The organism is Halopseudomonas pelagia (assembly GCF_009497895.1).
GTDB classification, from domain to species: Bacteria; Pseudomonadota; Gammaproteobacteria; order Pseudomonadales; family Pseudomonadaceae; genus Halopseudomonas; species Halopseudomonas pelagia_A.
The window spans coordinates 686,715-800,655 of the sequence record NZ_CP033116.1 but is presented as its reverse complement, the minus strand read 5'-3'; the positions used below and the strand labels follow the sequence as shown (position 1 = coordinate 800,655).

The 113,941-nt window shown below is 57.3% G+C and carries 116 protein-coding genes, 6 tRNA genes and 3 rRNA genes (2 of these 125 only partly in view); 39 read left to right on the top strand and 86 right to left on the bottom strand.

The annotated features are described in order from the left end of the window. The 7 genes from ribBA to EAO82_RS03795 form a co-directional block, all read right to left on the bottom strand. A protein-coding gene (ribBA, locus tag EAO82_RS03825) for a bifunctional 3,4-dihydroxy-2-butanone-4-phosphate synthase/GTP cyclohydrolase II (protein ID WP_096347343.1) crosses the window boundary here: on the bottom strand, positions 1-835 show its 5' portion. It extends 260 nt beyond the left edge of the window; only the first 835 of its 1,095 coding nucleotides appear in the window; its start codon is at positions 833-835; its stop codon lies beyond the left edge, outside the window. A gap of 22 nt (positions 836-857) precedes the next feature. Next, the gene (locus EAO82_RS03820) at positions 858-1,526 is read right to left on the bottom strand and encodes a riboflavin synthase (protein ID WP_096347342.1); all 669 of its coding nucleotides are present in this window, start codon (positions 1,524-1,526) and stop codon (positions 858-860) included. Between the two features lie 31 nt (positions 1,527-1,557). Further along, entirely contained in the window at positions 1,558-2,814 is a 1,257-nt protein-coding gene (nhaD, locus tag EAO82_RS03815) for a sodium:proton antiporter NhaD (protein WP_096347341.1), read from the bottom strand. Positions 2,815-2,826: 12 nt separating this feature from the next. After that, on the bottom strand, positions 2,827-3,960 hold the full coding sequence (gene ribD, locus EAO82_RS03810) for a bifunctional diaminohydroxyphosphoribosylaminopyrimidine deaminase/5-amino-6-(5-phosphoribosylamino)uracil reductase RibD (RefSeq protein WP_096347340.1): 1,134 nt from the start codon (positions 3,958-3,960) through the stop codon (positions 2,827-2,829). Beyond that, the gene (nrdR, locus tag EAO82_RS03805) at positions 3,953-4,426 is read right to left on the bottom strand and encodes a transcriptional regulator NrdR (RefSeq protein ID WP_096347339.1); all 474 of its coding nucleotides are present in this window, start codon (positions 4,424-4,426) and stop codon (positions 3,953-3,955) included. The genes ribD and nrdR overlap by 8 nt, the downstream gene beginning before the upstream one ends. 120 nt (positions 4,427-4,546) lie before the next feature. Then, on the bottom strand, positions 4,547-6,040 hold the full coding sequence (locus EAO82_RS03800; protein WP_096347338.1) for an AMP-binding protein: 1,494 nt from the start codon (positions 6,038-6,040) through the stop codon (positions 4,547-4,549). Continuing rightward, complete coding sequence (locus EAO82_RS03795) at positions 6,037-7,026, bottom strand: NAD(P)H-dependent flavin oxidoreductase (RefSeq protein ID WP_096347337.1); 990 nt, start codon at positions 7,024-7,026, stop codon at positions 6,037-6,039. Before EAO82_RS03795 ends, EAO82_RS03800 begins: the two co-directional genes overlap by 4 nt. 130 nt (positions 7,027-7,156) lie before the next feature. On the opposite strand from EAO82_RS03795, the gene EAO82_RS03790 reads away from it, so the two are divergent. The 7 genes from EAO82_RS03790 to EAO82_RS03760 all read left to right on the top strand — a co-directional run bounded on the left by EAO82_RS03790 (position 7,157) and on the right by EAO82_RS03760 (position 13,091). Further along, complete coding sequence (locus EAO82_RS03790) at positions 7,157-8,062, top strand: LysR family transcriptional regulator (RefSeq protein ID WP_096347336.1); 906 nt, start codon at positions 7,157-7,159, stop codon at positions 8,060-8,062. Between the two features lie 62 nt (positions 8,063-8,124). Beyond that, positions 8,125-8,778, top strand: coding sequence for a class I SAM-dependent methyltransferase (locus tag EAO82_RS03785; protein WP_174958695.1), 654 nt, complete (start codon positions 8,125-8,127; stop codon positions 8,776-8,778). 117 nt (positions 8,779-8,895) lie between these two features. Further along, a complete protein-coding gene (gene trxA / locus EAO82_RS03780; protein ID WP_096347334.1) occupies positions 8,896-9,786 on the top strand; it encodes a thioredoxin in 891 nt (296 codons plus the stop codon). A gap of 115 nt (positions 9,787-9,901) precedes the next feature. Continuing rightward, a complete protein-coding gene (locus EAO82_RS03775; protein WP_096347333.1) occupies positions 9,902-10,486 on the top strand; it encodes a DUF2796 domain-containing protein in 585 nt (194 codons plus the stop codon). A gap of 96 nt (positions 10,487-10,582) precedes the next feature. After that, complete coding sequence (locus EAO82_RS03770; protein WP_096347332.1) at positions 10,583-11,296, top strand: ATP-binding cassette domain-containing protein; 714 nt, start codon at positions 10,583-10,585, stop codon at positions 11,294-11,296. Next, complete coding sequence (locus EAO82_RS03765; protein WP_096347331.1) at positions 11,296-12,558, top strand: ABC transporter permease; 1,263 nt, start codon at positions 11,296-11,298, stop codon at positions 12,556-12,558. The genes EAO82_RS03770 and EAO82_RS03765 overlap by 1 nt, the downstream gene beginning before the upstream one ends. Before the next feature lie 11 nt (positions 12,559-12,569). Further along, positions 12,570-13,091: a DUF3299 domain-containing protein gene (locus EAO82_RS03760; protein ID WP_410402944.1), complete on the top strand. Its 522-nt coding sequence runs from the start codon at positions 12,570-12,572 to the stop codon at positions 13,089-13,091. A 33-nt stretch (positions 13,092-13,124) separates the two neighbouring features. Here EAO82_RS03760 and EAO82_RS03755 read toward each other — a convergent pair whose 3' ends face one another. Genes EAO82_RS03755 through EAO82_RS03730 form a run of 6 tightly spaced genes read right to left on the bottom strand, consistent with a single transcriptional unit; the run spans position 13,125 to position 17,938 of the window. After that, positions 13,125-14,204 carry a tetratricopeptide repeat protein gene (locus tag EAO82_RS03755; protein WP_096347330.1) on the bottom strand — a complete coding sequence of 360 codons (1,080 nt, stop codon included), beginning with the start codon at positions 14,202-14,204 and terminating at the stop codon, positions 13,125-13,127. After that, entirely contained in the window at positions 14,204-14,881 is a 678-nt protein-coding gene (locus EAO82_RS03750) for an energy transducer TonB (protein WP_096347329.1), read from the bottom strand. The genes EAO82_RS03755 and EAO82_RS03750 overlap by 1 nt, the downstream gene beginning before the upstream one ends. Then, positions 14,881-15,300: an ExbD/TolR family protein gene (locus EAO82_RS03745; protein WP_096347328.1), complete on the bottom strand. Its 420-nt coding sequence runs from the start codon at positions 15,298-15,300 to the stop codon at positions 14,881-14,883. The genes EAO82_RS03750 and EAO82_RS03745 overlap by 1 nt, the downstream gene beginning before the upstream one ends. Positions 15,301-15,310: 10 nt before the next feature. Further along, a complete protein-coding gene (locus EAO82_RS03740; RefSeq protein WP_096347327.1) occupies positions 15,311-15,826 on the bottom strand; it encodes a MotA/TolQ/ExbB proton channel family protein in 516 nt (171 codons plus the stop codon). Next, positions 15,819-17,165: a MotA/TolQ/ExbB proton channel family protein gene (locus EAO82_RS03735; RefSeq protein ID WP_096347326.1), complete on the bottom strand. Its 1,347-nt coding sequence runs from the start codon at positions 17,163-17,165 to the stop codon at positions 15,819-15,821. The genes EAO82_RS03740 and EAO82_RS03735 overlap by 8 nt, the downstream gene beginning before the upstream one ends. Further along, positions 17,162-17,938 (bottom strand): DUF3450 domain-containing protein, encoded by a 777-nt coding sequence (locus EAO82_RS03730; protein WP_096347325.1) that lies wholly within the window; start codon positions 17,936-17,938, stop codon positions 17,162-17,164. Before EAO82_RS03730 ends, EAO82_RS03735 begins: the two co-directional genes overlap by 4 nt. A gap of 204 nt (positions 17,939-18,142) precedes the next feature. On the opposite strand from EAO82_RS03730, the gene EAO82_RS03725 reads away from it, so the two are divergent. After that, positions 18,143-18,808, top strand: coding sequence for an OmpW family outer membrane protein (locus tag EAO82_RS03725; RefSeq protein WP_096347324.1), 666 nt, complete (start codon positions 18,143-18,145; stop codon positions 18,806-18,808). Between the two features lie 38 nt (positions 18,809-18,846). On the opposite strand, the gene EAO82_RS03720 is transcribed toward EAO82_RS03725, so the two are convergent. After that, a complete protein-coding gene (locus tag EAO82_RS03720; RefSeq protein ID WP_174958692.1) occupies positions 18,847-19,737 on the bottom strand; it encodes a sugar nucleotide-binding protein in 891 nt (296 codons plus the stop codon). A 92-nt stretch (positions 19,738-19,829) separates the two neighbouring features. After that, complete coding sequence (locus EAO82_RS03715) at positions 19,830-20,507, bottom strand: histidine phosphatase family protein (RefSeq protein ID WP_096347322.1); 678 nt, start codon at positions 20,505-20,507, stop codon at positions 19,830-19,832. 308 nt (positions 20,508-20,815) lie between these two features. Between EAO82_RS03715 and EAO82_RS03710 the strand changes: the two genes are divergently transcribed. The 11 genes from EAO82_RS03710 (at position 20,816) to EAO82_RS03660 (ending at position 32,370) form a co-directional block, all read left to right on the top strand. After that, entirely contained in the window at positions 20,816-21,328 is a 513-nt protein-coding gene (locus tag EAO82_RS03710) for a MaoC family dehydratase (RefSeq protein WP_096347321.1), read from the top strand. Between the two features lie 97 nt (positions 21,329-21,425). After that, positions 21,426-22,427 (top strand): TRAP transporter substrate-binding protein DctP, encoded by a 1,002-nt coding sequence (gene dctP, locus EAO82_RS03705; RefSeq protein WP_096347320.1) that lies wholly within the window; start codon positions 21,426-21,428, stop codon positions 22,425-22,427. Further along, on the top strand, positions 22,417-23,001 hold the full coding sequence (locus EAO82_RS03700) for a TRAP transporter small permease (RefSeq protein ID WP_096347319.1): 585 nt from the start codon (positions 22,417-22,419) through the stop codon (positions 22,999-23,001). Before dctP ends, EAO82_RS03700 begins: the two co-directional genes overlap by 11 nt. Positions 23,002-23,042: 41 nt before the next feature. Then, complete coding sequence (locus tag EAO82_RS03695) at positions 23,043-24,287, top strand: TRAP transporter large permease (RefSeq protein ID WP_231703275.1); 1,245 nt, start codon at positions 23,043-23,045, stop codon at positions 24,285-24,287. Between the two features lie 12 nt (positions 24,288-24,299). Then, on the top strand, positions 24,300-25,712 hold the full coding sequence (locus tag EAO82_RS03690) for an MmgE/PrpD family protein (protein WP_096347317.1): 1,413 nt from the start codon (positions 24,300-24,302) through the stop codon (positions 25,710-25,712). Positions 25,713-25,730: 18 nt separating this feature from the next. Beyond that, positions 25,731-26,891 (top strand): acyl-CoA dehydrogenase family protein, encoded by a 1,161-nt coding sequence (locus tag EAO82_RS03685; protein ID WP_096347316.1) that lies wholly within the window; start codon positions 25,731-25,733, stop codon positions 26,889-26,891. After that, on the top strand, positions 26,888-28,078 hold the full coding sequence (locus tag EAO82_RS03680; RefSeq protein ID WP_096347315.1) for a CaiB/BaiF CoA transferase family protein: 1,191 nt from the start codon (positions 26,888-26,890) through the stop codon (positions 28,076-28,078). The genes EAO82_RS03685 and EAO82_RS03680 overlap by 4 nt, the downstream gene beginning before the upstream one ends. Then, on the top strand, positions 28,075-28,839 hold the full coding sequence (locus EAO82_RS03675; protein WP_096347314.1) for a GntR family transcriptional regulator: 765 nt from the start codon (positions 28,075-28,077) through the stop codon (positions 28,837-28,839). The genes EAO82_RS03680 and EAO82_RS03675 overlap by 4 nt, the downstream gene beginning before the upstream one ends. Further along, on the top strand, positions 28,836-30,023 hold the full coding sequence (locus EAO82_RS03670) for an MFS transporter (RefSeq protein ID WP_231703274.1): 1,188 nt from the start codon (positions 28,836-28,838) through the stop codon (positions 30,021-30,023). The genes EAO82_RS03675 and EAO82_RS03670 overlap by 4 nt, the downstream gene beginning before the upstream one ends. A gap of 76 nt (positions 30,024-30,099) precedes the next feature. After that, positions 30,100-30,909 (top strand): HpcH/HpaI aldolase/citrate lyase family protein, encoded by an 810-nt coding sequence (locus EAO82_RS03665; protein ID WP_096347313.1) that lies wholly within the window; start codon positions 30,100-30,102, stop codon positions 30,907-30,909. A gap of 198 nt (positions 30,910-31,107) precedes the next feature. Further along, on the top strand, positions 31,108-32,370 hold the full coding sequence (locus tag EAO82_RS03660; RefSeq protein WP_096347312.1) for an OprD family porin: 1,263 nt from the start codon (positions 31,108-31,110) through the stop codon (positions 32,368-32,370). Between the two features lie 85 nt (positions 32,371-32,455). Here the strand turns inward: EAO82_RS03660 and ssb are convergent, their stop codons facing one another. Beyond that, positions 32,456-32,947 carry a single-stranded DNA-binding protein gene (ssb, locus tag EAO82_RS03655; RefSeq protein ID WP_096347311.1) on the bottom strand — a complete coding sequence of 164 codons (492 nt, stop codon included), beginning with the start codon at positions 32,945-32,947 and terminating at the stop codon, positions 32,456-32,458. A gap of 28 nt (positions 32,948-32,975) precedes the next feature. After that, a complete protein-coding gene (locus EAO82_RS03650; RefSeq protein WP_096347310.1) occupies positions 32,976-34,346 on the bottom strand; it encodes an MFS transporter in 1,371 nt (456 codons plus the stop codon). Positions 34,347-34,562: 216 nt separating this feature from the next. Between EAO82_RS03650 and uvrA the strand changes: the two genes are divergently transcribed. Next, positions 34,563-37,397 (top strand): excinuclease ABC subunit UvrA, encoded by a 2,835-nt coding sequence (gene uvrA, locus EAO82_RS03645; RefSeq protein ID WP_096347309.1) that lies wholly within the window; start codon positions 34,563-34,565, stop codon positions 37,395-37,397. A 460-nt stretch (positions 37,398-37,857) separates the two neighbouring features. On the opposite strand, the gene rplQ is transcribed toward uvrA, so the two are convergent. The 61 genes from rplQ to urtA form a co-directional block, all read right to left on the bottom strand. Continuing rightward, positions 37,858-38,241, bottom strand: coding sequence for a 50S ribosomal protein L17 (gene rplQ / locus EAO82_RS03640; protein ID WP_096348053.1), 384 nt, complete (start codon positions 38,239-38,241; stop codon positions 37,858-37,860). Positions 38,242-38,267: 26 nt separating this feature from the next. Next, positions 38,268-39,269: a DNA-directed RNA polymerase subunit alpha gene (locus tag EAO82_RS03635; RefSeq protein ID WP_096348052.1), complete on the bottom strand. Its 1,002-nt coding sequence runs from the start codon at positions 39,267-39,269 to the stop codon at positions 38,268-38,270. A 25-nt stretch (positions 39,270-39,294) separates the two neighbouring features. Further along, positions 39,295-39,915: a 30S ribosomal protein S4 gene (gene rpsD, locus EAO82_RS03630; protein ID WP_096348051.1), complete on the bottom strand. Its 621-nt coding sequence runs from the start codon at positions 39,913-39,915 to the stop codon at positions 39,295-39,297. Between the two features lie 13 nt (positions 39,916-39,928). Then, positions 39,929-40,318, bottom strand: a complete 390-nt coding sequence (gene rpsK / locus EAO82_RS03625; RefSeq protein WP_022962893.1) for a 30S ribosomal protein S11 — start codon at positions 40,316-40,318, stop codon at positions 39,929-39,931. A 20-nt stretch (positions 40,319-40,338) separates the two neighbouring features. Further along, positions 40,339-40,695, bottom strand: a complete 357-nt coding sequence (gene rpsM, locus EAO82_RS03620; protein WP_096348050.1) for a 30S ribosomal protein S13 — start codon at positions 40,693-40,695, stop codon at positions 40,339-40,341. Between the two features lie 171 nt (positions 40,696-40,866). Continuing rightward, entirely contained in the window at positions 40,867-40,983 is a 117-nt protein-coding gene (gene rpmJ, locus EAO82_RS03615) for a 50S ribosomal protein L36 (protein WP_084672050.1), read from the bottom strand. Positions 40,984-41,007: 24 nt separating this feature from the next. Continuing rightward, positions 41,008-42,339 (bottom strand): preprotein translocase subunit SecY, encoded by a 1,332-nt coding sequence (gene secY / locus EAO82_RS03610; RefSeq protein WP_096348049.1) that lies wholly within the window; start codon positions 42,337-42,339, stop codon positions 41,008-41,010. Then, complete coding sequence (rplO, locus tag EAO82_RS03605) at positions 42,340-42,774, bottom strand: 50S ribosomal protein L15 (protein ID WP_022962890.1); 435 nt, start codon at positions 42,772-42,774, stop codon at positions 42,340-42,342. Positions 42,775-42,777: 3 nt separating this feature from the next. After that, positions 42,778-42,960, bottom strand: coding sequence for a 50S ribosomal protein L30 (gene rpmD / locus EAO82_RS03600; RefSeq protein WP_096348048.1), 183 nt, complete (start codon positions 42,958-42,960; stop codon positions 42,778-42,780). 6 nt (positions 42,961-42,966) lie between these two features. Beyond that, on the bottom strand, positions 42,967-43,470 hold the full coding sequence (gene rpsE / locus EAO82_RS03595; RefSeq protein ID WP_096348047.1) for a 30S ribosomal protein S5: 504 nt from the start codon (positions 43,468-43,470) through the stop codon (positions 42,967-42,969). Between the two features lie 10 nt (positions 43,471-43,480). Continuing rightward, positions 43,481-43,831, bottom strand: a complete 351-nt coding sequence (gene rplR, locus EAO82_RS03590) for a 50S ribosomal protein L18 (protein ID WP_022962887.1) — start codon at positions 43,829-43,831, stop codon at positions 43,481-43,483. Between the two features lie 10 nt (positions 43,832-43,841). Next, entirely contained in the window at positions 43,842-44,372 is a 531-nt protein-coding gene (rplF, locus tag EAO82_RS03585; RefSeq protein ID WP_096348046.1) for a 50S ribosomal protein L6, read from the bottom strand. Between the two features lie 12 nt (positions 44,373-44,384). Beyond that, a complete protein-coding gene (rpsH, locus tag EAO82_RS03580; protein ID WP_096348045.1) occupies positions 44,385-44,777 on the bottom strand; it encodes a 30S ribosomal protein S8 in 393 nt (130 codons plus the stop codon). A 39-nt stretch (positions 44,778-44,816) separates the two neighbouring features. Beyond that, positions 44,817-45,122 carry a 30S ribosomal protein S14 gene (gene rpsN / locus EAO82_RS03575; RefSeq protein WP_022962884.1) on the bottom strand — a complete coding sequence of 102 codons (306 nt, stop codon included), beginning with the start codon at positions 45,120-45,122 and terminating at the stop codon, positions 44,817-44,819. A gap of 11 nt (positions 45,123-45,133) precedes the next feature. After that, positions 45,134-45,673 carry a 50S ribosomal protein L5 gene (rplE, locus tag EAO82_RS03570; RefSeq protein WP_096348044.1) on the bottom strand — a complete coding sequence of 180 codons (540 nt, stop codon included), beginning with the start codon at positions 45,671-45,673 and terminating at the stop codon, positions 45,134-45,136. 17 nt (positions 45,674-45,690) lie between these two features. Beyond that, positions 45,691-46,005 (bottom strand): 50S ribosomal protein L24, encoded by a 315-nt coding sequence (gene rplX / locus EAO82_RS03565; RefSeq protein WP_096348043.1) that lies wholly within the window; start codon positions 46,003-46,005, stop codon positions 45,691-45,693. A gap of 11 nt (positions 46,006-46,016) precedes the next feature. Beyond that, entirely contained in the window at positions 46,017-46,385 is a 369-nt protein-coding gene (gene rplN, locus EAO82_RS03560) for a 50S ribosomal protein L14 (protein WP_096348042.1), read from the bottom strand. Between the two features lie 42 nt (positions 46,386-46,427). Beyond that, positions 46,428-46,691 (bottom strand): 30S ribosomal protein S17, encoded by a 264-nt coding sequence (gene rpsQ / locus EAO82_RS03555; RefSeq protein ID WP_022962880.1) that lies wholly within the window; start codon positions 46,689-46,691, stop codon positions 46,428-46,430. Between the two features lie 2 nt (positions 46,692-46,693). Continuing rightward, positions 46,694-46,885 carry a 50S ribosomal protein L29 gene (rpmC, locus tag EAO82_RS03550; protein ID WP_022962879.1) on the bottom strand — a complete coding sequence of 64 codons (192 nt, stop codon included), beginning with the start codon at positions 46,883-46,885 and terminating at the stop codon, positions 46,694-46,696. After that, positions 46,885-47,298, bottom strand: coding sequence for a 50S ribosomal protein L16 (gene rplP, locus EAO82_RS03545; protein ID WP_096348041.1), 414 nt, complete (start codon positions 47,296-47,298; stop codon positions 46,885-46,887). The genes rpmC and rplP overlap by 1 nt, the downstream gene beginning before the upstream one ends. Before the next feature lie 11 nt (positions 47,299-47,309). After that, the gene (gene rpsC, locus EAO82_RS03540) at positions 47,310-47,990 is read right to left on the bottom strand and encodes a 30S ribosomal protein S3 (RefSeq protein WP_096348040.1); all 681 of its coding nucleotides are present in this window, start codon (positions 47,988-47,990) and stop codon (positions 47,310-47,312) included. A gap of 12 nt (positions 47,991-48,002) precedes the next feature. Beyond that, positions 48,003-48,335: a 50S ribosomal protein L22 gene (gene rplV / locus EAO82_RS03535; RefSeq protein ID WP_022962876.1), complete on the bottom strand. Its 333-nt coding sequence runs from the start codon at positions 48,333-48,335 to the stop codon at positions 48,003-48,005. 11 nt (positions 48,336-48,346) lie between these two features. Next, on the bottom strand, positions 48,347-48,622 hold the full coding sequence (gene rpsS, locus EAO82_RS03530; RefSeq protein ID WP_022962875.1) for a 30S ribosomal protein S19: 276 nt from the start codon (positions 48,620-48,622) through the stop codon (positions 48,347-48,349). A gap of 12 nt (positions 48,623-48,634) precedes the next feature. Next, the gene (rplB, locus tag EAO82_RS03525; RefSeq protein WP_022962874.1) at positions 48,635-49,459 is read right to left on the bottom strand and encodes a 50S ribosomal protein L2; all 825 of its coding nucleotides are present in this window, start codon (positions 49,457-49,459) and stop codon (positions 48,635-48,637) included. A gap of 10 nt (positions 49,460-49,469) precedes the next feature. Beyond that, positions 49,470-49,769, bottom strand: a complete 300-nt coding sequence (gene rplW, locus EAO82_RS03520; RefSeq protein WP_096348039.1) for a 50S ribosomal protein L23 — start codon at positions 49,767-49,769, stop codon at positions 49,470-49,472. Continuing rightward, a complete protein-coding gene (gene rplD / locus EAO82_RS03515; protein ID WP_096348038.1) occupies positions 49,766-50,368 on the bottom strand; it encodes a 50S ribosomal protein L4 in 603 nt (200 codons plus the stop codon). Before rplD ends, rplW begins: the two co-directional genes overlap by 4 nt. A gap of 12 nt (positions 50,369-50,380) precedes the next feature. Next, positions 50,381-51,016 (bottom strand): 50S ribosomal protein L3, encoded by a 636-nt coding sequence (gene rplC, locus EAO82_RS03510; protein ID WP_028614854.1) that lies wholly within the window; start codon positions 51,014-51,016, stop codon positions 50,381-50,383. Positions 51,017-51,109: 93 nt separating this feature from the next. Next, positions 51,110-51,421, bottom strand: a complete 312-nt coding sequence (gene rpsJ, locus EAO82_RS03505) for a 30S ribosomal protein S10 (RefSeq protein ID WP_028614853.1) — start codon at positions 51,419-51,421, stop codon at positions 51,110-51,112. 156 nt (positions 51,422-51,577) lie between these two features. Further along, complete coding sequence (gene tuf / locus EAO82_RS03500; protein WP_153274263.1) at positions 51,578-52,771, bottom strand: elongation factor Tu; 1,194 nt, start codon at positions 52,769-52,771, stop codon at positions 51,578-51,580. Positions 52,772-52,805: 34 nt separating this feature from the next. After that, complete coding sequence (fusA, locus tag EAO82_RS03495) at positions 52,806-54,908, bottom strand: elongation factor G (RefSeq protein ID WP_096346670.1); 2,103 nt, start codon at positions 54,906-54,908, stop codon at positions 52,806-52,808. Positions 54,909-54,931: 23 nt separating this feature from the next. Further along, positions 54,932-55,405 carry a 30S ribosomal protein S7 gene (gene rpsG, locus EAO82_RS03490; RefSeq protein WP_096346671.1) on the bottom strand — a complete coding sequence of 158 codons (474 nt, stop codon included), beginning with the start codon at positions 55,403-55,405 and terminating at the stop codon, positions 54,932-54,934. A gap of 97 nt (positions 55,406-55,502) precedes the next feature. Then, positions 55,503-55,874, bottom strand: coding sequence for a 30S ribosomal protein S12 (rpsL, locus tag EAO82_RS03485; protein ID WP_022964798.1), 372 nt, complete (start codon positions 55,872-55,874; stop codon positions 55,503-55,505). A gap of 146 nt (positions 55,875-56,020) precedes the next feature. After that, entirely contained in the window at positions 56,021-60,220 is a 4,200-nt protein-coding gene (gene rpoC, locus EAO82_RS03480; protein WP_096346672.1) for a DNA-directed RNA polymerase subunit beta', read from the bottom strand. 66 nt (positions 60,221-60,286) lie between these two features. Then, a complete protein-coding gene (gene rpoB, locus EAO82_RS03475) occupies positions 60,287-64,357 on the bottom strand; it encodes a DNA-directed RNA polymerase subunit beta (protein WP_096346673.1) in 4,071 nt (1,356 codons plus the stop codon). A 217-nt stretch (positions 64,358-64,574) separates the two neighbouring features. Then, positions 64,575-64,940 (bottom strand): 50S ribosomal protein L7/L12, encoded by a 366-nt coding sequence (rplL, locus tag EAO82_RS03470; protein WP_096346674.1) that lies wholly within the window; start codon positions 64,938-64,940, stop codon positions 64,575-64,577. A gap of 80 nt (positions 64,941-65,020) precedes the next feature. Continuing rightward, positions 65,021-65,521 (bottom strand): 50S ribosomal protein L10, encoded by a 501-nt coding sequence (gene rplJ / locus EAO82_RS03465; RefSeq protein ID WP_096346675.1) that lies wholly within the window; start codon positions 65,519-65,521, stop codon positions 65,021-65,023. A 193-nt stretch (positions 65,522-65,714) separates the two neighbouring features. Further along, positions 65,715-66,410, bottom strand: a complete 696-nt coding sequence (gene rplA, locus EAO82_RS03460) for a 50S ribosomal protein L1 (protein WP_096346676.1) — start codon at positions 66,408-66,410, stop codon at positions 65,715-65,717. Continuing rightward, the gene (rplK, locus tag EAO82_RS03455; protein WP_096346677.1) at positions 66,410-66,841 is read right to left on the bottom strand and encodes a 50S ribosomal protein L11; all 432 of its coding nucleotides are present in this window, start codon (positions 66,839-66,841) and stop codon (positions 66,410-66,412) included. Before rplK ends, rplA begins: the two co-directional genes overlap by 1 nt. A gap of 113 nt (positions 66,842-66,954) precedes the next feature. Then, on the bottom strand, positions 66,955-67,488 hold the full coding sequence (gene nusG, locus EAO82_RS03450; RefSeq protein ID WP_028615182.1) for a transcription termination/antitermination protein NusG: 534 nt from the start codon (positions 67,486-67,488) through the stop codon (positions 66,955-66,957). A 9-nt stretch (positions 67,489-67,497) separates the two neighbouring features. Then, complete coding sequence (gene secE, locus EAO82_RS03445; RefSeq protein WP_096346678.1) at positions 67,498-67,866, bottom strand: preprotein translocase subunit SecE; 369 nt, start codon at positions 67,864-67,866, stop codon at positions 67,498-67,500. Between the two features lie 37 nt (positions 67,867-67,903). Then, positions 67,904-67,979, bottom strand: a tRNA-Trp gene (locus EAO82_RS03440). A gap of 57 nt (positions 67,980-68,036) precedes the next feature. Then, complete coding sequence (gene tuf, locus EAO82_RS03435) at positions 68,037-69,230, bottom strand: elongation factor Tu (RefSeq protein WP_153274263.1); 1,194 nt, start codon at positions 69,228-69,230, stop codon at positions 68,037-68,039. 85 nt (positions 69,231-69,315) lie between these two features. Next, positions 69,316-69,391, bottom strand: a tRNA-Thr gene (locus EAO82_RS03430). A 26-nt stretch (positions 69,392-69,417) separates the two neighbouring features. Then, positions 69,418-69,491: transfer RNA gene (locus EAO82_RS03425), tRNA-Gly, on the bottom strand. 23 nt (positions 69,492-69,514) lie between these two features. Continuing rightward, positions 69,515-69,599, bottom strand: a tRNA-Tyr gene (locus EAO82_RS03420). Between the two features lie 150 nt (positions 69,600-69,749). After that, on the bottom strand, positions 69,750-70,424 hold the full coding sequence (locus EAO82_RS03415) for an SPOR domain-containing protein (protein WP_096348489.1): 675 nt from the start codon (positions 70,422-70,424) through the stop codon (positions 69,750-69,752). Then, positions 70,424-71,173, bottom strand: coding sequence for a type III pantothenate kinase (locus EAO82_RS03410; RefSeq protein ID WP_096348490.1), 750 nt, complete (start codon positions 71,171-71,173; stop codon positions 70,424-70,426). The genes EAO82_RS03415 and EAO82_RS03410 overlap by 1 nt, the downstream gene beginning before the upstream one ends. Continuing rightward, on the bottom strand, positions 71,163-72,143 hold the full coding sequence (gene birA, locus EAO82_RS03405) for a bifunctional biotin--[acetyl-CoA-carboxylase] ligase/biotin operon repressor BirA (RefSeq protein ID WP_096348491.1): 981 nt from the start codon (positions 72,141-72,143) through the stop codon (positions 71,163-71,165). The genes EAO82_RS03410 and birA overlap by 11 nt, the downstream gene beginning before the upstream one ends. Before the next feature lie 569 nt (positions 72,144-72,712). Beyond that, positions 72,713-74,254, bottom strand: a complete 1,542-nt coding sequence (gene tnpC, locus EAO82_RS03400; RefSeq protein ID WP_096347533.1) for an IS66 family transposase — start codon at positions 74,252-74,254, stop codon at positions 72,713-72,715. 74 nt (positions 74,255-74,328) lie between these two features. Beyond that, the gene (tnpB, locus tag EAO82_RS03395) at positions 74,329-74,664 is read right to left on the bottom strand and encodes an IS66 family insertion sequence element accessory protein TnpB (protein WP_096347532.1); all 336 of its coding nucleotides are present in this window, start codon (positions 74,662-74,664) and stop codon (positions 74,329-74,331) included. Next, positions 74,661-75,023, bottom strand: coding sequence for an IS66-like element accessory protein TnpA (gene tnpA, locus EAO82_RS03390; RefSeq protein ID WP_096347531.1), 363 nt, complete (start codon positions 75,021-75,023; stop codon positions 74,661-74,663). The genes tnpB and tnpA overlap by 4 nt, the downstream gene beginning before the upstream one ends. Before the next feature lie 169 nt (positions 75,024-75,192). Next, positions 75,193-75,308, bottom strand: a 5S ribosomal RNA gene (rrf, locus tag EAO82_RS03385). A 149-nt stretch (positions 75,309-75,457) separates the two neighbouring features. After that, positions 75,458-78,347: ribosomal RNA gene (locus tag EAO82_RS03380) — 23S ribosomal RNA — on the bottom strand. Positions 78,348-78,648: 301 nt separating this feature from the next. Next, positions 78,649-78,724, bottom strand: a tRNA-Ala gene (locus tag EAO82_RS03375). A gap of 29 nt (positions 78,725-78,753) precedes the next feature. After that, positions 78,754-78,830 (bottom strand) — tRNA-Ile (locus EAO82_RS03370). Between the two features lie 240 nt (positions 78,831-79,070). Beyond that, positions 79,071-80,607, bottom strand: a 16S ribosomal RNA gene (locus EAO82_RS03365). The 16S, 23S and 5S rRNA genes sit together here with 2 tRNA genes alongside, the layout of an rRNA operon. Positions 80,608-81,219: 612 nt before the next feature. Then, entirely contained in the window at positions 81,220-81,909 is a 690-nt protein-coding gene (gene urtE, locus EAO82_RS03360; RefSeq protein WP_096346658.1) for an urea ABC transporter ATP-binding subunit UrtE, read from the bottom strand. Positions 81,910-81,924: 15 nt separating this feature from the next. Beyond that, positions 81,925-82,665: an urea ABC transporter ATP-binding protein UrtD gene (gene urtD / locus EAO82_RS03355; RefSeq protein WP_096346657.1), complete on the bottom strand. Its 741-nt coding sequence runs from the start codon at positions 82,663-82,665 to the stop codon at positions 81,925-81,927. Beyond that, on the bottom strand, positions 82,662-83,798 hold the full coding sequence (urtC, locus tag EAO82_RS03350) for an urea ABC transporter permease subunit UrtC (protein ID WP_096346656.1): 1,137 nt from the start codon (positions 83,796-83,798) through the stop codon (positions 82,662-82,664). The genes urtD and urtC overlap by 4 nt, the downstream gene beginning before the upstream one ends. Positions 83,799-83,825: 27 nt before the next feature. Next, complete coding sequence (gene urtB / locus EAO82_RS03345; RefSeq protein WP_096346655.1) at positions 83,826-84,749, bottom strand: urea ABC transporter permease subunit UrtB; 924 nt, start codon at positions 84,747-84,749, stop codon at positions 83,826-83,828. 74 nt (positions 84,750-84,823) lie between these two features. Beyond that, positions 84,824-86,068, bottom strand: coding sequence for an urea ABC transporter substrate-binding protein (gene urtA, locus EAO82_RS03340; RefSeq protein WP_096346654.1), 1,245 nt, complete (start codon positions 86,066-86,068; stop codon positions 84,824-84,826). A 440-nt stretch (positions 86,069-86,508) separates the two neighbouring features. Between urtA and fmdA the strand changes: the two genes are divergently transcribed. The 5 genes from fmdA (at position 86,509) to EAO82_RS03315 (ending at position 92,009) form a co-directional block, all read left to right on the top strand. Next, positions 86,509-87,738 carry a formamidase gene (fmdA, locus tag EAO82_RS03335; RefSeq protein WP_096346653.1) on the top strand — a complete coding sequence of 410 codons (1,230 nt, stop codon included), beginning with the start codon at positions 86,509-86,511 and terminating at the stop codon, positions 87,736-87,738. A 69-nt stretch (positions 87,739-87,807) separates the two neighbouring features. Then, entirely contained in the window at positions 87,808-88,131 is a 324-nt protein-coding gene (locus EAO82_RS03330; RefSeq protein ID WP_096346652.1) for an FmdB family zinc ribbon protein, read from the top strand. Positions 88,132-88,211: 80 nt separating this feature from the next. Beyond that, positions 88,212-89,852, top strand: a complete 1,641-nt coding sequence (locus EAO82_RS03325; protein ID WP_218838602.1) for a sigma 54-interacting transcriptional regulator — start codon at positions 88,212-88,214, stop codon at positions 89,850-89,852. 30 nt (positions 89,853-89,882) lie between these two features. Beyond that, the gene (locus EAO82_RS03320; RefSeq protein ID WP_096346651.1) at positions 89,883-90,929 is read left to right on the top strand and encodes an aliphatic amidase; all 1,047 of its coding nucleotides are present in this window, start codon (positions 89,883-89,885) and stop codon (positions 90,927-90,929) included. Positions 90,930-90,950: 21 nt separating this feature from the next. Continuing rightward, complete coding sequence (locus tag EAO82_RS03315; protein WP_096346650.1) at positions 90,951-92,009, top strand: AAA family ATPase; 1,059 nt, start codon at positions 90,951-90,953, stop codon at positions 92,007-92,009. 46 nt (positions 92,010-92,055) lie between these two features. Here EAO82_RS03315 and EAO82_RS03310 read toward each other — a convergent pair whose 3' ends face one another. From EAO82_RS03310 to rpmE, 4 genes are all read right to left on the bottom strand, one after another. Continuing rightward, positions 92,056-93,318: a malic enzyme-like NAD(P)-binding protein gene (locus EAO82_RS03310; protein ID WP_096346649.1), complete on the bottom strand. Its 1,263-nt coding sequence runs from the start codon at positions 93,316-93,318 to the stop codon at positions 92,056-92,058. Between the two features lie 96 nt (positions 93,319-93,414). Beyond that, the gene (locus tag EAO82_RS03305; RefSeq protein WP_096346648.1) at positions 93,415-94,857 is read right to left on the bottom strand and encodes a M48 family metalloprotease; all 1,443 of its coding nucleotides are present in this window, start codon (positions 94,855-94,857) and stop codon (positions 93,415-93,417) included. Beyond that, on the bottom strand, positions 94,854-95,669 hold the full coding sequence (locus EAO82_RS03300; RefSeq protein ID WP_231703273.1) for a thermonuclease family protein: 816 nt from the start codon (positions 95,667-95,669) through the stop codon (positions 94,854-94,856). The genes EAO82_RS03305 and EAO82_RS03300 overlap by 4 nt, the downstream gene beginning before the upstream one ends. A gap of 5 nt (positions 95,670-95,674) precedes the next feature. Then, positions 95,675-95,887, bottom strand: a complete 213-nt coding sequence (rpmE, locus tag EAO82_RS03295) for a 50S ribosomal protein L31 (RefSeq protein WP_022963663.1) — start codon at positions 95,885-95,887, stop codon at positions 95,675-95,677. Between the two features lie 224 nt (positions 95,888-96,111). Between rpmE and EAO82_RS03290 the strand changes: the two genes are divergently transcribed. The 10 genes from EAO82_RS03290 (at position 96,112) to EAO82_RS03245 (ending at position 108,425) form a co-directional block, all read left to right on the top strand. Beyond that, the gene (locus EAO82_RS03290; protein ID WP_096346647.1) at positions 96,112-98,325 is read left to right on the top strand and encodes a primosomal protein N'; all 2,214 of its coding nucleotides are present in this window, start codon (positions 96,112-96,114) and stop codon (positions 98,323-98,325) included. Between the two features lie 80 nt (positions 98,326-98,405). After that, positions 98,406-100,151 carry an arginine--tRNA ligase gene (gene argS / locus EAO82_RS03285; protein ID WP_096346646.1) on the top strand — a complete coding sequence of 582 codons (1,746 nt, stop codon included), beginning with the start codon at positions 98,406-98,408 and terminating at the stop codon, positions 100,149-100,151. A gap of 5 nt (positions 100,152-100,156) precedes the next feature. Continuing rightward, positions 100,157-100,753, top strand: a complete 597-nt coding sequence (locus tag EAO82_RS03280; RefSeq protein WP_096346645.1) for an SPOR domain-containing protein — start codon at positions 100,157-100,159, stop codon at positions 100,751-100,753. A gap of 195 nt (positions 100,754-100,948) precedes the next feature. Continuing rightward, the gene (gene hslV / locus EAO82_RS03275; RefSeq protein ID WP_096346667.1) at positions 100,949-101,479 is read left to right on the top strand and encodes an ATP-dependent protease subunit HslV; all 531 of its coding nucleotides are present in this window, start codon (positions 100,949-100,951) and stop codon (positions 101,477-101,479) included. A gap of 21 nt (positions 101,480-101,500) precedes the next feature. After that, complete coding sequence (gene hslU / locus EAO82_RS03270) at positions 101,501-102,841, top strand: ATP-dependent protease ATPase subunit HslU (RefSeq protein WP_096346644.1); 1,341 nt, start codon at positions 101,501-101,503, stop codon at positions 102,839-102,841. A 94-nt stretch (positions 102,842-102,935) separates the two neighbouring features. After that, positions 102,936-103,325, top strand: a complete 390-nt coding sequence (locus EAO82_RS03265; RefSeq protein ID WP_096346643.1) for a gamma-butyrobetaine hydroxylase-like domain-containing protein — start codon at positions 102,936-102,938, stop codon at positions 103,323-103,325. Between the two features lie 244 nt (positions 103,326-103,569). Then, positions 103,570-105,249: a class II poly(R)-hydroxyalkanoic acid synthase gene (phaC, locus tag EAO82_RS03260; RefSeq protein WP_096346642.1), complete on the top strand. Its 1,680-nt coding sequence runs from the start codon at positions 103,570-103,572 to the stop codon at positions 105,247-105,249. 23 nt (positions 105,250-105,272) lie between these two features. Next, on the top strand, positions 105,273-106,130 hold the full coding sequence (gene phaZ, locus EAO82_RS03255) for a poly(3-hydroxyalkanoate) depolymerase (protein WP_096346641.1): 858 nt from the start codon (positions 105,273-105,275) through the stop codon (positions 106,128-106,130). A 39-nt stretch (positions 106,131-106,169) separates the two neighbouring features. After that, positions 106,170-107,801: a class II poly(R)-hydroxyalkanoic acid synthase gene (locus tag EAO82_RS03250; RefSeq protein WP_096346640.1), complete on the top strand. Its 1,632-nt coding sequence runs from the start codon at positions 106,170-106,172 to the stop codon at positions 107,799-107,801. Positions 107,802-107,810: 9 nt separating this feature from the next. Then, positions 107,811-108,425, top strand: coding sequence for a TetR/AcrR family transcriptional regulator (locus EAO82_RS03245; RefSeq protein WP_096346639.1), 615 nt, complete (start codon positions 107,811-107,813; stop codon positions 108,423-108,425). A 44-nt stretch (positions 108,426-108,469) separates the two neighbouring features. On the opposite strand, the gene EAO82_RS03240 is transcribed toward EAO82_RS03245, so the two are convergent. From EAO82_RS03240 to EAO82_RS03225, 4 genes are all read right to left on the bottom strand, one after another. Then, positions 108,470-108,904, bottom strand: a complete 435-nt coding sequence (locus EAO82_RS03240) for a phasin family protein (RefSeq protein WP_096346638.1) — start codon at positions 108,902-108,904, stop codon at positions 108,470-108,472. A gap of 153 nt (positions 108,905-109,057) precedes the next feature. After that, on the bottom strand, positions 109,058-109,888 hold the full coding sequence (locus EAO82_RS03235; RefSeq protein ID WP_096346637.1) for a phasin family protein: 831 nt from the start codon (positions 109,886-109,888) through the stop codon (positions 109,058-109,060). A gap of 20 nt (positions 109,889-109,908) precedes the next feature. Next, complete coding sequence (locus EAO82_RS03230; RefSeq protein WP_096346636.1) at positions 109,909-110,331, bottom strand: phasin family protein; 423 nt, start codon at positions 110,329-110,331, stop codon at positions 109,909-109,911. Between the two features lie 106 nt (positions 110,332-110,437). Next, positions 110,438-110,713 (bottom strand): polyhydroxyalkanoic acid system family protein, encoded by a 276-nt coding sequence (locus EAO82_RS03225; RefSeq protein ID WP_096346635.1) that lies wholly within the window; start codon positions 110,711-110,713, stop codon positions 110,438-110,440. Between the two features lie 170 nt (positions 110,714-110,883). Here EAO82_RS03225 and ubiE point away from each other — a divergent pair, with 170 nt between their 5' ends. The 4 genes in view from ubiE to hisI are tightly spaced (at most 59 nt apart) and all read left to right on the top strand, a layout consistent with a single transcriptional unit that may run on beyond the window. Next, complete coding sequence (ubiE, locus tag EAO82_RS03220) at positions 110,884-111,645, top strand: bifunctional demethylmenaquinone methyltransferase/2-methoxy-6-polyprenyl-1,4-benzoquinol methylase UbiE (protein WP_096346666.1); 762 nt, start codon at positions 110,884-110,886, stop codon at positions 111,643-111,645. Beyond that, positions 111,645-112,268 carry an SCP2 domain-containing protein gene (locus EAO82_RS03215; protein WP_096346634.1) on the top strand — a complete coding sequence of 208 codons (624 nt, stop codon included), beginning with the start codon at positions 111,645-111,647 and terminating at the stop codon, positions 112,266-112,268. Before ubiE ends, EAO82_RS03215 begins: the two co-directional genes overlap by 1 nt. Beyond that, on the top strand, positions 112,265-113,875 hold the full coding sequence (gene ubiB, locus EAO82_RS03210) for a ubiquinone biosynthesis regulatory protein kinase UbiB (protein WP_096346633.1): 1,611 nt from the start codon (positions 112,265-112,267) through the stop codon (positions 113,873-113,875). Before EAO82_RS03215 ends, ubiB begins: the two co-directional genes overlap by 4 nt. 59 nt (positions 113,876-113,934) lie before the next feature. Next, on the top strand, positions 113,935-113,941 hold the beginning of the coding sequence (gene hisI, locus EAO82_RS03205; RefSeq protein WP_096346632.1) for a phosphoribosyl-AMP cyclohydrolase. 407 nt of this gene lie beyond the right edge of the window; the window shows 7 of its 414 coding nt (coding positions 1-7); its start codon is at positions 113,935-113,937; the stop codon falls past the right edge of the window.

Below are 113,941 nucleotides of genomic sequence, written 5' to 3'. Positions count from 1 at the left end.
TGGCCATGGCCGCACGCAAGCTCCAACGCTCCGGCTGCTTGACCATGAACAGGTCGCGCAGCGGGTCCATATTGTGCACGCGCACCAAGGTCGGCTCCTCCGGCTCCAGCTTGCCCAGGGTCAACGCCAGGTGCACTGCGCCTTCCAGGCTGTCGCGGTAGGTCACCAGATTGAAGGTGCCCAGCTCGGTTTCCAGCGGCTGCTCGGACACACGCTTGACCGTGCGCTCGTTGAGCAGGCGGTAGTGAATCAGGTCAGCAATGGTGCCAATCTTCAGGTTGTGCTGTTCGGCGAACGCCTCCAGCTCCGGGCGACGAGACATGCTGCCGTCGTCGTTCATGATCTCGCAGATCACCCCGGACTCGCCAAACCCGCCCATGCGTGCCAGATCACAGGCTGCCTCGGTATGCCCGGCCCGCGCCAGCACGCCACCAGGCTGCGCCATCAGCGGGAAGATATGTCCGGGGCTGACGATATCATCAGCCACCGCGCCCGGCGCAGCTGCTGCCTGCACTGTACGCGCCCGGTCGCCAGCGGAAATACCGGTGCTGACGCCAACAGCCGCCTCAATGGACACGGTAAATTTGGTACCGAAGCCGGAATTGTTGCGCTGCACCATCAACGGCAGCTTCAAGCGCTCGCAATGCTCGAGGCTCATGGGCATGCAGATCAGGCCGCGACCATAGCGCGCCATGAAATTGATGTGCTCAGCCTGGCAGGCTTGCGCTGCCATGATCAGGTCGCCTTCATTCTCGCGATCTTCGTCATCCATCAGGATGACCATCTTGCCAGCCCGAATGTCTTCGAGCAGTTCTTCGATTGTATTGAGTTTCATACGGCCCTCCCGGGCACGTTGATCAAGGCTTCAGGAAGCCGTTTTCGGCCAGAAAGGACATACTTAGCGTGCTGCTGCCAGCGCCGGATTCAGCCGCCTTGTCACCCAGCAGCAGACGTTCGAGGTAGCGCGCAATCAGGTCAACTTCGAGATTGACCGGAGCGCCGACCTGATACCCGCCCATCACAGTCTCCTGCATGGTATGCGGCACGATGTTCAGATCGAACACGGCGCCGTCCACGCTGTTGACCGTCAGGCTGGTGCCATCGACAGTAATCGAGCCTTTCTCGGCGATGTAGCGCGCCAGATTGGCTGGCGCTTCAATACGGAAATGCCAGGAGCGCGCATCTTCGTTCATGGAAAGCACTTTGCCGACGCCATCAACATGACCGCTGACCAGATGGCCACCGAGCCGTGTTGACGGCGTCAGGGCTTTTTCAAGATTGACCTTGCTGCCTTCCTTGAGCCGCGACAGAGCGGTACGGCGAATGGTTTCCTGGCTGACATCCGCCCAGAAGCCATCACCCGGCAGTTCAACTGCGGTCAGGCAGACGCCGTTGACGGCAATGCTATCACCCAGCTTGACGTCGTCCAGACTCAGCTTGCCGGTCTTGACGTACAGGCGCACATCACCACCGCGTGGCTGCATGCTCTGAATATGACCGACTGCTTCAATAATGCCTGTAAACATCTGTACGTCTCGCTAACGTGGAAGGAAAGATTCAGCTGACCAGCAACCCTAGCCCGTACACTGCCAGAAAGCCAAAAGTGAAGGCGATAAACAGCAGGCCGAAGCTGCGCATATAGGTCATGAAGGTCAGCCCGGGCAGCTTGCTCATCGCAACAATACCCGCAGCGGAGCCAATTATAAGCAATGATCCCCCTACTCCGACAGCATAAGTCAGACCCATCCACTCGGCGGTGCCCATTTGCAGGTCGGATTTCAGCAAGGCGGCCGTCAGGGGAACGTTGTCGATCAGCGCCGACAACATGCCCATCAGGAAGTTGGCGAGCATTACCGGGACCACGTCATACAGAGCTGTCAGGCCTTGCAGCACGCCGATGAACTGCAACATGCCGACCAGCAGAAGCACGCCCAGGAAGAACAGCAATGTCTCGAACTCGATAGCGCGAACGTATTCCAGAATCGGATCGTTCTCGATGTCTTCATTGAAAAACCGTGCAATCAAAAACATCAGTGCCAGCCCGGTAAGGAACGTCAGAACAGGCGGAATCGAGTACAGCAAGCTGCCCAGAATGGTGCCGACAATGGTCAGTAGAAAAACCAGACCTATCACCTTATCAACACCACGCACCGGCTGCAGAGTGCCTTTCTCGATCACCACCTCGCCACTCAGGCCCACCGAAAGCAGTGCTGCCAACAGCATGACCGCCATAAAGGCCGGCAGCGCCAGCAACAACAAGTGGGTAATTTCCACCTTGTCGGCGAGGAAGATCATCAGGGTCGTGACGTCACCGGTAATCATCGCGACACCACCGGAGTTCACCGCAAACACGACCAGCGTGGCAAACCTCAGGGTTTTACGCAGTTCAAGCTTGAGGCTGAGTACCAGCGCCACCGAGACCAGCGTTGCAGTGATGTTGTCGGCGATCGAAGAGAAAACGAAACAGAACAGGCCGGTCAGGAACAGGAGCTTTCGCTCAGTGATCTGGCCAGGAAGAATGCTGTAGATGATGTTTTCAATCAGACCTTTCTTGTTCAGGTAAGCAACAAAGGTCATGGTCGCCAGCAGAAATAACCAGAGGCTGGCGATATCGGTAATGTTTTCCGTCAGCGCTTCGTTTACCTCACTTCGGAACGCCTCATCGGGGGCGGCAATAAACAACACCATCCACGCCAGAGCGCCAAAAAACAGTACCACCTTGGCCTTGTTAACGTGAATCAGCTCTTCAAGTACTACACCCAGAAACGCGGCTATCGCCATTAGAATCAGCAACCACTGAACTGCCATTTGCATGATGAAACACTCTCAGGAAGGGAAAACCGGTCGCGCCGTGATTCGCCAGTCACGGCCGACAACCCGCATGTCGGTCACTTCAAGCTGCATGGCCTCGGCCATGTTGTCGAAGGGCAATTCCAACAAGGGTCGCGCCCGGCTGCCCAGCAGCCTTGGCGCCATATACACCACTAACTCATCTACCAGCCCGGCATTGACGAACGCGCCTGCCAAGCGTGCTCCGGACTCCACCAGCACTTCATTGCAGCCTCTTTTTGCCAACTCCTGCAGCAGCGCCTTGAGGTCCACATACTCCTGCGCCTTATCCGGCAGGGTAAGGAGTTCGGCGCCAGCAAACACATAGCCCTGAACCCGACCGCGCAACAACTTGCAAGCCACCAGCAAGGGGCCCGCCTCACGGAACAGGCGATTTTCCAACGGCACGCGCAAGCGCCCATCGACCAACACCCGCAGTGGCTGCCGGGCCGCTGCGGCGGCCGCTTCTGCCTCAGGCAAGCCCAACTCGGCGGCACGCACTGTCAGGGCAGAATCATCCAGCAGCACCGCGTCGGCGCCGCTGATTACCGCACCGCTGCGCGCACGCAAGCGCTGCACGTCAGAGCGGGCGTCAGGCCCGGTTATCCACTGGCTTTCACCGCTGGCCATGGCCGTGCGGCCATCCAGGCTCATGGCCAACTTGACGCGCACATAGGGCATGCCGGTCTGCATGCGCTTGATGAAACCAGGGTTCAACGCGCGGGCTTCGGCTTCCTGAAGCCCGCATTCAACCTCAATACCTGCCTGTTGCAAGCGCGCCAAACCTTTGCCCGCGACCAGGGGATTGGGATCCTGCATGGCTGCCACTACGCGAGCGACACCCGCCTCAATCAAGGCGTCGGCACAGGGCGGGGTTTTGCCGGTGTGGCTACACGGCTCCAAGGTCACATAGGCCGTGGCCCCACGTGCCTGCGCGCCAGCCTGCGCCAGTGCATTGACTTCCGCGTGACCTTCGCCCGCGCGGGCATGCCAGCCCTCGCCGACAATCTCGCCATCACGTACCAGCACACAGCCAACACGGGGATTGGGTTCGGTGGTGTACAGGCCTTTATAGGCTAGCTGCAGTGCGCGGGCCATCATGCGGCTGTCGAGAGTGTCCTGATCAGGCATCCGGCTCGTCCTTGTCACGTCGTGAGAGGCGTTCGATTTCTTCGCGGAACTGGTTCAGATCCTGGAAGCGGCGGTAGACCGAGGCGAAACGAATATAAGCTACCTCATCAAGCTGCTTGAGTTCGTTCATGACCATCTCGCCGACCACCATCGCCTTCACTTCACGTTCACCGGTGGCGCGCAGACGGTGCTTGATATGGCCAATGGCAGCCTCGATCTGCTCGACACTGACCGGACGCTTTTCCAGTGCACGCAGCATGCCCGCGCGCAGCTTCTCCTCATCAAAGGGCTGACGACGGCCGTCACCCTTGATCAGGCGCGGCAGCACCAGCTCGGCGGTTTCAAAGGTAGTAAAGCGTTCCTGACAGGCCAGGCATTCGCGCCGCCGGCGTACCTGGTCGCCTTCGGCCACCAGACGCGAATCGATCACTTTGGTGTCATTGGCACCACAGAAGGGACAGTGCATAGCAGACTTCCTGTTGGGCATGCGCGGCACATCTTACTCCGATGTGCGCCGGGGTTAAATGACCGTCGCACCCCGGGATTGTGGCCTTTATGTATCCGCACTGCCCATGAGTCAGGAAAGTCAGTTGCCCTGTGGTGTGGCGTACGCATCCTTGAGCCTGCGCTTGGCAACTTTGCCGTTGTCATCGCGTGGCAGGCTGGCAACCAGATGGACTTGCCGCGGGGTCTTGTAGCTGGCCATGCGCTGGCGAATAAAGTTCTTTATCACCTCTTCATTCAGCGCAGGATCGGCAGTGGCGACCACCGCTACCAATGATTCGCCGTACTCGGCATCGGGCACACCGAATACTGCGCAGTCCGCCACACCCGGCAGGGTGATCAACTGATGCTCTATTTCTGCCGGGTATATGTTTACCCCACCGGAAATGACCATGTCTGACTTGCGGTCGCAGATAAACAGGTAGCCCTCCTCGTCCAGATAACCAATATCGCCCACGGTCGCCAGATCGCCCAGCCCGGCTTTGGAGCGCGCCTCGTCGTTGTTCAGATAGGTGAAGTCTGGCACGGCCGGCTGGCGTACATAGATCACGCCCGGCTCACCCAGCGGGCAATCATTGCCCTGCTCATCGATAATGCGAATACGCGTCTGGCCTATCGGCAAGCCGACGCTACCCGGTTTGCGGCGCGCCGAAACCGGGTCCTGGATGGTGATCATGCCGGTTTCGCTGGAGGCGTAGGTTTCATAAATGACCGGCCCCCACCAGTCGAGCATCGCCAGCTTTACATCCGGCGCACAGGGCGCGCCGGTCGATGCGACAAAACGTACCGAAGACAAATCGTACTGTGCCTTGATCTCCGCCGGCAGGCGCAACAGCCTTACATACATGATCGGCACTAAAAACACCGTATCGATGCGATATTGTTCGATCAGCGCCAGTGTCTGCTCGGCATCAAAGCGCGGCATCACGACCATCAGTTCAGCCTGCAAAATCGACTGCTGGGCAAAGGAGCTAGGGGCGCTGTGATAGAGCGGCGCCGACACCAACGTGCGCACCCCGGGCTCTATGCCCCAAGCGGCACGCGACAGCTCGCGCATGGCGGCGGCCATGGCTTCACGCTCCTCTACTGGAGGCGCCAGGCGCTTTACGCCCTTGGGCCGCCCGGTGGTGCCTGAGGTGTAAGCCATATGTGCCCGCGGCGTGCGCGGCTCACCAGCATAGGGCGCCTGTTCGGCCAGCCAGGTTTCATAGCGCAGGTGACCGGTGCGCAAGCTGCCACCGCCGCCATTGACCAGTACCACCACCCCGTCAGGAATGATGCCCGCCAGGTCGTCCAGCAGGTCGGCTTCAACCAGAAATACCTTGGCCGCCGAATCCTCTAACAAGAATGCCACCTCATCAGCCTTGAAGTGCCAATTGACCGGACAATAGAAGCAACCTGCTGTCTGGCAACTCTGGATTGCATCGATAAAAACCGGTCCATTGCGTAGCATCACGGCGATCACATCGCCGTCTTCAACGCCCAAGCGCGCCAGGCCACCAGCCAACTGCAGGGCGCGCTGCGCGACCTCATCACCACTGCGCTCCAGTTCGCCGCAGATCAGCTGTGCGGTCATGGCCGCTTACCGTAAGGGCTGGCGATCTGCTGCATCCGCGCAAGGGCGCTGGCGTATTCCTGCTCCAACTGGCTGACGGCCTCCGCGGTGGTGGTGACGCCAGCAATGCTGCCCACGCCCTGCCCAGCGCCCCAGATATCGCGCCAGGCCTTGCTCTTGTTACTGCCGCCCGAACCGAATTTCATGCTGCTCTTCTCGCCTTCGGGCAGGTTGTTCGGATCCATTCCGGCATTCTGAATGCTCGGCTTGAGATAGTTGCCGTGCACCCCGGTAAAGAGGTTGCTGTAGACGATGTCGTCCGCGGAGGTATCCACCAGCATCTGCTTGTAGGCGGCGTCGGCATTGGCTTCATGGGTGGCAATGAAGCGGGTGCCCATATAGGCCAGGTCTGCACCCATGGCCTGGGCAGCCAGAATCTGCTCGCCCTTGGAGATGGCGCCGGAAAGGATGATCGGGCCGTCGTAGAAAGCGCGAATTTCAGACACCAACGCAAAAGGACTGAGTTGCCCGGCATGCCCGCCTGCGCCAGCACAGACCAGAATCAGACCGTCGACACCCGCTTCTATGGCTTTTTTTGCGTGCTTTACGTTAATTACGTCGTGGAAAACCAGGCCGCCATAACTGTGGATCGGTCCTACCACCTCATCCGGCGCGCGCAAGCTGGTGATGATGATAGGCACCTTGTATTTCACGCACATTTCCACATCGTGCTGCAGGCGGTCGTTGCTGCTGTGCACTATCTGGTTGACGGCAAAGGGCGCGACCACGGCATCCGGATTGGCCGCCTGGTACTCGGCCAATTCGCTGGTAATGCGCTTGAGCCACACTTCCAGCTCCTCGGCCGGCCGTGCGTTCAGCGCCGGGAAGGACCCGACCACGCCAGCCTTGCACTGGGCAATCACCAGGTCAGGGTTGGAGATGATAAACAGCGGCGAGCAGATAACCGGTAGCTTGAGCGAGTTCTGCAGAACGGCGGGAAGACTCATTGTTGTTCTCCTTGGACTAAGTCATGTATCGACAACATCAAAATTTAACGTGCCTGGACTATAGAAGCTGGCTGGTTGATCTACAATATCCGCCAACGAGCCCAAACTGTTTACAAATAGGCAACAATAGGTGGATATCAAAACCCTGCAGTTCATCTGCGCCGTGGTCGAAGCCGGCAGCATGAGCAGCGCCGCGCGCCGCCTCGGCACATCACGCTCGCATGTCAGCCGCAGACTCAAGGCGCTGGAGCAAAGCATTCAGGTGCAGCTGTTCCGGCGCACCACGCGCCGGGTGGAACCCACACAAATAGGCTGGGCGTTGTACGAGCATGCCGCGCGTATCAGCCAGGAGCTCAATGCCCTGCAGGCCACGGTGGACGACCTGGGCAAGAACCTGCGCGGGCATATCAGGCTCAGCGTGCCGGTCGCACTGGGGCAACAAGTGGTCGGCCCCTTGTTACTGGAATTCGCCAACCTCTATCCAGAGGTTAGCCTGCAGCTAACCTTCAGCAATCGGATTTTTGATCTGGTGGCGGCCGAGATTGACGTCGCTATCCGCGTTACCTCGACTCCGCCCGACGCTCTGGTTGCCCGCGACCTGGGCCCGGTCGATTGGGCGCTGTGTGCCAGTCCTGCTTATCTTCGGGCGCACGGCACACCGCAGGAACCGGAGGACCTGCTGCAACTCGACATGGTCAGCGTCAACGTGCCGGACCAGCGCCTGCCGCTGGAGCTATTCGACGGCCGCGAGACCCGCACGTTGACCCTGCGCCCGCGACTGCAGACCGAAGACATGCTGTTCCTCAAACGGGCGGCTCTGGCCGATATTGGCTGCGCCCTCCTGCCGCTCTACAGTGTGCAACAGGAGCTGGACAGCGGCGAGCTGCTACGCCTGCTGCCCGATCAGCGCGTGCGGGTCAGCGCCTGGGGGGATCAGCTGTACCTGTTGACCGCGCCCAACCTCTACCCGACCTTGGCCACGCGCACCCTGATCGAGTTCCTGCACAGCCGCCTGCGCGCCTCTCTGCCGATTTGACTGGGCTGCGAGGATGCAAGCACCGACGTTACAATAGCTCCCCTGTCACTATGGACTACCCCATGACGCTAGCCGCCCTGAACGCCGAACTGCATCAGGTTCTGTCTGATGCACAACTGGTTACCACCCGCCTGCCGGGTTTGCCAGAACTGCAGCTGTGGCTGCTTGATCCTGCCAATTTGAATCGCGCCTTCAGTAGCGAGGAAACCCGACAGCTGCTGGACCAGCCGCCCTACTGGAGCTTCTGCTGGGGCAGCGGCCTGGCGCTGGCACGCTGGATCCTGGATAACCCACAGCAGGTCCGTGGCATGCGGGTACTGGATTTTGGCAGCGGCTCGGGCATCGTGGCCATTGCCTGCGCCATGGCCGGTGCGCGGCAAAGTATTGCTTGCGACCTGGACCCGCAGGCGCAAAGCGCCTGCGCCCTGAATGCGCAATTGAACGGCGTGCCCCTGACCCTGGCGGCGGATTACTTTGCGGTGACCGGCGTGATCGATCTGATTATCGCTGCGGACGTCCTTTACGACAGTGATAACCGCATGTTTCTTGAGCATTTCCGCCAGCGCGCACCCCGCGCCATTCTGGCCGATTCACGGGTGCGCGATCTGCAGCACCCAGGCTATACGCGTTTGGACACTCTGCACGGCCAGACCTGGCCGGACCTGGGTGAACCCGAGGCGTTCCGGCAGGTAGCCCTGTATGGCACTGTCGCCTGACGGCACTGAAGGAAGATCTGCACTTTTGTCAGCTGTTCGGCCCTGGCACCAACGCAGCCTTGATTTCAGCCGCACGCAACCCCACTATCGCCTGATTATTCCTGCGATGGACAATCCATGAGCCAGTCATCCTATATTTTCGACGTGACCGAAGAGACCTTCGATCGTTACGTGCTGGAAAATTCTTTTCACAAGCCGGTGTTGGTCGACTTTTGGGCAGACTGGTGCGCGCCATGCAAAGCCCTGATGCCGGTGCTGGCAAGTATTACCGAGAGTTACGCCGGCGAACTGTTAATGGCCAAGGTCGACTGTGACGCCGAGGCAGGATTGAGTGAACGCTTTGGCATTCGCAGCCTGCCGACTGTCGTGTTGTTCAAGGATGGCCAACCGGTTGAGGGGTTTGCCGGCATGCAACCAGAAAGTGCCATCCGAGCGTTGCTTGAGCCCCATGTCAGCCTGCCACCGTTGCCCGACGCCGAGGGCGGGGATAGCGAAGCTGATATCAGCGCGCAGGTGGACGCCCTGCTGCTGAATGGCGGTTGCGTGCAGGCTATCGCCTTGCTGCAGCAAGCCATGACCATTGAGCCCAGCGACAAGCTGCGGCTGCTGCTGGGACACGCCTACAGCGACAATGACCAACTGGAGGAGGCAGAGCAGGTGCTGGCTGAGGTGACTGATCGCGAGGCACACAAGCTCCCGCTAAAAAACCTGCAAGCCGAGATCGGCTTTCGACGCCAGGCACACGACTTCCCCGCTGAGGCGCTCTTGCTTGAGCGGCTGAAACATAGCCCGCAAGACAGTGAAGCCACTTTCCAGCTGGCGATTCTCAAGCTCGCCCATCAGGATCACGAGCTCGCTCTGGCCCATTTGTTAAGCCTGTTTCAGCATGACCGGAGTTATGCCGACGGCGCTGCGCAGCGCACCTTGCTGGAGGTTTTTGACATTCTGGGTAGCGAGCATCCACTGACCACTCAATACCGCCGCAAGCTTTACCAGGCCCTGTACTGACAGGGCCGTAGCGTTTACCTGGCGCGTCGATAGTGAAAGTGGCCTTGCTTGAAAAAATGTAATAAGATAACGTTCCTTTTAACAATGCGTTATCCCCTTTGCTGCGAGGCCTATCATGCGCCCTACCCCTTTTATCATTGGCAGCCTGCTGGCCGTCATTTCCGTTGCCAGCGCGGCACATGACCATGACGAGCACGGCCATGAGCACGAAAGTTTATCCGCGCACGAGCATGGCGTAGGGTCCTTGAACCTGGTGGTCGATGGTGGTGAAGTGGCCATCGAGCTGGTCTCCCCCGCGAACAACCTGCTGGGCTTCGAACACCTGCCGGCCAGCAAAGCAGACAAAGCCAAGGTCAAAGCGCTTCAAGCACAACTGAATGACGCTAGCAGCCTGTTTGTCTTCCCCGCCGCCGCTGACTGCAGCCTTGAAGAAGTCGAATTGAGCAGCCCGCTGTTCGAGACAGAGGACGGCCATGAGCATGAACATGAACATGAACATTCCGACGAATCGGCTGAATCCCACGCAGATATTCAAGCGCACTTTCATTTCAACTGTACTCAGGAAGCCGCACTCGACCAGATTCAGGTCGCACTGTTCAGCGCCTTCCCCGGCACCGAACGGTTGCTACTGCAGGCAATCGGCCCCAAGGGCCAGCAGGGTGGCGAGCTAACCGCGACACAGAACCTGATCCGTTTCTGATATTTGCACGCCCCCGCGCGCCTGCCGACTCCGGGTAGGCGCGCCAGCCTATCGCTGATAGGCTTGAATCCCTCTTTTGCGAGCTCTTTTGAAGCCATGAATTCCGTCATTATTGACCTGGATGCTGCGACCTACGCCTGGCCCGGGCAACCTCCTCTGCTGGATATCAAACACTTGCAGCTGCTGGCCGGCGAGCGAGTGTTTCTAAAGGGGCCGTCAGGCAGCGGCAAAACCACATTGCTCGGTCTGCTGGGTGGCGTCTATCTACCGGACCAGGGTCAGATCACCTTGCTGGGCAAAAATATGGCCGGCATGTCCGCCGCTGAGCGCGACCGTTTTCGCGCCGATCACACCGGCTATATTTTTCAAATGTTCAACTTGTTGCCCTACCTGTCGGTGGTAGAGAACGTCACTCTGCCTTGCCATTTTTCCCGTGTGCGCCGCGAGCGTGCGCTGAAGCGTCACGATGGGCTGGCCTCGGCGGCACTGCATCTGCTGCACAGCCTTGGACTGTCTGATAACGCTCTGCTGGATCGCTCGGTCAACGAGCTGTCCATTGGTCAACAGCAGCGGGTTGCCGCAGCGCGCGCACTGATCGGCAGCCCCGAACTGGTGATTGCCGACGAGCCGACCTCTGCACTCGACGCCGATAGCCGCGAAGCTTTTTTGCGACTGTTGTTCGCCGAATGCAGCGCCGCTGGCAGCAGCTTGCTGTTTGTCAGTCATGATGCGTCGCTGGAGCCGCTGTTTGACCGCGCGCTGTCGCTGCGCGACATCAATCTGGCCGCGCAGCCGCAGGAGGTGTGTTGATGTATCTGTTGCGCCTGGCGATCAAGAGTTTGGGCAACCGCCGCTTTTCTGCTCTGTTGACGGTGATCGCCATCGGTTTGAGCGTCACCTTGTTATTAGCCGTGGAAAAAGTGCGCACTGAAGCGCGCAGCAGTTTCGCCAGCACCATTTCCGGTACCGACCTGATTGTCGGCGCCCGATCCGGATCAGTGCAGTTACTGCTGTACTCGGTGTTTCGCATCGGCAATGCGACCAACAACGTACGCTGGGACAGCTTCGAGCACTTCGCCTCGCATCCGCGGGTGGACTGGGCTATCCCCCTTTCGCTAGGTGACTCGCACCGCGGTTTCAAAGTGATGGGCACCAACCAGAGCTATTTCGACCACTACCGGCATGGCCGCGACCAGGCACTGACCTTTACCGCTGGCGCGCCTTTCGATGACTTGTACGACGCGGTGATCGGGGCTGATATTGCTCGCGAGCTAGGTTATGAACTGGGCACCGAACTGGTATTGGCCCATGGAACCGGCGCGGTGAGCTTCGTCGATCACGGGGATAAGCCTTTTCAGGTCAGCGGCGTTCTGGCGCGCACAGGAACGCCAGTAGACCGCACGATTCATATCAGTCTGGAAGGTATGCAAGCCCTGCATGTGGACTGGCAGCAAGGCATGCCAGCGCGCGGAGCAGCGGCAGTCAGCGCCGAGGATGCGCGCGAACTGGACCTGACGCCCACTGCGATTACCGCCATCTTGCTGGGGCTGAATAACCGCATCAGCACCTTCGCCGTGCAGCGCGAGGTCAATCAATACGGCGGCGAACCCTTGCAAGCCGTGCTACCGGGGGTGGCGTTACAAGAGTTATGGAGCTTGCTCGGCATGGCAGAAAAAGCCCTGTTCATCGTTTCGGTCTTCGTGGTCCTGACCGGGCTGGTGGGCATGCTCACGGCGATCCTCAGCAGCCTCAACGAACGCCGACGGGAGATGGCCATCCTGCGTTCGGTCGGAGCACGACCGCGCCACGTATTTGCGCTGCTCCTGCTGGAAGCCGCTAGCTTGGCCATCGCCGGCATCCTGCTGGGGCTGGGCTTGCTCTATCTGGGCCTGTGGATTGGCCAGCCATTGATCCTCTCGCAATACGGCCTGTTCATCGCGATCACGCCGCCAGGGCTGTATGAATGGACGCTATTGGGCGCTATTCTACTGGCCAGCATTCTGATGGGCAGCGTGCCCGCGTGGCGCGCCTATCGCCAATCATTGGCTGACGGCCTGTCGATTCGAACCTGATGAGGTATTTCATGCGTACTTGTGTCGCCCTGATCGGCGCTGCCCTGCTTGCGTGCTACACGATGCCGGCTCTGGCTGTCGAAGAGCTGGCCTGGGGCGACCTGGTGCCCCCGGAAGCTCGGGACGTCATGGGCTCACCGCAGCCCACACACGACCTATCGGCATTGGCCGATACCCTGAGTGATGAGGAGTTTGGTGATCCGGCCGTGCAGGTAGAGCCGGCCGCGCCGGTGGTAGCGGAACTGAATGGCCGTGAGGTAAAGCTCCCTGGCTACATAGTGCCGCTCGGCATCAATGATGACGGCGTGGTGAACGAGTTTCTCCTGGTGCCGTACTTTGGGGCCTGCATCCATGTGCCGCCACCGCCGTCCAACCAGACCGTGTATGTACAAAGCGAGACGGGCATCAAGCTGGAGGCGCTGTATCAACCTTTCTGGATTACCGGGTCGATGCAGGTCGAAGCGGTGGAAAGCGATCTGGCCAACGCCGGTTACAAGATTGCCAACGCCAGCATTGAGCCCTACACCTACTGAGCGCGACTCTGAGTGCGCGCCAGCCGCGTGGTTTTAACCTTCTTCCTGCGCCTGACGGGCGTAACTGGCCCACTGATTAAGCGTACGGCGTTGCTCGGCACTGGCGGCGGGACGGGCCAGCTCAAGGCTGCTCAACAATTCCTCCCAATCACCCTGGTTGAGCTGAATGGCTGCTACACGTAGCCAATGGTCAGCCCGGCCAGAGCTGCGCGCCAACGCCGTCCAAGCGGATTTGGCTCGATCGTGATCGCGGGCTTGCTGCCATAATTGCGCCAGACGTTCCTGCCGGGCGCCATTGGCCGCTAATAGCTGCCGTTTGAGCAGCGCTTCCAGTAGCCTGGCGGCCTGCCAGGGGGCGCCGGCATTGACCTGCAGCGCAACCAGATTATCCAGGTCCTGGGCCTTGAAACGAATGCCAGCTTCATAGGCCAATCGCAGCGTACCCGCAGCGGCGCGCTGGCGCTTATCGAGACTCTGCATACCGGCCAACTGTCGCCAGTATTCAGCGTTGCCCGGCTCGCGCTTAAGCAGTACTTTCAACCAGCGCTCCGCCGCCTCATACCGCTGCAGCCGATAATTCATACCCACCAGCAATTGATACCAGACGGCGTCAGCGCCCGGCTCCTCACGCACCACCTGCTCGGCCAAGGGCAATGCCTTGCTGTACTGCTCCAGCTGGTTATACAGCTGCACCAACAGCCGCCGATTCTCGGGTGGCAAAGAACCCGCTGCCAATTCGGTTTCCAACAGAGCTGCGGCTTCGCGCGCCTGCCCTTCAGCAGCCAGCAACTGCGCCAGATTGCGCCGATCCTGGCTGGCGGCTTCGGCATCCAGTTGTTCACGGCTTAACGCTTTGCGCAGCCAGCCGATAGCTTCGGCGTTGCGATCACGGGCAATCGCCAGGTAACCCAGGCGCTGTTCGACCAACGCCTGCTCGATGCTGCCGTCAGTGGCCTGCTCCAGGGCCGCACGCAAGCTGTTACCCGCGGCACTGTAATCACCGTTTTGTTGCGCCTGCTGGGCTTTATTCAGCGCCGCAAAAGCAGCCGGATCGATCGACTGCGCCTGTACTGCTGCGCCCCAGAGCATGAGTAGCATGATGAGAGCACGCATCAGCGACCTCCATCCAGACGGAAATAGAGTGTTTTGGTGGCCTCACGCGCCACCGCCTGGCCATTCTCCCGGCGTGGCGCAAAGCGCCAGCGGCTGGCTGCCCGCCGGGCTTCACGATCAAAGACCCCGGGTGGTTTGGCGTCAGACACGCGCAAGTTTTCCACCCGGCCCTCGGCGGTGATGGTAAAGGCCAACGTCACCTCGCCTTCGATGCCCGAAGCCAATGCGCGCTGCGGGTAGTTGGGCGGCACATCGGTCAGCGGGGTAACCTCTTCCGATACCGAGGGTGAAGAGTCCGGCGGTGGCGCGGCGGGCTGCGGCGCGGCCTCAACCTGCGCGGCTGTCAACCCTGCCAGGGACGGCGCGCTGCTGACCTGAATCTGGGTCGGTACATTAGGCACGCTGATATTCAGATCCATGGCGGCGCTGACCTGGGGCTGCGGCGGGGTCGGCTGCACTGGCGGCTGATCGGGTGGTTGCGGCCGGTCCGGTGCTTCGCGCTGCTGACGTTCGCGACTGTCGCTCTGAGTATCGCTGACCGAACGCACGAAACTGACCCGCGCCAGCTCTTCCACCGGGTCCGCGTCATCCCTTGGCGGCATCACCAGCACCAACATCAGCGCGAACAGCGCCAAGGCGACCAACAACGCCGCGACAAAACTCAGGGCCAGACGCATCAGCGACCCTCAGTTCCGGCCGTCGCGGCCAGCGCTACATCCTGCACACCGGCAAGGCGGATCTGATCCATCACCTGGATCACCAGGCCGCTGCGCGATTCGCGATCAGCCTGCACCACCACTGAACTATCCGGCTGGTCGACACGCATGCGCTCGACAGCCGCCCGCAAGGCGCGCACATCGACCTGCTGGCGGTCAATCCAGATCTCGCCATTGGCGCTCACGGCCACCAGAATATTACCTTTTGGCTGCTCGCTGGCGCTGGCTGCCGAGGGACTGTCAACCGTAATCCCCGACTCCTTGATAAAAGAGCTGGTGACGATAAAGAAAATCAGCATGATAAAAACGATATCCAGCATCGGGGTCATATCGATCCCGGCTTCTTCGTCATTACCCGTATGGTGCCTGCGCATTCGCATGGACTACTTCCTATTCAAAACGCAGTCGGTCATTGAGCCGCTGCAAGGCCCGGCGTGATTGCTGATCCAGTCGTGCCAGGCAGAACAAACCACTGATGGCGATGACCATGCCGGCCATGGTCGGCACGGTGGCGCGGGACACACCCGCCGCCATGGCCCGTGGGTTACCGTTGCCGCTCAGGGCCATCACGTCGAATACTTCAATCATGCCGCTGACCGTACCCAGCAAGCCAAGCAACGGACAAAGTGCGATCAATACGCGCACCATCGGCAGAAACCGGCCGAGGTGTTGATGAGCACGAGACAACCAGGCCGCGCGGATATGCCGTGCCGCCGGGCTGGTGCGATCTGCACGCGCCAGCCAGCGTTGCTGCAGTTGCCCCGCCTCCGTGGGGAAGACCCTGGCCAGAAACCATAGCCGCTCAACCATCAGCGTCCAGAGCAGTACAGTGACCAGCAGAATGCTCCACAGCACCCAGCCACCGCTGTCCAGGAAGTCCCTGAGCAGCCAAAACCCCTCAGCCATCTCGCGGCTCCTCGCCACCCAGATGCAGCGCGATCAAACCGGCACTCTGCTGTTCCAGCAACTGGATCAAGGCCTTACTGCGTGCGGCGACCAGGCTATGCATGAACAGCAGCGGAATCGCCACTACCAGACCCAGCACCGTCGTCACCAATGCCTGAGAGATACCCTCCGCCATCAATTTCGGATCGCCTGTACCAAACAGGGTGATCGCCTGAAAGGTCGCGATCATGCCCGTCACTGTACCCAGCAGACCCAATAGCGGTGCGACTGCCGCAAGCAGTTTGATCAACCCCTGCCAGCGCTCCAGCGAAGGTGTTTCCTTGAGAATGGCCTCGTCCAGTTTGAGCTCCAGCGTGTCCAGTTGGTCGAGCTTGGGACGACTGCCGATTACTCCCAATACGCGGCCCAACGGGTTGTTTCGATTGAGGTTTCCCAGGTCCGCGACCTGGCGATCCACTCGCTGACTGGTGCGTTGCAGCCAACCGAGACGCCAGAGTGCCAGCACCAAACCCAGCACACCCAAAGCGATGATCACATAACCCACTACGCCACCCTGATGAACACGTTCGATCAGGCTCGGGGTTTGCTGCAATTGCTGGATCACGTTGCCCCGGGTTGGATCAACCTGCAGATCGGCGAGCTCGCTACGAGGCTGCGTGAACTCATCGATCAAACCGCTACCTTCCGGCTGCCGCGGCGCTACCAGCAAGCGCTCGGTATCGGCCTGATAGAGCAGATAATCGTCGCCTTGCAGCGCGACAAAGGGGCCCACTCTGACCACTGGCAGCACTCGCTGCTCACCATCGCGGCCGACCACTGGCGCCTCGAAGCGGCTGATTTTGCCGCTGGCGGTCATATCCTGTTGCAACAGGTACCAGAAGTTTTCCAGTGCCTCTACCGTCGGAATACCGCGGCTGGCCGAGAGGCTTTCCAACGTCTGCATGCGCTCGGGGAACTGCATGTTCAGCAACGAATCCTGCCACTGACTCTGCGTGTCGCCCGCCGTCTGACGGACCACGCCGAACAGTTCGCCCAGATTGCCGCTGCGCTGCTCAAGTTCAGCTTCCACTTCAGCCAAAGCCGTTTCCAGGCGATCAAACTCGGCCTTGAGCCGATCTGCTTCTGCCTTGACTGGTGCCAACGCCTGCTCGGCCTCGCGCATGCGCCGCTGCTGCTGGTCGCGCTCGGCAATAAAGCGTGATTCACGCTCTTGCATGGCGCTCTGCTCGCTGCTGCGCACGTCGCGGATGTTGCGCAAAAGATCATCCAGGCTTGCCGGCTGAGCCAGGCTCATCGGTGCCAGCAAGGCCAGAGACAAGCCAATTAATAGATGCTTCATGGCTGGCTCTCCTGCGGGCTTGATTGCTCTGAGACGGGGGGCAAGGGCAGACGCAGCATCATCGGTGTCTGCTGTTGACGCGCCATGCGCATGCCCTGCTCCATGGTGCGGCGATACTCGTTAGGCAGCGGCGTCCAGGCCTGGCTTTCAGCATCCCAATAGCCTTGCTCGCGCCCATCCAGGCTCTGATAGAAGAACATCACGCGGCCCAGACGCAGATAGTCGACCACCCGCACACTGTCGCCCTGTTCCAGGCTGCCGCGCCAGGCTTCAAGTGTGCGGCCGTAATCACTTTCAATCTGATAGGCCTCGATCAGCCGGCGGTATTTCTCCGCCACACTGACATCCGAGCGCAGCATCAAATCCCGCAGCTGGTCGATGCGTTCGCCGCGCTCTTCGGGCAGAAAGGGAAGGTCCAGCGCAACGAACTGCTCCAGCGAATCGAGCATGCGCTGCATTAGCGGCAGCAGTTCGCGCTGGGTGTCTTCGATACTGCTGAGCTGGCCTTCAAGGCTTTCCAGCTCGGCCTGCTGCGCGGCGACCATGTCGCCCAGGCGGGTGTTGTACTCACCTAACTGTTCGCGCTGCTGAACCGCTTCACGATAGCGCAGCAGCGCCTCGCGTGTTGCATCGTCCAATTGCTCGATACGCTGCTGAGAACCCTGAGCATCACGCATCAAAGCCTCGCTCTCGTCCAGCGCCCGATCAGTAACGTCCTGCGCCACTACTGCCGCTGGCAGCATGACCGCCAGCAGTAACCAAACCGCTCTCATCCATACTCTCCAGAGTATCCGTGCCTGAGAATCAGGCGACTTAAAAGAGAAGCATTATCATTTACTCACAAGCAGAGTTCAAGTGCTAATACGCCTGCGGCAGACGGTCGCAGCCCTCCCGAGGCAATTCTTGCTTCAGATCAATAAGCGGGTTCAACGCGATCACTACCATGGCGCCATTATCACAAGCCCAGGAGTTACCTCATGTCTCGTTGCACTACTCAACTGGCCGCCGGCCTACTGCTTATCCCCGCCCTGTTGGCCACCTCGGCGGTCTACGCGCATCAAGCCGGCGATACCATCGTTCGCGTTGGCGTGGCGGCTGTCGACCCTCAGGAGAACAGCGATGATGTGATCATCGGTGGCGCGAACACAGGATTGGAAGTAGGTGTCGACAGTGACGTGCAAGTGGGTATTACCGGCACTTACATGCTCACGGACAAGTACGGTATTGGCATTCTCGCCGCTACGCCGTTCAGTCACGACATCAACCTGAACGGCGTGGGCAAGCTGGCCGACATCAAGCATCTACCCCCTACCCTAACGCTGCAATACTTCCCGATGGGGGCAGGCGCGGCCCTGCAGCCCTATGTGGGCGCGGGCCTGAACTACACCACGTTCTTTAGCGAAGATTTCACTTCGGCCAATAAAGCGGCCGGATTCAGTGATCTGTCGCTAAGCGATTCATGGGGCTTGGCACTCGAGGCCGGCGTGGATTATCAGCTAACCGACAAGGTGTTGCTGAACGCCTCGGTATGGCATGTGGATATCGATACCGAAGCCACTTTCAAGGTCGGCGGAGCACCAGCCAAGGTGGATGTGGAAATTGATCCATGGGTGTACATGCTTGCTCTGGGTTACAAGTTCTAAGCACGCAGAGGATGATGTGAACGGCCGCCAGGCGGCCGTTATTCTGCTTTGCTATTGGGCGGCACACTGGCCAATAGCTCAGGTAGCTGCGCGCGCCAGGCGCGAGGCTTGATACCAAAAGCCATCAATAGCCGACGGCTGCTCAATACCGCATTCTGCGGCTCCCATGCGCTATCCAATTGTTGATCGAATGGCACGGAACGGATCGTCGGCACGCTATCAAGCTGCTTGGTCGCCAACAACTCCTGCGCCAGACTTTTCACGAAACTGATCCAACTGGACGCCTCACTGCTGCCATAGTGATAGGTGCCATATAACGGCGCATCACAATCCAGCTGTTTGAGGATCGCCAGTACCACACGGGCGGCATCGTTTACCGGGGTTGGGTTACCCCGCCACTCCTCCGCCAGCAGCATCGGCTCACCGCTGCGCAACTGCTGCAAAAGCCCGGCAAGCTGCCCGTCGGGTGAGCCATCCAGCACCCAGCCCAGGCGTAGCATGATGTGCCGCGCGCAATGGTCCTTGAGCTGTTTCTCCATATCCACATGCAACTGTCCCAGCGCATCGCCAGGCGCCAGCGCGTCCTTCTCGGTATAGGCCGTGGTCTTCAAACCATCGAACACTCGCGCACTGGAAAGCAGAAACAACAAGCTGTCTGCCTGTTTGCTCAGCGCTATCAGCTCCTTGCCGAACTTGCGCTGCAGTGCCAGATTGTCGCCGTCATTGGACCCCAGCTGGAAGTGCTGATGGTAAAAAGCCAGATTGACTACCGCATCTGGCTGATACTCGGTAAACCAGTGCTTGAGCTGCTCTGCCTTCCAACCTTGCTCTGGACGCTCAACCGCATCAATGGCTATCTCTTCGGCTGCCGCCAGACGCAGTACCGCCTGACCCATCAGGGAGTCTGCGCCCAACAACAGAATGCGCATTCGCATATCTTGACCTTATCGTTTAAACCACTATTCCTGACTGCATTTTGCAACCTTCAGGCCCTCAGGTCACGCGGCAGTTTAAACCTCTTTCAGGTATAGGTGATTAACGCTTGCAGCTCAGCGCTATCCAGGTGCGGCACACTGTTGAAACTGCTCAGGCGCATATTGTGCTGATTGAATACACAATGAATCAGTGCGGTATTACGCGTCTGCAGATTCAGCTCGACCATGGTCTCGCTCGGCGCCTGCAGCAACTGACGCACCAGCATGGCGATTGCACCACCCGAGCTGACGGCAAGCACCCGCTGGCCTTTGTACTGGGCCATGATGTGCTGACGCACATCGAGCAAACGCTGCTCGAATGTTTGCCAGGTCTCCGGGAGCTGGCCTTGCAGACCGCCCTGCGACCAGAGCACGATGGCTTTCTTCAACCGTTTGAAAAAATCCGCAACAGCCGGCTTTTCAGGTAGGGCCTGATCGGGGAACTGCGCGAGATACGCCTGCAGAATCGAATGGAAGTCGAACTCGTTTAGTTCGGTGAACACCTCGAAACCCGATGCGGGCTGCCCAAGCCCTTGGCAAATACCCTCGGCCGTTTCCCGATGACGAACCATATCGCCGGTCAGAATGCGGTCAAACTGCATGTCCCGCCGCAGAAAATACTCGCCCAGCAAGCGCGCCTGCTGATGCCCCAGCTCGGAGAGTTGATCGTAGTTGCTGGAGCCGAAAGAGGCCTGGCCGTGGCGGACAAAATAGATTTCAGACATCGAAGATCCTCGGGTTGCTGCTCCTGAAACAAGGGCCTCCCCTCATACGCAGCCTGGTTTACAGCTAACGATGAGTCGTCAGCGCGGCGCCCAATCTTAACCTTGCAATTAGAAGCGTCAACGTCAAGGTCCCCTAATCAGCCTGCCGTAACCATACACATTGATGACCGTGATGCGCAGGGTAACAACCAACCCTTTTTCACCGAACACCAGTATCGACGCCTGTAAAGAGTTGACTTTGGATAAAATCCGAATATATCCTGTTGTCCGGACAACATGACATCCAAACAAATACAAAGGAAACCAGCATGAGCGTAAGAAAGATTGGTGAGCAACGTTATCGGGGTCAAATCGGTCGTTATTTCGAAGAGTTCGAAATTGGCGATATCTACGAGCATCGTCCCGGCCGCACGCTGACAGACACGGACAATATCCAGTTCTCGTTGATGACCATGAACAATCACCCGATGCACTGTGATGCCGCATTCGCGGAAAAGAGCGAATTCGGCAAGCTGCTTATCAACAGCGGCTTGAGTCTGGCAGTGGTATTGGGGATGACCGTCCCGGATGTCAGCGGCAAGGCCGTCGCCAACCTTGGCTGGAACGACATAAAGCTGACCGCGCCGGTTTTTGCCGGTGACACCATCTACGCCGAATCCGAAGTACTCGACAAGCGCGAGTCAAAGTCCCGACCTAACCAGGGCATCATTACGGTCAAGACGCTGGGCAAGAAAGCTGACGGCACAATCTTCATGTCGTTTGAACGCAACGTATTGATTCAGAAACGTGAAGGCAGCACGGACGACGCCGCCAACTACTGAGGTGCACGACCGCTGACGCCGGAATATACAACCCGCTGGCAGGCTAGAAAGACTGAAACATCGTACCTCTCAACAATAACAATTGAGGATGAGTTCCATGAAAAAGCTCCATAGCTTCATTACCGCCGCCATTACCTCTTGTTCGCTGGCCCTGGGTGCTCACGCCCAGGCGGTTGAACTGGTTCTACCCAACGAGGTATCTACCACCCACTGGAAAAATCAGTATATGCAGGAGTTCGCCAAGAAAGTCGGCGAGCGCACCAATGGCGAGATCGACGTCAAGGTGTTTCCGGCAGGCCAGCTCTATACCGACCAGGATGCCGTCGCAGCCTTGGGTACCGGCGCGGTGCATATGGTCTGGCCGGTGTCGGTAAGAATCGAAACCATAGAGCGGCGCACTGGCGCCATCAACCTGCCCTTCGCGCTTAGCGATGAGTTGATGAACAACCAGTGCTATGCCAAGGGCATCACCCAGTTGATGTCGGACTACGTCGAGCCTCGCAACCTGAAGATTCTGGGTCTGCTCTGCGCGTCAGACCTGTTCTTTATTTTCAGCGACCTTGAAGCGAAGAAACTGGAAGACCTCGCCGGAACCAAAATACGGGTGATTGGCGGCCGCGTGTTCCTGGAAACCATCAAGTCATTGGGCGCCAGCCCGGTGTCGATGCCCGCCTCGGAAATGAGCAGCGCTCTGGGCCAAGGCGCCATTGACGGGGTCTTCACCTCGGCAGGCGGTTGGGCCGAGATGATCGGCATGACCGGCAAGCATGCTTTGTACGTGCCTAACTTCTCGCTCACCACCTATGCCGTCACAGTAGACAACGGCTGGTTCTCCAGCCTGCCGCAATCGCAACAGGATGCCATCTCGCAAACCATTGACGAGATCGTCGCCAAACAATGGAAAGAGGTTGTCTCTGAAGAAGAGGAGCTGATTGATCGGATGGTCGCTCAGGGCGCCACTTTTCATACCGTCGACGAAGAGGAAAGTGAGCGCTGGAGGACCCTGTCAGAACGCAATGTCGAGCTGTTCGCTGAAGAGTATCCGGACGTGCTGCCGAAGATGAAGGCGGTACAGCAGGAGTGCATCGATGAAGGCTGATCATAACGCCAGCACTCCTACCGCTAGCGCTGATCAAAGCCAGGGAGCCCGCCGCAAGGCGGGGCTCTGGCAGGTCATCGAATCCAGAGTCCTGATGAATATCGCCACCGTCATGTTTCTGTTGTCGTGCGGCGTGATGCTGTTCGAGGGATCTTCGCGTGCGTTTTTCGATTCCAGTTCGTTCTGGGCCGAAGAAAGCGTTCGCTACCTCATGGTCTGGGCTTTTTTTCTGACTCTGGGCATGGCGGGCCGCGCAGGACACCATATTCGTACCGATCTGCTGGTGGCCCATCTTGGCCCGAAAATGCGGCGGGTCATGAACCTGCTGGCCAGCCTGCTGGGCATCGGCTTTTGCGGCCTGCTGTTCGCTGCAGCCGTTCCCCAACTGATCCGCTACCACTCAATGGGCATGATGACCGAGTCAAACCTCGACCTGCCGCTGTGGGCGCTATTCATGGTCATGCCGATTGGCGCGCTGATCTTCATGCTCTATTACATCGGCTGCCTGGTCCGGGTGATCAAGGATGAAGATCCCTTCATCGTTGAAGACTCCAACCATGGCCCGCAGATATAGGACGAACCAGAACAATGCTAATACTCCTGGCTCTGATAACAATGATCCTGTTCCTGGCGATCGGCACGCATGCCGCCATCGCCATGGGGCTGGTAACCACCGGCATGATTCTGCTGGTTGCCGGCGTGCCGATGACCGTCATCGCGCAAACCGCGTTCAAATCCGTCAATAGTTACCCGCTGATGGCCATTCCGATGTTCGTGCTGGCCGGCAATCTGATGATGAAGGGCAATATCGCCGAGATTTTGATTCAGCTTATCGGCAGTGTCGTGCGGCGCATAAAGGGCGGACTGGCCCTGACTGCGATGATTGCCAGCGTATTCTTTGCGGCCGTTTCCGGCTCAAGCGTCGGCTCGGCGGCGGCTATCGGCTCCTCCACGGTAGAAGGCCTGCGCAAGGAAAACTACCCGCCGCGCTTCTCCGCCGCCATTGTTGCCGTAGGCGGCACACTAGGTCTGATGATCCCCCCTTCACTGGGCTTTATCCTGATCGGCTCCATTGTTGGCCTACCTATCGATAAGCTGTTCATCGCCGGTATCTTTCCCGGCCTGATGGAAGCTACCTTGCTGATGCTGGCAGTGGTCTTCTTTGCTCGCAAGAACAATTACGGTGGCCCGGTCCAGCGTGCCGACTGGGGTTTGTTTTCGCGCAAGCTACCGGGTGCCGCTGCGGCGCTGGCCATGCCAGTACTGATTCTGGGCAGCATCTACACCGGTTTTCTGACGCCTACCGAAGTATCTGCCTTCGCAGCTGCCTATGCTGCCTTGCTCTGCCTGCTGGTCTACCGCAGCGTCACGCTCGGCGGGGTCTGGACCGTTGCACGGGATTCGCTACTGCAAACCACGATGATCTTCGCTGTGGTCATGGGCGGCAGTCTGGTCGGCTTTGTACTGGCGCGCTTGGGCGTGTCCGCCATGCTCATCGAATTCATCACTGAGCAGAACATCACAGCCTGGCAGTTTCTGATCATCGCCAATCTACTGCTACTGATCCTCGGGATGTTCCTCGACGGCGTGGCCATGATCGTTCTCACCTCGCCGCTGCTGTTCCCGGTCGCGACTGCGCTGGGTATCGATCCAATCCACTTCGCCGTGATCATGGTCGCCAACGTCGAGATTGCCACGCTGACGCCCCCCATCGGCCTGAATCTGTTCGTCATGAGCGGCATCACCAAGCTGCCCGTGCATGAAGTGGCCAGAGGCGTACTGCCGTTCTATCTGGTCAGGCTGGTAGGGCTTGGGTTGATCACCTTTATTCCGGCCATCTCCCTGGCCCTGGTTTCCTGAGGAAATATGACTATGCCATCGCAGCCCCCATCAACTGCCAGCAAACCCTTGATTGCCGAAGCATTGGCAGACTATGCGGCGCGCTTTACCTATGACGCCATTCCTACGGTCGTTCGCGACCGCGCGAAACATCTGATGCTGGATGCCATCGGCATCGCGCTGGCCTCTACCCGTTACGACTTTGCCAAGCGTGCGCTGGCGGCCAGTACCGAGCTGGGAAGTGGTACCAGCCAGGTGATCGGCATGGATGCACAGTTGGCTCTACGCGACGCCATTCTGATGAACGGCGTGTTGATTCATGGCCTGGACTATGACGACACTCACGCCAGAGGCGTTATCCACGCCACCGCCAGCGTGCTGCCGACGGTTATGGCAGTGGCTGCCGATACTCGTGCCAGCGGCAAGGATCTGCTCAGTGCCTACGTGCTGGGCATGGAAATCGCCACGCGGTTGGCTTCCGTAGCCAAGGGTGGTTTCCATCAGGTCGGGTTTCATCCCACCGGACTGATCGGCGCATTTTCTAGCGCTCTGGTCACGGCCAAACTGCAAAACCAGAGCGCCGCGCAAATGGCCATGGCGCAGGGCATTGCCCTGAGTATGGCGTCCGGAAATCTGGAATTTCTGCAGGACGGCGCCTGGACCAAGCGTCTGCATCCCGGCTGGGCTGGCGTGGCAGGCGTGACCGCTGCCACCTATGCCCGGCACGGGTTCATTGGCCCCAGAGCCGTTTATGAAGGCCGCTTTGGTCTTTACAACAGCCACCTGGGCGAACGCGCTCAGGACTGTGATCTGGGCTTGGCCACCGCCGACCTGGGTCAGGTCTGGGAGCTGACTCAGGTTGCGGTCAAGCCGTTGCCAGCGTGCCACTTCACTCATGCCTGCGCTGATTCCGCAATAGCCCTGCATGAGCGTGCAGAATTTGATATCGCGCAGATCAAGCGAATTCGCGCACTGGTGCCCGCGGAAGTGATTGGCATTGTCTGTGAGCCGGTCGCCAACAAGCGCCGGCCCCAGAACAGTTACGACGCCCAGTTCAGCATTCCCTACGCGGTCGCCAGCGGCTTGTTGAGAGGTCGTTTCGGCCTCGCCGAGCAGGAGGCCGATGCGCTCAAGGCTGCTGATGTACTGGCACTGGCTGCCAAGGTTGACTACGAAGCGGACCCGGATTCCGGCTTCCCTCGTCACTACTCCGGCGAAGTCATCGTTGAGCTCAACGATGGCCGCGAGTTCCGCCATCGGGAAGCGATCAACCGCGGCGCAGCAGATCGCCCGCTGAGCAACGCCGACATCGTCAACAAATTCATGGAAAACACCGCCCTTGTAGTCAGTGCAGCGCGAGCCGAACAGATTCGCGAGCTGATCCTGAACGTAGATAGCGGTGTGGACGCCCTGACATTTTCCCGGTCGCTGGTAGCCCGGGCTTAACAAAGAGAGAAAAGACTCATGAGTAATTTGACCGAGCAGCAAGAGCAGGAAGTCATGATGCTGGACGCATTGGACCGCTTTCTGGAAACCCAGGTAAAGCACCAGGTACGCCAGTTGGAGCACGATGACGAATACCCCCACGAAATCGTCGAGATGATGAAGGAAATGGGCCTGTTTGGTTGCATCATCGATCAGGAGTACGGTGGGCTGGGCATGAGTACCTCCACTTATGCCAAGATCGTCGAGCGCATCTCCACGACCTGGATGTCTCTCTCCGGCATCATCAATTCGCACCTGATCATGGCCTCTGCGATTCAGCGCCATGGCACCCCGGAGCAGAAAAATCACTATCTGCCCAAGTTTGCCACTGGCGAAATGCGCGGCGCCATCGGCCTGACCGAGCCCGATACAGGGACCGATCTGCAAGCTATCCGTACCGTCGCAAAGCGTGAAGGGGACCACTATATCGTCAATGGCGCCAAGACCTGGATCACCAATAGCAAGGAAGGTACTTGCGTGGCCTTGCTGGTAAAAACCGACCCCACTGCCGAGCCTCGGCACAAGGGCATGAGCTGGCTGATTGCTGAAAAGGGTCCAGGATTCATCGTTACGCGCAAACTGCAAAAGCTTGGCTATCGCGGTATCGACACCTGCGAGCTTTCGTTCGAAGACTACAAGGTGCCGGTGGATCGCTTGATCGGTGGTGTCGAAGGCGTGGGCCTCAAGCAGGTCCTGTCCGGACTGGAACTGGGGCGTATCAACGTCGCCGCCCGTGGTGTTGGCGTCGCCAACGCGGCATTGCAGGAAGCCACCAGCTATTCGCAGATTCGCAAGACATTCGGCAAACCCATCTGCGAACACCAGGCAATCCAGCTGATGCTCGGCGAAATGGCCACGCGGGTGGAAGCCTCGCGCCTCCTAGTCGAGTCAGCAGCCAAAGCCTACGACCGTGGCGAGCGTTGCGACATGGAAGCCGGCATGGCCAAGTACTTCGCCACCGAGTCTGCGGTGACCAACTCCATGGACGCCATGCGTATCCACGGCGGTTACGGCTATTCCAAGGAATACAACGTCGAGCGTCTCTATCGCGACTCGCCTCTGCTGACCATTGGTGAAGGTACCAATGAAATGCAGCGCATCATCATTGCCAAGCAACTGATTGAAAGGAACCCCGTATGACGCTCCCACTTGCAGGCGTACGCATCATTTCCGTGGAACAGTACGGTGCCGGCCCCTTCGGCACCCAGCATCTGGCCGATCTGGGCGCAGAAGTGATCAAGATTGAAAACCCCAACGACGGCGGCGATGTCGGCCGCGGTGTAGGGCCGTATTTCTTTGAGGAAGGCGACAGCCACTTCTTCCAGTCTTTCAACCGCAACAAGAAGAGCATGACACTGGATCTGAAGCAGCCTGAAGGCAAAGCCATTCTGCACAAACTGGTGGCAGAAGCAGACGCCGTATTCGACAACCTGCGCGGCGACCTGCCGGTCAAGTTGGGGCTGACCTATGCCGATCTGAAAGAGCACAACCCGGCTATCGTCTGCGCCCACCTTTCCGCCTATGGCCGCGAGGGAGAGCGCAAGGCCTGGCCGGGCTATGACTATCTGATGCAGGCCGAGGCCGGCTACCTGTCGCTAACCGGCGAGCCCGGCGGCCCGCCAGCGCGATTCGGCATTTCCATCATTGACATGATGACCGGCACCACCGCTGCCATGGCACTGTTGGCCGGGTTGGTGGGCGCGCGGGCGACCGGGGTTGGGCGTGATGTCGATGTGAGCCTGTATGATGTCGCCATGCATAACCTGAACTACCTGGGCACCTGGTATCTCAACGAGGGAGTGGTCACGTCGCGCACTCCTCGCTCAGGTCATCCTTCATTGACGCCAAGCCAGCTGTACCGCACTCAGGACGGCTGGATGTTCATCATGTGCAACAAGGAAAAGTTCTGGGGTGTATTGGCCAATCTGATCGACAAGCCCGAATGGACCACCGATGAGCGGTTCTGCAACTTCAAGGCGCGCCTGGCCAACCGTGACGAACTCACGGAAGAGCTGGATGCCATCCTGATGCAGGCGACTACCGAGCAATGGATGACAAAATTCGCTGGCAAGGTACCCGCCGCGCCGGTAAATGACATCGCCCAGGCGCTGGACAATCCGTTTGCCATCGAACAGGGCTCGATTGTCGATGTAGAGCATCCGGTTCGGGGCCCGGTGAAGACCCTGGCCTGCCCAGTACGCTGCCCTGGCGAACAGCTGCCGTCGCGCCCTGCCCCACGCCTGGGTGCAGATACCGAAGCAATGCTGCGCCAAATCAACAACAATGACGAGTGGATAGCCACACTCACTAGGAGCAATGTGATATGAACCTGGGACTGCCTCCCTTGCTGACTGCCGGTCAACCGCGTTATCTGGTGCTGGCGCAGGCACTCATGGACGACATCAAGTCGGGCCGTTATCCGGTGGGCGGTCTGCTGCCCACTGAGCACGAACTCTGCCAGCACTTCAATGTCAGCCGGCATACGGTCAGAGAGGCAATCCGCAAGTTGAGCGAAATGGGCTTGCTCACCCGTCAGCAGGGCGTGGGCACTCGCGTCAAGGCGACGCATGTGGCCTCCCGCTATGTGCAATCCAGCGAAGGCCTCTCGGACCTGCACCAGTATGTTCGCGACGTGCGTCTGGACATTTCCGGAGTGCGGGACGTTTCGACTGACGAAGAGCTCGCCGAGCTGCTGGAGTGCAAGGCCGGGCAGGATTGGCTGGAAGTCAGCGGCCTGCGCTATATGGAAGGGGATATGGAACCCATCGCCCTTACCCGGGTTTATATCGCCCGCGCTTATCGCGGCATCGCCGATGAACTGGACGGCCAGCAGCCGATTTATTCGCTGATCGAGCGCAAATATTCCGTGCAGTTCGTGGAGATGCGTCAGTCGCTCAGCGCCGTGACCATCAACGAGACAGAGGCTGCTGCACTCAAGGTGGTGGCTGGTTCGCCTGGGCTGCAGATTGTGCGCAAGTACACCACCGGTAATGGTGAGCTGCTTGAAGTGGCAGTCAACCTGCATCCAGGTGACCGTTTCAGCTACTCAACAATCCAGCGCCTGACCTGGCAGGGCAAGGACGCGTGAACAAGATCGTCGCGCCCCTCACCATCACCCTGTCCATCCAGGCGTTAGCCTCGATGGCGGCGCTGACGGTGCCGATCATCGCACCATTGGCCGCCGGTGATATCGGCGGGAACGCGGCGCACGTGGGTTATTTTGTCGCTCTGATCTATGTCGGCGCGATGTTTTCCAGTGTTATCAGCGGTGATCTGGTCAGCCGTTTTGGCGCAATCCGCAGCAGCCAGGTATCCCTGCTATTGTGCGCGGCGGGTCTTGCCTGCTGTAGTTACGGCACACTGTGGGCGATGTTTGCCAGCGCCTTGTTGATCGGGTTTGGTTATGGCCCTATCACGCCGGCAAGCTCGCATATTCTCGCCACCACCACACCTTCGCACCTGATGGGCTTGATGTTCTCAATCAAGCAGACCGGCGTACCGGTCGGCGGCGCTCTTGCAGGTGCCTTCGTTCCGATGCTGGCGGTCAGTCTGCATTGGCAAGGGTCTGTGCTGGCCGTCTCGATCGCTTGCCTGGTAACGGCGGCCATCGCTCAGTGCTACCGGACTCAGCTGGAAACCCCGCTTGAGCCAACCAGAGGTTCGTTAGCCAATCTGGCCAAGCCATTTCGGCTGATATTCGAGCACAAACCCCTGCGCGATCTGGCGTTATGCTCGTTTTTCTTCGGCGCCATACAGCTGTGCCTTACCACCTATCTGGTCCTGCATCTTACCCAGGTTTACGGCATGGGCCTGGTTGCGGCGGGTCTTATTCTGACCGCCACGCAGGCAGCGGGTATTGTTGGCCGGATTCTGTGGGGCTGGATTGCTGACCGTTGGATATCACCCCGCGTTCTACTCAGTGCACTGGCCCTGTGCATGGCGATCTCTTCGTTGGTGACGGCGAGTTTTACCCCGGACTGGCCTTTGATAACCGTAATCGTAATTAGCATCTGCTTTGGCGCTACCGCGATCGGCTGGAACGGTGTCTACCTGGCGGAAGTCGCCCGCCTTGCTCCCCCCGGGAAAGCCGGTGTGGTTACCGGCGGCACCCTGTTCTTCACTTATTTCGGTGTGGTCACCGGCCCACCTGTTTTCGCTCTGGTTACGCAAGCGACCGGATCCATCGGCACAGGATTCACCCTTTTCGGCTTCATTCTGTTGCTCACCGGGCTATCTCTGGCTTTACCTCGAAGGCAACCCAAACCCAGCTGACTTCTGTGCCGGTCAAACCGACACATAGTCCGAGTTGCGTCCGAAAAACGCATCAGACCATTAATTGGAGAGTTTTATGTCAGCAAGATCCTATCTGTTTGTACCCGGTGATCGTCCTGAACGATTCGATAAGGCCTGCAACTCTGGTGCAGATGTAGTCGTCATTGATCTGGAAGACGCTGTTACCCCTGACCGCAAAAGCGTGGCGCGCGCTGCCGTGCGCGCGTGGCTGGAAGCCGGAGGCAAAGCCTGCGTCAGGCTCAATGGCACAGACACCGAATGGTTCAACGACGACTGCGAATTGCTTGAGCTTGAAGGCGTTACCCTGGTGGCTCTGCCCAAGGCAGAACGGGCCGAACAAATCAGTCAGCTGGCCGAGCGCCTGCGTCCCGGTGTGAATATTTTCCCGATCGTGGAAACTGCCCTGGGCGTGTGGAATGCCGTGGAGGTAGCACAGGCGCCCAAGGTCGAGCGACTGGCGTTTGGTTCGGTGGACTTCCAACTCGACACCGGCATCATTGGTGACGACCTGGAGCTGCTCTATGCCCGGTCGCGGCTGGTGATCGCCTCTGCCATCGCCAGAATTGATGCACCCGTCGATGGCGTAACCGTTGCGCTGGATGACGACGAGCAACTGCGTATTGATGTATTGGGCGCTCGCAGCAAAGGCTTTGGCGGCAAACTTTGCGTTCATCCCCGTCAGGTTGCACAGATCAATCAAGGCTTTCTGCCCTCGGAGGACGAAGTTCAATGGGCCCAAGCCGTCATCAGTGAGGTTGAGGCCCACACCGGTGTAGGTGCAATCAGCCTGAAGGGCAAGCTGATTGATCAACCAGTCATCGACCGCGCCAGGAAGTTGCTCAGCTCCTCTACCCTGCCGCGTTAACCCCGTTCAATTGCTGAAAAGGACAGCCTATGGCCCACAACTAGATCTCGCCTGAAGCGGCGCCGGCAACACCAAACACATCTGAGCTTTTTCAACGTGATTTTCAATCGCGCGGGTTTGCTCGCCCTGAATTCAGGACATGAACAACAAAACTAAAGACCAGTGGAGAATACAATGACAAGAATCACTCGCCACATCATGGGCACCACGCTGCTGCTGGGCTTGGGTAGCCTCACCACCAACGCCTTCGCCGACTTCATCGGCGACGCCAAAGGCAGCCTGGAGCTGCGCAATCAGTATTTCAGCCGCGACTTTCGAGACAGCACCGCAACGCAGTCCAAGCGCGAGGAGTGGGGCCAGAGTTTTATTCTGCAACTGCAATCGGGCTACACGCCCGGGACTGTCGGTTTCGGTATCGATGCCATCGGCATGCTGGGTTTGAAACTCGACTCCAGCCCGGCTCGTCGCGGCACGGGACTGTTGCCCAGCGATTCCGACGGCAGACCTGAGGATGATTACTCCAAAATGGCCATGACTTTGAAGGCGCGCCTGGCGGAGAGCGAATTACGCGTCGGCGGGTTGATTCCGACCCTGCCACTACTAGCCTCCAACGCCAGTCGGCTTTTCCCCCAGGTGTATCGGGGCACGCAACTGGTATCCAAGGACCTGGGTGACCTGACCCTGACGCTGGGCAAGGTTGGCTCGGTAAAGCAGCGTGACTCGAGTAATTTTGAGGATCTTACGGTCATGGGCCAACTGGGCGCTTATTCCACCGCCGCCAATAGCGACCGCCTGCTTTACGCCAACCTCGAGTATAACCTGATGCCGAATCTGCGCATCAGTTATCACGCCAGTGAGCTTGAGGACATATTTCGCCGGGACTTCATGGGCTTCAAGTACACCACACCACTGGGAGCCGGGTCGGCGTTTGCTGAAGTCCGCTATTTCGATGCGAGCGATACCGGCCGCAGCCTGGCTGGAAGAATGGATAACCAGACCATCAGCTCCAACTTCGGTTACAGCATTGCCGGGCACACCTTCAGCGGTGGCTATCAGAAGGTATCCGGAGACACCGCCTATACCTATATTGGTGGCAGCGACACTTATCTGTTCAGCGAGATGCAGGCCAGCACCTTTGCGCTAGCCAACGAGCGGGTATTCCATGCACGCTATGACTACGACTTTGCCAAGCTAGGCTTGCCGGGCCTCAAGTTCAACGTCCGTTACGTCACCGGCGATGATGTTGATCCCACCAACATAAGTACTGCACGTGCTGCGGCGCTGCGCGCCAGTGGCAAAAGCGGTCAGGAATGGGAGCGCTCGACTGACATCACCTACGTGATTCAGCGTGGTACCTTCAAGGACCTGTCGTTCCGCTGGCGCAACGCTACCAACCGCTCAACCTATGCCAACGATGTAGATGAAAACCGAGTGATCGTGCGCTACACCTTCAATTTCTGAGCGTCACCTTCGGTCATTTCTCTGCCAATAAAAAACCGGGCTACTGGAAACAGTAAGCCCGGTTTTTTGCTTGCTAAGGTATCCTCTAGAAAGGAATGTCGTCATCAAAGCTGTCGTAATCCGGCGTTGCCTGCTGCGGCGCCTGTTGCGCTGGCTGCTGCTGCGGAGCTGGCTGCTGAGCCGCCGGGCGCTGTTGCTGTGGCCGCGGGGCCATGCCCTGCTCGCCGCCCTGGGGCTTGCCATCGAGCAACTGCATCTGGCCACCGATGTCCACAACGATTTCCGTGGTGTAGCGCTTGACGCCGTCCTTTTCCCATTCGCGGGTCTGCAGGCGACCTTCGATATACATCTTCGAGCCCTTGCGTACGTATTCGCCAACAACCTCGGCGATACGCCCAAAGAACACCACGCGGTGCCACTCGGTGCGTTCCTGCTGCTGGCCGGTCTGCTTGTCCTTCCAGCTGTCACTGGTGGCGAGGGTGATGTTGGCAACGGCATTACCATTGGGCAGGTAGCGTACTTCTGGATCGCCGCCGACATTACCGATCAAAATTACCTTGTTGACGCCTCTGGCCATGATGCTTTTCTCCTGTGTACTGACCGGTTCAGGCCGGGTTGACGACCCGGTCCAGCGCCTCACGATCGAGTACCTGTGTATCGACTTTTAGATAGGCTGCGGCCTCTTCGACCACAACCACCGCTTCTGCTACCCCCGGAACCGCTAGAATCCGCCGGGGCAACGCCTCATCCCCAACCAACGCCAGGGACAACGGCAGGCGGTAGCTTGTTACATAAGGTGGTTCACTCATGGTAACACCAATCGCCCACCAGGAAACCGCGAGTAGTGCACAGCAGAGGAAAACCCCGCCCAGTCCCCAGGCGCCGAATACCGCGCCGCCAATCAGCCCCCCCAGCGCCGCACCAGCGAACTGGCTGGTGGAATAAACGCCCATTGCCGTACCTTTGCCGCCCGCCGGCGCGATCTTGCTGAGCAGCGATGGCAGTGTAGCTTCGAGCAAATTGAAACCAACAAAAAACAGCACTATGGCCGCCACCAGCCACGGCAGTGAACCCATGCCCAACCACATCATCGGTTGCACCAGAGCCAACAGGATAATAGCGCCCAACACCACTCGCTTGATTTGCCGCTGGCGCTCGGCATAGATGATAAAAGGCACCATGGCGAAGAAAGACAGCAGCAGCGCCGACAAGTAAACCCACCAATGCTCCTCGCGGGGCAGGCCGGCCTGCTCCTGCAATGCCAGAGGGATGGCGACGAAGCTGGCCATCAAAATTGCATGCAATACAGCAATACCGTAGTTCAACCGCAGCAGATCCTTGTTGCGCAGGCTTGGCAGAAAGGCACTGCGGACCATACCCGCTTCACGATGCCGTAATGCCTGATGCGGCGTGGGTACGATCCAGATAACCAACATGATGCCTACCAACGCCAACGCCGAGGTACTGTAGAAAACCCCCTGCAGTCCGGCGCGCGCAGCAATCACCGGTCCGGCGACCATCGCTACCGCGAAGGACACGCCGATGCTCATACCGATCATCGCCATGGCCTTGGTGCGGTGCTGCTCGCGCGTTAGATCCGCAACCAGCGCCATCACCGCAGCAGCGATCGCACCGGCACCCTGAATAATTCGACCAACGATCACGCCCTGCATGGTCTCGGCCTGCGCTGCCACCAACCCGCCGAGCGCGAATAACAGCAAGCCACCAATGATCACCGGCTTGCGCCCAATGCGGTCAGACAGCATCCCAAAGGGAATCTGCAGGAAGGCCTGAGTCAAACCATAGGCGCCAATCGCAATGCCGATCAGCAGCGGCGTGGCATCTCGCAACGAGCCGCCATAGGTGGCCAGCACCGGCAGCACCATGAAAAGCCCAAGCATGCGAAAGGCAAACACCGCAGCCAGCGAGCTCGCGGCACGCTGTTCGGAGGACGTCATGCGATCGGCCTGGTGCATGGCTTTCCCTGCTTGATGACTGGATGAATGTCACAGCGCCACAGTAGCGCCACGAAAGGCGACGGATTCTAACATGTTGCCCGCCACAAGCAGAAACGGACATCTCCCGTTGCAAAGCCGGCTTTCCCTGTCATCGGTTTGTTGCCCGGTGTTTTGCCGGGCCGCTGCCAGACAACGTATACTGTTCTGCTTTGCTGGCCGTAGGGTAAATGTACTGTGGATACCATTTCGATCCGTGGGGCGCGCACCCACAACCTGAAGAACATTGACCTCGATCTGCCGCGCGACAAACTGATCGTGATTACCGGCCTGTCTGGCTCGGGCAAGTCGAGCCTGGCTTTTGACACCCTCTATGCCGAGGGGCAACGCCGCTATGTCGAGTCGCTCTCGGCCTACGCGCGGCAATTTCTATCGATGATGGAAAAGCCCGATGTCGATCATATCGAAGGTTTATCGCCGGCGATTTCCATCGAGCAGAAATCCACTTCGCACAACCCCCGCTCCACCGTGGGTACCATTACCGAAATCTACGACTACCTGCGCCTGCTGTTTGCCCGCGTTGGTGAACCGCGTTGCCCCGATCACGACCTGCCGCTGGCTGCACAAACCGTCAGCCAGATGGTCGACCAGGTTCTGGCGATGCCCGAGGGCAGCAAGCTGATGCTGCTTGCTCCGGTCATGCGCGAACGCAAGGGTGAGCATCTGGCGCTCCTGGATGAATTGCGGGCTCAAGGCTTCGTCCGTGCGCGCATCAATGGCCGCATCCATGATCTGGATGAACCGCCGGCACTGGAGAAGAACCGCAAACACACCATTGAAGTGGTAGTGGATCGCTTCAAGGTCCGCGAGGATCTGCAGTTGCGTCTGGCGGAATCGTTCGAAACCTGCCTGAACCTGGCCGACGGCATCGCCATCGTCGCGCCCATGGATGGTGAGGAAGGCGAAGAGCTGACCTTCAGCGCGCGTTTTGCCTGCCCCCAGTGCGGACACTCGATCAGCGAACTGGAACCGCGACTGTTTTCTTTCAACAACCCCGCCGGCGCCTGCCCTACCTGTGATGGACTGGGTGTTAAACAGTTCTTTGACAGCAAGCGGCTGGTCAACGGCGAGCTGACCCTGGCAGAAGGCGCGATCCGCGGCTGGGATCGACGCAACGTCTACTATTTTCAGATGCTCAGCTCACTGGCTGATCATTACGGCATCTCGCTGGAGGTACCGTTCGGCGAGCTGGAAGACAAGCATTGCAAGCTGGTGCTGCACGGTACGGGTACGGAAAAGGTGTCTTTCCGCTATCTGAATGACCGTGGCGACATCGTCATGCGCAATCACCCCTTTGAAGGCATAGTGCCGAACCTGGAGCGACGCTACCGCGAGACCGAATCGCAGAGTGTGCGTGAAGAATTGGGTAAGTACCTGAGCACCCAGCCCTGCCCTTCCTGCAGCGGCACGCGGCTGCGCCGCGAAGCGCGCCACGTCTTTATCGATGGGCGTAACCTGCCTGGGGTCACCACGCTGCCGGTTGGCGAGGCAGCGGCGTATTTTACCGGCTTGAGCCTGGACGGCAGCCGCGGTGAGATTGCCGAAAAGATCCTCAAGGAAATCCGCGCGCGCTTGATGTTCCTGGTCAACGTCGGCTTGGACTACCTGTCGCTGGACCGCAGCGCCGACACGCTGTCTGGCGGTGAAGCCCAGCGTATCCGCCTCGCCAGCCAGATTGGCGCGGGCCTGGTGGGTGTAATGTACATCCTTGACGAGCCCTCTATCGGCCTGCACCAACGTGATAACGAGCGCCTTTTGTCCACGCTGATTCATCTGCGTGACCTGGGCAATACGGTTATTGTGGTTGAACACGACGAAGATGCGATTCGCCTGGCCGACTATGTAGTGGATATCGGCCCCGGCGCCGGCGTCCACGGTGGCGAAATTGTCGCCCAAGGCACTGCCGATGAGGTAATGAACAACCCGGCCTCACTCACTGGCAAATACCTCTCAGGCAAGGTGAAGATTCCCATACCCGCCAAGCGCAACCCACCGCAGAAGGACAAGTGGTTACGCCTCAAAGGAGCCTGCGGTAACAACCTGCACAAGGTCAATCTGGAAATCCCGGTGGGCCTGATGACCTGTGTCACGGGCGTATCCGGCTCGGGCAAATCAACACTGATCAATAATACCCTGTACCCGATTACTGCGACCGAGCTCAACGGCGCCACTACCTTGGAAGCATCCCCCTACGACAGCTTCGATGGCATGAAGCATATCGACAAGGTAGTGGATATTGACCAGAGCCCCATCGGTCGGACTCCCCGCTCCAACCCAGCTACCTACACTGGTTTGTTCACGCCGATTCGCGAGCTGTTTGCCGGCACCCAGGAAGCACGTTCGCGCGGCTACAAGGCCGGGCGGTTCTCCTTCAACGTCAAGGGTGGCCGCTGCGAAGCCTGTCAGGGCGATGGCCTGATCAAGGTAGAGATGCACTTTCTGCCGGACATCTATGTGCCCTGTGATGTGTGCAAGAGCAAGCGCTACAACCGCGAGACGCTGGAGATCAAGTACAAGGGCAAGAACATCCACGAGGTGCTCGACTTCACCATCGAAGAAGCCCGCGAGTTCTTCGAGGCGGTCCCGGCACTGGCGCGCAAGCTGCAGACCTTGATTGATGTAGGTTTGTCCTATATCCGCCTGGGCCAATCCGCGACTACGCTGTCAGGTGGCGAAGCCCAGCGCGTCAAGCTGGCCCGCGAGCTGTCCAAGCGCGACACAGGCAAAACCCTGTACATTCTCGATGAGCCGACTACGGGCCTGCACTTCGCCGACATCCAGCAGTTACTCGATGTACTGCATCGCTTGCGTGACCACGGCAATACCCTGGTGGTGATCGAGCACAACCTGGATGTGATCAAGACGGCTGATTGGGTGGTCGATCTTGGGCCTGAGGGCGGCTCCAAGGGTGGCTATATTATTGCTACCGGCACGCCCGAGCACGTCAGCACTGTGGAAGCTTCACACACCGGACGCTTTCTTGGGCCGCTGCTTGAGCGGGATCGCGATTGATTTGCTTTTTGTCGGGTTTTGCGCCGGCCTTAGCGCGCCTGCCACCCTGCTCAGACACGCTGCAAGTACGTCCCTGTAGCTCATCGATGGCATCCCTGCCATCGACGGTCTGATCAGGGTGGCAGGCGCGCTAATGCATATAAACCGTCCAAACTGCTTCACGATTCTTCGAATTCAGCTATCAGAACGCATAGATGCCGCGCTGGGCTGGAACCGAGGGCCCTACACATGACCGTCGGCGCACAGGGACGTGCGCCGACGAGCCCCATGGATGGCTTGTAGCGTGTCATGCGTAGGGCTCTCGGTTTCAGCCCTCACCACTACGCTTGGAAATTTCACTACAAAGGCTGTCCTCCCAACCGCCGCCGACGATCAACATCGACCAAACCCCTCATCAGCAGACAAATCACAGGCACAAAAAAACCGGACACAAGGTCCGGTTTTTTCTAACGCTTTGCTATCACTCTTCGCTGGCAGCAGCCAGTTCAGGGCGATCAACCAGCTCGACGTAGGCCATGGGCGCAGAGTCACCAGTGCGGAAACCGCACTTGAGAATACGCACATACCCGCCGGGACGGTCTGCATAACGCTTGCCCAGGTCATTGAACAGCTTGCCAACAGCTTCTTTGCTGCGGGTGCGGTCAAATGCCAGACGGCGATTGGCGACGGTATCTTCCTTCGCCAGGGTGATCAAAGGCTCGGCTACACGGCGCAATTCCTTGGCCTTGGGCAGAGTGGTTTTGATCAGTTCGTTCGCGAACAGCGACACCGCCATGTTCTGGAACATGGCCTTACGGTGTGAGCTGGTCCGACTCAGGTGACGACCACTTTTACGATGACGCATCTCTCAATTCCTCGGTGTCGAGACGATTAGGCCGAAACCTTGTCGTCCTTCTTCAAGCTTGCAGGCGGCCAGTTGTCCAGACGCATACCCAGTGACAGACCCCGTGAGGCCAGAACGTCCTTGATCTCGGTCAGGGATTTCTTGCCCAGGTTGGGAGTCTTCAGCAGTTCCACTTCGGTACGCTGGATCAGATCGCCAATATAGTAAATATTTTCGGCTTTCAGACAGTTGGCTGAACGTACAGTCAGCTCAAGGTCATCAACCGGACGCAGCAGGATCGGATCAATCTCGTCTTCCTGCTGTTCAACAACGGGTTCGTGCTCACCTTTCAGGTCAACGAAGGCGGCCAGCTGCTGTTGCAGGATGGTCGCAGCACGGCGGATGGCTTCTTCAGCGTCCAGCGTACCGTTGGTTTCCAGGTCAATAACCAGCTTGTCGAGGTTGGTGCGCTGCTCAACACGGGCGCTTTCCACAACATATGCCACACGGCGAACCGGGGTATAAGTCGCGTCCAGCTGCAACCGGCCGATGGAGCGGCTTTCATCATCGTCGGATTGACGAGAATCAGCGGGCTCATAACCACGGCCACGGGCCACGGTTATTTTCATGTTCAGCACACCATTGTCAGACAAGGTAGCAATCAGGTGATCAGGGTTGATGATTTCGACATCGTGATCCAGCTGAATATCAGCTGCAGTCACCTGGCCCGGTCCTTTTTTGGACAGGGTCAGAGTTACATGATCACGGCCGTGCATCTTGATCGCCAAACCCTTCAGGTTCAGCAGGATCTCGATGACATCTTCCTGTACGCCTTCGATGGCGCTGTATTCATGCAAAACGCCGTCGATTTCCGCCTCTACCACGGCACAACCGGGCATGGAGGAGAGCAAAATGCGACGCAACGCATTGCCCAGGGTATGGCCAAAACCACGCTCCAGCGGCTCAAGAGTGATCTTGGCACGCGTGGGAGAGGTTTCCTGTACGTCAATATGACGTGGTGTTAGAAACTCGGTAACCGAACTTTGCATGGGGGCACCTTTTGCTGTCTGTCACTTACTTGGAGTAAAGCTCGACGATCAGGTTTTCGTTGATGTCGGCGTACAGATCACTCCGTGAGGGCAGGCTTTTAAAGACACCTTCCTTCTTGGCTGCATCCACTTCCAACCACTCGGATTGACCGCGCTGCGCTGCCAGCTCCAAGGAACCACCGATACGCAGTTGGTTCTTGGCCTTTTCGCGAACAGCCACTACGTCGCCCGGGGATACCAGGAAAGAAGCGATGTTGACGGTCTTGCCATTAACGCTGATAGCCTTGTGAGAGACCAGCTGACGTGACTCGGCACGAGTAGAGCCGAAGCCCATACGGTATACAACGTTGTCCAGACGACGCTCGAGCAGTTGCAGCAGGTTCTCGCCGGTAGCGCCCTTCAAACGGGCAGCTTCCTTGTAGTAGTTGCTGAACTGACGCTCAAGAATGCCGTAGATACGACGTACTTTTTGTTTCTCGCGCAGTTGGGTGCCGTACTCAGAGAGACGACCACGACGCTGACCATGCACACCAGGAGGGCTCTCCAGGTTGCACTTGGATTCAAGAGCGCGAGCGCCGCTCTTGAGAAACAGATCAGTGCCTTCGCGACGAGACAGTTTACATTTGGGACCAATATATCTAGCCATTTCCGTCTCCTGGTTACACGCGGCGCTTTTTAGGCGGGCGACAGCCGTTATGTGGGATGGGGGTGACATCGGTGATGCCGCTGATCTTGTAGCCACAAGAGTTCAGAGCACGAACAGCCGATTCACGACCCGGGCCTGGGCCCTTCACATTAACGTCGAGGTTTTTCAAGCCGTATTCCAAAGCAGCCTGACCAGCACGCTCCGCTGCAACCTGGGCAGCAAAGGGGGTGCTTTTACGCGAACCACGGAAACCGGAACCACCAGAAGTCGCCCAGCTCAGAGCGTTGCCCTGACGGTCGGTAATGGTAATGATGGTGTTGTTAAAAGAAGCGTGGATGTGGGCAATCCCATCAACCACCGTCTTTTTGACTTTTTTACGTACACGAGCAGCAGGCTTAGCCATATCTGTATATTCCTTCGCGATTACTTACGGATCGGCTTGCGCGGACCCTTGCGGGTACGAGCGTTAGTCTTGGTGCGCTGACCACGGACCGGAAGGCCCTTACGGTGACGCAGACCACGATAGCAACCAAGATCCATAAGACGCTTGACGTTCATGTTGACCGCACGACGCAGGTCACCTTCAGTGTTCGACTTGCCCACTTCGGTGCGTAGCAGATCAACCTGCTCCTCGCTGAGATCCTTGATTTTTGCGTCTGGCGCAATGCCAGTCGCTGCACAAATTTTCTGTGCCTTGGTTTGACCGATACCAAAAATATAGGTCAAAGAGATAACAGTATGTTTGTTATCCGGGATGTTGACGCCTGCAATACGGGCCATCCAAATTTACTCCGTCTGACAGCTACCTGACTCAACCGAAAAGTTCACAGGTTGTGTGAAAAAGGGTGCAGTAGGGTAGCGCTAACAAATATAAAAATCAACCACCCGACCAATTATCTGGCCGAGTGGCGGTTATCCTGAGACGTAGTCGACAATCAACTAGAGGGATTATTAACCCTGGCGCTGCTTGTGACGGGGCTCAGCACTGCAGATGACACGAACGCTACCATTGCGACGTACCAACTTGCAGTTACGGCAAAGCTTCTTGACTGATGCTGCAACTTTCATAACAGACTCCTAGAACCTAAAAACTCAGCGCAGCATACCGCTGCCGCCATAGCCTTTCAGGTTGGATTTCTTCAAAAGAGACTCGTACTGCTGAGAAACGAGGTGCGATTGTACTTGGGACATGAAGTCCATCACAACCACTACGACGATCAGCAGTGAAGTCCCACCCAGGTAGAAGGGCACATTGGCCGACACCACCAGGAACTGCGGCAACAAACAGACCGCGGTCATGTACAGGGCACCGAACATGGTCAGGCGTGTCAACACACCATCAATGTACCGGGCAGACTGTTCGCCTGGGCGGATGCCAGGAATAAACGCACCTGACTTCTTGAGATTTTCAGCCACATCTTTCGGATTGAACATCAGCGCTGTATAGAAGAAGCAGAAGAAAATGATCCCTGCACTAAACAGAATAATGTTCAACGGCTGGCCTGGGGCCAGAGACTGGGAGATGCTTTGCAGCCAACCCAGACCTTCACCCTGACCGAACCAGGTACCCAGCGAAGCCGGGAACAGCAGAATGCTACTGGCAAAAATCGCCGGAATAACACCTGCCATGTTGACCTTCAGCGGCAAATGGCTGGTTTGCGCGGCAAACACCTTGCGGCCCTGCTGACGCTTGGCATAGTTGACGGTGATCCGCCGCTGCCCGCGCTCAACAAAGACCACAAAGGCAATCATCGCAATCGCCAGCAACGCAATGGCAATCAGGGCGAAGATGTTGATATCACCCTGACGAGCCGCCTCAAACGACTGCCCGACCGCGCTAGGCAGCCCCGCCACAATGCCGGCAAAGATAAGCATGGATATACCGTTACCAATACCGCGCTCGGTAATCTGCTCGCCCAGCCACATCATGAACATGGCGCCGGCCACAAAAGTGGTCACCGCCAGGAAGTAAAAGCCAAAGCCAGTATCGAAGGCAACACCCTGACTAGCTAGACCCACCGACATGCCGACGGCCTGGATTAACGCCAGAACCAGAGTCAGGTAGCGGGTGTACTGGGCAATCTTGCGACGCCCGGATTCACCTTCCTTTTTCAACTGCTCAAGGGACGGGTTCACCGCCGTCATCAGCTGCATGATAATCGATGCAGAGATGTACGGCATGATGCCCAGAGCGAAGATACTCATCCGCTCCAGTGCACCACCCGAGAACATGTTGAACAAGCTAAGTATGGTCCCCTCATTCTGTCTGAACAGATCAGCCAGACGATCAGGGTTGATACCGGGAACAGGGATATGCGCCCCGATGCGGTAAACAATGATCGCCAGGAACAGAAAACGCAGACGCGTCCACAGTTCCGTTAAGCCGCCTTGTTTGATTCCTGAGAGAGCGCCTTGCTTAGCCATTTATTCCTCGAACTTGCCGCCAGCTGCTTCGATTGCTGCACGCGCACCTTTGGTGGCCATCAGCCCTTTGACGTTGACCGCTTTGGTCATGTCGCCGGACAGGACGATCTTGGCACGTACAAACTTGTTGCCAATGATATTGGCATCTTTCAGAGCCTGCAGGTCGATAACGTCAGCATCCAGCTTGTTCAGCTCGCTGGTGCGGATCTCGGCAGTCACCATCGCAATCTTCGAAGTAAAACCAAACTTCGGCAGACGACGATGCAAAGGCTGCTGACCACCCTCGAAACCGGGGGCAACAGTGCCGCCGGAACGTGAGCTCAGACCTTTGTGACCACGACCGGCAGTCTTGCCCAGGCCGCTACCAATACCACGGCCAACGCGCAGCTTGTTACGGCGTGCACCTGGCGCGGAACGCAGATCATTCAATTTCATGTCTTAACCCTCTACCCGAACCATGTAGGAGACCTTATTGATCATCCCACGAACGGCCGGAGTATCTTCGACCTCGACAGTGTGATTGATGCGACGCAGACCCAGACCCTTGACGCAGAGTCTGTGGTTCGGCAGGCGCCCAACAACACTTTTGAACAGGGTCACTTTGATTGTTGCATTAGCCATGACAGCTTACCCCACGATGTCTTCGACGGTCTTGCCACGCTTGGCCGCTACTGACTCAGGCGACTGCATGGATTTCAGGCCCTTGTAAGTGGCCTGGACGACGTTGACCGGATTGGTGGAACCGTAACACTTGGCCAGTACGTTATGCACACCAGCAGCTTCCAGGACGGCGCGCATGGCGCCACCAGCGATAACGCCGGTACCTTCGGAAGCAGGCTGCATGTATACCTTGGAGGCACCATGTGCAGCTTTAACCGGATATTGCAAAGTTGAACCGTTAAGGTCCACCTGGATCATGTTACGACGTGCAGCTTCCATGGCTTTCTGGATAGCGGCAGGCACTTCACGCGCCTTACCACGACCGAAACCCACGCGACCCTTGCCATCGCCGACTACAGTGAGTGCGGTGAAAGCGAAGATACGGCCGCCTTTTACTACTTTGGCAACGCGGTTAACTTGAACGAGTTTCTCAATGTAACCTTCGTCGCGCTTTTGCTCGAAATTAGCCATAGCTCTACCCTTAGAATTCCAGCCCGCCTTCACGAGCGGCGTCGGCAAGCGCTTTCACGCGGCCATGATACTTGAAGCCGGAACGGTCAAAGGAGACCTGACTTACACCGGCGGCCTTGGCGCGCTCAGCTACCAGCAAACCGACTTTCTTGGCGGCTTCGATATTGCCAGTGTTGCCACTGCGCAAATCGGAGTCCAGCGTGGAAGCGCTGGCCAAAACAGTGGCGCCATCAGCTGCGATCACTTGTGCGTACATGTGCTGCGAAGAACGGTACACGCACAGACGTACGGCTTCCAGCTCGCGCTGCTTCAAACGCGAACGGCGAGCGCGACGGAGACGAATAACTTTTTTATCGCTCATTTGCTATGCCCTACTTCTTCTTGGCTTCTTTACGACGCACGATCTCGTCGGTGTAGCGAACACCCTTGCCCTTATAGGGTTCGGGACGACGGAAATCACGAATTTCCGCGGCTACCTGACCGACCAGCTGCTTGTCGATACCTTTAATGATGATGTCAGTCTGGCTGGGGGTTTCCGCGGAAACACCTTCAGGCAACTGATACTCGATCGGGTGGGAAAAACCCAGCGCCAGGGACAGAACCTGCCCTTTGGCCTGCGCTTTGTAACCAACACCAACCAGCTGCAGCTTGCGCTCAAAGCCGTCTGTGACACCGGTAACCATGTTCTGTACCAACGCACGCGTGGTACCGGCCATGGCCATATTGACGCTGCCCGGACGGGCGGCGAACCGCAGCTCACCGTCTTCCTGAACAACTTCGACTGTCGAGTGCAGGTTCAGATCCAGAGTGCCTTTGGCGCCCTTGACGGAAATGTCCTGACCGTTCAGTTTGACTTCTACGCCCTGTGGCAATTTGACAGGGTCTTTAGCGACGCGAGACATCGTAACCCCCTATCAGAATACGGTACAGAGCACTTCACCGCCGATACCGGCAGCGCGAGCGGAACGATCAGTCATAACACCTTTGTTGGTGGAGACAATCGATACACCCAATCCACCCTTGACCTTAGGAATCTGGTCAACGGACTTGTACTGACGCAGACCTGGACGGCTTACGCGCTTGATATCTTCAATTACCGGCCTGCCCTCGAAGTACTTCAGCTCGATTGACAGTACAGGCTTTGCTTCGCCCTGCACGTCATAACCGGCTACGTAACCTTCTTCTTTCAATACTTTGGCGACAGCCACCTTCAGCTTTGCCGAAGGCATGCTGACACTGGACTTTTCAGCCATCTGGGCATTACGGATGCGGGTTAGCATATCAGCTAACGGGTCCTGCATACTCATGGGCTTTGTGCTCCTGAAACTGAGTAATTAAGGTCTGGTTTACCAGCTGGCTTTAACCAGACCGGGGACGTCACCGCGCATAGCTGCTTCACGCAACTTGATACGGCTCAGGCCAAACTTGCGATATACACCGTGCGGACGACCAGTGATGCGGCAGCGGTTACGCTGACGAACCGGGCTGGCATCGCGCGGCAGTTTTTGCAAAGCTACCTGGGCATTCCAACGGTCTTCAACAGACGCGTTGATGTTGCCAATGATAGCCTTGATTTCAGCACGCTTTGCAGCGTACTTGGCAACCATACGAGTGCGCTTGGCCTCGCGGTTTTTCATGCTGACTTTAGCCATTACCTAGACTCCTAGTTACGGAACGGGAACTTGAACGCACGCAGGAGCGCGCGGCCTTCGTCATCCGTCCGGGCAGTGGTGGTCAAAGTAATGTCCAGACCACGCAGAACGTCGATCTTGTCATAATCGATTTCCGGGAAGATGATCTGTTCCTTGACGCCCATGCTGTAGTTACCACGGCCATCGAACGATTTCGCGTTCAGGCCACGGAAGTCACGCACACGCGGCAGAGAGATCGACAGCAGGCGATCCAGGAATTCGTACATCTGTTCGCGGCGCAAGGTAACCTTGACACCAATCGGCCAGCCGTCACGAATCTTGAAACCAGCGATCGACTTACGAGCGTAGGTCACGATGCCTTTACGGCCCGTGATCTTCTCCAGGTCAGCCATTGCGGTTTCGATGATTTTTTTATCACCAACAGCTTCACCAAGACCCATGTTAAGGGTGATTTTGGTGAGTTTCGGCACTTCCATCACGTTCTTCAGGCCCAGTTCTTCCTGGATCTGTGGAACGAGAGTAGTCCGGTACAGTTCTTTCAATCTTGCCATGGTAAGCACCTAGATTCTCAAGCGTCGACGGCTTTTTGCGTCGACTTGAAAATACGAACCTTCTTACCGTCTTCGACCTTGAAACCGATACGATCGGCTTTGCTAGTCGCGGCGTTGAAGATTGCCACGTTGGAGACGTGGATTGGCGCCTCCTTTTCAACAATACCGCCTTGCGAACCAGCCATTGGATTAGGCTTGGTGTGCCGCTTGATAATGTTGACGCCGGAAATCAGCAGGCGTTGATCAGCCAGGACCTTGAGGACCTTGCCGCGCTTACCTTTATCCTTGCCGGCGATGACGATTACTTCGTCTTCACGTTTAATCTTTTGCATGACCGGGCTCCTTACAGCACTTCGGGCGCGAGGGAAACGATCTTCATGAACTGCTCATTACGCAGTTCACGCGTCACTGGCCCAAAGATGCGGGTACCGATCGGCTCATTTTTGTTATTGAGCAGAACGGCAGCGTTGCCATCAAAACGGATCAGCGAACCGTCCGTACGGCGTACACCGTGACGGGTACGCACGATGACCGCGTTGAGCACCTGACCTTTCTTTACTTTGCCGCGGGGAATCGCTTCCTTCACGGTCACCTTGATGATATCGCCAATGCCGGCGTAGCGGCGGTGAGAACCGCCCAGAACCTTGATACACATAACGCGACGTGCACCACTGTTGTCTGCTACTTCCAGCATGGATTGAGTCTGAATCATAACTTTCTCCGACCCTTAAAAAATCCGCAAACGCGCGGGGCTTTAAACTTGTTCCGCGCGCTCGTCGATCTGCACCAGGGTCCAGCTCTTGGTTTTGGCCAAGGGACGGGTTTCCTTAATGGTGACAGTATCGCCAATGCGGCATTCGTTGTTTTCATCGTGCGCATGCAGCTTGGTAGAGCGGCGCATGTACTTACCGTACAGCGGGTGCTTTACCTGGCGCTCGATGACGACAGTAATGGTTTTATCCATCTTGTCACTGACCACACGGCCGGTGACGGTACTTACTGTTTGTGTCTCGGCCATGATCAGTTACCACCTTTCTGGTTGAGCACGGTCTTGACTCGGGCGATATCACGCTTGGCCTGCTTCAGCAGGTGGCTCTGACCGAGTTGACCGGTTGCCTTCTGCATGCGCAGATTGAACTGATCACGCAGCAGGGTGAGCAGCTGCTCATTGAGCTGCTCAGCAGATTTTTCACGAAGTTCAGTTGCTTTCATCACATCACCGTCCGCTTAACAAAGGTGGTAGCGAGAGGCAGCTTGGCAGCAGCGAGAGCGAAAGCCTCACGCGCCAACTCTTCGGAAACACCTTCAATCTCATACAGGACTTTGCCAGGCTTAATCTGGGCAACCCAGTACTCGACATTACCCTTACCTTTACCCATCCGAACTTCCAACGGCTTCTTGGAGATCGGCTTGTCCGGGAATACACGAATCCAGATCTTACCGCCACGCTTAACGTGACGGGTCAAGGCACGACGTGCTGCCTCGATCTGGCGCGCGGTCAAACGACCACGGCCAACGGCTTTCAATGCATATTCGCCAAAGCTCACCTTACTACCGCGAAGTGCCAGGCCACGGTTGTGGCCAGTCATTTGCTTGCGGAACTTCGTACGCTTGGGTTGTAACATGTGCGTACCCCTTACTTAGCAGCTTTTTTCTTGGGAGCGGCAGTTTTGGTTTCTTCAGGCTGACCACCAATGATCTCGCCTTTGAAAATCCAAACCTTGACGCCAATCACACCGTATGTGGTGTGGGCTTCAGCCGTCGCGTAGTCGATGTCGGCGCGCAGGGTGTGCAAAGGCACACGACCTTCGCGGTACCATTCGGTCCGGGCAATTTCAGCACCGCCGAGGCGGCCGCTTACCTGGATCTTGATACCCTTGGCGCCGATACGCATGGCGTTCTGTACTGCGCGCTTCATAGCACGACGGAACATAACGCGACGCTCGAGCTGCTGAGCAACGCTTTGTGCAACCAGTGCACCGTCGAGCTCCGGCTTGCGGATCTCTTCGATGTTGATGTGCACGGGCACGCCCATTTGCTTGGTCAGTTCCTGACGCAGCTTCTCGACATCCTCGCCCTTCTTACCAATCACGATGCCTGGACGGGCAGTGTGAATGGTGATCTTGGCGGTTTGTGCCGGGCGCTGAATATCAACGCGGCTGACCGAAGCGCTTTTCAATTTGGTCTGAACGTACTCGCGTACTTTCAGATCCGTATTCAGATAGTCCGCGTAAGTGCGGCCTTCTGCGTACCACACCGAAGTGTGCTGTTTAACAATACCGAGGCGGATGCCTATCGGATGTACTTTCTGACCCATGTGATCGACTCCCTACTTGTCAGCAACCTTGACCGTGATATGACAAGACCGCTTTACGATGCGATCAGCACGGCCTTTGGCACGTGGCATGATGCGCTTCAAAGAGCGACCCTCGTTGACAAACACGGTGGACACCTTAAGGTCATCCACGTCTGCGCCATCATTGTGCTCGGCGTTGGCAATAGCCGACTCGAGTACCTTCTTGATGACTTCAGCGGCCTTCTTGTTGCTGAATTTCAGCAGGTTCAGGGCCTCATCCACTTTCTTTCCGCGGATCTGGTCGGCGACCAAGCGCGCTTTCTGGGCAGAGAGGCGGGCGCCTTTATGTGTAGCGGCAACTTCCATCTTCTAACCCCTTAGCGCTTGGCTTTCTTGTCTGCCACGTGACCACGATAGGTACGCGTTGCAGAAAATTCGCCTAACTTGTGGCCGACCATATCTTCCGAAACAATAACCGGAACATGCTGACGACCGTTATGAACAGCAATGGTCAAACCAACCATTTGCGGCAGGACCATAGAACGGCGCGACCAAGTCTTGATTGGCTTGCGATCGTTCTTCTCAACTGCCACTTCGATCTTCTTTAACAGGTGAAGATCGATAAAAGGACCTTTCTTTAGAGAACGCGGCACTGTCGTATCCCCTTACTTGCTGCGGCGGCGGACAATCATCTTGTCCGTGCGCTTGTTGGACCGAGTCTTGGCACCCTTGGTCGGGAAGCCCCATGGCGATACTGGGTGGCGACCACCGGAAGTACGGCCTTCACCACCACCGTGCGGGTGATCTACCGGGTTCATGGCAACACCACGAACGGTCGGACGAACACCGCGCCAGCGCTTGGCGCCAGCCTTACCCAATGAACGCAGGCTGTGCTCACCGTTGGACACTTCGCCCAGGGTGGCACGGCACTCGCCCAGCACTTTGCGCATTTCGCCGGAACGCAGGCGAACTGTCACATAGGCACCTTCACGAGCAACCAGCTGTACGGAAGCACCGGCACTACGAGCAACCTGAGCGCCTTTACCGGGCTTCAGTTCGATCGCGTGGATGGTGCTACCCACCGGAATATTACGCAGCGGCAAGGAGTTACCGGGCTTAATCGGCGACTCTGCACCTGAGACCAGTTGGTCTCCAGCGCTCACACCCTTGGGTGCGATGATGTAACGACGCTCGCCATCTGCATACATCAGCAGCGCGATGTGAGCGGTACGGTTCGGATCGTATTCGATGCGCTCAACGGTGGCTGGAATGCCATCCTTGTTGCGACGAAAATCGACCAGACGGTAGTGTTGCTTATGCCCGCCCCCACGATGACGCGTGGTAATGCGACCATTATTGTTACGACCACCCGTTTTGCCTTGCTTCTCGACCAGAGGTGCATATGGAGCACCCTTGTGCAGGTCGGAGTTAACGACCTTGACTACGAAGCGGCGGCCAGGGGAAGTAGGTTTACATTTAACAATTGCCATGATTTACCCCTTACTTATCAGCGCTGGCAAAATCGATGTCTTGACCAGGCTGCAGGCTGACGTACGCCTTCTTCCAGTCACTACGCTTGCCCAGGCCGCGAACGGTTCGCTTGGTCTTGCCCTTAACGTTCAAGGTCGCAACAGTCTTGACCTTGACGCTGAACAGTTGCTCGACAGCCTTTTTGATTTCCAGCTTGGTCGCGGTGGTTTCCACCTTGAACACGAACTGGTTCTTGCTGTCAGCCAGCACGGTAGCCTTCTCGGATACATGCGGGCCAAGCAGTACTTTGAAAATGCGCTCTTGGTTCATCCCAGCATCTCCTCGAACTTCTTAACAGCAGGTACGGTGATCAGTACCTTGTCGTAAGCGATCAGACTGACCGGATCTGAACCCTGCACATCACGTACATCGACATGCGGCAGGTTGCGCGCAGCGAGGTACAGATTGGAGTCAAGGCTGTCAGTAACGATCAACACGTTGTCCAGATTCAAATCCTTGAGCATGCCTACCAGGGCCTTGGTCTTGGGAGCTTCCATAGAGAACTCTTCAACCACTACCAGACGGTCCAGGCGGATCAGCTCGGACAGGATCGAGCGCAGTGCGCCCCGGTACATCTTCCTGTTCAGCTTCTGCTCATGGTTCTGTGGACGAGCTGCAAAAGTGGTACCGCCCCCGCGCCAGATTGGGCTGCGGATGGTGCCAGCACGGGCACGACCGGTACCCTTCTGACGCCAGGGCTTCTTGCCGCCACCGGATACGCCAGCACGGGTCTTCTGCTGCTTGGTACCCTGACGCCCACCAGCCATATAAGCAACAACGGCTTGGTGTACCAGGGTTTCATTAAACTCGGTGGCAAAAGTCAGATCAGATACTTCGATCGCGTTTGCACCAGCTACATTCAGATTCATGGTAACTCCCCCTTAACCCTTGGCCTTGACAGCCGGGCGGACAATGACGTCGCTACCTGGTGCGCCTGGGACAGAGCCCCGGATCAACAGCAGGTTACGTTCGGCGTCAACGCGGACGATTTCAAGGGTCTGCACGGTCACTTGCTCAGCACCCATGTGACCAGCCATTTTCTTGCCCTTGAATACCCGACCTGGGGTCTGGCACTGGCCGATAGAGCCAGGAACGCGGTGCGATACAGAGTTACCGTGGGTCGCATCTTGACCGCGGAAGTTCCAACGCTTGATCGTACCGGCAAAGCCCTTACCTTTGGACTGACCAGTTACATCAACCATCTGACCCGCTTCAAAAATGCTCACGGTGATTTCGGAGCCAGCAGCAAACTCGCCTTCTTCAAAGCGGAATTCACAGACGCGACGGCCAGCCGCGGTATTGGCTTTGGCGAAATGCCCGGCCATCGGCTTGCTGACGCGACTAACGCGACGCTCACCAACGGTGATCTGAACGGCTTGGTAGCCATCAGTATCCAGGGATTTAACCTGTGTGACGCGGTTCGGCTCAACTTCAACAACCGTAACCGGTATGGAAACACCATCTTCAGTGAAAACGCGGGTCATACCGCATTTCCGGCCGACTAATCCAATAGTCATTCTTTAAACCTCATGAGTGCACGGGGCTATTACCCGCTATGGCCGCCCATTGCAGGGCGTTACACGACTTATAGCCCCCGTCGTATGGGACTATCAGCCGAGGCTGATCTGAACCTCAACGCCAGCTGCCAGGTCCAGCTTCATCAGCGCATCGACAGTCTTGTCGGTAGGCTGAACGATATCCAAAACCCTTTTATGGGTGCGGATCTCGTACTGATCACGGGCATCTTTATTGACGTGCGGGGAAACCAGCACTGTAAAACGCTCTTTGCGAGTCGGCAAAGGAATTGGACCACGGACCTGAGCCCCAGTACGTTTCGCGGTATCCACGATTTCCTGGGTTGATTGATCTATCAGGCGGTGATCAAAAGCCTTCAACCGAATACGAATCTGTTGGTTCTGCATTTGACCAGAAACTCCAAGCTTCAATTCTTCAGAGCTCACCCGAACATCGGGTAGGCCCATCCAAGGGAGGCGCAATTCTACTGATGCGACCACCCACTGTCAACCTAAATACAAAAGCCCCCTTAAAAAGGGGGCTTTTGCTTATGGCCCAGATTATCAGGCGATAATCTTGGCAACCACGCCGGCACCAACGGTACGGCCGCCTTCGCGAATTGCGAAGCGCAGACCATCTTCCATGGCGATCGGAGCGATCAGGGTGACGACCAGCTTGACGTTGTCGCCAGGCATGACCATCTCAACGCCTTCTGGCAGTTCGCACGAACCAGTCACGTCAGTAGTACGGAAGTAGAACTGTGGGCGATAGCCTTTGAAGAACGGAGTGTGACGGCCGCCTTCGTCCTTGCCCAGCACGTACACTTCAGCTTCGAACTGAGTGTGCGGCTTGATAGTGCCCGGCTTGGCCAGTACCTGACCACGCTCTACGTCTTCACGCTTGGTACCGCGCAGCAGTACACCGACGTTCTCACCGGCACGACCTTCGTCCAGCAGCTTGCGGAACATCTCAACGCCAGTACAAGTAGTCTTGACGGTATCTTTGATACCGACGATTTCCACTTCTTCCTGAACCTTGACGATGCCGCGCTCTACACGACCAGTCACAACAGTACCGCGACCAGAGATGGAGAAGACGTCTTCGATTGGCATCAGGAACGGCTTGTCGATGGCACGCTCGGGCTCAGGAATGTAGGAATCCAGAGTCTCGACCAGCTTCTTGACAGCAGTAGTACCCATTTCGTTGCCGTCTTCGCCGTTCAGAGCCATCAGCGCAGAGCCGATGATGATTGGCGTGTCGTCGCCTGGGAAGTCGTAAGTGCTCAGCAGATCACGCACTTCCATCTCGACCAGTTCCAGCAGCTCTTCGTCATCAACCATGTCAGCCTTGTTCAGGAACACGACGATGTAAGGAACGCCTACCTGACGGGACAGCAGGATGTGCTCACGAGTCTGCGGCATAGGGCCGTCAGCAGCGGAACAAACCAGGATAGCGCCGTCCATCTGCGCAGCACCGGTGATCATGTTCTTCACATAGTCAGCGTGACCAGGGCAGTCAACGTGCGCGTAGTGACGAGTCGGGGAATCGTACTCTACGTGCGAGGTGTTGATGGTGATACCGCGAGCCTTTTCTTCCGGCGCGTTGTCGATTTGATCGAAGCCACGGGCGGATCCGCCGTAAGCTTCAGCACAAACGCGGGTCAGCGCTGCAGTCAGAGTGGTTTTGCCATGGTCAACGTGACCGATGGTGCCCACGTTAAGGTGCGGTTTTTTACGTTCAAATTTTTCTTTAGCCACGATAGATAACCTCTTTGTTTAGCTTTGGTTCAAGTTAGCCTTGCTTCTTGATGATTGCTTCGGCGATGTTCATTGGCGCTTCGGAGTACTTCGAAAACTCCATAGAGTAGCTCGCACGCCCCTGGGACATTGAGCGTACATCCGTGGCGTAACCGAACATCTCACCAAGCGGAACCTCAGCGCGGATCACCTTACCGGAAACGGAATCTTCCATACCTTGTACCAGACCGCGACGACGGTTCAGGTCGCCCATTACGTCACCCATGTAATCTTCCGGGGTAACTACTTCTACTTTCATCATCGGCTCGAGCAAAACAGCACCGCCTTTATTGGCCAATTGCTTGGTGGCCATAGAAGCGGCAATCTTGAATGCCATTTCATTCGAGTCAACGTCGTGGAAGGAACCGTCGAACAGGGTTGCCTTCAAGTTAAGCAGGGGATAACCAGCGAGAACGCCGTTTTTCATCTGCTCGTCGATGCCTTTTTGCACCGCAGGAATATATTCCCGAGGCACAGAGCCACCAACTGTTTCATTGACGAAGACCAGACCGTCAGCTGCCTCATCGGAAGGCTCGAAGCGGATCCATACGTGACCGTACTGACCGCGACCTCCAGACTGACGAACGAACTTGCCTTCGATTTCACACTTGTTGCGGATCGCTTCACGGTAAGCCACCTGCGGCTTGCCGATATTGGCCTCCACACCGAACTCACGCTTCATGCGGTCAACCAGAATATCCAGGTGCAATTCGCCCATACCGGAGATAATGGTTTGCCCGGACTCTTCATCAGTACGCACACGGAAAGACGGATCTTCCTGGGCAAGCTTACCCAGTGCGATGCCCATCTTTTCCTGGTCAGCTTTGGTTCTCGGCTCCACCGCGACGGAAATAACCGGCTCGGGAAACTCCATGCGCTCTAGAATAATTGGCTTCTCATGAGAGCACAGCGTGTCCCCGGTGGTGACGTCTTTCATGCCGATCAACGCGGCAATGTCACCAGCCAGCACTTCCTTGATCTCTTCGCGGGTGTTTGCATGCATCTGCACCATACGACCAACACGCTCTTTCTTGCCTTTGACCGAGTTCAGCACCGAGTCACCGGAAGACAGCACGCCGGAGTAAACCCGGACGAACGTCAGCGTGCCCACGAAGGGGTCCGTAGCGATCTTGAACGCCAACGCAGAGAAAGGCTCGGCATCATCTGCATGACGCTCGTCGACCCTCTCTTCGTCATCGGGATGCACACCCTTGATCGCAACCACCTGATCAGGCGCAGGAAGATAATCAATGACAGCGTCCAGAACCAAAGGCACACCCTTGTTCTTGAACGAACTACCACAGACAGCCGGAACGATCTCGGAGGCCAAGGTTCGCTGACGCAAACCAGCCTTGATTTCATCGTTGGTCAGCTCGCCGCCTTCCAGATACTTGTTCATCAGCTCTTCATTGGCTTCCGCTGCGGCTTCTATCATCTGCTCACGATACTTCTTCGCCATCTCGAGCATGTCCGCCGGAATCTCTTCCTCCCGGAAAGCCATACCACTGTCATCATCGTTCCAGTAGATGGCTTTCATGCGCAGGAGATCAACCTGGCCGACGAAATTTTCTTCCGAGCCAATAGCCAGCTGGATCGGCACCGGGGTATGCCCCAGGCGCTGCTTGATCTGCTCGACTACACGCAGGAAATTAGCACCTTGGCGGTCCATCTTGTTGACATAGACCAGCCGCGGCACACCGTACTTGTTCGCCTGACGCCATACGGTTTCAGACTGCGGCTCAACACCCGAGGTACCACAGAACACCACGACCGCACCATCGAGGACGCGCAGCGAGCGCTCTACCTCGATAGTGAAGTCGACGTGACCGGGGGTATCGATAATATTGACCCGATGGCGCGGATACTGCTTCTCAGAACCTTCCCAGAAGGCCGTCGTAGCAGCGGAGGTAATGGTGATCCCCCGCTCCTGCTCCTGCGCCATCCAGTCCATGGTGGCTGCACCATCGTGCACCTCACCCATCTTGTGGTTGACGCCGGTGTAAAACAGAATCCGTTCCGTAGTCGTGGTTTTGCCCGCATCTACATGCGCGCAAATACCAATATTCCGGTACAGATTAATAGGCGTTACACGGGCCACAATATTCTCCTGAGTCGCTTAGATTAGAAGCGATAGTGAGAGAAGGCTTTGTTGGCTTCAGCCATACGATGCACATCTTCACGCTTCTTAACCGCGGCGCCTTTACCTTCAGACGCATCGACCAGCTCACCAGCCAGACGCAAAGCCATGGACTTCTCGCCACGCTTACGGGCAGCATCAACCAACCAACGCATCGCCAAAGCGTTACGACGGGAGGGACGCACTTCAACCGGCACCTGATAGGTGGCACCGCCGACACGACGGGATTTAACTTCAACCAGCGGCGCAATGGCATCAAGCGCTCTTTCGAACAGCTCAACGGGATCTTCGGTCTTGGTACGTTCCTTGACCTTGTCCAGGGCACCGTAAACGATGCTTTCAGCGACAGCTTTCTTGCCGCTTTCCATTACGTGGTTCATAAATTTGGCGAGAATCTGGCTGCCGTACTTTGGTTCTGGCAGGATCTCACGTTTTGCTGCTACGCGACGTCTTGGCATGATAAGCCCTCAAACGGTCTTCAGGTTAGCCCAGGACCATAACCATCTGGTTACGCCTGACCTTACTCTTATCGACTCAGGAAAAATGAATTCAACTTTACTTCGGACGCTTGGCGCCGTACTTGGAACGACCCTGACGACGGTCTTTGACACCTGAGGTATCCAGAGAACCGCGAACAGTGTGGTAACGCACACCTGGCAAATCCTTCACACGGCCGCCGCGAATCAGTACGACGCTGTGCTCTTGCAGGTTGTGACCTTCACCACCGATATAGGATGAAACTTCGTAGCCGTTGGTCAAACGGACACGGCAGACTTTACGCAGAGCCGAGTTCGGCTTCTTCGGCGTAGTTGTGTATACACGTGTACACACACCACGACGCTGCGGGCAGTTCTGCAGCGCTGGCACGTCGCTTTTTTCAGCAACGCGCTTACGCGGCTTGCGAACCAGCTGGTTAATTGTCGCCATCTAGCAAAACTCCACTGATGTCTATCAGACATATTAAATAAAAAATGGCAGGACAAGGCGCCCCGCCAATTTTAGGGGTACGGAATTCTATAGAGACCGGCCCCGCTCGTCAAGGTCAGCGGCGCCCGAGGGCGCCGACAGCCTAATCAGTCATTACCCGAATTCAATGCATCGGACAGTGCCTGTTCGATTTCTACCGCACTTACCTTGGCTGGTTTGTCTGCCATGCGCTGACGCTTGCGCTCGGCATGGTAAGCCAGACCAGTACCGGCCGGGATCAGACGACCCACAACCACGTTCTCTTTCAGGCCGCGCAGGTGATCGCTCTTGCCAGTAACGGCAGCCTCGGTCAGTACCCGCGTGGTTTCCTGGAAGGAAGCCGCGGAGATGAACGATTCGGTCGACAGCGACGCCTTGGTGATACCCAGCAGAACGTGCTCGTACTTGGCCAGGAACTTGTCCTGTTTGGCCAACGATTCGTTCTCTTCCAGGGCGTGGGTCAGTTCGACCTGATCGCCCTTGATGAAGTTGGAATCACCGGTGTCAGTGATTTCGACCTTGCGCAGCATCTGGCGAATGGTCACCTCGATGTGCTTATCGTTGATCTTCACACCCTGCAGGCGGTACACGTCCTGAATTTCGTTGACGATGTACTTGGCCAGCGCGCTGACACCCAGCAAACGCAGGATATCGTGCGGATTGCTCGGACCATCGGAAATAACTTCACCCTTAGTAACCTGCTCACCTTCGAACACGTTCAGGTGACGCCATTTCGGAATCAGCTCTTCGTACTGCTCGCTGCCGTCAGTCGGGGTAATGACCAGACGACGCTTGCCCTTGGTTTCCTTGCCGAAGGAAATCGTGCCGCTGATTTCCGCCAGAATCGAAGGCTCCTTCGGACGACGTGCTTCGAACAAGTCGGCAACACGCGGCAGACCACCAGTGATGTCACGGGTCTTGGAGGTTTCCTGGGGAATACGGGCAACAACGTCACCCACGTTCACCTTGGCACCATCAGACAGGTTGACCAGCGCGTTGGCCGGCAGGAAGTACTGCGCAGGTACATCAGTACCCGGCAACAGCAATTCCTTGCCCTTCTCGTCCACCAGCTTCACGGCCGGACGGATGTCCTTGCCGGCTGCCGGACGATCCTTGGCATCCATGACTTCCAGGTTGGTCAGACCAGTCAACTCATCAGCGGTACGCTTGATGGTGATGTTCTCTTCCATACCAAAGAAGGCCACGGTACCGGAGATCTCGGTGACGATGGGGTGAGTGTGCGGATCCCACTTGGCAACGACCTGGCCGGCGGTCACTTTCTCGCCTTCCTTGATCGAAATAACCGCGCCGTAGGGCAGCTTGTAACGCTCACGCTCACGACCGAACTCATCGGCCAAGGCCAACTCACCGGAACGCGATACTGCCACCAGGCAACCATCGGCGCGCTCAACGTGCTTGAGGTTGTGCAGACGGATGACACCGGCTGCTTTAACCTGAACGCTGTCCGCAGCGGAAGTCCGGCTGGCCGCACCACCGATGTGGAACGTACGCATGGTCAGCTGGGTACCCGGCTCACCAATCGACTGCGCAGCGATAACACCCACTGCCTCACCGATGTTGATCAGGTGACCACGAGCCAGGTCGCGACCGTAACAGGTACGGCAAACGCCATAGCGGGTTTCACAGCTGATCGGCGAGCGCACGATCACTTCGTCGACGCTGTTCAGCTCGAGGAACTCAACCCACTTCTCGTCGATCAGCGTGCCACCAGGAACAATGACTTCGTCGCTGCCGGGCTTGATCACGTCACGGGCAATGGTACGACCCAGTACGCGCTCACCCAGCGGCTCCACGATGTCACCGCCTTCAATGTGCGGCGCCATGACCAGACCGCGATCAGTGCCGCAATCGGTCTCGGTGATCACCAGATCCTGGGCCACGTCAACCAGACGACGGGTCAGGTAACCGGAGTTGGCGGTCTTCAATGCTGTATCTGCCAGACCCTTACGGGCACCGTGAGTAGAGATGAAGTACTGAAGTACGTTCAAGCCCTCACGGAAGTTGGCGGTAATCGGCGTTTCGATGATTGAGCCGTCCGGCTTGGCCATCAGACCCCGCATACCCGCCAGCTGACGAATCTGCGCAGCCGAACCCCGGGCCCCGGAGTCAGCCATCATGTACATCGAGTTGAAGGATTCCTGCTCCACTTCCTTGCCGTCACGATCCAGCACGCGAGTGGATTTCAGGTTGTCCATCATCGCCTTGGAGATCTCGTCGTTGGCCTTGGACCACAAGTCGATCACCTTGTTGTACTTCTCGCCCTGGGTCACTAGACCCGAGGCGTACTGATCTTCAATCTCTTTCACTTCTTCGGTGGCCGCATCAATGATGTGCGCCTTCTCATCGGGGATGACGAAGTCATTCACACCAATGGAAGCACCGGAAATGGTCGAGTAGGCGAAACCGGTATACATCAACTGGTCAGCGAAGATAACGGTTTCCTTCAGACCAACCACGCGGTAGCACTGGTTGATCAGCTTGGAAATCGCCTTCTTCTTCAGCGGCTGATCCACCAGCTCATAGGGCAAGCCTTTGGGCAGGATCTGGAACAGCAACGCACGGCCGACCGTGGTATCCACGATACGGGTCTCGGTAGTCCAGCTGTCGTCCTTGTGCTTGACGGTCTCGGTGATACGCACCTTGACCAGCGCATGGAGCTCGACCTGACCACTGCGGTAAGCCATCTCAACTTCATTGACGCCGCTGAAACGCATGCCTTCGCCTTTGGCGTTGATGCGTGTGCGCGTCATGTAATACAGACCCAATACCACGTCCTGCGACGGCACGATGATCGGCTCGCCGGAGGCCGGGGACAGGATGTTGTTGGTCGACATCATCAGTGCACGCGCTTCCAACTGAGCCTCAAGGGTCAGCGGAACGTGTACAGCCATCTGGTCGCCGTCAAAGTCGGCGTTGTAGGCAGCACAGACCAGCGGGTGCAGTTGAATCGCCTTGCCTTCAATCAGAACCGGTTCGAACGCCTGGATACCCAGACGGTGAAGTGTCGGCGCACGGTTCAGCAGTACGGGGTGCTCGCGGATCACGTCAGCGAGAATGTCCCATACTTCTGGCAGTTCGCGCTCGACCATCTTCTTCGCAGCTTTGATGGTAGTCGCCAGACCACGATGCTCCAGCTTGCCGAAAATGAACGGCTTGAACAGTTCAAGCGCCATTTTCTTCGGCAGACCACACTGGTGCAGACGCAGGGTCGGACCTACCACGATCACGGAACGACCGGAGTAGTCAACGCGCTTACCCAGCAAGTTCTGACGGAAGCGACCCTGCTTACCCTTGATCATGTCAGCCAGGGACTTCAGCGGCCGCTTGTTGGTACCCGTGATGGCACGGCCACGACGACCGTTATCCAGCAGCGCATCTACCGATTCCTGCAACATGCGCTTTTCGTTGCGCACGATGATATCCGGCGCAGACAGATCCAGCAGACGCTTAAGACGGTTGTTACGGTTGATCACGCGGCGATACAGATCGTTCAGATCCGAGGTCGCAAAGCGGCCACCATCCAGTGGTACCAGCGGACGCAGATCCGGTGGCAGTACTGGCAACACAGTCAGCACCATCCACTCGGGCTTGTTCCCGGAACCGTGGAAGGCTTCCATCAATTTCAGACGCTTGGACAGCTTCTTGATCTTGGTTTCCGAAGTGGTCTGCGGAATCTCTTCACGCAGCACAGCAATCTCGTGGACCAGATCCATCGCCGAGAGCAATTCGAAGATCGCCTCAGCGCCCATGCGGGCATCGAAGTCATCGCCAAATTCTTCCAGCGCTTCAAAGTACTGCTCGTCGTTCAGCAGCTGACCTTTTTCAAGCGTGGTCATACCAGGTTCGATAACCAGGTAGGATTCGAAATACAGCACGCGTTCGATGTCACGCAGAGTCATGTCCAGCAGCAAACCGATCCGGGAAGGGAGCGACTTGAGGAACCAGATGTGCGCGACAGGCGAGGCCAGTTCGATGTGACCCATGCGCTCGCGACGGACCTTGGCCAAAGCCACTTCCACGCCGCACTTCTCACAGATGACACCACGGTGCTTGAGGCGCTTGTACTTGCCGCACAGGCACTCGTAGTCCTTGACCGGGCCAAAGATCTTGGCGCAGAAAAGGCCGTCACGCTCAGGCTTGAACGTACGGTAGTTAATGGTTTCCGGCTTTTTTACTTCGCCGTAGGACCAGGACCGGATCATCTCCGGTGATGCCAAGCCGATTCGAAGGGAATCGAACTCTTCAATCTGTCCCTGGGACTTGAGCAGGTTCAATAAGTCTTTCAAGGCCTAAACTCCTCGCAGTGTCTGAAGGGCGGATTGTCTCCGCCCCTCAGACAGGGCAGTTGGTGGTTATTCGGATTCCAGTTCGATATCGATACCGAGCGAGCGGATTTCCTTGATCAACACGTTAAAGGACTCGGGCATGCCGGCCTCCATGCGGTGATCGCCGTCCACGATGTTCTTGTACATCTTGGTCCGGCCGTTCACGTCGTCCGACTTCACGGTCAACATTTCCTGCAAGGTGTAAGCGGCGCCGTATGCTTCCAGGGCCCACACTTCCATCTCACCGAATCGCTGACCACCAAACTGAGCCTTACCACCCAACGGCTGCTGTGTTACCAGACTGTAAGAGCCGGTAGAACGTGCGTGCATCTTGTCGTCCACCAAGTGGTTCAACTTGAGCATGTACATATAACCAACCGTCACAGGACGATCAAAGGTGTTGCCAGTCCGACCGTCGATCAGCTTCATCTGACCTGTATCCGGCAGGTCTGCCAGGCGCAGCATGTGCTTGATTTCGTGTTCCTTGGCACCATCGAATACCGCAGTCGCCATCGGCACGCCACCGCGCAGGTTCTTCGACAGTTCGATGATCTCCTGATCGCTCAGCTCGTCCAGATTTTCCTGGCGGCCACCGACCTTGTTGTAGATCTCGTCAAGAAACTCGCGCAGCTCGGAGACCTTGCGCTGGTCTTCGACCATACGGTTGATCTTCTCGCCCAACCCTTTGGCCGCAAGGCCCAGGTGAGTTTCGAGAATCTGACCAACGTTCATACGCGAAGGTACGCCCAGCGGGTTGAGCACGATATCCACCGGGGTACCGAACTCATCATGCGGCATGTCTTCCACCGGCATGATGACCGAGATAACACCCTTGTTACCGTGACGACCAGCCATCTTGTCACCAGGCTGAATGCGACGCTTGATAGCCAGGTAAACCTTGACGATCTTGAGTACGCCCGGCGCCAGGTCATCGCCCTGCTGCAGCTTGCGCTTCTTGTCTTCGAACTTGTCATCAAGCAGCTTGCGACGGTCAGACAGGTAAGCCTGAGCCATTTCCAGCTGTTCGTTGAAGCTATCTTCGCTCATGCGCAGCTTGAACCACTGGCCATGCTCGATTTCGTCGAGCATCTCATCGGTCAGCTTGGCACCCTTCTTCAGGCCCGCACCGCCTTCAACGCTCTGACCCAGCAACGCTGAACGCAGACGCTCAAAGGTTGCCACTTCAACAATACGGAACTCTTCCTGCAGATCCTTGCGGATCTCGTCCAGCTGCTCTTTCTCGATTGCCAGTGCGCGTGAATCACGCTCTACGCCGTCACGAATGAACACCTGCACGTCGATGACCGTACCCTTGGTGCCAGTCGGCACACGCAGGGAGGTATCTTTTACATCCGAGGCCTTCTCACCGAAGATCGCACGCAACAGCTTCTCTTCTGGTGTCAGCTGGGTTTCGCCCTTGGGCGTGACCTTGCCGACCAGAATGTCGCCCGGGCCCACTTCGGCACCGACGTAGACCACACCAGCCTCATCCAGCTTGCCCAGTGCCGATTCACCGACGTTGGGGATGTCGGAAGTAATTTCCTCCGGCCCCAGCTTGGTGTCACGCGACACGCAGGTCAGTTCCTGAATGTGGATGGTAGTAAAACGATCTTCCTGAACTACGCGCTCGGAGACCAGAATCGAGTCTTCGAAGTTGTAACCATTCCAGGGCATGAACGCGACGCGCATGTTCTGACCCAGGGCCAGCTCACCCATATCAACGGACGAGCCGTCGGCAAGGATGTCATTGCGTACGATCACATCACCTTTTTTCACCAGCGGACGCTGGTTGATGCAGGTGTTCTGGTTGGAGCGGGTGTATTTGGTCATGACATAGATGTCGACACCGGCTTCGCCAGCTTCGATCTCGTCATCGGCCACGCGCACCACGATACGGCTGGCGTCGACCGAGTCGATCACACCACCGCGACGTGCGGTTACGCACACACCGGAGTCGCGCGCTACGTTACGCTCCATGCCGGTACCGACCAGCGGCTTTTCAGCACGCAGGGTGGGAACCGCCTGACGCTGCATGTTCGAACCCATCAAGGCGCGGTTAGCATCGTCGTGCTCAAGGAACGGAATCAGCGACGCAGCAACCGATACTACCTGGCGCGGCGACACGTCCATCAGCGTCACTTCATGCGGCGCCTTGACGGTAAATTCGTTCTGGTGACGTACAGCAACCAGATCATCAGTCAACTTGCCGTCTTCAACCTTGGCGCTAGCCTGGGCGATAACGTGATCGGATTCTTCGATCGCCGACAGGAAGATGATCTCGTCGGTCACCTGGGCGTCACGTACACGGCGGTAAGGGCTTTCCAGGAAGCCGTACTTGTTGGTACGGGCATAGGTTGCCAACGAGTTGATCAGACCGATGTTCGGACCTTCAGGCGTTTCGATCGGACATACGCGACCGTAATGCGTGGGGTGTACGTCACGTACTTCGAAGCCGGCACGCTCACGGGTGAGACCACCCGGCCCAAGAGCCGATACACGGCGCTTGTGGGTAATCTCGGACAGCGGGTTGTTCTGGTCCATGAACTGGGACAGCTGGCTGGAACCGAAGAACTCTTTCACTGCCGCTGCAACCGGCTTGGCATTGATCAGATCCTGCGGCATCAGGCCTTCGCTTTCGGCCATGGACAGACGTTCCTTGACCGCACGCTCGACGCGCACCAGACCTACACGGAACTGGTTCTCGGCCATCTCGCCAACCGAACGCACGCGACGGTTACCCAGGTGGTCAATGTCATCGACAACGCCTTTACCGTTACGGATGTTGACCAGGGTCTTGAGCACTTCAATGATGTCTTCCTTGCTCAGGACACCAGCGCCTTCGATCTCGTCACGGCCAATACGACGGTTGAACTTCATCCGACCCACCGCAGACAGATCATAGCGATCGCTGCTGAAGAACAGGTTGCCGAACAGAGTCTCGGCAGCATCCTTGGTTGGCGGCTCGCCAGGGCGCATCATGCGGTAGATTTCTACCAGTGCATCCAGTTGCGACGCGGTACCGTCGATACGCAGGGTATCGGAGATGAACGGGCCACAGTCGATGTCGTTGGTATACAACGTCTCGACGCGGGCAACCTGGGCTTTCTCCAGCTTGGCGATCAGATCGGCGGTGATCTCAACGTTGCTTTCAACGATGATCTCGCCCGTCGCCGGGTGCACGATCGGCTTGGCGATGGTACGGCCGAGCACGTATTCGTACGGCACTTCCAGGCTGGTGATCTTGGCTTTCTCGAGCTGGGTGATATGCCGAGCAGTAATACGGCGACCCTTCTCGACAATCACCTTGCCCTTGTCATCCTTGATGTCAAAGGTAGCGATTTCACCGCGCAGACGATGAGGCACCAACTCGAGCATCAGGTTTTCACCGGTCACTTCGAACACGTTGGTGTCGTAGAAGATGTCGAGCATTTCGTCAGTCTGATAACCCAACGCGCGCAGCAGCACGGTCGCGGGCAGCTTGCGACGACGGTCAATACGGACGAATACGCAGTCCTTCGGATCAAACTCGAAGTCCAACCAGGAGCCGCGGTAAGGAATCACGCGGGCCGAGTACAACAGCTTGCCGGAACTGTGGGTCTTGCCACGGTCATGGTCAAAGAACACGCCCGGGCTGCGATGCAGCTGGGAAACAATTACACGCTCGGTACCATTGATTACGAAGGTACCGTTTTCAGTCATCAGGGGGATTTCACCCATGTAGACTTCCTGCTCCTTGATATCCTTGATCGCCTTGTTGGACGACTCGCGATCAAAGATGATCAGGCGCACTTTTACCCGCAAAGGAACCGCATAAGTCACACCGCGCGATACGCATTCCTTGACGTCGAATGCCGGATCACCGAGACGGTAACCCACGTATTCGAGAGCCGCATTACCTGAATAACTGATAATGGGGAACACAGATTTGAAGGCCGCGTGCAGACCGATATCACGAACCTGCTCCTTCGGCATGTCCGATTGCAGGAATTCCCGGTAGGAATCCAGCTGAATCGCCAGCAGATAGGGCACATCCATCACATGCGGCAGTTTGCCAAAGTCCTTGCGGATACGTTTTTTCTCAGTATATGAGTAAGCCATCAGCGTTCCCCAGCTTGGTCACCTGCTTGATTGGCCCTCCCCTGCGGGGAAAGCCAGAAAATGCTTGCAAGTCCTAAGTCTTGCTCACCCCTCGGGGTGCCTTCCCGCCAGCTGCTTCACAGAAGCGAGCTAGAACGGAAAAAGGCCGGTGGCACTTTGGCCACCAGCCATCAATCTGACCGATTAAATCAGACTGTCGACGCAAGGTCGCACAAGATTACTTGAGCTCAACCTTGGCGCCGGCTTCTTCCAATGTCTTCTTGGCAGCTTCGGCTTCGTCTTTGGACACGCCTTCCTTGATGGTGCCAGGAGCGCCATCAACCAGTGCCTTGGCTTCTTTCAGGCCCAGACCGGTCAGCTCACGAACAGCCTTGATCACGTTGACTTTCTTCTCACCGGTTTCGGTCAGAACAACGTTGAACTCGGTCTGCTCTTCAGCAACAGCGGCAACGGCAGCAGCCGGACCGGCAGCAGCAGCAGCGGAAACGCCGAACTTTTCTTCCATAGCCTGGATCAGTTCGACAACCTGCATTACGGACATTTCTGATACGGCGTTGATGATATCTTCGTTGGACAGAGCCATGACTCAATATTCCTGTATTGGTGACGGCACCCAGGCCGTCAAAAAATGGTGTGCGATTAAAGTAAGCAGTCGGCCAGCACTTAGGCGGCTTCGGCTTCCTTCTGATCGCGGACGGCGGCCAAGGTACGTACGAATTTGCTGGTAGCGCCTTGAATCACGCTCATCAGCTGGCTGATAGCCTCGTCGTATGTTGGCAGCGTAGCCAAAATGTCGATCTGAGAAGCTTCAAGGAAGTTGCCTTCAAAGGCTGCGGCCTTGATCTCGAATGCGCTCTGACTCTTGGCGAACTCTTTGAACAAACGGGCAGCTGCACCGGGATGTTCGTTAGAGAATGCAATAAGAGTCGGACCTACAAAGACGTCGTTCAGGCACGCATAATCCGTACCTTCAACAGCGCGACGCATCAGCGTGTTACGTACAACTCGTACGTACACACCAGCATCACGCGCATCTTTACGCAGACCAGTCATAGCAGCAACGCTCACGCCGCGGGCATCAGCCACAACAGCAGAGAGCGCACCTTTGGCAGCTTCGTTGACTTCAGCGACGATGGCTTTCTTGTCTTCGAGCTTAATTGCCACGGGTTTTACTCCTGGATTTACCATTGATCGCCCGAGGGCGACATGTTTTGGTGTCTGATCCAGCCTGCACTGAATCGGGAGCACCATCTGCGTAGGCTTCATGTTTAAGGCTTGCGCCGCCTACGGTCTTGGACAGCCCCCGCTACGCAGGGACCCCAATAAGTGGCACACCGAAAAACGGTGCGCCGGAAAATCAGATATTCAGGGAAGCGTGGTCGATCTGTACGCCGGGACCCATGGTGGTGCTCAAGGTCACGCGCTGCAGATAAACACCCTTGGACGTGGAAGGCTTGGCCTTCTTCAGGTCAGCGATCAGGGCTTCAACGTTTTCCTTCAGCTTCACTGCATCAAAGCCGACTTTGCCGACTGAGCAGTGAATGATGCCGTTCTTGTCAGTACGGTAGCGAACCTGACCGGCCTTGGCGTTCTTGACCGCAGTACCAACGTCTGCAGACACGGTGCCGACCTTCGGGTTAGGCATCAGGCCACGTGGGCCCAGCAGCTGACCCAACTGACCAACAACGCGCATCGCATCCGGAGAAGCAATTACCACGTCGTAGTTCAGATCACCGGCTTTCATTTCGGCAGCCAGATCATCCATGCCTACTTTGTCAGCGCCGGCGGCCAAAGCGGCTTCAGCATTGGCACCCTGGGTAAATACGGCAACGCGAACGGTCTTGCCAGTGCCGTGCGGCAGCAAGGTGGCGCCACGAACAACCTGGTCGGATTTACGCGGATCAACACCCAGGTTCACGGATACGTCGACAGACTCGACGAACTTGACGCTGGAAACTTCGGCCAACAGAGTGGCGGCATCTTCAAAGGCGTACGCCTTGTTCGCCTGCACTTTCTCGTTGATAGCCTTTTGACGCTTGCTCAGCTTAGCCATTACACACCCTCCACATTAAGGCCCATGCTACGTGCGGAACCAGCGATGGTCCGTACAGCAGCGTCCATGTCAGCAGCAGTCAGATCAGCCTGTTTAGTCGTGGCGATATCTTCCAGCTGAGCACGGGTTACGGTGCCAACTTTCTGCGTGTTAGGACGAGCGGAGCCGCCTTTCAGGCCCGCTGCTTTAAGCAGCAGTACGGCAGCAGGTGTGCTTTTGGTTTCAAAGGTAAAGCTACGGTCACTGTAAACAGTGATGATTACAGGAGTCGGCAGACCCGGCTCAGCGCCTTGGGTCTTGGCGTTGAACGCCTTGCAGAATTCCATGATGTTGACGCCGTGCTGACCCAGAGCCGGACCAACCGGTGGACTGGGGTTGGCCTGACCGGCCTTTACCTGCAGCTTGATATAAGCTTGAATCTTCTTAGCCATGCTATTTCTCCATTGGGTAGTAGCGCCTTGCGGCTCCCCGTTTCATTACAACACCACTGACAACAAAACCCCGCAGCGCAAAAGCACTGCAGGGCTCAGGAGGACGTGGGCAATTAGCCCTTTTCTACCTGGCCGAACTCCAGCTCTACTGGTGTGGGACGACCAAAGATGAGAACAGCTACCTGAACTCGGCTCTTCTCATAATTCACTTCTTCTACAACACCGTTGAAATCGGCAAACGGACCATCAGTTACGCGCACCACTTCACCCGGCTCAAACAACGTCTTGGGCTTGGGCTTATCAGTACCGTCAGCAACACGACGGAGAATGATGTCGGCTTCTTTATCAGTAATCGGCGCAGGCTTGTCGGCGGTACCACCAATAAATCCGAGCACGCGGGTGGTGTCTTTGACCAGGTGCCAGCTCGCCTCATTCATTTCCATCTGGACTAGAACATAGCCGGGAAAGAACTTACGCTCGCTCTTGCGCTTCTGACCATTGCGCATCTCCACCACTTCTTCGGTGGGCACGAGAATCTCGCCGAACAATTCTTCCATTCCGGCGAGCTTGATGCGCTCCTGAAGAGAGCGCATGACATGCTTTTCATAGCCAGAAAAGGCATGCACTACGTACCAACGCTTAGACACGGATCACCCTTAACTAATGAACTGAGAAATGATCCAACCCAGCAAGGTATCCAGCCCCCATAGAACCAGAGCCATCACCAACACAACCGCTACTACGATAAGGGTTGTCTGAGTCGTTTCCGAACGGGTTGGCCAAACCACTTTGCGTATTTCGATACGCGCTTCTTTCAAGAGCGCCCAAAAAGCCTTGCCTTTGGTGGTCTGCAGAGCAACGAAGCCCGCAGCCAAACCTAGCACAACCAGTGCTAGCGCCCGATACAAAACAGGTTCGGCGGCAAAATAATGATTACCATAAACGCCGGCTATAACTATAACGGCCACTACAATCCACTTGGGGATATCTAAGCGGTCATCGTGAAGTTCTGCCTTGGTGCTCATGAATCATCAAATCCTGTTTTGGTAGCCAGAAAAAATCTGGCAGGCCAGGAGGGAATCGAACCCCCAACCTGCGGTTTTGGAGACCGCCGCTCTGCCAATTGAGCTACTGGCCTGTAATCGCAGTCGAGCCGGCAATAGTACCGGCTCGACAGTTCAAGATCAATTGCTAATTAAGCAATAATCTTGGCAACCACGCCGGCACCAACGGTACGGCCGCCTTCGCGAATCGCGAAGCGCAGACCATCTTCCATGGCGATCGGAGCGATCAGAGTGACGACCAGCTTGACGTTATCGCCAGGCATGACCATCTCAACGCCTTCTGGCAGTTCGCACGAACCAGTCACGTCAGTAGTACGGAAGTAGAACTGTGGGCGATAGCCTTTGAAGAACGGAGTGTGACGGCCGCCTTCATCCTTGCCCAGCACGTACACTTCAGCTTCGAACTGAGTGTGCGGCTTGATAGTGCCCGGCTTGGCCAGTACCTGACCACGCTCTACGTCTTCACGCTTGGTACCGCGCAGCAGTACACCGACGTTCTCACCGGCACGACCTTCGTCCAGCAGCTTGCGGAACATCTCAACGCCAGTACAAGTAGTCTTGACGGTATCTTTGATACCGACGATTTCCACTTCTTCCTGAACCTTGACGATGCCGCGCTCTACACGACCAGTCACAACAGTACCGCGACCAGAGATGGAGAAGACGTCTTCGATTGGCATCAGGAACGGCTTGTCGATGGCACGCTCGGGCTCAGGAATGTAGGAATCCAGAGTCTCGACCAGCTTCTTGACAGCAGTAGTACCCATTTCGTTGCCGTCTTCGCCGTTCAGAGCCATCAGCGCAGAGCCGATGATGATTGGCGTGTCGTCGCCTGGGAAGTCGTAAGTGCTCAGCAGATCACGCACTTCCATCTCGACCAGTTCCAGCAGCTCTTCGTCATCAACCATGTCAGCCTTGTTCAGGAACACGACGATGTAAGGAACGCCTACCTGACGGGACAGCAGGATGTGCTCACGAGTCTGCGGCATAGGGCCGTCAGCAGCGGAACAAACCAGGATAGCGCCGTCCATCTGCGCAGCACCGGTGATCATGTTCTTCACATAGTCAGCGTGACCAGGGCAGTCAACGTGCGCGTAGTGACGAGTCGGGGAATCGTACTCTACGTGCGAGGTGTTGATGGTGATACCGCGAGCCTTTTCTTCCGGCGCGTTGTCGATTTGATCGAAGCCACGGGCGGATCCGCCGTAAGCTTCAGCACAAACGCGGGTCAGCGCTGCAGTCAGAGTGGTTTTGCCATGGTCAACGTGACCGATGGTGCCCACGTTAAGGTGCGGTTTTTTACGTTCGAACTTCTCTTTAGCCATCGAGAGATCCCCTCTTCGTGAGTGCAATGCGCGAGTCACGCGACCATTAAACAAAAGGCAGATATCTGCATATCTGCCTCTATACTGGAGCTCATGAGCGGAATTGAACCGCTGACCTCACCCTTACCAAGGGTGTGCTCTACCAGCTGAGCTACATGAGCTTATACACTTTTTGCTCAGCCAGAATTGGAGCGGGTAGCGGGAATCGAACCCGCACCATCAGCTTGGAAGGCTGAGGTTCTACCGTTGAACTATACCCGCCGAGCTCTGGCTATTGCTAAATCTGGTGGAGGGGGAAGGATTCGAACCTTCGAAGGCTAAGCCGTCAGATTTACAGTCTGATCCCTTTGACCGCTCGGGAACCCCTCCGTAAGAGGGCGCCATTTTCTTCACTTGGCGCCGCACTGTCAACACATTTATTAGTAAAAACCGCTACTTGTGTGCTGATAACGCTCATTCTGACGGAGATTCAAGGAAACGCCACCATTCAGAGCGGCGCATATGATAGGCGATGGCCGCTCAGTCCGCAATCGATTTACAAGGAAGGAACTGATGCTGTAACGCCGGAAAGCTTTTCCGCAGCCCGGCCAATAAGGATTGATCAACCAGACGGCGAGCCGCGCTGTCGACTTGCACCAGATATTCACTGCTCACACTTTCCTGCCTTTCAACCCTGACTGAGTGACCCATGGCCTCAAGCTGATCCTGGCGGGCCAGCGCATAGTCCTCGCGCCGGAACACCCCCAAGGAGATGTCATTGGCGAGAGCTCCCTGGGTAATGATGAAGCTGTCGATGCCTTCGCTCTGCAAAGTACTGAGACGCTGCAAGGCTTCAACCTGGCCGCCCTGCACAGGCATCACTAACCAATAATCCTGGCTACCTGGAACTTCGCGACTGATGACTTCGGACTCTATAGACAAAGCCAGCAACCTCTGACGCAACTGTTCAGCTTCAGGCCTGACATTGAATACGCCCAGATTGACGCAGAGAACTGTCGACGGCTGACGCCCTTCTATAGAGGGAGTCGCTTCAACCTCAGACTCAGGCTCCTCCATCGTCACCTCGGCGACAGGCAGTTGCTCCAGAGCTTGATCGGCAGCCTGATATAAAGACTCATCGGCATTGCCGTCCTGCAGCTGCCATAGTCCGTAGAGAATGTTGAGCAACAGCAGAAACAGGAATAAAAAGCGCATCACTCCACCTCCACTGGGCAGGCGAGAGCAAGGCCGTCAAACACCAGGTCATTGATTACCTGACACTCCCCTGGGAGCGCCTCTGCCATGCGCTCGGCATCTCCGCCGGTTAGAATGACCAGCATATCGTCACCGAGCAGTTGGTGAGCTATCCGATACTGCTCTCGAACAAAACCCGCAAGCATCAGATCGCATCCAAACTCCACCGCCTCTGCCGTATTACTCCCTGGCGACGGCAGCAGCAGATCACCCAACAGATTCTCGTCATAGCGGATCAATCGGGTGTGGCGTTTGAGTCCAGTGCGCAGCAGCTTGCTACCCGGTGCGATGTAGCCACCCAGGTGCTGACCGTCCTTCTGAACGAAGTCGACAGTGATTGCAGTACCAAGATCAATCACTACACAGGCGCGCTGGTATCTTGCATAAGCGGCCGCAACCGCCAGCCAGCGATCCATTCCCAGCTTGGTATGATCGGTATAGCCGTTGGTGACGCCAGCCAGGTGCATGCTGGTCCGGGCTAACACAGGGTGCAGCTTCAGCCAACTGGTCAGCTGATCCATCACCACCTGGGTTTCATCCGCAGAGCGTACGCTTACCAGCCGGCACGCGCTTATTTCGCGCTCCTGACCGCCCAGCAATAGCTGCAGCTCAACCAGGTCGGGCGCCATGTCACGATCGCGCACGCGACCTTCCCTGTCCAGCAGCCGCCACTTGATCAGCGTATTTCCACAATCGAGCTCAAGGAGCATTATTGACCCTCAGACTGACTTCACCACCACTGACCAGTATCTCACCCTCAGCGGTCTGCAATCTGAGGGCGCCACGCTCACTGATGCCCAGATGAACGCCGTTCAGGACGTTCGCCCCGGATACCACACTGACTGACTGACCAAGCCAGGCGTCGCGTTTTTCCCATTCAGGAATGAATACCTGAAAACCTGAGCGCCTGAATCCGCGCATAGCTAGAAGCAACTTTTGCGCAAAAGTGGCAACCAACTTGTTCCTGTCCAGCTCGCCCCGACCTGATGCCTGCAACAAGGAGGTCCACGCCTGATCAATCTGCGCCCCAGCTTCAGCTCGCATCAACACGTTGATTCCTACACCGATGACAGCAACACAATCAGAGGTCAGATCACCGGCGATTTCGATCAGGATACCTGCCAACTTCCTATTCTCGAGCAGCAGATCGTTCGGCCACTTCAAACGGACCTGAGGGTAACCACAGCTTTCCAGCGTGTCAGCCAGCACTATACCGACAATCAGGCTCAGCCCCTCCAGGCCCTGGGCACCATTGTTGAAGGGCTCTACCAGGGTCATGTAAATATTCTGGCCATAAGGGCTTACCCAGGCACGGCCGCGACGGCCCCGCCCGGCGCTTTGCTGCTCAGCGATGCACACCAGCGGTTGATGGCCGCTGGCGCTAGCCATCAGGCGCTGCGCCTCGGCATTGGTCGAATCAATAGACGGGTACAGGTGCCACTGCCAGTGGTTCGCAATATCAGTCGGCAGATGTTGCTGTATTGCATCCAGATCAAACAACACCGCGCCTTTGGGAATACGGTAACCCTTGCCACGTACGCGCTGAATAGGGAAACCCTCTTTCTCCAACCGAGACAGCGACTTCCATACTGCAGCGCGACTCACGCCCAGCGACTCTCCCAGCTTTTCACCAGAATGGAATTGCCCATCAGACATCATTGAAAGCAGGGTACTAAGCATGTGCAAACGGAACCATAATTATCAAAGACGCATGATAACGCTGTGGCGAAGCAGAATGAATGGGGAATGTGGTTTTAAAGCTGGAAGCTGGAAGCTGGAAGCCGGTGCGGGGGCGTGATGAGGACGTCAAGCCTTTGTTGGCGGTTTTGTGCTGGTAATGAGTGATCTGGTTACGCGAACGGCTGTACGCATCGCCCTCGGCTTGTGCGTTAGTCGCTACACCTCTGCCCCCCCTCCACCATGCCATTGCAACCCACCTCGTCATTCCCGCGCAGGCGGGAATCCAAGCGCAGCGGTAGAGAGCGCTCTGCTTGCGATCAAGGTGCAAGAGTCCAGGTCCGACTGGATTCCCGCCTACGCGGGAATGACGGGTATGGCCGGGACAAGGGGGTTGAATACAGGGTAGTCGTTGGTAAGCGTCCGGCGAAGTCACCTTGCGCGCCTGTATCACCCTCTTAACGGGTCGCTGTATCACATGCTGAACGCTTTTCTTGTATCACCCTCTGCACGCTTATAAATCAGTGCGAGACTATTACGGGGTAGCCGTTTTGGGTGATACACCGCGGCGATTACTGACCCGCTTTTGATGGTTCCCACTGATGCGGCAGTAACTGACTAATCTGGCTCGCTCGCTGTGTTGGTAGCCTGGTCAGCACATCCTTCAGATACGCATACGGGTCATGACCATTCAGCTTGGCTGATTGGATCAGGCTCATCACCGCGGCGGCGCGCCGACCACTGCGCAGCGAGCCGGCGAACAACCAGTTCGAACGTCCCAGCGCCCAGGGTCGGATCTGGTTTTCCACTCGGTTGTTGTCGATAGGCACACGGCCATCGTCCAGGTAGCGCGTCAGCGCAGCCCAGCGTTTCAGGCTGTAATCCAGTGCTCGTGCCGTACCCGAACCGTCCGGCACTTTGGTCCGTTGTGCAATCATCCAGTGATGCAAGGCATCCGCCAGTGGCCGGGCTCTGGCGGCCCTGATCGCCTGTCGTCTATCGGGTGGCTCGTCCTTGGTGTTTCGCTCAATTTCGTAGAGCTTACCGATATACTCAAGTGCCTGTGCAGCCAAGGTGCTCTGGTTAGCCTGGTGTAAGTCATAGAACTTGCGGCGTGCATGCGCCATGCAGCCGATTTCCACGATGCCCTTACCGAACCCGGCTTTATAGCCCGCGTAGTCATCGCACACCAATTTTCCTTGCCAGTCATCGAGGAAGTTGCGGGCATGTTCACCCGCGCGACTTGGAGCGAAGTCATAGACAGTGGCTTTCAGTTCGGCGAAGGGTGTCGTGCAGTAAGCCCAGACGTAGGCCTTATGGGTTTTCTTCTTGCCTGGGGCCAACATGCTGACCGGTGTTTCATCAGCATGCAGCACCGGATGCTGGAGTAGTTCATGCCGTAGCGCATCCACCAGCGGCTGCAACTGAACGCCGCAGGTACCGACCCATTCGGCCAAGGTAGAGCGTGCGATTTCCAGGCCTGCTCGACCGAAGATACGTTCCTGACGGTACAGCGGTAGATGATCGGCATACTTGGCGACCAGTACCTGAGCCAGCAGGCCAGCGGTCGGGATGCCCTTATCGATAACCTGCGCAGGAACGGGCGCCTGGATCAGGGTTTCGCACTTGGTGCAGGCCCACTTGCCACGGATATGCCGCTCGACACTGAACACGCCCGGTACATAGTCCAGTTTCTCACTGATGTCTTCGCCGATACGCGTGAGCTGGCAGCCACAGCGACATTGGGTATTGTCGGGCTCGTGGCGGATCAAGGTGCGTGGCAGCTCCGTCGGTAAGGCTCCGCGCTTGGGTTGCTGCTTGGCTTTGGGCGCTGGTTCGGTAGTTGCCTTTGCCTGTTCCAGCTCGACCTCGATAGCAGCCAGGTCGCTGTCGACCAGCTCGTCCAGCAATAAGCCTTGCATCACAGAGAACTGTTCACTGCGCCGGGCATACTTGTGGCGCTTGAGGATCGCGAGTTCGTGAGTCAGTTTGTCATTCAGCGCAGTACTGTGCGTCAGCGCCCGATCCTTAGCCGCCAGAGAGGCCATCAACTCGGCCGCCAGAGTGCGGAGTTGTTCGGCAGATAGCTGATTGAGGTCGGGCTGCTGGGTCATGGAGGTAGTATGCCCAACCCGCAGCTGGCTGTGCATACACCCTTCGGGTTATGGCGCTTGGCAGCAGGCTATGCTTAAAGTACCGAGATGATGCCGGCGTCACCGATACGCTGCCAAGGCAGTCCTTGAGCCAGTGCCATGAGCTGTTCATTGGTCAGGTTTACCCGGTCACCGCGCCAGGTGTCGGCCCAGTGAAACTTGCCCCGGTTCAGACGTCGGGCACACAACCAGATACCCAGACCATCATGCACCAGGACCTTCATCCGATTACCGCGGTTGTTGGCAAACAGATAAGCACAGTGCGGTCTGGCCGCCCCGAAGACAGCAATAACGCGTGCTAGGGCTTTATCCGGGCCGGCACGCATATCCAGCGGCTCGGTTGCCAACCAGATTTCGTCGATACGGATCATCGCAGCAGATCACGCAGTAAGGCTGCGCATTGGTGTGCCTGCTCAGTAGGCCACTCAACGACAACGGCGCCGCCAGTGTGGGGTATTTCGATACGGATAGCACTATGCGGGCGGGTCTCGGATGACAAGGCAGGTGCTGGTAGCTTTACCGGCACAAATGAAGGTGTTGAATAACGAGTATCGCTGCGCTGTGACTCTCTGATCCAACGGCGGACCATGTTGGCGTTCAGACGGTTATCCAGTGCAATGCGCGATACGGAGACCCCGGGTTCCAGGCAAGCAGCAACGATAGAGGCTTTGAAGTCTGACGTGAAGCGGCGACGCTTCGGTGCGGGCTTGACTACGCTTGATGTGTTCATGACAAGTGTCCACTAAAGAATAAGTGGACACTATCCTGACCGTACCGTTGTCAGCCTCAAGATGTGATTACCGGACGGTTACAGTCGTTGGCTCAAGTGGCTTGGACCACTTTTTTCCGCGCAAAGAAAAGCCCCGCGCTGTTTCCAGGCGGGGCTATTCAGTATAAGCGCTTGACGATGACCTACTCTCACATGAGGAAACCTCACACTACCATCGGCGATGCATCGTTTCACTTCTGAGTTCGGGATGGGATCAGGTGGTTCCAATGCTCTATGGTCGTCAAGCAATTCGTTGCTGTGCAGGGTTTAGTCTACACGGCGTAAAGGGGTGGTTCGGTGATAGAAATGGGTGTTGCTTGGTAACTGCAATCTCAATCCAAGTTCGGATTGTCGTTCATCGGTGTCATGACCACACCAAATTGCTTGGGTGTTATATGGTCAAGCCACACGGGCAATTAGTACTGGTTAGCTCAACGCCTTGCAACGCTTACACACCCAGCCTATCAACGTCGTAGTCTTCGACGGCCCTTTAGGGGAGTCAAGCTCCCGGTGAGATCTCATCTTGAGGCAAGTTTCCCGCTTAGATGCTTTCAGCGGTTATCTTTTCCGAACGTAGCTACCCGGCAATGCCACTGGCGTGACAACCGGAACACCAGGGGTTCGTCCACTCCGGTCCTCTCGTACTAGGAGCAGCCCCTCTCAAATCTCAAACGTCCACGGCAGATAGGGACCGAACTGTCTCACGACGTTCTAAACCCAGCTCGCGTACCACTTTAAATGGCGAACAGCCATACCCTTGGGACCGGCTTCAGCCCCAGGATGTGATGAGCCGACATCGAGGTGCCAAACACCGCCGTCGATATGAACTCTTGGGCGGTATCAGCCTGTTATCCCCGGAGTACCTTTTATCCGTTGAGCGATGGCCCTTCCATACAGAACCACCGGATCACTAAGACCTACTTTCGTACCTGCTCGACGTGTGGGTCTCGCAGTCAAGCGCACTTTTGCCTTTATACTCTACGCACGATTTCCGACCGTGCTGAGTGCACCTTCGTACTCCTCCGTTACTCTTTGGGAGGAGACCGCCCCAGTCAAACTACCCACCATACACTGTCCTCGATCCGGATAACGGACCAGAGTTAGAACCTCAAAGTTGTCAGGGTGGTATTTCAAGGTTGGCTCCACATGAACTAGCGTCCACGCTTCAAAGCCTCCCACCTATCCTACACAAACAAATTCAAAGTCCAGTGCAAAGCTATAGTAAAGGTTCACGGGGTCTTTCCGTCTAGCCGCGGATACACTGCATCTTCACAGCGATTTCAATTTCACTGAGTCTCGGGTGGAGACAGCGCCGCCATCATTACGCCATTCGTGCAGGTCGGAACTTACCCGACAAGGAATTTCGCTACCTTAGGACCGTTATAGTTACGGCCGCCGTTTACCGGGGCTTCGATCAAGAGCTTCGCCGAAGCTAACCCCATCAATTAACCTTCCGGCACCGGGCAGGCGTCACACCCTATACGTCCACTTTCGTGTTTGCAGAGTGCTGTGTTTTTAATAAACAGTTGCAGCGGCCTGGTATCTTCGACCGGCATGGGCTTACGTAGTAAATACTTCACCCTCACCGGCGCACCTTCTCCCGAAGTTACGGTGCCATTTTGCCTAGTTCCTTCACCCGAGTTCTCTCAAGCGCCTTGGTATTCTCTACCTGACCACCTGTGTCGGTTTGGGGTACGATTTCTAGTTACCTGAAGCTTAGAGGCTTTTCCTGGAAGCATGGCATCAACCACTTCTCTTTCTAAAAGAAAGATCGTCATCAGTTCTCGGCCTTGATCTCCCGGATTTACCTAAGAAATCAGCCTACCACCTTAAACACGGACAACCAACGCCGTGCTGGCCTAGCCTTCTCCGTCCCCCCATCGCAGTAACTACAAGTACGGGAATATTAACCCGTTTCCCATCGACTACGCCTTTCGGCCTCGCCTTAGGGGTCGACTCACCCTGCGTCGATTAACGTTGCGCAGGAACCCTTGGTCTTCCGGCGTGGGAGATTTTCACTCCCATTGTCGTTACTCATGTCAGCATTCGCACTTCTGATACCTCCAGCCAACTTCTCAATTGACCTTCACAGGCTTACAGAACGCTCCTCTACCGCTCATCCTAAGATGAACCCGTAGCTTCGGTGTATGGTTTGAGCCCCGTTACATCTTCCGCGCAGGCCGACTCGACTAGTGAGCTATTACGCTTTCTTTAAAGGATGGCTGCTTCTAAGCCAACCTCCTAGCTGTCTAAGCCTTCCCACATCGTTTCCCACTTAACCATAACTTTGGGACCTTAGCTGACGGTCTGGGTTGTTTCCCTTTTCACGACGGACGTTAGCACCCGCCGTGTGTCTCCCGTGCTGACACTCACTGGTATTCGGAGTTTGCATGGGGTTGGTAAGTCGGGATGACCCCCTAGCCCAAACAGTGCTCTACCCCCAGTGGTGATACACGAGGCGCTACCTAAATAGCTTTCGAGGAGAACCAGCTATCTCCGAGCTTGATTAGCCTTTCACTCCTATCCACAAGTCATCCGCTAACTTTTCAACGGTAGTCGGTTCGGTCCTCCAGTGCCTGTTACGGCACCTTCAACCTGCCCATGGATAGATCGCCCGGTTTCGGGTCTATACCCTGCGACTAAACGCCCTATTAAGACTCGGTTTCCCTACGCCTCCCCTAGACGGTTAAGCTCGCCACAGAATATAAGTCGCTGACCCATTATACAAAAGGTACGCAGTCACCCAACAAGTGGGCTCCCACTGCTTGTACGCATACGGTTTCAGGATCTATTTCACTCCCCTCACAGGGGTTCTTTTCGCCTTTCCCTCACGGTACTGGTTCACTATCGGTCAGTCAGGAGTATTTAGCCTTGGAGGATGGTCCCCCCATGTTCAGACAACGTTTCACGTGCGCCGTCCTACTCGATTTCACAACTAAGAGCCTTTCGTGTACGGGGCTATCACCCACTATGGCGGCCATTTCCAGGACCTTCCACTAAACTCTAAATTGCTTAAGGGCTGCTCCCCGTTCGCTCGCCGCTACTTGGGGAATCTCGGTTGATTTCTTTTCCTCGGGGTACTTAGATGTTTCAGTTCCCCCGGTTCGCCTCACACACCTATGTATTCAGTGTGTGATACCTAGCTTATGCTAAGTGGGTTTCCCCATTCAGAGATCTCCGGATCAAAGTCTGTTTGCCGACTCCCCGGAGCTTATCGCAGGCTACAACGTCTTTCATCGCCTCTGACTGCCAAGGCATCCACCGTATGCGCTTATTCACTTGACCATATAACCCCAAACAATCTGTCGTTAGCCGAAGCTAGCGCCGATTATTCAAAGCGATATGTATGACATGATTCACGACAATCCGGAACTTGCGTTGAGATTACAAGTTACCTTAGCCATAACAGATCGCAGTGAAACGTCTGTTATGTCTATCATTTCTATCACTTTCCCACATTGTTAAAGAGCGACTGGCACAAAGACCAGACATCAACAATCCACTCGGAGCCTTCCCGGTGATTGTTCATGTATGAACTCTGGCGTCTAGCGATCGGTATCTCGGTCGTCTCTGACCTACTGCGTCTTGGTGGAGCCAAGCGGGATCGAACCGCTGACCTCCTGCGTGCAAGGCAGGCGCTCTCCCAGCTGAGCTATGGCCCCTTTTTCAAGACCTTCCACACCTCGACAATTGGTGGGTCTGGGCAGATTCGAACTGCCGACCTCACCCTTATCAGGGGTGCGCTCTAACCAACTGAGCTACAGACCCAATTATCTCGGCATCATTCAACTCGTCCGGTCATTGACCTCACCCTACTCCTCATACAACAAGGGGGTGCGCTCTAACCAACCGCGTCAAACTCAATTGCCCGGGGACGCTCGAAACAGATAAGCCTAGACTTAGCTGCTACGGGTGAACTGTAGCTTGAGAGCTAAAGACCCTATCGCTTTCTTAATGAATCAAGTAATTCGTGTGAGTGCTTGACCGAATGGTCTGTGATCTATCGATTAAGGAGGTGATCCAGCCGCAGGTTCCCCTACGGCTACCTTGTTACGACTTCACCCCAGTCATGAATCACACCGTGGTAACCGTCCTCCCGAAGGTTAGACTAGCTACTTCTGGTGCAACCCACTCCCATGGTGTGACGGGCGGTGTGTACAAGGCCCGGGAACGTATTCACCGTGGCGTTCTGATCCACGATTACTAGCGATTCCGACTTCACGGAGTCGAGTTGCAGACTCCGATCCGGACTACGAGAGGTTTTATGGGATTAGCTCCACCTCGCGGCTTGGCAACCCTTTGTACCCCCCATTGTAGCACGTGTGTAGCCCTGGCCGTAAGGGCCATGATGACTTGACGTCATCCCCACCTTCCTCCGGTTTGTCACCGGCAGTCTCCTTAGAGTGCCCACCATAACGTGCTGGTAACTAAGGACAAGGGTTGCGCTCGTTACGGGACTTAACCCAACATCTCACGACACGAGCTGACGACAGCCATGCAGCACCTGTGTCTGAGTTCCCGAAGGCACCAATCCATCTCTGGAAAGTTCTCAGCATGTCAAGGCCAGGTAAGGTTCTTCGCGTTGCTTCGAATTAAACCACATGCTCCACCGCTTGTGCGGGCCCCCGTCAATTCATTTGAGTTTTAATCTTGCGACCGTACTCCCCAGGCGGTCAACTTAGTGCGTTAGCTGCGCCACTAAGAACTCAAGGTTCCCAACGGCTAGTTGACATCGTTTACGGCGTGGACTACCAGGGTATCTAATCCTGTTTGCTCCCCACGCTTTCGCACCTCAGTGTCAGTATCAGTCCAGGTAGTCGCCTTCGCCACTGGTGTTCCTTCCTATATCTACGCATTTCACCGCTACACAGGAAATTCCACTACCCTCTACCGTACTCTAGCCAAGCAGTTATGGATGCAGTTCCCAGGTTGAGCCCGGGGATTTCACACCCATCTTACTTAGCCACCTACGCGCGCTTTACGCCCAGTAATTCCGATTAACGCTTGCACCCTCTGTATTACCGCGGCTGCTGGCACAGAGTTAGCCGGTGCTTATTCTGTCGGTAACGTCAAGATTGCAGCGTATTAAACTACAACCCTTCCTCCCAACTTAAAGTGCTTTACAATCCGAAGACCTTCTTCACACACGCGGCATGGCTGGATCAGGCTTGCGCCCATTGTCCAATATTCCCCACTGCTGCCTCCCGTAGGAGTCTGGACCGTGTCTCAGTTCCAGTGTGACTGATCATCCTCTCAGACCAGTTACGGATCGTCGCCTTGGTGAGCCGTTACCTCACCAACAAGCTAATCCGACCTGGGCTCATCTGATAGCGCAAGGTCCGAAGATCCCCTGCTTTCTCCCGTAGGACGTATGCGGTATTAGCGTCCGTTTCCGAACGTTATCCCCCACTATCAGGCAGATTCCCAGGTATTACTCACCCGTCCGCCGCTCTCAAGAGAAGCAAGCTTCTCTCTACCGCTCGACTTGCATGTGTTAGGCCTGCCGCCAGCGTTCAATCTGAGCCATGATCAAACTCTTCAGTTTTAAGACTGATTGGGTTTTGTGAAAACCCTAAACTTGGCTCAGCTTTATTACAAAAAACTCAGTGAATTCACAGAGTAACTTGCTTAGGCTGATAATCTTTCGGATCATCAATCCCATAAGGCAAGCACCCACACGAATTACTTGATTCACATTGTTAAAGAGCGTTTCGGTTCGCGTTTCCGCTTAACCAAGGCCGCGTATCTTACGCTAACCTTCTAATCTGTCAAGCATTTTTGTGAGAATCTTGTTCATCACATCCTTGCTTGTCTGGCCCCGAGAACAACCTCTTTCTCGTGACCGGGAGGCGCATTCTACAGGAGCCTAAACCCCTGTCAACCGCTTCCGTGAAACTTCTCTGACCGCAGTCAGAAGCCTGAAAAAGTCATCTTGCCGACTCTCCCGGTGAGCGGCGCATTCTACGCTAACTCACCACCCTGTCAACCGCTAAATTATCGCTAACTTATTGATTGTAAAGCGCTTTATGCAAAGCGCCCCGTTTGGGCAGACGCGCATTATAGGGGCTATGAGAAAACCGTCAAGGGTTAATGACGGATTTAAGACAATAAAAAGCCCGCCGCCGGTTTTACCCGGCGGCGGGCCTGGCGTAACAGGCTATACGGACAAGTAGCGACTGATATGTGCCCGGTCGATCTGATCGCCGCTGGCCTCGTGGACTATATGCCCCTTGTCGATTACCAGCATCCGGTCCGAGACCGCCAGCGCAAAGCTGAGTACCTGCTCCGAGACCACAATACTGATCTTGCGCAGTTGCTTGATCTCGTTCAGCGTGGTCGCCAGCTGTTTGATGATAGATGGCTGAATACCTTCGGTAGGTTCATCCAGCAGCAGTATCTTCGGATCAGCGGCCAGCGCCCGACCGATAGCCAGTTGCTGCTGCTGACCGCCCGAGAGGTTACCCGCCTTGCGGTGACGCATCTCCAGTAGCACCGGAAACAACTCATAGATGTCATCCGGCACTTTCTTGCGCCCGGACGCCTCCAGCCCGGCCATGATGTTCTCTTCCACCGTTAGCGTCGGAAACACCATGCGCCCCTGGGGGACGTAGGCTATCCCACTGGCCACGCGCTGGTAGGACTGGGCCTTGCTCAGCTCCTTGCCGTTAAAGGTGATCAAGCCACTGCTGCTTGGATGCATGCCAATCAGTGATTTGAACAGCGTAGTCTTGCCCATGCCGTTGCGACCCATGATCGCCACTGTTTCATTGGCGCCGACATCCAGCGAGATACCATGGATGACTTCGCTCATGCCGTAACTTACCCGCAGATCACGAACCGTCAGCATAACTGCCTCCTTATATTAGTGGCCAAGGTACACCTCGATGACCTTCTCGTTATTCTGTACGTCTTCCATCTTGCCTTCGGCCAGCAACTTGCCCTGATGCAGAACAGTAACCTTGTTGGCGATGTCCTTGACGAAGTCCATGTCATGCTCAATAACGATTACCGAGCGGTTGTTGCTGATACGCCGCAACAGGTCCGCCGTCGCTTCACGCTCGGACACGCTCATACCGGCAACCGGCTCATCAAGCATCAGCAATTCCGGGTCCTGAATCAGCAACATGCCGATTTCCAGCCACTGCTTCTGGCCGTGGCTAAGCAAGCCCGCACTGGTTTCCAGCCTGTCAGACAGGAATATTTCGCCGGCTACCTCGCGCACGCGCTCAGTTACTTTCTCAGTCACCTTGAAGAACAGACTACCGAACACCGTACGCCCGCCAGGGTAGGACAGCTGCAGATTTTCCCGCACGGTCAGGTTTTCATAGATGGAAGGAGTCTGGAACTTGCGCCCTACCCCGGCCTTGACGATCTGATTCTCGGCCAGCTTGGTCAGCTCGGTATTCTTGAACATGATGGAGCCGGACGACGCTTTGGTCTTGCCGCATATCAAGTCAAGCAGCGTGGTCTTGCCGGCGCCATTTGGCCCGATCACCACGCGCACCTCGTTACGCTCAACGTAGAGATTCAATCCATCGACCGCCTTGAAACCGTCGAAGGAAACGGTCAGATCTTCAATTGCCAAGAGTATCGGCGACGTCATGACTGCACCTCCTGGGCCACGGCGGTTTCACCGGATTTCTTGCGCTTACGGCCAAGCAAGCCGTTCAGATGCGGCTGGACGAAGTCGGTATAAATACCAGCCAGACCGCGCGGAAACAGTAGAACCACCCCTATAAACAGAGCGCCCATAAACACGATCCACAGTTGCGGGAAGGTTTCCGAGAGCATGGTCTTGGCCAGGTTAACCAGTAGTGCACCGTAGACCGCGCCTATCAACGACAGCCGGCCACCGACTGCACAGAAAATCACCATCTCGATCGACGCCACGGTACCGACAAAGGAAGGCGACATAAAGCCGACCTGCAACGCGAACATGGCGCCGCCGATGGCGGAAAATACCCCGGCCAACGCAAAGACGAAGATCTTGATATTGGCCACGTCGTAGCCGGAGAAGCGCACGCGGTCTTCCTGGTCACGCATCGCAATCAGCAACTTGCCGAACCGGCTGTTAAGCACGAACTGGCCGACCAGTAAGCAGATGATCAGCGCTACGCAGCAAACAAAGTAGAGAATGTAGCGGGCGCTGTCGGAACGGATGTCCCAGCCCAGCAGCGTGCGCAGGTCGGTAATGCCATTGATGCCACCGGTGTAACCCTGCTGACCGATGATCAAGATCGTTGCGATGGAGGCAATCGCCTGGGTAATGATGGCGAAATACACCCCACCCACCCGCCGCTTGAACATCGCGAAACCGATAATGAACGCCACGATCGCCGGCACGGTGAGAATCAACACAATCGTCAGGAACAGACTGTTGAACGGCATCCACATCATCGGCAACTCGGTGATCTGGTTCCAGTCCATGAAGTCAGGGATGCCCGGCGTGCTCTGAATGGACGTGAACTCCGGCGCCGACGACTCCAGCTTGAGAAACATCGCCATGCAGTAACCGCCAAGACCAAAGAAGATCCCCTGGCCCAGGCTCAGAATGCCGCCATAACCCCAGCACAACACCAGCCCCACCGCGACAAAGGCGTAGGTCAGATACTTGCCCAGCAGGTTGAGACGGAATATATCCAGCGTCAAAGGCAGTATCACCATCAACAGTACGGCCAGCGCCAGCAGCTGCAGCAGGCGTTGCCCTCCCCCGAATGCCGCTATCCATCTGTGCATATCAATAACCTCCAGCCGGCACGCCGATCAACGGCGCACCTTGCTTGCAAAGAGCCCCTGGGGACGAATCATCAGAATGCCGACCACAACCGAGAGCGTAATGACCTTGGCCATGGAACCGCTGAGGAAGAACTCCATTATCGACTGCGCCTGGGCAATACCGAACGCCGATACCACGGTGCCGAGAATGCTGGCTGCGCCGCCAAAGACAACAATCAGGAAGGTATCGACGATATACAGCGAACCCGTAGTGGGGCCGGTAGAGGCGATGGTAGTGAAGGCCGCACCGGCAACACCCGCGATCCCGCAACCCAACGCAAAGGTAAAGCGGTCGACCCGCTGGGTATTGATACCGGCAGCATTGGCCATGGCGCGGTTCTGTGTAGTTGCGCGCACTTTGATACCCCAGCGCGACTTGTACAGCAGGATCGCCACCCCAAGGGTAATAAAGAAAGTGACGCCCATAACGAACATGCCGTTCATTGGGATATCGATAATGTCGGTAGGTGCCCAGGAGCCCATCAACCAGCCAGGCAAACTGACGCTGACCTCGCGCGGGCCAAAACCGGAGCGAAACGCCTGCTGCATGATGAGTCCCAACCCCCAGGTCGCCAGCAAGGTATCCAACGGCCGGTTGTACAGCAGCCTGATCATGAAACGCTCGACCAGGTAGCCTAAAATAAAGGTTCCGGTAAAAGCCGCCAGTATCGCGATAGGGAAATAGATGTGCTCCATCCATGGCCAGATACTGGTACCCAGCTCCGACACCAGCCAGGTGATATAGGCGCCCAAGGTTAGAAATTCACCGTGGGCCATATTGATCACGCCCATTTGTCCAAAAATGATCGCCAGACCCAACGCCATCAGCAGGAATACACAAAACAGGCTAAGCCCGCTAAAGCCCTGCATAACAAAGATGGCCGTGAGTTCCTGCGAGGAATATCCGCCCATGATCGCTCTCCTTAATTCGGTAAGATGCGGTCAAGAAGACCGCATCAGTGCTGATTTACCCTGACGGGAGCGCCTTATTGGTAACCTTCTGGGAAGGGGTTCGGTTCGATCAGCTCAGACTCGTAAACGACCTTGGCCTGACCATCTGCCTGCCATTGACCTACACGCAGCTTGCTCCACAGGTGGTTGTTGCGGTGGATCTTCACGTAGCCTTCAGGGGCGCTGGTCAGCTCGATATCCGGCGAGGCGGCGGATACAGCGTCGACGTCGAAGCTACCAGCCTTTTCTACTGCGGCTTTCCACAACCAGGGGCCAAGATAGGCAGCCTGAGTTACGTCACCAATCACGCTGTCTTCACCCCAACGCGCCTTGAACGCCTTGACGAACTCGGAGTTGTTGTCGTTTTCCAGCGACTGGAAGTACTTCATGGACGAGTAGAAACCCACCATGTTCTCGCCACCAATGCCCAGCACTTCGTCTTCGGTTACCGAGATGGTCATGATGGTCTGGCGGTCAGCGGTGATGCCGGCGGCATTCAGCTGCTTCCACCAGGCGACGTTGGAACCACCGACAATGCTGGAATACACCACATCAGGCTTTTTAAGACGGATCTTGTTGATCAGCGAACCGAAGTTGGTGTTGCCCAGCGGGTAGTACTCTTCTCCTACAACGGTGCCACCCAGGACGTTTTCAATATGCTTGCGGGCGATCTTGTTCGAGGTGCGTGGCCAGATATAGTCAGAGCCGACCAGGTAGAAGGTCTTGGCATCTTTCTCTTTGGCAATCCAGTCCAGACCGGCAAGAATCTGCTGGGTGGCTTCCTGGCCGGTGTAGATTACGTTCTTGGACTGCTCCAACCCTTCATAGAAGGTCGGATAGTAGAGCATGCCGTTTTCTTTCTCGAAAACCGGCAATACGGCTTTACGAGATGCGGAGGTCCAGCAACCGAATACCGCGGCAACCTTGTCCTGGGTCAGCAGCTTGCGCGATTTTTCCGCGAAGGTCGGCCAGTCACTGGCGCCATCTTCCTGCACGATTTCAATCTGTCGGCCCAGTACGCCGCCCATCGCGTTGATCTGTTCGATCGCCAGCATTTCTGCCTCGACCGAACCGGTTTCGCTGATGGCCATGGTGCCGGTAATGGAATGCAGAATGCCGACCTTGACGGTGTCATCGGTCACGGCCAGGTCGGTGGTATTGACCTGATCGGTAGGAAAATCTGCCGCGCCGGCGAGGCCGGTAAAGCCTAAACCAGAGCCCAGCGCCAACGCCAACACATGGCGCTTCCAGGCGGGCATCTTGCGTATTGATTCGTGCATAGGGTGGTTCTCCTTGATGTGGGTAAAACCGGCTAGCGAACCCATCTCCCCAGTCCGCCGACCTGTCACTACACCTCAGAGCAACCCTTGTGCCATCAAGGCCAAATGGCCATAAAAGAATTCCATAATTTATTTAAATGGCTATTTTTCAATGACCTGCACGCGACCTCTGCACTCGGGGCGCGCGTCCTCCTTCAGCGAGATTTATCAGCCCTCACAGGGCAATCTGACATTGTCATGACATTGTCAGCCTCAAACCCGTGACATTGTCACATTGGTCTGGGCCACCAATATGACAATAACTGACTATCCAATCACAAATAACTGATTAACAACGACTTTTCCCATCCATGACAAAGCTGGCACGGCATCTGCTCTACCATTTGCACTGGCCTACATCCGGCCTTGAACGCCATCACCCACACAGAGGATTCATCGTCATGGCTGAGACATTGATCAAGATCGATCTGAACAAGAGCCCCAAGGAACACGATATCATCCATAACCGCTGGCATCCGGACGTTCCGATGGTCGCGACCGTGAAGCCAGGCGATGATTTCATCATCGAATGCATGGATTGGACCGGCGGGCAGATCGAAAACAATGACAGCGCTGATGACGTGCGCGATGTGGACCTGAGCAAGGTGCACTACCTGAGCGGCCCAGTAGCCGTGGAAGGAGCAGAGCCCGGCGACCTGATGGTGGTCGATATTCTCGACATCGGCGCCTTCGCCGACCAGATGTGGGGCTTTAACGGTGTATTCGCCAAGGAAAACGGTGGCGGCTTTCTGACCGAACATTTCCCTGAAGCACGCAAGACCATCTGGGATTTCAATGGCATCTACACCAAATCCCGGCACATCCCCGGCGTCGAATTTATCGGCCTGATGCACCCGGGCCTGATTGGCTGCCTGCCGTCACAGGAGCTGCTGGACGAATGGAACAAGCGTGAGCAGGCGCTGATCGATACCGATCCGGATCGCGTACCTGGCCTGGCCAACCCACCCTACGCACCCACTGCTCACGTTGGCCGCGCCACCGGTGACGTTGCGGCGAAAATTGCTAACGAAGGCGCGCGCACCGTGCCGCCGCGTGAACACGGCGGCAACTGTGACATCAAGGACCTGACCAAAGGCTCGCGGGTATTCTTCCCGGTGTATGTGAAAGGCGGTGGACTGTCGATGGGCGATCTGCACTTCTCCCAGGGCGACGGCGAAATCACCTTCTGCGGTGCGATCGAGATGGCCGGCTGGATCCACATTCGCGTCAACCTGATTAAGGATGGCGTAAGAAAATACGGCGTAAAGAACCCGATCTTCCAGCCCAGCGACATGGCGCCCAGCTACAAGAAACACTTGATCTTCGAAGGTATCTCGGTCGATGAAAACGGCAAGCAGCATTACCTGGATGCGCATGTTGCCTACCGCCAGGCGTGTCTGAACGCGATCGAATATCTGAAAAAATTCGGTTTCAGTGGCGCCCAGGCGTACTCCCTGCTCGGCACTGCGCCGGTACAAGGGCATATCAGCGGCATTGTCGACGTACCCAACGTCTGCGCCACCCTGTGGATCCCCACCGAAATTTTCGATTTCGACATCATGCCCAACGCCGATGGCCCGACCATCTCGGTCAACAGCCCGGAAGTGCCCACTTCCAAATGGAATAAGTAGACCTGCCGTGTCGCCGCAGCCTTTTTGGTGCGGCGACTCCTCTTCGGACGCACCCACAAGGAGCATTCCATGCCCTTATATGATTTTGACTGCCCGCAATGCGGCTCCTTCGAGGCGTTACTGCCAAGCGCCGAACGCAATCTGCCACGCGCTTGTCCGGCCTGCGGGCACTCCATGCAGCGCCTGATCAGCGCGCCACGCCTGCAGGTGCTCAGTTCGCAGCAACGCAGCGCGCATGAAACCAACGAGCGCAGCGCCCATCAACCCAGAGTCAGTCAAGGGCACAGTTGTTGCAGCGGTAAAACCTGCACTCATAAACCCCGTGAGGAAGGGCAGCCGCCCGCTCTCAAGCAGCAAAGTGGTCCGCGTCGTCCATGGATGATCAGCCACTGAATTCAGCACTGCGAGTTCAGTGTATTAACCCGACGCAGGCCCACGGGATCAGTTGTTCCCGCATCAAGGAGCCTGCATACGTGATAACCCTGTCTGATCGGACATCCCAGCAGATGAAGCGTGAACTGGTCGTTATTCTGGAAATGGCCAAGCTGTTGGAGAAGCCGTTGGATGCCCCGCGCACCATACAGGGGATTCTGCGGCTCCTGGCGCAGCTGTACGGCCTGAACTGCGGCAGGGTCAGCCTGCCGATCACTGCCACCAATAGCCTGGAAGTACGCTACTCCTATGGCCTGGCACCGGAAGATCTGAAAGCCGGCCGCTTCAACCTGAACATAAATCAGGGCGTCACCGGTTATGTCATGCGCACGGGTTCGATAGGCCTGGTTCCGGATGTCAGCAAGGAGCCGCTATTCATCTACCGGGTGGCCGAGCTGTCCAATCATACCGGCGGGCGCATGACCTTTATTGCCGTGCCTATTCTGGAGTCCGGCACACCCATCGGCGTGCTCTCGGTGCAGCGTGAAGGACTGCACGAGCGTCCCTTCGATGACGATATCAGCCTGCTGCGCATCGCCGCCTCCATGATTGGCCAGGTATTGCGCATTCACCAGTTCGTAGTCGATCAGACCGCGCATCTGGTCAAGGAAAACCAGCATCTCAGACACAGTATTGCGGTCGAGGCGATGCTCAAACAAAGCCTGGCGCACGGGATTCTGGGCACCAGTCCGGCGCTGATGGATGCGGTGCGCTCGACTATCCAGGTCGCCCGCAGCGATGCGCCGGTCATGCTCCTGGGCGAGTCCGGCACCGGCAAGGAGAAATTCGCGCGCATGACCCACCAGCAGAGCGATCGGCGCGAGAAGCCGTTTATCTGCATCAACTGTGCGGCGATCCCCGCAGAACTGCTCGAATCCGAGCTGTTTGGTCATGCCAAGGGTGCATTCACCGGGGCATCACAATCCAAGCAGGGCAAGATCCTGCAGGCCGACGGCGGCACGCTGTTTCTCGATGAAATCGGCGACATGCCGCTGGCCTTGCAGGCCAAGCTGCTGCGTGTATTGCAGGAGAAAAAGGTAGACCCGGTCGGCAGTGATCACGCTATTTCAGTGGATTTTCGGGTGATCACCGCTACCCACGTCAACTTGCAGGAGTCGGTCAACCAGGGGCGCTTCCGCCTGGATCTGTTCTACCGCCTGCACGTAGTCCCGGTACATCTACCGCCGCTGCGCGAGCGTCAGGACGACATTCGCCAATTGGCTTTGCACTTTCTCAATGAGCTCAACCACCACTATGAGCGCAACTGGAGCCTGGAAGCCGACGCCTTCGAAATTCTCGAACGCTTCGACTGGCCGGGCAATATCCGCCAGTTGCAAAACGTGCTGGAACGCACGGCGCTGACCAGCGACGCGGATTCGCTCAGCGGTGACAAAATCAAACGCAGTCTCTCGTCCGAAAGCGCGATCAATCTGCCGCAACATATCCAGCACGAGAAAGCCGCCAACCCTGCGCCGGCGGAGCTGGCTGGCCAGCCGCTGAGCGTTAACGGTCAACGGCCCTACGGGCGTTCATATAACTGGGTGAATCAGGATGAAGCCGCGCATATCCGCGCCATGCTGGTCGACACCAACAATAACCAGTCCGAGGCGGCCCGGCGCCTGAACATCAGCCTCAAACAATTACGCTATCGGGTCAGCAAGCTGGGTATCGACCTGCACTGACCCCCAACTCAAGCAAGCGGAGGAATACTCATGCGTCATGGAGATATATCAAGCAGCCCCGATACCGTTGGTGTTGCCGTAGTCAATTACAAGATGCCGCGGCTGCACACCCGCGATGATGTACTGGCCAACGCCCGCAATATTGCCGAGATGATCATCGGTATGAAGCAGGGTTTGCCGGGCATGGACCTGGTGGTGTTTCCGGAATACAGCACGATGGGCATCATGTACGACCACGATGAAATGATGGCCACGGCCGCGACCATTCCTGGTGATGAAACGCGCATTTTCAGCGAAGCCTGCAAGCAGGCCAAAACCTGGGGTATTTTTTCCCTGACCGGCGAGCAGCATGAAGAACATCCGCACAAGGCGCCCTATAACACCCTGGTACTGATCAATGATCAGGGCGAGATAGTGCAGAAATACCGCAAGTGCATACCTTGGTGCCCGATCGAAGGCTGGTACCCCGGCGACCGCACTTATGTATCCGACGGCCCCAAGGGCATGAAGATCAGCCTGATCATCTGTGATGACGGCAACTATCCGGAAATCTGGCGTGACTGCGCGATGAAAGGCGCCGAGCTGATCGTGCGCTGCCAGGGCTATATGTATCCGGCCAAGGAACAGCAGGTAATGATGGCCAAGAGCATGGCCTGGGCCAACAACTGCTATGTCGCGGTAGCCAATGCCAGCGGCTTCGATGGCGTGTACTCCTACTTCGGCCACTCGGCAATCATCGGCTTCGACGGTCGCACGCTGGGTGAATGCGGCGAAGAGGATATGGGTATTCAGTACGCCCAGCTGTCGGTATCGCAGATCCGCGATGCGCGGGCCAATGATCAGTCACAAAACCATCTGTTCAAACTGCTGCACCGTGGCTACACCGGTGTGTACAACTCCGGTGATGGTGATCGCGGCGTTGCCGATTGCCCATTCGATTTCTATCGCACCTGGGTACTGGATGCGGAAAAGGCCCGCGATGATGTGGAGAAAATGACCCGCAGCACCATCGGCGTCAAGGATTGCCCGGTGGGTGAACTGCCGCATCCAGGCAAGGACAAGGAAGCCGGCGCCTGACGCCGCTGACGGGGCGCGGTCATGCCGTTTATCAATGAAGTGTTGGAGCACAATCAGCGCATGGGCGGCAGCACGCCGCCCATGCGCCAGTCGCGCTTTCAGTTTGATCTGGACAAGGTCATGCAGTCGCTGCGCTCGCGCATCACCGGTCAGGGTGCGGCGCTGGACGCTATCGCCGCGAGCCTGGCCCTGACCAAGGCCGAGCTGGGCGACCCGAGAAAACCCCTGGCGGTAATGTTGTTAATGGGGCCAACGGGGGTGGGGAAGACCGAAACCGTGCGTCTGCTCGCCGAAGCCATTCATGGCCGCGCCGACGCCCTGTGCCGCATCGACATGAACACCTTGGCCCAGGAGCACTACGCCGCTTCACTGACCGGGGCGCCGCCCGGTTATGTGGGCAGCAAGGAGGGCAATACACTGTTTGACCGCGAGGCCATCGAGGGCAGCTTCGGCAAACCCGGCATCGTGCTGTTTGACGAGCTGGAAAAGGCCAGTGAACCGGTGATCCGCGCACTGATGAACATCTTCGACAACGGCCAGCTAAGGCTCAGCTCAGGCACCAGTACCCTGGACTTCCGCAACAGTCTGATTTTCATGACCAGTAACGTCGGCGCTCAATCACTCTGGGCCTGGCAACAGCGCCAGCAAAGTGGCTGGCGGCGCTGGCTACCCGAAGCCTGGCGCGCTCGACAGGAACAGAAGCAGCAACAACTGGCTCTTGAGAAGGCCTTTGCACCGGAATTTCTCAACCGTATTGACCAGCAACTGATTTATCAGCGCCTGGGCGACGATCAGATATTGATTCTGGTGGAACTGGCTTTGCAGCGGCTGAATAACCGCCTGGCTCGGCATCAGGTCCAGTTGGTGGCGCAACCGCCACTCAAGTCGTGGCTCGGCCAGCAGGGTTTTGACCGACGCTACGGCGCGCGGGCCATGGCCCGCAGCTTTCGTCAGCACCTGGAGCCGGAGGTGGCTCGCGCATTGTTGCAAACTCCCGATCGCCCACCAGGCTGCCTGCTGTTGGCCGATCTGGATACGCAACACAGAGTGAGGTTGACCCTGAAAGGCCCGGACGATTGACACAAAAAAAACCCCGCCGAGGCGGGGTTTTTCAATTACCGGCTGATCAGATGCAGTCTTCGACTGACTTCAGTGGGTAATGGGCCGGGTATGGCAGGGTAGCCACACCGGAATCGATAGCCGCCTGGGCCACAGCTGCAGGCACTTCTTCGATCAGGCGCACGTCCATGGGCTTGGGAATGATGTAATCACGACCAAATTCCAGGGAGATACCGCCGTAGGCAGCAGATACGTACTCCGGTACCGGCTCCTTGGCCAGCTTGCGGATCGCATGTACGGCAGCAATCTTCATCTCTTCGTTGATGCGCGTGGCGCGAACGTCCAGAGCACCACGGAAGATGAAGGGGAAGCCCAGTACGTTGTTGACCTGGTTCGGGTAGTCGGAACGACCGGTGGCCATGATCACGTCAGGACGTGAAGCGTGAGCCAGCTCGGGATCGATTTCCGGATCCGGGTTGGAGCAGGCGAATACGATGGGGTTTTCAGCCATCAGCTTCAGTTCGGCCGGTTGCAGCAGGTTAGGACCTGACAGGCCGACAAACACGTCAGCGCCTTTCATGGCATCAGCCAGGGTGCGCTTTTCAGTGTCGGTAGCGAAGATCGCCTTGTATTCGTTCAGGTCATCACGGCCAGAGTGGATCACACCCTTGCGGTCGAGCATATAGATGTTCTCGACCTTGCAGCCCATGCTGACCAGCAGCTTCATGCAGGCGATGGCAGCAGCGCCAGCGCCCAGACAAACGATCTTGGCATCTTCCAGCGTCTTGTCAGCCAGTTCCAGCGCGTTGATCATCGCCGCGGCGGTAACAATAGCGGTACCGTGCTGGTCATCGTGGAAAACCGGGATATCGCACTGCTCGATCAGAGCGCGCTCGATTTCAAAGCACTCGGGGGCCTTGATATCTTCCAGGTTGATACCACCGAAGGTGCAGGAGATACGCTTGACGGTGTCAATAAAAGCCTGCGGGCTTTCGGATTCGACTTCGATATCGAACACGTCGATACCAGCGAAGCGCTTGAACAACACGCCTTTGCCTTCCATTACCGGCTTGCTTGCCAACGGACCCAGGTTACCCAGGCCGAGAATGGCTGTACCGTCGGAAATCACCGCAACCAGGTTGCCCTTGCCGGTGTATTTGTAGGCATTGAGAGCGTCCTTGGCGATTTCACGCACTGGCTCAGCAACGCCAGGACTGTAGGCCAGAGCCAGGTCACGTGCAGTGGCGGTAGGCTTGGTCAGTTCGACGCTCAGCTTGCCCGGACGCGGGTTGGCATGATAGTCGAGTGCATCGGTTCTCAAATCAGACATGTTCAGTTTTCCGGTCAAGTTGCTTGTGCGGGCGGATGAGAATACAGAAAACCGCCAACACGAACAAGATCATTCACGAGATCAATGTCAAGGACATTATCTTACAACTTTGAGCCACTGCCCGGCCTTGGGCTGGCCCTCCGGCCATTGCGCGTTCAGCAACCGCAGGCGTGCTTCGGCCTCATCTCCCAAGGGGCTGCCCTTTGCCAGCTTAGCGTAGGTATCGCCTTGTCGCGCGCGCACCAAGCGAATCCGCATGGGCTGCGCGTTCTTTTTATCCGCGGCGGTCAGGGGCCGAAAACTGCGGATGGTCTGCACAAACTGCTCGTCGTAGAGCTCCAGCGGGCCACGACCACGGAATGCACCGATAAACAGGAACGCCTGTTTGCCGCGCACTATTGCCGCCACACGCCGCGCATTATCCCCGGGAATGGTCGCCATAAACCCCTTATAGCCCGTGCCGCTGAATGCCTGGTCCTGGGTCAGCCGCTGCTTGCCCACACGAGCGCGCAATAACTCCTCGGCAGTAACATTGGTGTTGCTCAGGTTTTCCATCGTCAGCGCAATAAAACCCTGTTCGTCTGGAGTATGCGCCAGCAGCACGTCCGGGCGGTTGAGAATCACCCAGCCCTTGGGATAATCCAGCACCATGTTCAGCTCGGTATGCAGGAAGCGCTGACCGCGGATGATTCCCTGTTCCGGACTGTCGCCATAGATCATACCGTCGAGCATCTGCAAATAGTCGTCCCGCCCCACCCGCTGCGCGTCACCGGTTGTCAGCCCCTGAGCCTGGGCCACCACCTGCTGCAAGCGCTGGTCGTGGGTCGGATGGGTAGAGAACAGACCATGGTAACTCTCGACCTGTTTACCCTGGGCAGCGGCTTTCTGCGAAGAATAGGTATCCTGATTCTTCAGCGCGCCGATGACATCCAGCACCGCCTCCGGCCGGTATCCGGTACGGGCAAGATACTCCGCACCCAAACCATCGGCCTCCAGCTCCATATCACGGCCGTAACCACGGACCATGGCAGTGCCGAGCATATTGCTCAGATCACCGGCCGCCGGCATGCCCGTACCTATGGTAATCAGTTGGCCGATCAGGCCCGTGCCCATCGCGATACTTTGCTGCCGCACGCCATGACGTGCGGTGACGTGGCCGATCTCATGGCCCAATACCGCAGCCATCTGCGCCTCGGAGTTGAGGTAGATCAGCAGACCGCGATTGATATAGATATGCCCGCCCGGGAGCGCGAAGGCATTGATGTCCGGGGAATCGACCACATTGAACTGATAGGGAATACCGCTGCGATGGCTCTTATTGGCCAACTGCGCACCGATGCGCTGCACATAGGCCTGCAACTTGGGATCCTTGAGCATGCTCATCTGTTGCGCGATCTGCTCGCTGGCCTGTTGCCCCAGGGCCATCTCCTGAGCCTCGGACATCATCACAAAGTTCTGCTTGCCGGTGACCGGATTGGCCGCGCAGCCGCCGAGCATTAACCCGGCCAGGACGAAGACCAGCAGAGGACGAAAAATCATTGTAGCTCCAACATCGAGGGGTGACGCAGTGGCAACATGAACGGCTTGTGGCCGGGTTTAAGGTGACGCTGACCGCGCCGGTCGATTACCCACCCGCGCGCTTCCAGCTGCCGGCCCTTCCAGGATCCGGGCGCACCTGCAGGAAATAATCTGCGCTCATCCTGAGCAATACGCAACACCACAGGGCCGTCCAACTCCAGCCAGAGATAACCCCCGGCTTCATTGGCCGACACGACCTGCCCGCCGAGCAGTGCAAAACCACCCGACTTGATCTGGCTCGCCTTCTGCACCGGGGAATCCTGCCACAGACCTAGTCTGGCCTGGCGCGCCTGCCCTTCCGCCGCCAGGTGACAGTCAATCAAGGCACTGTTGGGCGGTACCGCCAGCGCAAACCCCAAGCCTTCGCTGAGCAATTGCGCTTCGATATTCTCGCCGTCCGGGCCGTACAGATGTGCCAGTGTTCGGCCGTAATGGTCCTTGGGCTGCTGTCCGACATGCAAGCGCAAACCGGGTTGCCGAACCAGTTGCTCCAGGCGCTTTCTGGCCGCCTGGGCGAAGGGTTGACTGGCCTCGCCACGCCGGCCGATTTCCGGTGTATCGATGCCGATCAAACGAACCCGTCGCTGATCGCTCAGCTCCAGCGTATCGCCATCGATCACCACCCGACTGCTGACGCGTTCGCCTTTAGCCGCTAGCTGACAAACATCGGCATGTACGGCGGGGGCCAACAGACAGGCAATAAAAAAGGCGCCCGTAAGGAGCGCCTTTTTCTTGCCTTGCACTGCGGCCATCACTTGCGCGAGGCCCGGCATGGGTCTTACTTGGAGCTGACAGCGCCAAAACGCTGCTTGAAGCGCTCGATACGACCGCCGGTGTCCAGCATCTTCTGCTTGCCGGTGTAGAACGGGTGGCACTCGGAGCAGACGTCGAGGTGAATACCGCTTTTCAGTGTGGAACGGGTCTTGATCACGTTACCGCAGCTGCAGGTGGCTTCGATTTCCTGGTACGCAGGATGCAAATCAGCTTTCATGGTGAATCCTCTTTGTGTGTGCCGCCACCAGATCAACCTGATCAGGCACCGCACGCTATGGTGGTCTGCCTGGCGCCAGCACGGAATGCACAGGGGCCATAAATAGGCCGGCGATAATACCAGAATCCGCGCCAGACGCAAGTCTCATGCACGAGGGATGGGAATGCTACCATGGCGCGACATCAACATGGCCTTACCAACAGCCTAGCAACAGGAAGCCACGCGTGCCCGGACCCATACTGCAGGTCGCCCTGCCCTCGCCCCTGCGCCGCCTGTTCGACTACCGCAGCCCAGCTGGCGTGCGTGCCGAGGATCTGCGTATCGGCCAGCGCGTACGGGTGCCCTTCGGCCAGCGGCAGATGGTCGGCGTCATTGCCGGTATCAGCGACACCACCGAGGTGCCTGCGGCCAAACTGAAGCCAGCGCAGGAACTGATTGACCTGCAGCCGCTGCTGCCCGGGAGTCTGTGGCAACTGATTCTCTGGACTGCCAGTTATTACCAGCATGGGCTGGGCGATACTCTGGGCTGCGCTCTACCAACGCTACTGCGCCAGGGTGAGCCGGCTATCGCCCGGCAGGACCTGCTCTGGCAATTGCTGCCCGGCGCCTACCCCGAGCATCCTGCGGTCAGTCGCGCGGCCAAACAGAAGCAGGCGGTACAGGTTTTGGCCAAGCATCCGCATGGCTTGTCCCATGCGCTGATCAGCCAATGGGGTCTGACCCGCGATGCACTCGAAGCGCTTGAGCGCAAAGGTCTGGCTCAGCGCATTCACCAGTCCCCGCATCACACGGCCGAACCTCTGCCTTTATTAAGCGACATTCCGCTCAAGGCCAATGCCGAGCAGCAGGCAGCACTGGATGCGATCGCCGGCAAGAGCGGTTTTACCGCCTGGTTGCTGGACGGCGTCACCGGCAGCGGCAAGACTGAAGTCTACCTGCAAGCAATCGAACGCTGCCTGGTCGCCGGGCGGCAGGCGCTGGTGCTGATCCCGGAAATTGGCCTGACCCCGCAAACCATGGAGCGCTTCCAAAAACGTTTCAGTATTCCGGTGGTGATTCTGCATTCCGGGCTGAATGACCGAGAACGGCTGGATGCCTGGGTTGCCGCCCGTGACGGGGAGGCAGGCATCATCATCGGTACCCGCTCGGCGATCTTCACGCCGTTGGCGCGCCCAGGCCTGATCATTGTCGATGAAGAGCACGACCTGTCGTTCAAACAGCAGGAAGGCCTGCGCTACAACGCCCGCGATCTGGCCGTGTACCGCGCGCACCTGGAAGACACGCCGATCATCCTCGGCTCGGCCACGCCGTCGCTGGAAAGCCTGTATAACGTGCGTCGCGGTCGCTACCAGCATCTGCGTTTGACCGAACGTGCCGGTAACGCCAAGCCGCCGGGCTTTCGCTGTATTGATATCCGCAGCCGCAAACTCGAAGCCGGCCTGTGCCGACCGATGATCGAGGCCATTGGCGAGCATCTCAAGCAGGGCAACCAGGTGCTGGTATTTATCAATCGCCGCGGCTTTGCGCCGACGCTGATGTGCCACGATTGCGGCTGGATCGCCGAATGTACCCGCTGTGACGCACGCATGACCGTGCACCAGAACCCGCCACGTCTGCATTGCCACCACTGCGATACCCAACGCCCGCAGGAGCACGAATGCCCGAAATGCCTGAGCAAGGACCTCCGCCAGCTCGGCGCCGGCACCGAGCGTACCGAAGAATATCTGGCGCAGCGCTTTCCGGATTTTCCGGTGCTGCGCATCGACCGTGAAAGCATGGCGCGCAAGGAAGCCATGCAGGGCATGCTCAAGCGCATTCAAAGCGGCGCTCCCTGTTTGCTGGTGGGCACGCAGATGCTCGCCAAGGGTCATCACTTTCCCGATGTAACCCTGGTGGCGATTCTGGACGCCGATGGCGGTTTGTTCTCGGCCGACTTTCGCGGGCCGGAACGCATGTCCCAGTTGATTACTCAGGTCGCCGGCCGCGCCGGCCGCGCCGACAAGCCCGGCCAGGTGCTGATCCAGACGCATATGGCAGAGCACCCGCTGCTGATCAACCTGACCGAACAGGGCTATGGCGCGATTGCCGAGATGGAACTGGATGCCCGCGACAGGGCCGGCCTGCCGCCCTTCAGCTTTATCGCGCTGCTGCGAGCCGAGGCCAATAACGCCAGCATCGCCAATGAATTTCTCGAATCCGCCTGTACGCTGGCAGAAAACCTGAGCGATCAACTCGGGCTGGCAGTGGATATGCTCGGACCGGTGCCGTCACCGATGGAGCGCCGGGCCGGACGTTACCGCGCGCAGCTGCTGGTGCAGGCCAAGCAGCGTTCGACCCTGCACCAATTGCTGCATCACTGGTTACCGCAGCTGGAAGCCCATCCCCTTGGGCGCAAGGTGCGCTGGTCCATCGACGTAGACCCATTGGACATGTTTTAACGTACCGCATTTGGCAACCGCACACTTAATGCGGATAATGGCGGGTTTTCCACAGGCACTTGCCGGATGAATCCCCAATCATGAAAAACCTTATCAGCCAACTGTTGGCCAGCGCGGTCAGCAGCCTTCAAAGCCAGGGCGTACTGCCTGACGACATTCAGCCGTCCATTCAGGTCGAAATTGCCCGCGATAAGGCCCATGGCGATTTCGCCAGTAACCTGGCGATGACCCTGGCCAAGGCCGCACGCATGAAGCCGCGCGACCTGGCCGAGCAATTGATCGCGGCATTGCCTGAGCATGAAGCCATCTCCGAGGTATCCATCGCCGGACCAGGCTTTATCAACTTCTTTCAGAACCGTCAGTGGCTGGCGGCCAATCTGGACCGTGCACTGACCGACCCGCGCCTGGCCATCGCCCTGGCCCAGCCGCAGCAGAAAGTCGTAGTGGATTATTCCTCGCCCAATCTGGCCAAGGAAATGCACGTTGGCCATTTGCGCTCAACCATCATTGGCGACGCCGTAGTGCGCGTACTCGAGCATCTGGGCCACGAAGTCGTCAGGCAAAACCACGTGGGTGACTGGGGTACTCAATTCGGCATGCTGCTGGCCTATCTGGAAGAACAGAGCGTCGACGCCGAGGCCGAGCTGGCGGACCTGGAAAACTTCTACCGCCAGGCCAAACAGCGCTTTGACGAAAGCCCCGAGTTTGCCGACCGTGCGCGTGAGCGGGTGGTGCAGTTGCAGGCCGGGGACGCTGCTTGCCTGGCACTCTGGGAGCGCTTCAACCGTATTTCGCTGGGCCATTGCCAGGCCGTGTATGACCGCCTGGGCGTCAGCCTGACGCCCGCCGATGTGCGCGGCGAGAGCGCCTACAACGACAAACTGTCGAGCATCGTCGACGCCTTGCAAGCCAAAGGCCTGCTGACCGAAAGCCAGGGCGCCCGCTGCGTCTTCCTGAATGAGTTCAAGAATGCCGAAGGCAATCCACTGCCGGTGATCATTCAGAAGGCAGGGGGCGGCTATCTCTACGCCACCAGCGATCTGGCCGCCATGCGCTACCGCCATGAGCAGTTGCATGCCGACCGCGTGCTTTACTTCGTGGACCAGCGTCAGGCTCTGCACTTTCAGCAGGTGTTTGCCGTGGCACGGCTCGCCGGTTTCGTACCGGAGAGCATGCAGCTCGAGCATATGGGCTTTGGCACCATGAACGGTGCCGACGGCAAGCCGTTCAAGACCCGCGATGGCGGCACGGTCAAGCTGGTAGATCTGCTGGATGAGGCCGAAGAGCGCGCACATCAACTGGTCTCGCAGAAAAACCCGGATCTGGATGCTGCAGAGCTACGGCAGATCGCCCGTGCTGTCGGTATCGGCGCAGTGAAATATGCCGATCTGTCCAAGCACCGCAGCAGCGATTACAACTTCAACTTCGAGCTGATGCTCAGCTTCGAGGGCAACACCGCGCCCTACCTGATGTATGCCTATACTCGCGTGGCCAGCGTGTTCCGCAAGCTGGACCGGAGCATGACCAGCGTCGAGGATCTGGGTCCGATGCAGCTGGAACAGCCTGCTGAAATCGAACTGGCCGCCCATCTGGCGCAGTATTCCCAGACCCTGGAATACGTGGCACGCGAGGGCACGCCCCACGTGCTTTGCCACTATCTGTACGAGCTGGCAGGACGTTTTTCCAGCTTCTATGAACTCTGTCCGATTCTGGCCGCCGAACAGCCGGCCCAGAAAGATAGCCGCCTGCGTCTGGCGGCATTGACTGGACGCACCCTGCGGCAGGGGCTTACCCTGCTCGGCATCGACACACTGGAGCGCATGTAAGCAGTATGGCAAAAGCACGCAAGGCCGCCCCCCGGCGCGGCGCCAGCAGACAGCAGTCCAACTCCAAGCGCAGCATCCCCGGCTGGCTCTGGCTGGTGGCCGGGCTGGCGATCGGCGTCTTTGTAACCTTTCTGTTTCAGTTGGAGCCTGGCCGCGGGTCCGTGCAGCGTGACAAGACGCCACCACCACCAGCGGTCACGCCACCGCCGCCAAGCAAGGCTGATCAGCCGCGCTATGACTTTTATACCTTGCTGCCCGAGTCAGAAGTCATAGTGCCGCAGAGCAGTGTGCCGGAAACCGCCGAGCCTGAAAAAAGCACCGACGAGAAAAAGCCAGAAGATGCCGCTGCCACGTCCGGCACCCGCTTCTACCTGCAAGCCGGTTCTTTCCGGCAGCGCGCCGAAGCTGACCGGGTCCGTGCGCAGATCCTGTTGCTCGGGCTGGATGTGAAGCTGGAAAACGCCCGCCTGGATGGCGGTGAAATCTGGTATCGGGTACAGGTTGGCCCATTCCAGGATCGAGCGACTCTGAGCAGTGCGCAAACTACGCTAGCCGGCAACGGCTTCGACAATCTGCTGTTGCAGCAGCGCACTACACCCTGAATATTGACTGCAGCCCGCTACCGGGCTGCAGCTCGTGGTACAGACCTGACACTCTCCGTTAAACCTGACTTGTCGATCACGTCTTGATTCCCCGCACGACCAAGCCTTGAAATACCCCACTGCGCCCCCAGATAAATAAATATGGGTCGGCGCAGCATGTCGGCCACTCCCTTAACAGCCAATCAGGAGCTGCGCGTGACCACTATTGTTTCCGTACGCCGTAATGGCAAGGTCGTGATCGGCGGCGATGGCCAGGTATCCCTGGGCAACACCGTGATGAAGGGTAATGCCCGTAAAGTACGCCGCCTGTACAAAGACCAGGTGATTGCTGGCTTCGCCGGCGGCACCGCCGATGCTTTTACCCTTTTCGAACGCTTTGAAGCCCAGTTGGAAAAACACCAGGGCCATCTGGTCCGAGCTGCTGTTGAGCTGGCCAAGGACTGGCGCACCGACCGCGCACTGCGCCGCCTGGAAGCGCTGCTGGCCGTCGCCAACAAGGACGCCTCACTGATCATTACCGGCAACGGCGATGTGATCGAACCGGAAGAGGGTCTGATCGCCATTGGCTCCGGCGGTCCCTATGCCCAGTCCTCAGCGATGGCATTGTTGCGACATACCGACCTGTCGGCGCGCGAGATCGTCGAGACCAGTTTGAATATTGCCGGTGAAATCTGCATCTACACCAACCACAACCAGACAATTGAGGAGCTGGATGCCAATCCCTGAGGCATCCGGAACATCACCAGCATGTCCATGACCCCCCGCGAAATTGTTCACGAACTGGACCGGTATATCATCGGCCAGCAGGACGCCAAGCGCGCCGTTGCCATTGCGTTGCGCAATCGCTGGCGTCGCCAACAGCTGCCCGAAGCCCTGCGCGCCGAAGTCACGCCAAAGAATATCCTGATGATTGGCCCCACCGGTGTTGGCAAGACCGAAATAGCCCGGCGCCTGGCAAAACTGGCCCAGGCGCCCTTTATCAAGATTGAAGCGACCAAGTTCACCGAGGTCGGTTATGTCGGCCGCGACGTCGAGTCGATCATTCGCGATCTGGTTGACGCAGCCATCAAGATGCTCCGTGAGCAGGAAATCGCCAAGATGGGCCACCGTGCCGAAGATGCTGCTGAAGAGCGCATCCTTGACGCCCTGCTACCCCCAGCCCGACCGGCAACCGGCGATCAACCAGTGCGCGAAGATAACAGCACCCGTCAACTGTTCCGCAAACGCCTGCGCGAAGGTCAGTTGGACGACAAGGATATCGATATAGAAGTGGCCGAGGCTCCCGTCGGCGTGGATATCATGGCACCGCCGGGCATGGAAGAAATGACCAGCCAGCTGCAGAACATGTTCTCCAACTTCGGCAAGGACAAGCGCAAGACGCGCACGTTGAAGGTCAAGGAGGCGCTCAAGCTGGTACGCGATGAAGAAGCCGCGCGCATGGTCAACGAGGAAGAGCTCAAGGCCCGGGCAATTCATGCGGTAGAGCAGAACGGCATCGTGTTTCTCGACGAGATCGACAAGGTCAGCAAGCGCGCCAATAGCGGCGGCGGTGCCGACGTCTCCCGCGAAGGCGTGCAGCGCGATCTGCTACCGCTGATCGAAGGCTGCACGGTCAATACCAAGTTCGGCATGATCAAGACTGACCATATTCTGTTTATTGCTTCAGGCGCCTTCCATCTGACCAAACCTTCAGACCTGATTCCCGAGCTGCAGGGTCGTTTGCCCATCCGGGTCGAGCTGCAATCGCTGACGCCTGGTGATTTCGAGCGCATTCTCACCGAACCCGATGCGTCGCTGACCGAACAATACCGCGCGCTGATGAACACCGAAGGCCTGACCATCGATTTTGATGCTGGTGCTATCAAGCGTCTGGCCGAGATTGCCTGGCAGGTGAACGAGAAAACCGAGAACATCGGCGCTCGTCGTTTGCATACGGTGCTGGAGCGTCTACTGGAAGAAGTCTCCTTCAGTGCTGGCGACCTGGCCAGCAGCCAGAATGGGGAAACCCTGAAGATTGATGCTGCCTATGTGGATGAGCATCTGGGCGAGCTGGCGGTGAATGAGGATCTGTCGCGGTATATTCTTTAAACACAGCCGCAAGCTACAAGCGTCAAGCTGCAAGCCGTCCGTGCACTGCACTGTCTGTTTCTGCTTGAAGCTTGAAGCTTGAAGCTCAACCAGGATGACTCTCATGCCCGCCCCTATTCCCGCCAGCATCAAACTCCACAAGGCGTCGCGCACGCTGGAGCTAGGCTATGCCGATGGTCAGGCGTTTACTCTGCCGGCGGAGTATTTGCGGGTGATGTCGCCCTCGGCCGAAGTGCGCGGGCATGGCAAGCCGGTGCTGCAGACCGGCAAACAGCATGTCGCCCTCATCGGCGTTGAGCCGACGGGCCGCTATGCCCTGAAACTGACTTTTGATGACGGCCACGACAGCGGCCTGTACAGCTGGGACTATCTTTACCAACTGGCAACGGAGCAGGAACAGCTCTGGAAAGCCTATCTTGAGCAAATCTCCGATGCCGGCGCCAGCCGCGATCCACACACTTCAACAGTGCGCTTGCTGCACTAAACCCGAGCACAGAATCCTCCCTGCGTAACGCATCTGAATAATCGCTGAACCTAAGGCAAATTCGGTTTAACAGCCAGCTCCGCGCGTGCTAACTTGTCTCATATCCAATCATTTTTCGAGGAGAATGCAGATTGTTGTAACAGGTCGGTACCTTGGGTAAGCCGCTGCGCAACAGCTTTACCCAGCGACATCCAGCCTGTTTTTTCTGCCGAACCAGTTTAGTCACGCACCGGAGCTTCACCAGATGGCCCATAAAAAAGACGAAGAGCTCGGCCTCCAAGCCAGTGACAGCATACTTGGCCCTAACCCGATCATCGGCGCGCCTACACGCGACATCATCAGCACCGCACGTCAGGTTCTGCGCCAGACGGTGAAACAGCCGGTCCATAGCCTCAAACACGTTGGCCGGTTCGGTCTGGCCATGAAGGATGTCCTGCTGGGACGTTCCGAGATCGCACCCGATCCGGCAGACAAGCGCTTTCTGGATCCAACCTGGGATCAGAACCCCTTGTATCGACGCTATATGCAGACCTACCTAGCCTGGCGCAAGGAGCTCAACAGCTGGATTACCAGCTCCAACCTGCCTACCCAGGATGTTGCGCGCGCACAGTTCGTGATTTCGCTAATGACCGAGGCCATGTCACCGACCAACACGGCGCTGAACCCGGCTGCACTCAAGCGCTTCTTCGAGACCGGCGGCAAGAGCCTGTTCGACGGCATGACCCATCTGGCGCAGGATATTGCCAACAATGGTGGCATGCCCAGCCAGGTCAACATGAACGCCTTTGAAGTGGGCAAGAACCTGGCTATCACCAAGGGCTCGGTGGTGTTTCGTAATGAAGTGCTGGAGCTGATTCAGTACAAGCCGCTGACCGAAGAGGTTTACGAAAAGCCGGTGCTGGTAGTACCGCCGCAGATCAACAAATTCTACGTGTTTGACCTGTCGCCGGAGAAAAGCCTGGCCCGCTATCTGACGCTGAACCATATGCAGACCTTCGTCGTCAGTTGGCGCAACCCGACCAAGGCGCAACGCGAGTGGGGCCTGTCCACCTATATCGAAGCGCTGAAAGAAGCTATCGACATCGTCTTGAAAATCACCGGCAGCAAGGACCTGAGCATGCTCGGCGCATGCTCAGGCGGTATCACTACCGCCTCACTGCTGGGCCACTACGCGGCTCTGAAGGAGAAGAAGGTCAGCTCTTTCACCCTGCTGGTCAGCGTGCTGGATACCGGTATCAAGACACAGGTCGCCCTGTTTGCCGACGAAAAATCCATAGAAGCAGCGCGGCGCATGTCCTATCAAAGCGGCGTGCTCGAAGGCAAGGACATGGCCAAGATCTTCGCCTGGATGCGCCCCAACGATCTTATCTGGAATTACTGGGTCAACAACTACCTGCTGGGCAATGAGCCGCCGGTGTTCGACATTCTGTTCTGGAACAACGACACCACGCGGCTACCGGCAGCACTGCACGGCGAGTTCCTGGAGATGTTCAAGACCAATCCACTGACCCGCGCCAAGGCGCTGGAGGTGTGCGGCACGCCGATTGACCTGAAGCAGGTCAAAGCAGACTTTTTCTGTATTGCCGGGCTGAACGATCACATTACGCCATGGGATGCCTGTTACAAATCCGCCAAATTGCTGGGTGGCAAATGTGAATTTGTGCTGTCTTCCAGTGGTCATATCCAGAGCATTCTCAATCCACCGGGCAATCCGAAATCGCGGTTCTTCACCAACACCGAGATGCCCGACGATCCGAAGAAGTGGCTGGAAACTGCCACCAAGCAGTCAGACTCCTGGTGGCAGTACTGGCGTGACTGGCTTCATGCCCGTGGTGGCAAACTCAAAGCAGCGCCTGCAGTATTGGGTGACGATGATTTCCCGCCGATGGAAGCGGCGCCAGGGACTTATGTCCACGAACGCTAGGAGCGTTCCCAAGAGATCCATACATGTCCCAACCTTTTGTATTTCGTACCATTGAACTGGATGGCCAGGTGTTGCGAACGGCCGTCCGACCCGGCAAGGACCATATGCCGCCTTTGCTGATATTCAACGGCATTGGCGCCAACCTGGAGCTGGTATTTCCGTTCGTCCAGGCGCTGGATCCGGAAATGGAAGTAATCGTATTCGATGCACCCGGCGTGGGCGGCTCCTCCACACCGTCCACTCCTTTTCGGTTTCCTGGCCTGGCCAAGCTGGCAGCGCGGATGCTGGATTACCTCGACTATGCCCAGGTCAATGTGATCGGCGTTTCCTGGGGCGGCGCACTGGCTCAGCAGTTTGCTTATGACTATCCTGAACGCTGCAAGAAGCTGATTCTGGCAGCCACTGCCGCAGGCCTGGTAATGGTGCCTGGGCGGCCGCATGTGCTGTGGAAAATGGCCAGCCCGCGGCGTTACCTGCAACCTTCCCACGTGGTCAAAATCGCGCCTGACATCTACGGTGGCGCCTTTCGCCGCGACCCCAACCTGGCCCGCTCGCACGCAGCCAAAGTGCGCTCTTCCGGCAAGGTGGGTTATTACTGGCAGCTATTCGCAGGCCTGGGCTGGACCAGCTTTCACTGGCTGCACAAGATCAGGCAACCCACGTTGATTCTGGCTGGTGATGATGATCCGATCATTCCACTGGTCAACATGCGCATGATTGCCTGGCGTATCCCCAATTCGGAACTGCATGTGATTGATGATGGGCATTTGTTTCTGGTCACTCGTGCCGACTCGGTAGCGCCAATCATCATGCGCTTCCTCGCCGAGGAGAAACATCCTGCGGTAATCAGACCGCCGGCCAGCGCCGTGATCAAACACTAATCACCCATTACCCATTCGTATCTGGACAAGGACTGCTGGATGCCCGCGATACAGGATCCCGCTTTATCTGGCGCATCAAGCGGGGATCTGGCCGATAGCCTTTTGGCGCTTTTGCGCACACTCCCCGCTCAACCCTGCCATCACGTTCGCCACACGCTAAGGCTCGGGAGGCGCCTGCTTGAAGCGTTGGCAAGCAACTCCAGCCGGGCGGTAGACCACGCGGATCAGCGCTTCAGCGATCCCGACTGGCAGCGCCCGATACAGCGGCGGGTGCTGAAAGCCTGGCTCAGTTGGCAGCAGGAAAATGCCGGTTGGTTGGAAGGTCTTCGGATCAATGAGGCCGACCGCAGCCGTCTTGCCTGGCTAGGCATGCAGCTGGAGGCGTCTTTGGCGCCCAGTAACAGCCCGCTCAACCCGGTTTTTCTGCGCCAGTTGCAGCGTAGCCGGGGCAGAAACTTGGCGGCAGGCGTACAACATCTGGCTGCGGATCTGGCGCTAAAGCGGCCGCTGGCACCGCTGATTGAAGACAATGATTATCTGGTTGGCCGCGACCTGGCTTGCTCGGCGGGGCAGGTCGTTCTGCGCGACCCGATGTTTGAACTGATCCAGTACCAACCGACTTCGCCCCAGGTTCATCAACATCCACTGCTGGTGATTCCGCCGCCGCTCAACCGGTTCTACCTGCTGGATCTGAATCCACAGCAAAGCCTGGTCCGTCATGCGCTGGACCAAGGCTTGCAGGTGTTTCTGATCAGTTGGCGCAATCCCTTGGCGGAACACTGCGAATGGGGCTTCAGCCATTATGTAAGAGCTTGCGATCGAGCCCTGCAAACCACCTGCACTGTTAGCGGCAGCCCGCAGGCCAGCTTGCTCGGGGTCTGCGCTGGCGGACTTCTCGGCCTGCTATTTCAGGGGCTGCTGCAGGCCAGGGGCGATAGCGCCAGACTCTGCTCGGTCAGCTACCTGGTAACGCCCATCGATCCCCACCTGGAAACACCTTTGCTGCGGCTGAGTGGGCCAGCCACGCAACAACGGCTCCGCTCACGACTATGGCAGCAGGGTTACCTGAGTGCCCGGCAACTGGCCGCCAGCTTCGCCTGGCTGCGGCCGGAACAGTTCGTCTGGCCGCAGGCCCTGGCGCGCTATGCCCTCGATCAGCCGCTGGCCAAGCGCGACATCCTCTACTGGAGCCAGGACAGCACTCGGCTGCCCGCCCGCCTGGTGGAAGATCTGCTCGACCTGTTTCAACGCGACCCGTTGAGCCGCCCGGGGCACCTCTGCTTGCTCGGTCACCCCATCGACCTGCAGTCGTGTAGCCAGCCTAGCTGGCATCTCGGCGCTCGGCGTGATCATATCGTGCCCTGGAACAACTGTTTCCCGGGTGGTCGTCTGGGCGGCGATGCGGTTTTCGTGCAGAGTCACAGCGGCCATATCCAGAGCCTGATCAATCCACCGGAGTATCCGGGTGCGGTCATGCGCAGTGGGCCGGTGACCGGTGATGTGACTAGCTGGCTGGTTGACAGCGTTGAACAAGGAGGCAGTTGGTGGCCACACTGGAGCAGTTGGCTGCAAAGCCACAGCGGGGCCATGCAGCCAGCACCCGATTACCTTGGCAACCTTGATTACCCACCGCTGGGGCCCGCACCCGGGCGTTATGTACATGACTGTTGAAGGAAGCGCATGAAAACCCGTGACCGTATCCTGCTTTGCACGCTGGCGCTGTTCAACGAGCACGGCGAACCCAATGTGACCACGCTGGATATCGCCAACGAGCTGGATATCAGCCCAGGCAATCTGTATTACCATTTCCGCGGCAAAGAGGCGCTGTTGGAAGCCCTGCTGGATGCGTTTATCGACAATACCCAGGGACTGCTGCAACTGGACATCGACCCTGATGAACTCAGCCCCGAAGATTATTGGCTGTTCCTGCACCTGCTGTTCGAATCGATCATCAGTTACCGCTTTCTGTTTCAGGATCTATCCAACCTGACCGGGCGTTACGGTTTTATCAACCGCGCCATGCAACAGTGGATTGCCGCCCTGCGCAAGACCCTGCTGCGCGTGCTGCTGGCACTGCGCGAGCAAGGCCATATGGACTGTGATGACGAGAGCCTGGAGCGCTTGCTGGACACCCTGTGTCAGACCTTTCTGTTCTGGCTGGACTACCAACGCATCACCCGCGGCGACCAGCAAGATGCTTCCCTTGGAGTGCGGCAGGTCCTGGGGTTGCTGCTGCCGTATCTGGATGCGGATACCCGCGAATGGATGCTGATGCTGATCAACCGCTACGCATAAAAAACCCGGCCAGTGGCCGGGTAAAGGGGACTACAACCTGGTACTCAGCCGAGCTTGGCGCCCTTGAGCGATGCGCTCAGTTCATCCAGCTTGGCGGACAACTTTTGCATCTCACTGCGGCTGGGAATCCCCACCCGGCCAAGCAACTCCGCGCGGCCTTTCTCTACCGAATCGACGACCTTCTCCAGACGTCCGCCAGTGGCAGAATCAACGCGCGTCTTGAACCCGGCTTTGAACTGCTCAACCTTAGAGGTAGCACTGTCGACCTGCTCGGAAAGCAGTTCCTTGCCCTGCGTCTCAAGCGCCTGGCCTTCGTTCACCAGCTCCTTGAAATACGCGGCACCTTCTTTGCCTACTTTCGCGTAAGCACCCAAGGTCGCCAGCCACAGCTGCCTCGCCTGGATCTTGAGGCTATCAGTTACCTCAGTGGCGGCGTTGATGCTCGAATCAATAAGACGCTCTTTTTTAACCTGTGCCATGTAGTCACTCCTGCTGATAAGGGTTTGGCTGCCATTACTGCCAGCCACATCATCGAGACTACCCAGTCATTTTAGAAAAAACATACTAATAAACGAGCGCCAATAAAAACCCGACCGGCTTGCGCGGGTCGGGTTTCAATAGTGCAAAAAGCCTCAGGAATTCGAAGGCTTTTCCGCCGCAGGCGCTGCAGGAGCAACCGTTGGCGTGGGTGTCGGCGTTGCCGCTGGTGTCGCTGTCGTTGGCTTGCTAGCTGCTGGAGTAGCCTTGGGTGCGGCTTTCGCTGCAGGCTTGGCAGCCGGTTTCGCCGCGGCTTTCGGCGCTGCTTTTGGTGCCGCTTTGCTCGCGGCCGGTTTCGCTGCTGCCGGTGCTGCTTTCGGCTTGGCTGCCGCACGGGCTGTCACTGGCTTGCTGGCAGCCGTCTTTGGCTTGGCCGGTGCTTTCGCAGCGGCGGCCTTGGGCTTGCTTACAGGCTTGGCTGCTGCCGACCGAGTGGCAGCGGGCTTGGCCGCAGTTTTGGGTGCGGCTTTCGGCGCAGCCTTGGCCGGTGCTTTCCCAGCGGTCATCTTGCTGATCATGCGAGTCAGCTCGTCAACCTTGCTGTTAAGCGCCTTGACCTCATCACGCGAGGGAACTCCCAGGCGGGACACGGCACTGTTCAAACGCTTGTCAAAAGCTTCTTCCAGCTCGTTCCATCTGCCGGAGACGCGTCCACGGGCCTTGTCGACCTTGGACTGTGCCGCCGCAACGGAATCCTTCTTGCTCTTACTGGCTTTGCCTTTGATGGATCCAACCTGCTTGTCAATTTCGGACTTGGCGGCTTTCTCGGCCACCTCGCCGTCCTTGATCAGGTTTTCGAAGAGCTTGACGCCCTCCTTGCCAACCTTGGCATAAGCGCCCAAACCTGCCAGCCAGATCTGACGTGAGTAGTTTTCTATCTCACCGACCCAACCATTGTCTTTGTCCTGCTTTTTCTTGCCCGCCATGGAGTAACTCCTCTGTGACCTTACTTGCTGTCGATCGACTTGAGTGCAGCACTCAGATCATCCAGCTTAGCAGACAGCTGGTCAATGTCCTTCTTGCTCGGGATACCCAGGCGGCTCAAGGCAGAAGCAACACGATCATCAAATACTTCTTCGACCTTGTTCAGACTTCCGCCAGTGCGCGCCTGAATCCGGTCCTTGAAGCTTTCTACCTTGCTGTTGACCTTGCTAGTGGCAGACTCGACCTGGCTAGAGACCAGTTCCTTGCCTTGCTTCTCAACAGCTTCGCCCTCGGAAACCAGCTTCTTGAAGTAATCAGCGCCTTCCTTGCCGGCCTTGGCGTAGGCACCCAGGCCTGCCAACCAGATCTGGTGAGCATAGTTCTTTACGTCGCCAGTAAATGAGGCAGCTTCAATTTCGACTTTCTTTGCGGTGTTCTTAGCCATGGTAATGATTCCTTTAATGAATAATGGATACATTGATGGGCCGGTGTTCGACCCTTGTAGGCCAAGTTACGCAGCTAAATTAGAAAACACATACTAAAACGCCGAATCAGCTCAAATACTTGTCCAGGGCCTTGTCGATCTCGCCTTTGACCATGCCCGCCATAGGGGTGAGCATCAGCCCGAGTTTGACCGTCACCCGAACCTGATCTTCCGACACGCTGATGCAACCATCGGCGCCACTGCGCTTGAACAGCAGATCATCACCTTCCCATGTGCATTTCGCGTCGAGTTTCTGCGCCAGCTTGTCAGCCAGTTTCTGGGCGCGCTCGCGCGCCACTTCCTTGCCCAGATTGTGTTCACGGGTAATATCGACAGTTGCCATTTTCGTTTCTCTTCTTTTAATGGGAGGTAGGACGCTCAGCAAGCCCATAGCATGCCGTAAAGGCCGCCACGCGTCACCCGCCAGTGCGTCACGACGGGCTATTGAAAACCCCCGCTGGCACGGAAAAAGCGGTTAGAATGTGGGCTGATTTGCCCAGGCAGACGGATCCCATGAGCGATAAACACAAGCAAGACAATACCACTCACTTCGGCTTTCAGACGGTCGCCGAATCCGAGAAGGCTAAACGCGTTGCCGATGTATTCCACTCGGTTGCCGCGCGCTACGACCTGATGAACGACCTTATGTCCGGGGGCATTCATCGCCTGTGGAAGCGATTTACCATCGAACTGTCCGGCGTACGACCGGGTAACAAGGTGCTGGATATTGCTGGCGGCACCGGCGACCTGACGCGCAAGTTTTCCAAGCTGGTGGGCGTTGAAGGCGAAGTGGTCCTGGCCGACATCAATGATTCGATGCTCAAGGTCGGACGCGACCGGCTGCTGGATCTGGGCGTCGCCGGCAACGTGCGTTTCGTGCAGGCAGACGCCGAGGCTCTGCCGTTTCCCGACAATCATTTCGATTGCATCACCATTGCCTTCGGCTTGCGCAACGTGACCCACAAGGACCGCGCCATCGCCTCCATGTTGCGGGTGCTGAAACCCGGCGGGCGATTGCTGGTACTGGAGTTTTCCAAGCCCGGCAACAAGATGCTGTCCAAGGCTTACGATCAGTATTCTTTCCGTCTGTTGCCGTTGATGGGCAAACTGGTGACCAATGACTCGGAAAGTTACCGTTACCTGGCCGAATCCATCCGCATGCATCCCGACCAGGAAACCCTAAAGGCGATGATGGTGGAAGCCGGCTTTGCCCGCGTGACCTATCACAACATGACCGGCGGCGTGGTCGCACTGCATCGGGGCATCAAGCCCTGATGCTCACCCAGGCCCTGCTTTCCGGCGTGCAGCGCAGCCTGACAGCAGCGCTGGCGCGTGACCCGTTGACCGCTCAACGCCTGGCCGGATTGAGCGGCAAGGTGATATTGATCCAGGCGCGCGACCCAGAATGGCAGGTGTATTTACTGCCTGGCGCCGCAGGTATCGAACTGCTCCGCGCGTCTGAGCTGCCTCCCGACTGCACATTGAGTGCCCCCAGCGCTTTGCTCGCTAGGCTGATGGTCAGCGACCAGCGTCAGCGCCTGCTGCAGGAGCCCGCTTTGCAACTGAGTGGCGATAGCCAGGTGCTGGTCAGTCTGCAGAGCGCGCTGGGCGACTTGCGCCTGGATGGCGAGGCAGAACTGGCGCGCTGGATTGGTCCAGTAGCCGGCCATGCGGTGGCCAATCTCTTACGCACAGGCAGGGAGTGGGGGGGACAAGCGCAGCAAAGCCTGAGCCGCAGCCTCTCCGAGTATCTGACCGAAGAAGGCCGGCAACTGGTTGGCAACGCAGAAGCCAACGTCAGCGCCGACCAGCTTCATCAGCTGCGTCTGGATCTGGACCGTCTCGAAGCCCGCCTGGCCCGGCTTAACGCCTCCGACCCGGAAACGCACGACCTATGAACCTGACAGCCCTGCTACGCCTGATGCGCATCCTGCACATTTTCACTCGCTATCGGCTGGATCAGCTACTGGGTGCCTTCCCCCTACCCTGGGCTGGTCGATTTCTTCTGAAGGTTGGCCCCTGGCGTTTGCGTCCAGCACCGAAGAATCTCTCGCGCGGTGCACGCCTACGGCTTGCCTGTGAAGATCTCGGTCCGGTGTTCATCAAGTTCGGGCAGATTCTATCGACCCGTCGCGACCTGCTGCCGGACGATATAGCGCTGGAACTGGCGCGTTTACAGGACAAGGTACCGCCCTTCCCCGCCGACCAGGCGCGCAAGCGCATCGAAGAGCAACTCGGCCTGCCCATCGAGTCGATCTTTGCCAGCTTCAGCGCCGAGCCACTGGCCTCCGCATCAGTTGCACAGGTTCATGCTGCGCGGCTGATGGATGGCACCGAGGTGGTGGTCAAGGTCATTCGCCCCGGCATTGGCGAGGTGATTGGCCAGGACATCCAATGGTTGTTTCTGGCCGCACGCATGCTCGAACGCCACTCCGTTGAAGGTCGCCGCCTGCGCCCGGTGGATGTGGTGCGGGATTATGAGAACACCATTTTCGACGAGCTGGATCTGCACCGCGAAGCGGCCAACGCCTCGCAACTGCGACGTAACTTCGAAGACTCGCCCCTGCTCTATGTGCCCAAGGTCTACTGGGACTGGTGTCGGCACAAGGTCATGGTCATGGAGCGCATCAGCGGCCTGGCGGTAACCGACATGCCGGCGCTGCTCGACCAGCGTACCGATATGAAAAAGCTCGCCGAACGCGGCGTCGAGATCTTCTTCACCCAGGTGTTTCGTGACAGTTTCTTCCATGCGGACATGCACCCGGGCAATATTTTTGTCTCCCGCAGCCATCCCTGGGAACCGCAATATATCGCTATCGATTTCGGCATCGTCGGCAGTCTGACCCCCGAGGATCAGAACTACCTGGCGCGCAATCTGATGGCGTTCTTCAAACGTGACTATCGCCGCGTCGCGCAGCTGCATATCGACTCCGGCTGGGTGCCCGCCGAGACCCGCATCAATGAATTCGAAGCGGCGATCCGCAGCGTCTGCGAGCCAATCTTCGAGCGGCCGTTGAAGGATATTTCCTTCGGCCAACTATTGTTGCGCCTGTTCCAGACCGCCCGGCGCTTCAATATGGAAGTCCAGCCGCAACTGGTGTTGCTGCAAAAGACCCTGCTGAATATCGAAGGTCTGGGTCGCCAGCTGTATCCCGACCTGGACCTATGGGCCACCGGGCAGCCGTATCTGGAGCGCTGGATGCGCGAACGTGCCATGCCGCAGCATCAATTGCGCAACTGGCAGCAGCAGCTCGAGCAGGTGCCGCCGTTGCTACACAGCACGCGCCAGGCACTGGACCGGCTGGCAATGCAACCGGTGCAGCCGGTGGTGACCCGCAGCAGCAATACCGGGCTGCGACTCGCCGGCTTGTTACTTGGCATACTCGGGGCCAGCGGGTTGGGCGCCGAGCCGGCACTCTGGACCCAGGCTGAGCCCACCCAGTGGCTGCTGATCGTCGTCGGTGGCTGGTTGGTGCTGCGGCGTGGCATGCCGCGCGGCGAATAGACGCTCTCCACGTAACAACCACTGGCGCGACCTGACCTATAACTGGCACACTTCTGACTATGAATG

Coding starts and splice junctions, on each gene's coding strand:
- EAO82_RS03820 (WP_096347342.1), bottom strand. CDS start 1,526: ATGTTTACAGGCATTATTGAAGCAGTCGGTCATATTCAGAGCATGCAG.
- nhaD (WP_096347341.1), bottom strand. CDS start 2,814: ATGCAAATGGCAGTTCAGTGGTTGCTGATTCTAATGGCGATAGCCGCG.
- ribD (WP_096347340.1), bottom strand. CDS start 3,960: ATGCCTGATCAGGACACTCTCGACAGCCGCATGATGGCCCGCGCACTG.
- nrdR (WP_096347339.1), bottom strand. CDS start 4,426: ATGCACTGTCCCTTCTGTGGTGCCAATGACACCAAAGTGATCGATTCG.
- EAO82_RS03800 (WP_096347338.1), bottom strand. CDS start 6,040: ATGACCGCACAGCTGATCTGCGGCGAACTGGAGCGCAGTGGTGATGAG.
- EAO82_RS03795 (WP_096347337.1), bottom strand. CDS start 7,026: ATGAGTCTTCCCGCCGTTCTGCAGAACTCGCTCAAGCTACCGGTTATC.
- EAO82_RS03785 (WP_174958695.1), top strand. CDS start 8,125: ATGACGCTAGCCGCCCTGAACGCCGAACTGCATCAGGTTCTGTCTGAT.
- trxA (WP_096347334.1), top strand. CDS start 8,896: ATGAGCCAGTCATCCTATATTTTCGACGTGACCGAAGAGACCTTCGAT.
- EAO82_RS03775 (WP_096347333.1), top strand. CDS start 9,902: ATGCGCCCTACCCCTTTTATCATTGGCAGCCTGCTGGCCGTCATTTCC.
- EAO82_RS03770 (WP_096347332.1), top strand. CDS start 10,583: ATGAATTCCGTCATTATTGACCTGGATGCTGCGACCTACGCCTGGCCC.
- EAO82_RS03765 (WP_096347331.1), top strand. CDS start 11,296: ATGTATCTGTTGCGCCTGGCGATCAAGAGTTTGGGCAACCGCCGCTTT.
- EAO82_RS03760 (WP_410402944.1), top strand. CDS start 12,570: ATGCGTACTTGTGTCGCCCTGATCGGCGCTGCCCTGCTTGCGTGCTAC.
- EAO82_RS03755 (WP_096347330.1), bottom strand. CDS start 14,204: ATGCGTGCTCTCATCATGCTACTCATGCTCTGGGGCGCAGCAGTACAG.
- EAO82_RS03750 (WP_096347329.1), bottom strand. CDS start 14,881: ATGCGTCTGGCCCTGAGTTTTGTCGCGGCGTTGTTGGTCGCCTTGGCG.
- EAO82_RS03745 (WP_096347328.1), bottom strand. CDS start 15,300: ATGCGAATGCGCAGGCACCATACGGGTAATGACGAAGAAGCCGGGATC.
- EAO82_RS03740 (WP_096347327.1), bottom strand. CDS start 15,826: ATGGCTGAGGGGTTTTGGCTGCTCAGGGACTTCCTGGACAGCGGTGGC.
- EAO82_RS03735 (WP_096347326.1), bottom strand. CDS start 17,165: ATGAAGCATCTATTAATTGGCTTGTCTCTGGCCTTGCTGGCACCGATG.
- EAO82_RS03730 (WP_096347325.1), bottom strand. CDS start 17,938: ATGAGAGCGGTTTGGTTACTGCTGGCGGTCATGCTGCCAGCGGCAGTA.
- EAO82_RS03725 (WP_096347324.1), top strand. CDS start 18,143: ATGTCTCGTTGCACTACTCAACTGGCCGCCGGCCTACTGCTTATCCCC.
- EAO82_RS03720 (WP_174958692.1), bottom strand. CDS start 19,737: ATGCGCATTCTGTTGTTGGGCGCAGACTCCCTGATGGGTCAGGCGGTA.
- EAO82_RS03715 (WP_096347322.1), bottom strand. CDS start 20,507: ATGTCTGAAATCTATTTTGTCCGCCACGGCCAGGCCTCTTTCGGCTCC.
- EAO82_RS03710 (WP_096347321.1), top strand. CDS start 20,816: ATGAGCGTAAGAAAGATTGGTGAGCAACGTTATCGGGGTCAAATCGGT.
- dctP (WP_096347320.1), top strand. CDS start 21,426: ATGAAAAAGCTCCATAGCTTCATTACCGCCGCCATTACCTCTTGTTCG.
- EAO82_RS03700 (WP_096347319.1), top strand. CDS start 22,417: ATGAAGGCTGATCATAACGCCAGCACTCCTACCGCTAGCGCTGATCAA.
- EAO82_RS03695 (WP_231703275.1), top strand. CDS start 23,043: ATGATCCTGTTCCTGGCGATCGGCACGCATGCCGCCATCGCCATGGGG.
- EAO82_RS03690 (WP_096347317.1), top strand. CDS start 24,300: ATGCCATCGCAGCCCCCATCAACTGCCAGCAAACCCTTGATTGCCGAA.
- EAO82_RS03685 (WP_096347316.1), top strand. CDS start 25,731: ATGAGTAATTTGACCGAGCAGCAAGAGCAGGAAGTCATGATGCTGGAC.
- EAO82_RS03680 (WP_096347315.1), top strand. CDS start 26,888: ATGACGCTCCCACTTGCAGGCGTACGCATCATTTCCGTGGAACAGTAC.
- EAO82_RS03675 (WP_096347314.1), top strand. CDS start 28,075: ATGAACCTGGGACTGCCTCCCTTGCTGACTGCCGGTCAACCGCGTTAT.
- EAO82_RS03665 (WP_096347313.1), top strand. CDS start 30,100: ATGTCAGCAAGATCCTATCTGTTTGTACCCGGTGATCGTCCTGAACGA.
- EAO82_RS03660 (WP_096347312.1), top strand. CDS start 31,108: ATGGGCACCACGCTGCTGCTGGGCTTGGGTAGCCTCACCACCAACGCC.
- ssb (WP_096347311.1), bottom strand. CDS start 32,947: ATGGCCAGAGGCGTCAACAAGGTAATTTTGATCGGTAATGTCGGCGGC.
- EAO82_RS03650 (WP_096347310.1), bottom strand. CDS start 34,346: ATGCACCAGGCCGATCGCATGACGTCCTCCGAACAGCGTGCCGCGAGC.
- rplQ (WP_096348053.1), bottom strand. CDS start 38,241: ATGCGTCATCGTAAAAGTGGTCGTCACCTGAGTCGGACCAGCTCACAC.
- EAO82_RS03635 (WP_096348052.1), bottom strand. CDS start 39,269: ATGCAAAGTTCGGTTACCGAGTTTCTAACACCACGTCATATTGACGTA.
- rpsD (WP_096348051.1), bottom strand. CDS start 39,915: ATGGCTAGATATATTGGTCCCAAATGTAAACTGTCTCGTCGCGAAGGC.
- rpsK (WP_022962893.1), bottom strand. CDS start 40,318: ATGGCTAAGCCTGCTGCTCGTGTACGTAAAAAAGTCAAAAAGACGGTG.
- rpsM (WP_096348050.1), bottom strand. CDS start 40,695: ATGGCCCGTATTGCAGGCGTCAACATCCCGGATAACAAACATACTGTT.
- rpmJ (WP_084672050.1), bottom strand. CDS start 40,983: ATGAAAGTTGCAGCATCAGTCAAGAAGCTTTGCCGTAACTGCAAGTTG.
- secY (WP_096348049.1), bottom strand. CDS start 42,339: ATGGCTAAGCAAGGCGCTCTCTCAGGAATCAAACAAGGCGGCTTAACG.
- rplO (WP_022962890.1), bottom strand. CDS start 42,774: ATGAAATTGAATGATCTGCGTTCCGCGCCAGGTGCACGCCGTAACAAG.
- rpmD (WP_096348048.1), bottom strand. CDS start 42,960: ATGGCTAATGCAACAATCAAAGTGACCCTGTTCAAAAGTGTTGTTGGG.
- rpsE (WP_096348047.1), bottom strand. CDS start 43,470: ATGGCTAATTTCGAGCAAAAGCGCGACGAAGGTTACATTGAGAAACTC.
- rplR (WP_022962887.1), bottom strand. CDS start 43,831: ATGAGCGATAAAAAAGTTATTCGTCTCCGTCGCGCTCGCCGTTCGCGT.
- rplF (WP_096348046.1), bottom strand. CDS start 44,372: ATGTCTCGCGTCGCTAAAGACCCTGTCAAATTGCCACAGGGCGTAGAA.
- rpsH (WP_096348045.1), bottom strand. CDS start 44,777: ATGAGTATGCAGGACCCGTTAGCTGATATGCTAACCCGCATCCGTAAT.
- rpsN (WP_022962884.1), bottom strand. CDS start 45,122: ATGGCTAAAGTCAGCATGAAAAACCGCGAGGCCAAGCGCACTCGTATG.
- rplE (WP_096348044.1), bottom strand. CDS start 45,673: ATGGCAAGATTGAAAGAACTGTACCGGACTACTCTCGTTCCACAGATC.
- rplX (WP_096348043.1), bottom strand. CDS start 46,005: ATGCAAAAGATTAAACGTGAAGACGAAGTAATCGTCATCGCCGGCAAG.
- rplN (WP_096348042.1), bottom strand. CDS start 46,385: ATGATTCAGACTCAATCCATGCTGGAAGTAGCAGACAACAGTGGTGCA.
- rpsQ (WP_022962880.1), bottom strand. CDS start 46,691: ATGGCCGAGACACAAACAGTAAGTACCGTCACCGGCCGTGTGGTCAGT.
- rpmC (WP_022962879.1), bottom strand. CDS start 46,885: ATGAAAGCAACTGAACTTCGTGAAAAATCTGCTGAGCAGCTCAATGAG.
- rplP (WP_096348041.1), bottom strand. CDS start 47,298: ATGTTACAACCCAAGCGTACGAAGTTCCGCAAGCAAATGACTGGCCAC.
- rpsC (WP_096348040.1), bottom strand. CDS start 47,990: ATGGGTCAGAAAGTACATCCGATAGGCATCCGCCTCGGTATTGTTAAA.
- rplV (WP_022962876.1), bottom strand. CDS start 48,335: ATGGAAGTTGCCGCTACACATAAAGGCGCCCGCCTCTCTGCCCAGAAA.
- rplB (WP_022962874.1), bottom strand. CDS start 49,459: ATGGCAATTGTTAAATGTAAACCTACTTCCCCTGGCCGCCGCTTCGTA.
- rplW (WP_096348039.1), bottom strand. CDS start 49,769: ATGAACCAAGAGCGCATTTTCAAAGTACTGCTTGGCCCGCATGTATCC.
- rplD (WP_096348038.1), bottom strand. CDS start 50,368: ATGAATCTGAATGTAGCTGGTGCAAACGCGATCGAAGTATCTGATCTG.
- rplC (WP_028614854.1), bottom strand. CDS start 51,016: ATGACTATTGGATTAGTCGGCCGGAAATGCGGTATGACCCGCGTTTTC.
- rpsJ (WP_028614853.1), bottom strand. CDS start 51,421: ATGCAGAACCAACAGATTCGTATTCGGTTGAAGGCTTTTGATCACCGC.
- rpsG (WP_096346671.1), bottom strand. CDS start 55,405: ATGCCAAGACGTCGCGTAGCAGCAAAACGTGAGATCCTGCCAGAACCA.
- rpsL (WP_022964798.1), bottom strand. CDS start 55,874: ATGGCGACAATTAACCAGCTGGTTCGCAAGCCGCGTAAGCGCGTTGCT.
- rpoB (WP_096346673.1), bottom strand. CDS start 64,357: ATGGCTTACTCATATACTGAGAAAAAACGTATCCGCAAGGACTTTGGC.
- rplL (WP_096346674.1), bottom strand. CDS start 64,940: ATGGCTCTGTCCAACGAAGATATCATCAACGCCGTATCAGAAATGTCC.
- rplA (WP_096346676.1), bottom strand. CDS start 66,410: ATGGCTAAGCTGAGCAAGCGTCAAAAGGCTATCAACGAGAAAGTGCAG.
- rplK (WP_096346677.1), bottom strand. CDS start 66,841: ATGGCTAAGAAGATTCAAGCTTATATCAAGCTGCAGGTAAAGGCCGGT.
- secE (WP_096346678.1), bottom strand. CDS start 67,866: ATGAGCACCAAGGCAGAACTTCACGATGACCGCTTAGATATCCCCAAG.
- tuf (WP_153274263.1), bottom strand. CDS start 69,230: ATGGCTAAAGAGAAGTTCGAACGTAAAAAACCGCACCTTAACGTGGGC.
- EAO82_RS03415 (WP_096348489.1), bottom strand. CDS start 70,424: ATGCGCTTTTTATTCCTGTTTCTGCTGTTGCTCAACATTCTCTACGGA.
- EAO82_RS03410 (WP_096348490.1), bottom strand. CDS start 71,173: ATGCTCCTTGAGCTCGATTGTGGAAATACGCTGATCAAGTGGCGGCTG.
- birA (WP_096348491.1), bottom strand. CDS start 72,143: ATGCTTAGTACCCTGCTTTCAATGATGTCTGATGGGCAATTCCATTCT.
- tnpC (WP_096347533.1), bottom strand. CDS start 74,254: ATGACCCAGCAGCCCGACCTCAATCAGCTATCTGCCGAACAACTCCGC.
- tnpB (WP_096347532.1), bottom strand. CDS start 74,664: ATGATCCGTATCGACGAAATCTGGTTGGCAACCGAGCCGCTGGATATG.
- tnpA (WP_096347531.1), bottom strand. CDS start 75,023: ATGAACACATCAAGCGTAGTCAAGCCCGCACCGAAGCGTCGCCGCTTC.
- urtE (WP_096346658.1), bottom strand. CDS start 81,909: ATGCTGACGGTTCGTGATCTGCGGGTAAGTTACGGCATGAGCGAAGTC.
- urtD (WP_096346657.1), bottom strand. CDS start 82,665: ATGACGTCGCCGATACTCTTGGCAATTGAAGATCTGACCGTTTCCTTC.
- urtC (WP_096346656.1), bottom strand. CDS start 83,798: ATGCACAGATGGATAGCGGCATTCGGGGGAGGGCAACGCCTGCTGCAG.
- urtB (WP_096346655.1), bottom strand. CDS start 84,749: ATGGGCGGATATTCCTCGCAGGAACTCACGGCCATCTTTGTTATGCAG.
- urtA (WP_096346654.1), bottom strand. CDS start 86,068: ATGCACGAATCAATACGCAAGATGCCCGCCTGGAAGCGCCATGTGTTG.
- fmdA (WP_096346653.1), top strand. CDS start 86,509: ATGGCTGAGACATTGATCAAGATCGATCTGAACAAGAGCCCCAAGGAA.
- EAO82_RS03330 (WP_096346652.1), top strand. CDS start 87,808: ATGCCCTTATATGATTTTGACTGCCCGCAATGCGGCTCCTTCGAGGCG.
- EAO82_RS03320 (WP_096346651.1), top strand. CDS start 89,883: ATGCGTCATGGAGATATATCAAGCAGCCCCGATACCGTTGGTGTTGCC.
- EAO82_RS03315 (WP_096346650.1), top strand. CDS start 90,951: ATGCCGTTTATCAATGAAGTGTTGGAGCACAATCAGCGCATGGGCGGC.
- EAO82_RS03310 (WP_096346649.1), bottom strand. CDS start 93,318: ATGTCTGATTTGAGAACCGATGCACTCGACTATCATGCCAACCCGCGT.
- EAO82_RS03305 (WP_096346648.1), bottom strand. CDS start 94,857: ATGATTTTTCGTCCTCTGCTGGTCTTCGTCCTGGCCGGGTTAATGCTC.
- EAO82_RS03300 (WP_231703273.1), bottom strand. CDS start 95,669: ATGCCGGGCCTCGCGCAAGTGATGGCCGCAGTGCAAGGCAAGAAAAAG.
- rpmE (WP_022963663.1), bottom strand. CDS start 95,887: ATGAAAGCTGATTTGCATCCTGCGTACCAGGAAATCGAAGCCACCTGC.
- argS (WP_096346646.1), top strand. CDS start 98,406: ATGAAAAACCTTATCAGCCAACTGTTGGCCAGCGCGGTCAGCAGCCTT.
- EAO82_RS03280 (WP_096346645.1), top strand. CDS start 100,157: ATGGCAAAAGCACGCAAGGCCGCCCCCCGGCGCGGCGCCAGCAGACAG.
- hslU (WP_096346644.1), top strand. CDS start 101,501: ATGTCCATGACCCCCCGCGAAATTGTTCACGAACTGGACCGGTATATC.
- EAO82_RS03265 (WP_096346643.1), top strand. CDS start 102,936: ATGACTCTCATGCCCGCCCCTATTCCCGCCAGCATCAAACTCCACAAG.
- phaC (WP_096346642.1), top strand. CDS start 103,570: ATGGCCCATAAAAAAGACGAAGAGCTCGGCCTCCAAGCCAGTGACAGC.
- phaZ (WP_096346641.1), top strand. CDS start 105,273: ATGTCCCAACCTTTTGTATTTCGTACCATTGAACTGGATGGCCAGGTG.
- EAO82_RS03250 (WP_096346640.1), top strand. CDS start 106,170: ATGCCCGCGATACAGGATCCCGCTTTATCTGGCGCATCAAGCGGGGAT.
- EAO82_RS03245 (WP_096346639.1), top strand. CDS start 107,811: ATGAAAACCCGTGACCGTATCCTGCTTTGCACGCTGGCGCTGTTCAAC.
- EAO82_RS03240 (WP_096346638.1), bottom strand. CDS start 108,904: ATGGCACAGGTTAAAAAAGAGCGTCTTATTGATTCGAGCATCAACGCC.
- EAO82_RS03235 (WP_096346637.1), bottom strand. CDS start 109,888: ATGGCGGGCAAGAAAAAGCAGGACAAAGACAATGGTTGGGTCGGTGAG.
- EAO82_RS03230 (WP_096346636.1), bottom strand. CDS start 110,331: ATGGCTAAGAACACCGCAAAGAAAGTCGAAATTGAAGCTGCCTCATTT.
- EAO82_RS03225 (WP_096346635.1), bottom strand. CDS start 110,713: ATGGCAACTGTCGATATTACCCGTGAACACAATCTGGGCAAGGAAGTG.
- ubiE (WP_096346666.1), top strand. CDS start 110,884: ATGAGCGATAAACACAAGCAAGACAATACCACTCACTTCGGCTTTCAG.
- EAO82_RS03215 (WP_096346634.1), top strand. CDS start 111,645: ATGCTCACCCAGGCCCTGCTTTCCGGCGTGCAGCGCAGCCTGACAGCA.
- ubiB (WP_096346633.1), top strand. CDS start 112,265: ATGAACCTGACAGCCCTGCTACGCCTGATGCGCATCCTGCACATTTTC.